This is a genomic window from Streptomyces sp. NPDC060049, assembly GCF_042736715.1.
Lineage (GTDB): Bacteria > Actinomycetota > Actinomycetes > Streptomycetales > Streptomycetaceae > Streptomyces.
Map to the genome: position 1 here is coordinate 111,724 of NZ_JBHWVV010000006.1, position 114,016 is coordinate 225,739.

The 114,016-nt window shown below is 71.6% G+C and carries 99 protein-coding genes and 2 riboswitches (2 of these 101 running past the window's edge); of the genes, 57 read left to right on the top strand and 42 right to left on the bottom strand.

What is annotated here, in order from left to right; all coding sequences use genetic code 11:
* Positions 1-63, bottom strand: the start of a protein-coding gene (locus tag ACFWBY_RS13065) for an AIM24 family protein (protein ID WP_385332571.1). The gene continues 576 nt to the left of window position 1, outside the view; the window shows 63 of its 639 coding nt (coding positions 1-63); it begins with the start codon at positions 61-63; its stop codon lies beyond the left edge, outside the window.
* A gap of 150 nt (positions 64-213) precedes the next feature.
* Between ACFWBY_RS13065 and ACFWBY_RS13070 the strand changes: the two genes are divergently transcribed.
* Entirely contained in the window at positions 214-558 is a 345-nt protein-coding gene (locus tag ACFWBY_RS13070) for a DUF3817 domain-containing protein (RefSeq protein WP_385332569.1), read from the top strand.
* The gene (locus ACFWBY_RS13075) at positions 555-851 is read left to right on the top strand and encodes an MTH1187 family thiamine-binding protein (RefSeq protein WP_385332566.1); all 297 of its coding nucleotides are present in this window, start codon (positions 555-557) and stop codon (positions 849-851) included. Before ACFWBY_RS13070 ends, ACFWBY_RS13075 begins: the two co-directional genes overlap by 4 nt.
* A gap of 8 nt (positions 852-859) precedes the next feature.
* Here the strand turns inward: ACFWBY_RS13075 and ACFWBY_RS13080 are convergent, their stop codons facing one another.
* Together ACFWBY_RS13080 and ACFWBY_RS13085 are read right to left on the bottom strand one after the other, a co-directional pair.
* A complete protein-coding gene (locus tag ACFWBY_RS13080; protein ID WP_385332563.1) occupies positions 860-1,882 on the bottom strand; it encodes a glycoside hydrolase family 6 protein in 1,023 nt (340 codons plus the stop codon).
* Positions 1,883-1,989: 107 nt separating this feature from the next.
* On the bottom strand, positions 1,990-2,988 hold the full coding sequence (locus tag ACFWBY_RS13085; RefSeq protein ID WP_385332561.1) for a DUF5937 family protein: 999 nt from the start codon (positions 2,986-2,988) through the stop codon (positions 1,990-1,992).
* A 137-nt stretch (positions 2,989-3,125) separates the two neighbouring features.
* Here ACFWBY_RS13085 and ACFWBY_RS13090 point away from each other — a divergent pair, with 137 nt between their 5' ends.
* The 5 genes from ACFWBY_RS13090 to ACFWBY_RS13110 all read left to right on the top strand — a co-directional run bounded on the left by ACFWBY_RS13090 (position 3,126) and on the right by ACFWBY_RS13110 (position 7,687).
* Positions 3,126-4,397, top strand: coding sequence for an MFS transporter (locus ACFWBY_RS13090; protein WP_385332558.1), 1,272 nt, complete (start codon positions 3,126-3,128; stop codon positions 4,395-4,397).
* Positions 4,398-4,418: 21 nt separating this feature from the next.
* Entirely contained in the window at positions 4,419-4,928 is a 510-nt protein-coding gene (locus ACFWBY_RS13095) for a MarR family winged helix-turn-helix transcriptional regulator (protein ID WP_385332556.1), read from the top strand.
* Positions 4,929-5,004: 76 nt separating this feature from the next.
* Positions 5,005-5,334: a DUF3817 domain-containing protein gene (locus ACFWBY_RS13100; protein WP_385332553.1), complete on the top strand. Its 330-nt coding sequence runs from the start codon at positions 5,005-5,007 to the stop codon at positions 5,332-5,334.
* A gap of 84 nt (positions 5,335-5,418) precedes the next feature.
* Entirely contained in the window at positions 5,419-7,119 is a 1,701-nt protein-coding gene (locus ACFWBY_RS13105) for a methylmalonyl-CoA mutase (protein ID WP_385332550.1), read from the top strand.
* A 25-nt stretch (positions 7,120-7,144) separates the two neighbouring features.
* The gene (locus ACFWBY_RS13110) at positions 7,145-7,687 is read left to right on the top strand and encodes a hypothetical protein (protein ID WP_385332547.1); all 543 of its coding nucleotides are present in this window, start codon (positions 7,145-7,147) and stop codon (positions 7,685-7,687) included.
* Here the strand turns inward: ACFWBY_RS13110 and ACFWBY_RS13115 are convergent.
* Positions 7,632-8,291: a TetR/AcrR family transcriptional regulator gene (locus ACFWBY_RS13115; RefSeq protein ID WP_385332544.1), complete on the bottom strand. Its 660-nt coding sequence runs from the start codon at positions 8,289-8,291 to the stop codon at positions 7,632-7,634. The genes ACFWBY_RS13110 and ACFWBY_RS13115 overlap by 56 nt on opposite strands.
* A 372-nt stretch (positions 8,292-8,663) precedes the next feature.
* Here ACFWBY_RS13115 and ACFWBY_RS13120 point away from each other — a divergent pair, with 372 nt between their 5' ends.
* From ACFWBY_RS13120 to ACFWBY_RS13140, 5 genes are all read left to right on the top strand, one after another.
* On the top strand, positions 8,664-9,668 hold the full coding sequence (locus ACFWBY_RS13120) for a co-chaperone YbbN (RefSeq protein WP_385332541.1): 1,005 nt from the start codon (positions 8,664-8,666) through the stop codon (positions 9,666-9,668).
* 605 nt (positions 9,669-10,273) lie between these two features.
* Entirely contained in the window at positions 10,274-10,915 is a 642-nt protein-coding gene (locus ACFWBY_RS13125; protein ID WP_385332538.1) for a DUF6230 family protein, read from the top strand.
* A 114-nt stretch (positions 10,916-11,029) separates the two neighbouring features.
* Entirely contained in the window at positions 11,030-11,614 is a 585-nt protein-coding gene (locus ACFWBY_RS13130; protein WP_385332535.1) for a DUF6114 domain-containing protein, read from the top strand.
* The gene (locus ACFWBY_RS13135) at positions 11,604-12,905 is read left to right on the top strand and encodes a hypothetical protein (protein ID WP_385332532.1); all 1,302 of its coding nucleotides are present in this window, start codon (positions 11,604-11,606) and stop codon (positions 12,903-12,905) included. The genes ACFWBY_RS13130 and ACFWBY_RS13135 overlap by 11 nt, the downstream gene beginning before the upstream one ends.
* A 111-nt stretch (positions 12,906-13,016) precedes the next feature.
* A complete protein-coding gene (locus ACFWBY_RS13140; protein WP_385332530.1) occupies positions 13,017-13,673 on the top strand; it encodes a hypothetical protein in 657 nt (218 codons plus the stop codon).
* Between the two features lie 119 nt (positions 13,674-13,792).
* On the opposite strand, the gene pyk is transcribed toward ACFWBY_RS13140, so the two are convergent.
* From pyk to pta, 3 genes are all read right to left on the bottom strand, one after another.
* The gene (gene pyk, locus ACFWBY_RS13145; protein ID WP_385332528.1) at positions 13,793-15,223 is read right to left on the bottom strand and encodes a pyruvate kinase; all 1,431 of its coding nucleotides are present in this window, start codon (positions 15,221-15,223) and stop codon (positions 13,793-13,795) included.
* Between the two features lie 62 nt (positions 15,224-15,285).
* Positions 15,286-16,509 (bottom strand): acetate kinase, encoded by a 1,224-nt coding sequence (locus ACFWBY_RS13150; protein ID WP_385332526.1) that lies wholly within the window; start codon positions 16,507-16,509, stop codon positions 15,286-15,288.
* A 69-nt stretch (positions 16,510-16,578) separates the two neighbouring features.
* Complete coding sequence (pta, locus tag ACFWBY_RS13155) at positions 16,579-18,663, bottom strand: phosphate acetyltransferase (protein WP_385332523.1); 2,085 nt, start codon at positions 18,661-18,663, stop codon at positions 16,579-16,581.
* Between the two features lie 332 nt (positions 18,664-18,995).
* Here pta and ACFWBY_RS13160 point away from each other — a divergent pair, with 332 nt between their 5' ends.
* Positions 18,996-20,021 carry an ATP-dependent 6-phosphofructokinase gene (locus ACFWBY_RS13160; protein WP_385332520.1) on the top strand — a complete coding sequence of 342 codons (1,026 nt, stop codon included), beginning with the start codon at positions 18,996-18,998 and terminating at the stop codon, positions 20,019-20,021.
* A gap of 304 nt (positions 20,022-20,325) precedes the next feature.
* Entirely contained in the window at positions 20,326-22,350 is a 2,025-nt protein-coding gene (locus ACFWBY_RS13165; protein ID WP_385332518.1) for a hypothetical protein, read from the top strand.
* 124 nt (positions 22,351-22,474) lie between these two features.
* Here the strand turns inward: ACFWBY_RS13165 and ACFWBY_RS13170 are convergent, their stop codons facing one another.
* On the bottom strand, positions 22,475-23,167 hold the full coding sequence (locus ACFWBY_RS13170; RefSeq protein ID WP_385332515.1) for a helix-turn-helix domain-containing protein: 693 nt from the start codon (positions 23,165-23,167) through the stop codon (positions 22,475-22,477).
* A 352-nt stretch (positions 23,168-23,519) separates the two neighbouring features.
* On the opposite strand from ACFWBY_RS13170, the gene ACFWBY_RS13175 reads away from it, so the two are divergent.
* Both ACFWBY_RS13175 and ACFWBY_RS13180 read left to right on the top strand, forming a co-directional pair.
* Complete coding sequence (locus ACFWBY_RS13175; protein ID WP_385332512.1) at positions 23,520-23,897, top strand: MerR family transcriptional regulator; 378 nt, start codon at positions 23,520-23,522, stop codon at positions 23,895-23,897.
* Between the two features lie 22 nt (positions 23,898-23,919).
* A complete protein-coding gene (locus tag ACFWBY_RS13180) occupies positions 23,920-24,288 on the top strand; it encodes a thioredoxin family protein (protein ID WP_385332510.1) in 369 nt (122 codons plus the stop codon).
* On the opposite strand, the gene glgB is transcribed toward ACFWBY_RS13180, so the two are convergent.
* From glgB to ACFWBY_RS13200, 4 genes are all read right to left on the bottom strand, one after another.
* On the bottom strand, positions 24,272-26,629 hold the full coding sequence (gene glgB, locus ACFWBY_RS13185) for a 1,4-alpha-glucan branching enzyme (protein ID WP_385332795.1): 2,358 nt from the start codon (positions 26,627-26,629) through the stop codon (positions 24,272-24,274). The genes ACFWBY_RS13180 and glgB overlap by 17 nt on opposite strands.
* The gene (locus ACFWBY_RS13190; RefSeq protein WP_385332507.1) at positions 26,584-28,023 is read right to left on the bottom strand and encodes a maltokinase; all 1,440 of its coding nucleotides are present in this window, start codon (positions 28,021-28,023) and stop codon (positions 26,584-26,586) included. The genes glgB and ACFWBY_RS13190 overlap by 46 nt, the downstream gene beginning before the upstream one ends.
* A gap of 154 nt (positions 28,024-28,177) precedes the next feature.
* The gene (treS, locus tag ACFWBY_RS13195) at positions 28,178-29,872 is read right to left on the bottom strand and encodes a maltose alpha-D-glucosyltransferase (protein WP_385332504.1); all 1,695 of its coding nucleotides are present in this window, start codon (positions 29,870-29,872) and stop codon (positions 28,178-28,180) included.
* Complete coding sequence (locus ACFWBY_RS13200; protein WP_385332501.1) at positions 29,869-31,863, bottom strand: alpha-1,4-glucan--maltose-1-phosphate maltosyltransferase; 1,995 nt, start codon at positions 31,861-31,863, stop codon at positions 29,869-29,871. The genes treS and ACFWBY_RS13200 overlap by 4 nt, the downstream gene beginning before the upstream one ends.
* Positions 31,864-32,348: 485 nt before the next feature.
* On the opposite strand from ACFWBY_RS13200, the gene glgP reads away from it, so the two are divergent.
* Positions 32,349-34,985 carry an alpha-glucan family phosphorylase gene (gene glgP / locus ACFWBY_RS13205; protein ID WP_385332498.1) on the top strand — a complete coding sequence of 879 codons (2,637 nt, stop codon included), beginning with the start codon at positions 32,349-32,351 and terminating at the stop codon, positions 34,983-34,985.
* Positions 34,986-35,084: 99 nt separating this feature from the next.
* Here the strand turns inward: glgP and ACFWBY_RS13210 are convergent, their stop codons facing one another.
* Entirely contained in the window at positions 35,085-36,098 is a 1,014-nt protein-coding gene (locus tag ACFWBY_RS13210) for an Lrp/AsnC family transcriptional regulator (RefSeq protein ID WP_385332792.1), read from the bottom strand.
* A 129-nt stretch (positions 36,099-36,227) separates the two neighbouring features.
* Between ACFWBY_RS13210 and ACFWBY_RS13215 the strand changes: the two genes are divergently transcribed.
* Together ACFWBY_RS13215 and ACFWBY_RS13220 are read left to right on the top strand one after the other, a co-directional pair.
* A complete protein-coding gene (locus ACFWBY_RS13215; protein WP_385332495.1) occupies positions 36,228-37,835 on the top strand; it encodes an MFS transporter in 1,608 nt (535 codons plus the stop codon).
* Positions 37,836-38,083: 248 nt separating this feature from the next.
* The gene (locus tag ACFWBY_RS13220) at positions 38,084-38,617 is read left to right on the top strand and encodes a hypothetical protein (RefSeq protein ID WP_385332492.1); all 534 of its coding nucleotides are present in this window, start codon (positions 38,084-38,086) and stop codon (positions 38,615-38,617) included.
* A 209-nt stretch (positions 38,618-38,826) separates the two neighbouring features.
* On the opposite strand, the gene ACFWBY_RS13225 is transcribed toward ACFWBY_RS13220, so the two are convergent.
* Positions 38,827-41,097: a M4 family metallopeptidase gene (locus ACFWBY_RS13225; protein ID WP_385332489.1), complete on the bottom strand. Its 2,271-nt coding sequence runs from the start codon at positions 41,095-41,097 to the stop codon at positions 38,827-38,829.
* Between the two features lie 381 nt (positions 41,098-41,478).
* Here ACFWBY_RS13225 and ACFWBY_RS13230 point away from each other — a divergent pair, with 381 nt between their 5' ends.
* Positions 41,479-42,954 (top strand): sugar transferase, encoded by a 1,476-nt coding sequence (locus tag ACFWBY_RS13230; RefSeq protein ID WP_385332486.1) that lies wholly within the window; start codon positions 41,479-41,481, stop codon positions 42,952-42,954.
* Between the two features lie 13 nt (positions 42,955-42,967).
* Here the strand turns inward: ACFWBY_RS13230 and ACFWBY_RS13235 are convergent, their stop codons facing one another.
* Positions 42,968-43,921 (bottom strand): GDP-L-fucose synthase family protein, encoded by a 954-nt coding sequence (locus tag ACFWBY_RS13235; RefSeq protein ID WP_385332483.1) that lies wholly within the window; start codon positions 43,919-43,921, stop codon positions 42,968-42,970.
* A gap of 251 nt (positions 43,922-44,172) precedes the next feature.
* Between ACFWBY_RS13235 and gmd the strand changes: the two genes are divergently transcribed.
* The 4 genes from gmd to ACFWBY_RS13255 all read left to right on the top strand — a co-directional run bounded on the left by gmd (position 44,173) and on the right by ACFWBY_RS13255 (position 49,350).
* Positions 44,173-45,186 carry a GDP-mannose 4,6-dehydratase gene (gene gmd / locus ACFWBY_RS13240; protein ID WP_214955719.1) on the top strand — a complete coding sequence of 338 codons (1,014 nt, stop codon included), beginning with the start codon at positions 44,173-44,175 and terminating at the stop codon, positions 45,184-45,186.
* Positions 45,187-45,432: 246 nt separating this feature from the next.
* Positions 45,433-48,207, top strand: a complete 2,775-nt coding sequence (locus tag ACFWBY_RS13245; RefSeq protein ID WP_385332479.1) for a LamG-like jellyroll fold domain-containing protein — start codon at positions 45,433-45,435, stop codon at positions 48,205-48,207.
* A 79-nt stretch (positions 48,208-48,286) separates the two neighbouring features.
* Positions 48,287-48,961 (top strand): hypothetical protein, encoded by a 675-nt coding sequence (locus ACFWBY_RS13250; protein ID WP_385409659.1) that lies wholly within the window; start codon positions 48,287-48,289, stop codon positions 48,959-48,961.
* A gap of 176 nt (positions 48,962-49,137) precedes the next feature.
* A complete protein-coding gene (locus tag ACFWBY_RS13255; RefSeq protein ID WP_385329696.1) occupies positions 49,138-49,350 on the top strand; it encodes a hypothetical protein in 213 nt (70 codons plus the stop codon).
* A gap of 22 nt (positions 49,351-49,372) precedes the next feature.
* Here the strand turns inward: ACFWBY_RS13255 and ACFWBY_RS13260 are convergent, their stop codons facing one another.
* Positions 49,373-50,494, bottom strand: a complete 1,122-nt coding sequence (locus ACFWBY_RS13260; protein ID WP_385329693.1) for a glycosyltransferase — start codon at positions 50,492-50,494, stop codon at positions 49,373-49,375.
* On the bottom strand, positions 50,491-51,030 hold the full coding sequence (locus ACFWBY_RS13265; protein ID WP_385329691.1) for a WcaF family extracellular polysaccharide biosynthesis acetyltransferase: 540 nt from the start codon (positions 51,028-51,030) through the stop codon (positions 50,491-50,493). Before ACFWBY_RS13265 ends, ACFWBY_RS13260 begins: the two co-directional genes overlap by 4 nt.
* Before the next feature lie 143 nt (positions 51,031-51,173).
* On the opposite strand from ACFWBY_RS13265, the gene ACFWBY_RS13270 reads away from it, so the two are divergent.
* Positions 51,174-52,670: a hypothetical protein gene (locus ACFWBY_RS13270; RefSeq protein ID WP_385329735.1), complete on the top strand. Its 1,497-nt coding sequence runs from the start codon at positions 51,174-51,176 to the stop codon at positions 52,668-52,670.
* 3 nt (positions 52,671-52,673) lie between these two features.
* On the opposite strand, the gene ACFWBY_RS13275 is transcribed toward ACFWBY_RS13270, so the two are convergent.
* The 3 genes from ACFWBY_RS13275 to ACFWBY_RS13285 are packed head-to-tail and all read right to left on the bottom strand — an operon-like array spanning position 52,674 to position 56,883.
* Positions 52,674-53,927 (bottom strand): hypothetical protein, encoded by a 1,254-nt coding sequence (locus ACFWBY_RS13275; protein ID WP_385329688.1) that lies wholly within the window; start codon positions 53,925-53,927, stop codon positions 52,674-52,676.
* Positions 53,924-55,681: a lipopolysaccharide biosynthesis protein gene (locus ACFWBY_RS13280; protein ID WP_385329685.1), complete on the bottom strand. Its 1,758-nt coding sequence runs from the start codon at positions 55,679-55,681 to the stop codon at positions 53,924-53,926. The genes ACFWBY_RS13275 and ACFWBY_RS13280 overlap by 4 nt, the downstream gene beginning before the upstream one ends.
* The gene (locus ACFWBY_RS13285) at positions 55,678-56,883 is read right to left on the bottom strand and encodes a glycosyltransferase family 4 protein (protein ID WP_385329732.1); all 1,206 of its coding nucleotides are present in this window, start codon (positions 56,881-56,883) and stop codon (positions 55,678-55,680) included. The genes ACFWBY_RS13280 and ACFWBY_RS13285 overlap by 4 nt, the downstream gene beginning before the upstream one ends.
* Positions 56,884-57,056: 173 nt before the next feature.
* Here ACFWBY_RS13285 and ACFWBY_RS13290 point away from each other — a divergent pair, with 173 nt between their 5' ends.
* Positions 57,057-57,527: an adenylyltransferase/cytidyltransferase family protein gene (locus ACFWBY_RS13290; RefSeq protein WP_385329682.1), complete on the top strand. Its 471-nt coding sequence runs from the start codon at positions 57,057-57,059 to the stop codon at positions 57,525-57,527.
* A gap of 50 nt (positions 57,528-57,577) precedes the next feature.
* On the opposite strand, the gene ACFWBY_RS13295 is transcribed toward ACFWBY_RS13290, so the two are convergent.
* Both ACFWBY_RS13295 and glgX read right to left on the bottom strand, forming a co-directional pair.
* On the bottom strand, positions 57,578-58,300 hold the full coding sequence (locus ACFWBY_RS13295) for a CDP-alcohol phosphatidyltransferase family protein (protein ID WP_385329680.1): 723 nt from the start codon (positions 58,298-58,300) through the stop codon (positions 57,578-57,580).
* 111 nt (positions 58,301-58,411) lie between these two features.
* Positions 58,412-60,670 carry a glycogen debranching protein GlgX gene (gene glgX, locus ACFWBY_RS13300; RefSeq protein ID WP_385329677.1) on the bottom strand — a complete coding sequence of 753 codons (2,259 nt, stop codon included), beginning with the start codon at positions 60,668-60,670 and terminating at the stop codon, positions 58,412-58,414.
* A gap of 203 nt (positions 60,671-60,873) precedes the next feature.
* Here glgX and ACFWBY_RS13305 point away from each other — a divergent pair, with 203 nt between their 5' ends.
* The 6 genes from ACFWBY_RS13305 to ACFWBY_RS13330 all read left to right on the top strand — a co-directional run bounded on the left by ACFWBY_RS13305 (position 60,874) and on the right by ACFWBY_RS13330 (position 67,589).
* Positions 60,874-62,070, top strand: coding sequence for an Ig-like domain-containing protein (locus tag ACFWBY_RS13305; protein ID WP_385329675.1), 1,197 nt, complete (start codon positions 60,874-60,876; stop codon positions 62,068-62,070).
* Between the two features lie 229 nt (positions 62,071-62,299).
* Positions 62,300-63,541: an Ig-like domain-containing protein gene (locus ACFWBY_RS13310; protein WP_385329673.1), complete on the top strand. Its 1,242-nt coding sequence runs from the start codon at positions 62,300-62,302 to the stop codon at positions 63,539-63,541.
* A gap of 89 nt (positions 63,542-63,630) precedes the next feature.
* Complete coding sequence (locus tag ACFWBY_RS13315) at positions 63,631-64,398, top strand: enoyl-CoA hydratase/isomerase family protein (RefSeq protein ID WP_385329670.1); 768 nt, start codon at positions 63,631-63,633, stop codon at positions 64,396-64,398.
* A gap of 287 nt (positions 64,399-64,685) precedes the next feature.
* A complete protein-coding gene (locus ACFWBY_RS13320) occupies positions 64,686-65,189 on the top strand; it encodes an ATP-binding protein (RefSeq protein ID WP_385329667.1) in 504 nt (167 codons plus the stop codon).
* Positions 65,190-65,613: 424 nt separating this feature from the next.
* Positions 65,614-66,405 (top strand): polysaccharide deacetylase family protein, encoded by a 792-nt coding sequence (locus ACFWBY_RS13325; RefSeq protein ID WP_385329665.1) that lies wholly within the window; start codon positions 65,614-65,616, stop codon positions 66,403-66,405.
* Positions 66,402-67,589 (top strand): YncE family protein, encoded by a 1,188-nt coding sequence (locus ACFWBY_RS13330; RefSeq protein ID WP_385329662.1) that lies wholly within the window; start codon positions 66,402-66,404, stop codon positions 67,587-67,589. Before ACFWBY_RS13325 ends, ACFWBY_RS13330 begins: the two co-directional genes overlap by 4 nt.
* 170 nt (positions 67,590-67,759) lie before the next feature.
* On the opposite strand, the gene ACFWBY_RS13335 is transcribed toward ACFWBY_RS13330, so the two are convergent.
* On the bottom strand, positions 67,760-68,998 hold the full coding sequence (locus tag ACFWBY_RS13335; RefSeq protein ID WP_385329660.1) for a cytochrome P450: 1,239 nt from the start codon (positions 68,996-68,998) through the stop codon (positions 67,760-67,762).
* The gene (locus tag ACFWBY_RS13340) at positions 68,979-69,764 is read right to left on the bottom strand and encodes a tRNA-dependent cyclodipeptide synthase (protein WP_385329658.1); all 786 of its coding nucleotides are present in this window, start codon (positions 69,762-69,764) and stop codon (positions 68,979-68,981) included. The genes ACFWBY_RS13335 and ACFWBY_RS13340 overlap by 20 nt, the downstream gene beginning before the upstream one ends.
* A gap of 254 nt (positions 69,765-70,018) precedes the next feature.
* Between ACFWBY_RS13340 and ACFWBY_RS13345 the strand changes: the two genes are divergently transcribed.
* A complete protein-coding gene (locus tag ACFWBY_RS13345) occupies positions 70,019-70,231 on the top strand; it encodes an EF-hand domain-containing protein (protein WP_385329656.1) in 213 nt (70 codons plus the stop codon).
* Between the two features lie 42 nt (positions 70,232-70,273).
* Here ACFWBY_RS13345 and ACFWBY_RS13350 read toward each other — a convergent pair whose 3' ends face one another.
* From ACFWBY_RS13350 to ACFWBY_RS13370, 5 genes are read right to left on the bottom strand one after another with little or no spacing between them, the layout of a single operon-like run.
* Complete coding sequence (locus tag ACFWBY_RS13350) at positions 70,274-70,822, bottom strand: PadR family transcriptional regulator (protein WP_385329654.1); 549 nt, start codon at positions 70,820-70,822, stop codon at positions 70,274-70,276.
* A 29-nt stretch (positions 70,823-70,851) separates the two neighbouring features.
* On the bottom strand, positions 70,852-71,685 hold the full coding sequence (locus ACFWBY_RS13355) for an energy-coupling factor ABC transporter ATP-binding protein (protein WP_385329651.1): 834 nt from the start codon (positions 71,683-71,685) through the stop codon (positions 70,852-70,854).
* The gene (gene cbiQ, locus ACFWBY_RS13360) at positions 71,682-72,431 is read right to left on the bottom strand and encodes a cobalt ECF transporter T component CbiQ (RefSeq protein ID WP_385329650.1); all 750 of its coding nucleotides are present in this window, start codon (positions 72,429-72,431) and stop codon (positions 71,682-71,684) included. The genes ACFWBY_RS13355 and cbiQ overlap by 4 nt, the downstream gene beginning before the upstream one ends.
* Before the next feature lie 3 nt (positions 72,432-72,434).
* Positions 72,435-72,800, bottom strand: a complete 366-nt coding sequence (locus tag ACFWBY_RS13365) for an energy-coupling factor ABC transporter substrate-binding protein (RefSeq protein ID WP_385329729.1) — start codon at positions 72,798-72,800, stop codon at positions 72,435-72,437.
* 5 nt (positions 72,801-72,805) lie between these two features.
* Entirely contained in the window at positions 72,806-73,504 is a 699-nt protein-coding gene (locus tag ACFWBY_RS13370; RefSeq protein ID WP_385329648.1) for an energy-coupling factor ABC transporter permease, read from the bottom strand.
* A 28-nt stretch (positions 73,505-73,532) separates the two neighbouring features.
* Positions 73,533-73,730, bottom strand: a riboswitch (cobalamin riboswitch).
* A 297-nt stretch (positions 73,731-74,027) separates the two neighbouring features.
* Between ACFWBY_RS13370 and ACFWBY_RS13375 the strand changes: the two genes are divergently transcribed.
* Positions 74,028-74,759 carry a flavodoxin family protein gene (locus ACFWBY_RS13375; RefSeq protein WP_385329645.1) on the top strand — a complete coding sequence of 244 codons (732 nt, stop codon included), beginning with the start codon at positions 74,028-74,030 and terminating at the stop codon, positions 74,757-74,759.
* 48 nt (positions 74,760-74,807) lie between these two features.
* Here ACFWBY_RS13375 and ACFWBY_RS13380 read toward each other — a convergent pair whose 3' ends face one another.
* From ACFWBY_RS13380 to gcvT, 6 genes are all read right to left on the bottom strand, one after another.
* Complete coding sequence (locus tag ACFWBY_RS13380) at positions 74,808-75,314, bottom strand: hypothetical protein (RefSeq protein ID WP_385329642.1); 507 nt, start codon at positions 75,312-75,314, stop codon at positions 74,808-74,810.
* A gap of 80 nt (positions 75,315-75,394) precedes the next feature.
* Positions 75,395-75,802 (bottom strand): SsgA family sporulation/cell division regulator, encoded by a 408-nt coding sequence (locus tag ACFWBY_RS13385; RefSeq protein ID WP_385329640.1) that lies wholly within the window; start codon positions 75,800-75,802, stop codon positions 75,395-75,397.
* A gap of 223 nt (positions 75,803-76,025) precedes the next feature.
* Complete coding sequence (locus ACFWBY_RS13390; RefSeq protein WP_385329637.1) at positions 76,026-77,408, bottom strand: L-serine ammonia-lyase; 1,383 nt, start codon at positions 77,406-77,408, stop codon at positions 76,026-76,028.
* A gap of 563 nt (positions 77,409-77,971) precedes the next feature.
* Complete coding sequence (glyA, locus tag ACFWBY_RS13395) at positions 77,972-79,228, bottom strand: serine hydroxymethyltransferase (protein ID WP_385329634.1); 1,257 nt, start codon at positions 79,226-79,228, stop codon at positions 77,972-77,974.
* Positions 79,229-79,243: 15 nt separating this feature from the next.
* Complete coding sequence (gene gcvH / locus ACFWBY_RS13400) at positions 79,244-79,624, bottom strand: glycine cleavage system protein GcvH (RefSeq protein WP_214955772.1); 381 nt, start codon at positions 79,622-79,624, stop codon at positions 79,244-79,246.
* 133 nt (positions 79,625-79,757) lie between these two features.
* On the bottom strand, positions 79,758-80,873 hold the full coding sequence (gene gcvT / locus ACFWBY_RS13405) for a glycine cleavage system aminomethyltransferase GcvT (RefSeq protein ID WP_385329630.1): 1,116 nt from the start codon (positions 80,871-80,873) through the stop codon (positions 79,758-79,760).
* A gap of 184 nt (positions 80,874-81,057) precedes the next feature.
* Positions 81,058-81,161, bottom strand: a riboswitch (glycine riboswitch).
* Positions 81,162-81,405: 244 nt separating this feature from the next.
* On the opposite strand from gcvT, the gene ACFWBY_RS13410 reads away from it, so the two are divergent.
* The 11 genes from ACFWBY_RS13410 (at position 81,406) to ACFWBY_RS13460 (ending at position 93,566) form a co-directional block, all read left to right on the top strand.
* A complete protein-coding gene (locus tag ACFWBY_RS13410; protein ID WP_385329726.1) occupies positions 81,406-82,038 on the top strand; it encodes an AAA family ATPase in 633 nt (210 codons plus the stop codon).
* A gap of 141 nt (positions 82,039-82,179) precedes the next feature.
* Entirely contained in the window at positions 82,180-82,890 is a 711-nt protein-coding gene (locus ACFWBY_RS13415) for an enhanced serine sensitivity protein SseB (RefSeq protein WP_385329627.1), read from the top strand.
* Between the two features lie 67 nt (positions 82,891-82,957).
* Positions 82,958-83,698, top strand: coding sequence for an enhanced serine sensitivity protein SseB C-terminal domain-containing protein (locus ACFWBY_RS13420; RefSeq protein WP_385329624.1), 741 nt, complete (start codon positions 82,958-82,960; stop codon positions 83,696-83,698).
* A 550-nt stretch (positions 83,699-84,248) separates the two neighbouring features.
* On the top strand, positions 84,249-85,244 hold the full coding sequence (locus ACFWBY_RS13425) for an ABC transporter permease (protein WP_385329621.1): 996 nt from the start codon (positions 84,249-84,251) through the stop codon (positions 85,242-85,244).
* Between the two features lie 116 nt (positions 85,245-85,360).
* Positions 85,361-87,121, top strand: coding sequence for an ABC transporter substrate-binding protein (locus ACFWBY_RS13430; protein WP_385329618.1), 1,761 nt, complete (start codon positions 85,361-85,363; stop codon positions 87,119-87,121).
* A 125-nt stretch (positions 87,122-87,246) separates the two neighbouring features.
* The gene (locus tag ACFWBY_RS13435; protein ID WP_385329615.1) at positions 87,247-88,245 is read left to right on the top strand and encodes an ABC transporter permease; all 999 of its coding nucleotides are present in this window, start codon (positions 87,247-87,249) and stop codon (positions 88,243-88,245) included.
* Positions 88,242-89,363, top strand: coding sequence for an ABC transporter ATP-binding protein (locus ACFWBY_RS13440; RefSeq protein WP_385329612.1), 1,122 nt, complete (start codon positions 88,242-88,244; stop codon positions 89,361-89,363). The genes ACFWBY_RS13435 and ACFWBY_RS13440 overlap by 4 nt, the downstream gene beginning before the upstream one ends.
* A gap of 5 nt (positions 89,364-89,368) precedes the next feature.
* Positions 89,369-90,487, top strand: coding sequence for an ABC transporter ATP-binding protein (locus ACFWBY_RS13445; RefSeq protein ID WP_385329609.1), 1,119 nt, complete (start codon positions 89,369-89,371; stop codon positions 90,485-90,487).
* 166 nt (positions 90,488-90,653) lie between these two features.
* Positions 90,654-91,310 (top strand): trimeric intracellular cation channel family protein, encoded by a 657-nt coding sequence (locus ACFWBY_RS13450; RefSeq protein ID WP_385329606.1) that lies wholly within the window; start codon positions 90,654-90,656, stop codon positions 91,308-91,310.
* 81 nt (positions 91,311-91,391) lie between these two features.
* A complete protein-coding gene (locus ACFWBY_RS13455) occupies positions 91,392-92,252 on the top strand; it encodes a thioesterase family protein (RefSeq protein ID WP_385329603.1) in 861 nt (286 codons plus the stop codon).
* 150 nt (positions 92,253-92,402) lie between these two features.
* Positions 92,403-93,566, top strand: coding sequence for a cysteine desulfurase family protein (locus tag ACFWBY_RS13460; protein ID WP_385329600.1), 1,164 nt, complete (start codon positions 92,403-92,405; stop codon positions 93,564-93,566).
* Here ACFWBY_RS13460 and ACFWBY_RS13465 read toward each other — a convergent pair.
* Complete coding sequence (locus tag ACFWBY_RS13465; protein WP_385329599.1) at positions 93,559-94,302, bottom strand: N-acetylmuramoyl-L-alanine amidase; 744 nt, start codon at positions 94,300-94,302, stop codon at positions 93,559-93,561. The genes ACFWBY_RS13460 and ACFWBY_RS13465 overlap by 8 nt on opposite strands.
* Positions 94,303-94,372: 70 nt before the next feature.
* On the opposite strand from ACFWBY_RS13465, the gene mnmA reads away from it, so the two are divergent.
* Positions 94,373-95,509 carry a tRNA 2-thiouridine(34) synthase MnmA gene (gene mnmA / locus ACFWBY_RS13470; RefSeq protein ID WP_385329596.1) on the top strand — a complete coding sequence of 379 codons (1,137 nt, stop codon included), beginning with the start codon at positions 94,373-94,375 and terminating at the stop codon, positions 95,507-95,509.
* On the opposite strand, the gene ACFWBY_RS13475 is transcribed toward mnmA, so the two are convergent.
* Positions 95,506-96,432: an NADP-dependent oxidoreductase gene (locus ACFWBY_RS13475; protein WP_385329593.1), complete on the bottom strand. Its 927-nt coding sequence runs from the start codon at positions 96,430-96,432 to the stop codon at positions 95,506-95,508. The two genes, mnmA and ACFWBY_RS13475, sit on opposite strands and share 4 nt — an antisense overlap.
* Before the next feature lie 179 nt (positions 96,433-96,611).
* Between ACFWBY_RS13475 and ACFWBY_RS13480 the strand changes: the two genes are divergently transcribed.
* The 10 genes from ACFWBY_RS13480 (at position 96,612) to gatB (ending at position 108,609) form a co-directional block, all read left to right on the top strand.
* Complete coding sequence (locus ACFWBY_RS13480) at positions 96,612-97,607, top strand: GlxA family transcriptional regulator (RefSeq protein ID WP_385329590.1); 996 nt, start codon at positions 96,612-96,614, stop codon at positions 97,605-97,607.
* A gap of 156 nt (positions 97,608-97,763) precedes the next feature.
* A complete protein-coding gene (locus ACFWBY_RS13485) occupies positions 97,764-98,108 on the top strand; it encodes a DUF1330 domain-containing protein (RefSeq protein WP_385329588.1) in 345 nt (114 codons plus the stop codon).
* A gap of 72 nt (positions 98,109-98,180) precedes the next feature.
* Complete coding sequence (locus ACFWBY_RS13490) at positions 98,181-98,870, top strand: SDR family oxidoreductase (RefSeq protein WP_385329585.1); 690 nt, start codon at positions 98,181-98,183, stop codon at positions 98,868-98,870.
* Positions 98,867-99,856, top strand: a complete 990-nt coding sequence (locus ACFWBY_RS13495) for a methionine synthase (RefSeq protein WP_385329583.1) — start codon at positions 98,867-98,869, stop codon at positions 99,854-99,856. Before ACFWBY_RS13490 ends, ACFWBY_RS13495 begins: the two co-directional genes overlap by 4 nt.
* Before the next feature lie 31 nt (positions 99,857-99,887).
* Positions 99,888-102,098: an NAD-dependent DNA ligase LigA gene (ligA, locus tag ACFWBY_RS13500; protein ID WP_385329580.1), complete on the top strand. Its 2,211-nt coding sequence runs from the start codon at positions 99,888-99,890 to the stop codon at positions 102,096-102,098.
* Positions 102,099-102,546: 448 nt separating this feature from the next.
* A complete protein-coding gene (locus ACFWBY_RS13505; protein ID WP_385329577.1) occupies positions 102,547-104,739 on the top strand; it encodes a putative bifunctional diguanylate cyclase/phosphodiesterase in 2,193 nt (730 codons plus the stop codon).
* Positions 104,740-105,039: 300 nt separating this feature from the next.
* The gene (gene gatC, locus ACFWBY_RS13510; protein ID WP_007266718.1) at positions 105,040-105,336 is read left to right on the top strand and encodes an Asp-tRNA(Asn)/Glu-tRNA(Gln) amidotransferase subunit GatC; all 297 of its coding nucleotides are present in this window, start codon (positions 105,040-105,042) and stop codon (positions 105,334-105,336) included.
* Positions 105,337-105,340: 4 nt separating this feature from the next.
* Positions 105,341-106,843, top strand: coding sequence for an Asp-tRNA(Asn)/Glu-tRNA(Gln) amidotransferase subunit GatA (gene gatA / locus ACFWBY_RS13515; protein ID WP_385329575.1), 1,503 nt, complete (start codon positions 105,341-105,343; stop codon positions 106,841-106,843).
* On the top strand, positions 106,840-107,085 hold the full coding sequence (locus ACFWBY_RS13520; RefSeq protein ID WP_385329573.1) for a hypothetical protein: 246 nt from the start codon (positions 106,840-106,842) through the stop codon (positions 107,083-107,085). The genes gatA and ACFWBY_RS13520 overlap by 4 nt, the downstream gene beginning before the upstream one ends.
* A 15-nt stretch (positions 107,086-107,100) precedes the next feature.
* Positions 107,101-108,609, top strand: a complete 1,509-nt coding sequence (gene gatB, locus ACFWBY_RS13525) for an Asp-tRNA(Asn)/Glu-tRNA(Gln) amidotransferase subunit GatB (protein WP_385329570.1) — start codon at positions 107,101-107,103, stop codon at positions 108,607-108,609.
* Positions 108,610-108,675: 66 nt separating this feature from the next.
* Here gatB and ACFWBY_RS13530 read toward each other — a convergent pair whose 3' ends face one another.
* Genes ACFWBY_RS13530 through ACFWBY_RS13540 form a run of 3 tightly spaced genes read right to left on the bottom strand, consistent with a single transcriptional unit; the run spans position 108,676 to position 111,734 of the window.
* Complete coding sequence (locus ACFWBY_RS13530; RefSeq protein ID WP_385329568.1) at positions 108,676-110,616, bottom strand: protein kinase; 1,941 nt, start codon at positions 110,614-110,616, stop codon at positions 108,676-108,678.
* A gap of 60 nt (positions 110,617-110,676) precedes the next feature.
* A complete protein-coding gene (locus tag ACFWBY_RS13535; RefSeq protein ID WP_385329565.1) occupies positions 110,677-110,913 on the bottom strand; it encodes a DUF397 domain-containing protein in 237 nt (78 codons plus the stop codon).
* Positions 110,910-111,734 (bottom strand): helix-turn-helix transcriptional regulator, encoded by an 825-nt coding sequence (locus ACFWBY_RS13540; RefSeq protein WP_385329562.1) that lies wholly within the window; start codon positions 111,732-111,734, stop codon positions 110,910-110,912. Before ACFWBY_RS13540 ends, ACFWBY_RS13535 begins: the two co-directional genes overlap by 4 nt.
* Positions 111,735-111,882: 148 nt before the next feature.
* Here ACFWBY_RS13540 and ACFWBY_RS13545 point away from each other — a divergent pair, with 148 nt between their 5' ends.
* Positions 111,883-112,686 (top strand): alpha/beta fold hydrolase, encoded by an 804-nt coding sequence (locus ACFWBY_RS13545; protein WP_385329560.1) that lies wholly within the window; start codon positions 111,883-111,885, stop codon positions 112,684-112,686.
* Here the strand turns inward: ACFWBY_RS13545 and ACFWBY_RS13550 are convergent.
* Both ACFWBY_RS13550 and ACFWBY_RS13555 read right to left on the bottom strand, forming a co-directional pair.
* Positions 112,646-113,257, bottom strand: coding sequence for a GNAT family N-acetyltransferase (locus ACFWBY_RS13550; protein WP_385329557.1), 612 nt, complete (start codon positions 113,255-113,257; stop codon positions 112,646-112,648). The genes ACFWBY_RS13545 and ACFWBY_RS13550 overlap by 41 nt on opposite strands.
* On the bottom strand, positions 113,254-114,016 hold the end of the coding sequence (locus ACFWBY_RS13555) for a penicillin acylase family protein (RefSeq protein ID WP_385329555.1). The gene runs 1,376 nt beyond the window's last position; only the last 763 of its 2,139 coding nucleotides appear in the window; its start codon lies off the right edge, out of view; it ends in the stop codon at positions 113,254-113,256. Before ACFWBY_RS13555 ends, ACFWBY_RS13550 begins: the two co-directional genes overlap by 4 nt.

Sequence of the window (114,016 nt, forward strand, 5' to 3'; positions counted from 1 at the left end):
CACGGCATCCCCGGTCAGGTCGACGGCGAGCACCTTGCTGCCTTGAAGTCGGAACTGAGCCACGGGGAGACGTTATCCGCAGCGGGCGGGACCGAACAGGGGCCCGTTGGCCGATATGCGTCACCATCCGCCGTGAGCGGGCCCCGCGACAAGATCGACCGGGGCCCCTGAGACACTGGGACGGACCCCCGGCATCCACCCCGAAGGTTCCACGTGGACATCAAGACCGCCTCCGCCCTGCACCGGCTGCGCCTCATCTCCGTACCGGAGGCCCTGTCGTTCCCGGCCCTGCTGATCTTCGGTTCGGTGCTGAGCCGGATCTCGGACATCGACTACCTGATGATGCCGCTCGGCATCCTCCACGGGATCCTGTTCGTCATCTACGCGGTGTTCCTGCTGGATGTCTGGAACAAGGCGAAGTGGCCCCTGAAGAAGGTCGCGCTGTTCTTCCTGCTGGCCATGGTGCCCTTCGGCGGGCTCTACGGGGACCGGCTGCTCAAGCGCGACGAGACGGCGGGCGTGCTCGCGGCCCGTGCCCGCGAGGCGGCCCGCGCATGATGATCGCGTTCTCGGTCACCCCGCTGGGCGTCGGCGAGGAGGTCGGCGAATACGTCGCCGACGCGGTGCGCGTCGTACGGGAGTCGGGGCTGCCGAACCGCACGGACGCCATGTTCACCACCATCGAAGGTGAATGGGACGAGGTGATGGACGTCGTCAAGCGGGCGGTGCAGGCCGTCGAGGCGCGCGCCCCCCGGGTCTCCTTCGTCCTCAAGGCGGACATCCGGCCGGGTGTCACCGACGGCATGACCTCCAAGGTGGAGACGGTGGAACGCCACCTCGCCCGCGGCTGAATCCGCGGCTAGCCGGTGGAACGGCGGGCCAGGCCCAGGGCGTAGTCCGGCCACCACGTGCCGGCGGGCGGGCCGCCGCGGCAGGGGCCGTCGGACTCGCCGGGGCGCTTGATCCAGAGGTACGCGTCCACGAGCGGGTCGCCCGTCCTGTCGCTCGGCGGCGCGCCCAGGGCGCGTCCCGGCGGGTTGCACGAGGCCTGCTCCCCGGGTCCCCCGAGCGCGCCCGCGCCGCTGCGGCCCGTGTCGATGACGAAGTGTCTGCCCCGGGTGGCCTTGGAGATCGCGGCGCCGTACTCCCGGCCGGCCGCGCCGGGCCGCAACCCCGACACGTTGACGGAGAAGCCGTCGGCGCGGTCGAGGCCGGCCTCGCGCAGGGGGCCGGCCAGCTTCCCCGGGTCCGGGATCCGGTCCGGGCTGCCGGCGTCCAGGTAGACCTTGGTGTTCTTGTTGCGCTTGAGCCGGTCGACGGCCTCGGAGAGCAGCCGCAGGCGCTCGTCGCGGCGCCCGGCCCCGGTGCAGCCGTCGACGAGGTGCGCGATCGCGTCGGGCTCCAGGACGACGAGGGCCTTGTGGTCGGCGATGTTGTCGGCGACGGCGCCGATCCAGCCGCGGTAGGCGGCGGCGTCCCGGGCGCCGCCGGCGCGGCCGCAGTCGCGGTGGGGGATGTCGTACGCGGTGAGCACCAGGGTGCGGCCGGCCGCGCGGGCGCTCGCACGGGCCCTTCGGATCTCCGGGCCGGGATCGTCCCCGCGCAGCCACAGGGCCGTCGGCCGGTCCGAGATCCGGCGCAGCACCTGGGCGTCGCTGTTGCGGCCCCTCGCCTCCCAGGCGGCGACCTGCCGGGCGGCGTCGCTCCGCGGGTCCACCCAGAACGGGGACTCCTCGGTGGCGCCGGCGGGCGCCGAGGGGTGGGGAGGTCCGGGTTCCGGCCGCACGGCGGGGGTGTTCGTGCAGGCCGCCACCGCGGTGAGGGCCAGGGCGAGGGCGGCGGCGGTGGCGAGGGGGGCGCGGGCTCTGCGGGGGCCTGGCATCCGGTTTCCTCGGGACGAAGGGTCGGACAGCGGACCGGAACATCGTGACATGACGGACAGACGGGGCTGCCGCGACACCGCCGCGTGCGGCCGGGCCGGATGCGGCGTCAGGCGCCGGCGGCGCTGGAGTGACCCGCGGTCAGGGCGATCGCCAGGGGGGTGCGTTCGTAGAGGATGCGGTGGCCGTGGCGGGTGGAGACGAGCAGGCCCGCCGCGTGGAGGGCCTTCAGGTGGGCCGACACCGTGGAAGGGGCCAGGCGGAGGCGGTGGGCCAGGGCCGTGGTCGAGGCCGGGTCGGTCAGCGCGCAGAGGATGTCCGCGCGTGCAGGCCCCAGCAGCCGGGACAGCGGGCGCGGGGTCGGGCCCGCCGAGGCCGTCCACAGCCCGCCGATGCCCCGGGCCGGGTAGACCAGCGTCGGCTGCCACGGCGGGTCGTAGCCGCCGACCACCTCCGGCCAGACGAACGCGCTCGGCATGAGGAGGAGCCCCTGGCCGTCGAGCGAGCGGTCGTGGTGGTTGCGGCGGTCGATCGTCAGGGTGTCGCCGGACCACCGCAGGTCCGGGTGGAGGCCGTCGAACAGCTCCTCCAGCCCGCCCGCCGCGAGCCGCCGGGAATGGAAGAGGATGTCCGCCTCCAGCAGCGCGCGCAGCCTGGGCCAGTGGGGGGCGACCAGCGCCCGCCAGGCCCGTTCGTACAGGTCGGCCAGCTCTTGGACGGCTCGCGCCGGATCCGCCAGCATCCGCCGTCCTGTCCCGCTCTCCAGCGCGCCCGGGGTGCAGGCCAGGGAACGCCGCAGGTCCTCCCGCGCCGCCCCGGGATCGGCGGACCGGACCCGCGCGAGCTCCTCCTCGAAGGTGACCGACGGGCCCGTCGGCGGCGGGCTGAGAAAGTCCGGATTGTGCCCGGCTTCGGGCATCAGCAGCCACAGCGGCCGCAGGTCCAGCCCGTCCGCGGCCGCGCGGATCTGCCGGAGCCAGGGCAGGTGGTAGGCGTGGCGTCGTGGCTGGAGCAGGACCCGCACCGCCTCCTGGGTCTCCCAGCGCGGCGAGATCGAGAACCGGCAGCGCAGCAGGTCCGCCGGGCCGAAACGGAAGTGGAAGGTCACGGGCGGGGCTCCGCTGGAGTCGGATCGTTCGCACCCCCGTCCGCCTTCCCGCGTGCTCGTACCGCGCGCGGGCTCGAATGATTCGGATGAGGACGAATCTCTGTCCCCGCAGCGTACGGCCCGCCACGGTGGGCCGTATGTCAACCGCCAACACGACGGACGCGGCTGCCGGAGCCGACCCCGGAGCCCGCCCCGGAGCGACCGGCTACCGCTCCGTCTTCCGCGTCCGCGAGTTCCGGCCCGTCTTCGCCGCGCACCTGCTGTCCGTACTCGGCGTGGTCGTCGCCGAGATCTCGCTCACCGTCCTCGTCTACCGCGCCACCGGCTCGCCCCTGATGAGCGCGCTCACCTTCGCCCTCGGCTTCCTCCCCTACGCCCTCGGCGGCACCCTGCTCGCCCCGGTCGCCGACCGCCTCCCCGCCCGCCGCGTGCTCGTCGGCTGCGACCTGCTCTGCGCGGCCTGCGCGGCGGCCATGGCCGCGCCCGGCACCCCGGTCGCGCTGCTCCTCGTGCTGCGCTGCGCGATGGCCTTCGTCGCGCCGCTGTTCCAGGGGACCCGCAGCGCCTCGCTGGCCGACATCCTCGGTGACGGCGAAGCGTACGTACTGGGCCGCTCGCTGCTGCGCGTGGTGGCCCAGAGCGCCCAGCTCATCGGCTTCGGGCTCGGCGGTCTGCTGCTCACCGTCCTCGCCCCGCGCGGGGCGATCGTCCTGACGGCCGCCGGCTTCCTCGGCTCCGCCCTGCTGCTGCGCCTCGGCACCCGGGACCGGCCCGCCCGCGCCGCCGCGGGCCCGCGCACCTCGCCGCTCGCCGGACTGCGCTCCGTCCTCGGCGAGCCCCGGCTGCGGGCGCTGACCCTGCTGTGCTGGCTGCCGCCGCTCTTCGTCGTCGTCCCCGAGGCGCTGCTCACCCCGTACGCGGCCGGGGCCGGCGCCTCCACGGCCGTACTCGGGCTGCTGATGTGCGCGATGCCGGTCGGCGCGATCGCAGGGGAGCTGTGGGCGGGCTCCGCGCTCACCGCCCGAACGCGTTCGCGGATCACGGCCCCGCTCGCCGCCGCGGGACTGCTGCCGCTGCTCGTGTACGCCGTCCGGCCCGGCGCGGCGCTGCTGGCGGCCGCGCTGGCGCTCGCCGGGCTCTGCCACGCCTACACCCTCGGACTCGACCAGTGGTACGTCGACGCCGTACCGGCCGAGCTGCGCGGCCGGGCGATGACGTTGCTCAGTACCGGTCTGATGACCCTGCAGGGCGTCGGCATGGCGCTGGCCGGCGTCGCCGCCGAGTTCCTGCCCGTCCACGTGGTCGTCACGGGCGCCGCCGTCCTCGGTACGGGGGTCGTCCTGCTGCTCCTCGCACAGGTGCGCCGGACGCGAGGATCGAAGCGTGAGACGGGTCCCGCCGCCAAATGACCGCCGGGTAGGGTCTGGTGCGTGCCGAAACCGCTCAGCCTTCCCTTCGATCCGATCGCCCGCGCCGACGAACTGTGGCAGCGGCGCTGGGGTCCGGTGCCCTCGATGGCCGCGATCACCTCGATCATGCGGGCGCACCAGATCCTGCTCGGGGAGGTCGACGCGGTCGTCAAGCCGTACGGGCTGACCTTCGCGCGGTACGAGGCGCTGGTCCTGCTGACGTTCTCCAAGGCCGGGGAGCTGCCGATGTCGAAGATCGGCGAGCGGCTGATGGTCCACCCGACGTCGGTGACGAACACGGTGGACCGGCTGGTGCGGTCCGGTCTCGTCGCCAGGCGCCCGAACCCGAACGACGGCCGCGGCACGCTCGCGTCGATCACGGAGAAGGGCCGCGAGGTCGTCGAGGCGGCGACGAAGGCGCTGATGGAGATCGACTTCGGACTGGGCGCCTACGACGCCGAGGAGTGCGCGGAGATCTTCGCCCTCCTGCGTCCGCTGCGGGTGGCCGCGGCGGACTTCGAGGAGAGGTAGCGGCGTGGCGGGCGTCACCCCCGGCCGGGGCGGCCCGCTGCGAGACCGTGCAAAACGGACGGCTAGTCTCGACGGCATGAAACGAAGCGTGCTGACCCGCTACCGCGTCATGGCCTACGTGACCGCGGTCATGCTCCTGATCCTCTGCTCCTGCATGGTGGCGAAGTACGGCTTCGACACCGGCGCCGACCTGACCTTCGCGGTCTCGCAGGCGCACGGTGTGCTGTTCATGATCTACCTGGTGTTCGCCTTCGACCTGGGCTCCAAGGCCAAGTGGCCGTTCGGCAAGCTCCTGTGGGTACTGGTCTCGGGCACGATCCCGCTCGCCGCCTTCTTCGTCGAGCGCACGATCCGTGCCGAGGTCGAGCCCCTCGTCGAGGGCGCTCCGGCCGGCGCCCGCGCCTGATCCGACGCCCGACCGACCCCCGGGGAGGACTCTCCGGGGGTTTGCCATCGACATTTACTAGGACGTCCTAGTAAATTCATGGGTATGGACGCTGACGCCATCGAGGAGGGCCGCCGTCGCTGGCAGGCCCGTTATGACAAGGCCCGCAAGCGCGAGGCCGATTTCACCACGCTCTCCGGGGATGACGTCGATCCCGTCTACGGGCCGCGGCCCGGCGACACGTACGAGGGTTTCGAGCGCATCGGCTGGCCGGGCGAGTACCCGTACACCCGGGGACTGCACGCCACCGGGTACCGGGGGCGGACCTGGACCATCCGGCAGTTCGCCGGATTCGGGAACGCCGAGCAGACCAACGAGCGCTACAAGATGATCCTGGCCGCCGGCGGCGGCGGGCTCTCCGTCGCCTTCGACATGCCGACCCTCATGGGCCGGGACTCCGACGATCCGCGCGCGCTCGGCGAGGTCGGCCACTGCGGGGTCGCCATCGACTCCGCCGCCGACATGGAGGTCCTCTTCAAGGATATCCCGCTCGGCGACGTCACGACGTCGATGACCATCTCCGGGCCCGCCGTGCCCGCCTTCTGCATGTACCTCGTGGCCGCCGAGCGGCAGGGCGTCGACCCGGCCCTCCTCAACGGGACGCTCCAGACCGACATCTTCAAGGAGTACATCGCCCAGAAGGAGTGGCTCTTCGAACCCGAGCCGCACCTGCGCCTCATCGGCGACCTCATGGAGTACTGCGCGAACGGCATCCCCGCCTACAAGCCGCTCTCCGTCTCCGGCTACCACATCCGCGAGGCCGGGGCGACGGCCGCGCAGGAGCTCGCCTACACGCTCGCCGACGGCTTCGGGTACGTGGAGCTCGGCCTCTCGCGCGGGCTGGACGTGGACCACTTCGCGTCCGGGCTCTCCTTCTTCTTCGACGCGCACCTCGACTTCTTCGAGGAAATCGCCAAGTTCCGCGCCGCCCGCAGGATCTGGGCCCGCTGGATGAAGGAGGTGTACGGGGCGAAGTCGGAGAAGACGATGTGGCTGCGCTTCCACACCCAGACCGCCGGAGTCTCCCTCACCGCCCAGCAGCCCTACAACAACGTCGTCCGGACCGCCGTGGAGGCCCTCGCGGCCGTCCTCGGCGGCACCAACTCGCTGCACACCAACGCCCTCGACGAGACGCTCGCGCTGCCGAGCGAGCAGGCCGCCGAGATCGCCCTGCGCACCCAGCAGGTACTGATGGAGGAGACCGGCGTCGCCAACGTGGCGGACCCGCTGGGCGGTTCCTGGTACGTGGAGCAGCTCACCGACCGCATCGAGGCCGACGCCGAGAAGATCTTCGAGCAGATCAAGGAGCGCGGACTGCGCGCCCACCCGAACGGGCAGCACCCCATCGGCCCGATCACCTCCGGCATCCTGCGCGGCATCGAGGACGGCTGGTTCACCGGCGAGATCGCCGAGTCGGCCTTCCAGTACCAGCGTTCGCTGGAGAAGGGCGACAAGCGCGTCGTCGGCGTCAACGTCCACCACGGATCGGTCACCGGCGACCTGGAGATCCTCCGGGTCAGCCACGAGGTGGAGCGCGTACAGGTACGGGAGCTCGCGGAGCGCAAGGCCGGCCGGGACGACGCCAAGGTGAAGGCCGCCCTGGACGCCATGCTGGCCGCCGCCCGGGACGGGTCGAACATGATCCCGGCCATGCTGGACGCGGCGCGCGCCGAGGCCACGATGGGCGAGATCTGCAACCTGCTGCGGGACGAGTGGGGCACGTACACGGAGCCGCCCGGCTTCTGACGCGGCACGGCCTAAGGTGGCGGCCATGACCGGCCGCCACCTTCCCGCTCCCGTCTACGGGGTGAGCGCCCGCGTGGTCATGCAGACCGACTGCGGGCCGTACGCGTACATCGCCGCCGATTTCGAGCCGCCCGGCCCCGACGGGCTGACGGAGGTGCTCGACGCGCTGCCGGCCGGGCGGCTGCCCGAGGTCTACGTGCCCTGCGTGCGGGCCGGCATCGTGCGCGGACTGGAGGGGGTCGCGGCCTCGGTGCTGCTGACCGACGCCGGCTTCCACGACGGGGACTCCTCCGAGTACGGCTACCGGCTCGCCGGGCTGGACGCGGGCCGGGCGGCCCTGGTGGCCTGCGGGCTGCTGCCGCCCGAGGAGGCCGACAGCCTGCGGTGGGCCGAGTGGCCCGGTCGGCCGAGGCCCTGGCCGGGCCGCAATCCGCGCTCGGAGGCGCTGACCGCCTCGGCCCCGGCCTGGTCCCCGGACTTCCTGCCCCTGTCGGACGGCCGCCCCGCGGTGATCACGCCGTCGCGGGGCCGCCGGGGACGGCGGCGGAACCCAGGAGGCCGTGCATGAGCAGCGTGGTGAAGGTGGCCACCCACAGCTCGTCCACCGGTTCGGAGCTGACCAGCGCGCGGTGCACGACCGTGCCCGCGATCACGTCGAAGATGAGGTCCGTGGTGCGGGCGGCGAGGGACTCGTCCTCCTCGTAGGGGAGTTCGCCACGGGCCTGCGCGCGTTCGCGGCCCAGCACGACGAGACGTTTCTGCCGGTCCACGATCGCCGACCGGATCCGGTCCCTCAGCGCCTCGTCCCGGGTCGACTCGGCGACGACCGCCATCAGGGCCGTACGGGCCTCCGGGCGGCGCAGCAGTTCCGCGAAGCGCAGCACCACGTATTCGATGTCGGCCTCCAGCGAGCCCCGGTCGGGCAGCTCGAGGGAGTCGAAGAGCTCCGCGACCGCGTCCACGACCAGCTCGCTCTTGCCGGACCAGCGCCGGTAGAGGGTGGTCTTCGCGACCCCGGCCCGGGCGGAGACGTCCCCCATCGTCAGCTTGGACCAGCCCAGCTCCACCAGCGCGTCCCGTGTCGCGGCCAGGATCGCGGCGTCCGCCGCGGCGCTGCGCGGGCGGCCGGTGCGCCCGGGTGCGGAAGAGGTGCCTGAGCTGGGGTTGCGCATGGCCGAGACCATACCCGCCGGTAGCCGAACCGCCGGGGGCCCCGGCGGTGTGCTTCAGATCACGGGGCGCCGACGGCCGAAGGGAGTTACGCTACGGCTCGTAGCGTAAGAGCGACAACCACGCGAAGAGCTACCGGCGCCAGGTGGGGACCCGGCGCCACCGCACGAAGAGCACGAAGGGCGCGAAGGCGCAGAAGAGCACGACGCGCACGAAAGAGCACGACGCGCACGAAAGAGCACGACGCGCGCGAACGGCGCGCGAAGTGCACGTACGGCAGCAAGAGCACGGCGGTACCGCGCGACGGGTACCGCGATCGGTTCCTTTCGGCCGATCTTTTTCGTCGCCGCGCACGCACGGGGGAGGATGTACGCATGCAGCCCAGAAACATGTCCATGAGCGGCGTCGTCGACCTCGCCGCGGTGAAGGCGGCCGGCGAGGCCAAGGCGAAGGCCGAGCAGGCCCGGGCCGAGGCGGCCCGCAAAGCCGCTCAGGGCGGTGCGCCCGCGTCCGCCGGGGCCGTCCCGCCGTCCGCGCTCGTCTTCGACACCGACGAGACCCAGTTCGAGAGCCATGTCGTCCCGCTCTCGGGCGAGGTTCCGGTCATTCTCGACTTCCGCGCCGAGGGCTTCGACCAGGGCCGGGACCTGAGCCTGCTGCTGGAGCGGCTCACGGTCGAGGCGAACGGACGCCTGGCCTTGGCCGCCCTCGACGTCGCGGCCAGCCAGAACCTGATCCGCGAGTTCCGCATCCAGGCCCTGCCCGCCGTCTTCGCGCTCGTCGCGGGCCAGGCGATGCCGCTGTTCCAGGACTTCGCGCCCGAGGACGAGGTCCGCGCGGTCCTGGCCCAGCTGGTCCAGATCGCCGAGGAGCGCTTCGGGGTCCTCGGCGTCGCGGTGGACCCCGCCGCCGAGGGTGCCGCCCAAGGCGCACGGCCGGAAGCCGTCGAGGAGCCGGCCGGTCCGCACGACTCCCTGCTGGACGCGGCGGTCGCCGCGCTGGACGCCGACGACCTGGACGGAGCGGTGCGCGCCTACAAGGACGTACTGGCGGCCGACCCGGGCAACAGCGAGGCAAAGCTGGGTCTGGCGCAGGCCGAACTCTTCGTCCGGGTCAAGGGCATGGACCCGCAGGCGGTGCGCGCGGCGGCGGCCGAGAACCCGCGCGATCCGGCGGCGCAGATCGCCGCCGCCGACCTGGACCTGGTCGGCGGTCACGTGGCGGACGCCTTCGGGCGCCTGGTCGACACCGTGCGGGTGACGTCCGGTGAGGAGCGCAACGCCGTACGGGTGCGCCTGCTGGAGATGTTCGAGGCGGTCGGGCCGGAGAACCCGCTCGTCACCTCGGCGCGCACGGCGCTCGCGCGGGTGCTCTTCTAGCACCTGCCCGCGCTGGTCCCGCACCTGGCCGGGTGTCGGGGTCCGGTGTCGGTGATTTGTTGACACGCAGACAAACAGCGGCCGCACTTTGCCAAAACTTGGCAATTGCGGCCGCTGTTACTCGCAGTAAATCGAACCCCGTGAACTGTCCGGTGTGTTCACTCTTCCCCCGATGTGTCGTGGCCCTTGGTAACACCCTGTGTTGCTGCCCGACAGCGGCAGGTCTTCCTCAGGTTATCTGGCCGTTACCCGCCAGTAACGAACCCCCTTGTGCCCCGGCCCCGAATGGACCACGATCGGCGACGCTCGGTCCTTCCCGCAGAGCCGCTCATCCGGAGCCGCGGTGGAGGGTCCCCACCGGGCCGGCCGGTGGCAGTGGCACCGGCCGTGGGACAGGGGGGTCTTCGCCACACGGCGGAGCCTGTCCTCCAGGTTGCGCGAACGCGTGGCCAAGTGGTTGTCGCTCGGGGGTGAACGCCGGTGCACCGGACGCGGCTCTGCCGCGGCCCGGCCGCTTGCGCTCCTTCCCGAGGACGTAGCACTTCTCCCATCCCAGGACGGGTACGGCCCGGACCGGAGATGTACGTCCGAGAAGGAGGAACAAAATGAGTTCTCAGATTCGTGGCGGGACCAGATGGAAGCGCTTCGCGCTCGTCATGGTGCCGAGCATCGCGGCCACGGCCGTGGTCGGTGTGGGTCTGGCGCAGGGTGCCCTCGCGGCTTCCTTCGCCGTCTCGGGCCAGGACTTCAAGGTTTCGGCCGACAAGCTCGACGGCCGTGACCTGATCCAGTACGGCGGCGTTGCCGAGGGTCACGACCTTCAGGGCAAGGCGCAGCACCACCCGGTCACCATCTCCGGGTTCAGCCACGCCGAGATCACCAACATGTGCCAGTCGCTGGTCACCCCGACTCCGCTCGGCAACATCACGCTGAAGCTGAACACGGGTACCAAGCCGGGCAAGCCCGCCGTGGCCGACAACATCTACCTGGATGTTGCCGAGCTGGACACCGACGCCGAGTTCACCAACCTCGACATCGGTATCGCGGTCGGCGACCCGAGCCACAAGACCAAGCCGCAGGCCGGCACGGTCGCCAGCCCCTACGCGTTCTCGCAGCGCGCGGACCGCGCGGTGCTGTCGAACGTGCGCCAGAAGGCGTGGGCGACGACGGCGGGCACCTTCAAGCTGCCCGACCTCAAGCTGCGCCTCCTCGGTGGCGACCAGCCCTGCTACCAGGACGAGAAGTAGTCGCTCCCGGTGCGTAACCGGACGGGCGGGCGGTGCCGGCAGCTGTCGCCGTCGCCCGCCCGTCCGGGCTCCACATAGTTCTCAGTACCACCCGTTTCCAGGGAGCTGTTGTCCATGAACCCCCAGGCCCCGGTTTACGTGCGCGCCGAAGACGACGCCTGGCTCACGATGGTGTACTACCGCTTCCACGCGTGGAGCGGTCACCGCCCCTTCTGGGCCGGACTGGTCACGCTCATCGCCGGCTTCCCCATCGCGTACTTCCCGTACGCGGACGTCCGCCTCGGCAACGTCACCATCGCGATGGCGACGACGGCCGGTGCCGGTTCGCTGATCATCGGCGTCCTCCTGGTAACGCTGGGGCTGACGCTCTGGTTCCAGCAGGGCGTACGGATCTTCGCGGGCGTCGCCGCGATCCTGCTGGGGCTCGTGTCCCTGCCGGTGTCGAACCTCGGCGGCTTCGGCCTGGGCCTCATCCCCGCCATGATCGGCGGCGGCCTCGCCCTGGCCTGGGTGCCGGGCAAGCCGGCGGACGAGACGGACCCGGCCGACACCAGGCACCAGGCGCAGGCCGTGGACCTGGGCAAGGCCGAGGCGATGGCGGGCCCCCAGGGCTTCCCCGGACAGCGTGCGACGGAAACGACGGCATACGCGAGCGAGACGACTGCCCACGCCGATGGCGGGAGGAACAGTGCGGGGTGACGAGACGCAGCGGGGCGAGGCCCCGGATGCGGAGTCCCGTGAGAGGAAGGGCCCGCGCCACGCGGCGCCCAGGAAGTCGCTGCTGACCAAGCTCCAGATACCCGTCGGCAGGACGATGGCGCTGGCGGCCATGCCGACGGCGGTCTTCGTCGGCATGGGCATGGCGCCGAAGCTGGCCGTGGCCGACGACAAGGAGATCCCCTTCGCGCCCGGACCGTGTGTGACACGGTCCGACGAGCCCGCGGAGTCGGCATCCCCGTCGCCGTCGAAGACGCCCTCCAAGACCCCTACGAAGACCCCGCAGGCGAAGCCCTCACCGGCCAAGTCGCCCACCGCGGTGCCTTCCCCGAGTGCGAGCCCGTCGGCGTCGAAGCCGGTGCAGAAGCCCGCCGAGGCACCGGCCGTCAAGCCGGCCGCGGCCGCGGTGGCACCCGCCGCCGCACCCGCCAAGGCCACCAACCCGCTGGACCCGCTGGGTGTGGGCGACGCGATCAAGGGCTTCTTCGACGAGCTGGGCAAGCCGCTGGGCAACGACCCCGACGCGCCCGCTCCGACCACCCCGGCTCCGACCGCGCCCGCTCCGGCCGCGCCGAAGCCGGCGGACAAGCCGGCGCCCACCGCTCCCGCCCCGGACCCGGCGGCGGACGCGATCCGCGACGCCGCGAAGCGGGCCGGCACCGAGGTCACCGAGCTCTCCGACGAGGTCAAGGACACCGCGACCACCCCGAAGGACGAGACGGGCGCCAAGGCGGCCGAGACGAAGAAGAAGGCCGAGGAGACCGAGGACGCGGACGGGAAGAAACCCTTCCCCTGCCCGACCCACGACGCCAAGGCCCTGGCCGCGGCCGAACTGGAGCAGGGCATCCCGCTGCTCCCCGACGAGCCCTGGTACCTCGACAGCTCGCTGCTGACCCTCTACGGCCTGGACTACGAGGGCATCGTCGAGGTGAAGACGGCGGGCGGCAAGACCAAGACGGTCCTGAAGTTCACGGCGGACTCGCTGGACATCAAGGACCTGTACCAGACGGTCGGCAAGGGCGGGCAGGTCGCCCACCTGAAGTCCCGACCGGGCTCGACGTCGAAGATCCGCGGGGCCAAGGTGACGATGTACACCGAGAGCCTCAAGGGCAACCTCTTCGGCCTTATCCCGATCGAGTTCACCCCGGACACCCCGCCGCCCCTGAACGTCCCGTTCGCGTTCTTCACGAACGTCAAGGTCGTCCAGGCCGGCCAGTTCGGCGGCACGCTGACCGTTCCGGGCCTGAAGAACTACATCGGGCCGGCCGAGTAGGCGAAGCCCGGCAGCTGATCGAGCCGGTACCGAAATGACCCGCCCCGCCGAGCGAGGGGCGGGTCATTCTCCGTGTGGCCCCGCCTCGGCGGCGAAGTGGAGGACACGTCGGTGAAGCAGGTCCACCGCCGGCTCGGCTCGGACATCGGGCTCAGCGGCTTGATGAAGACGTTCCACTATCCCCGGACGAACAGGATGTCCATCGCCCTCGCCCACGTGGGGTGGTTCACAGAACGGGGGGAAGGGGCGTACGCCCATCAGCTGCTGGAAGACGCCAAGCGGCTGCTGGCTTCGCCCCTGTCGGGCCCGGAGCTGACCGCGCTGTGGCAGGCGGGAACCCGCCGGGACTTCGATTTGGAGGCCTGCGGGATCGAGGGGCGCCAGTGGCTCACCTGGATCGAGGAGATCGCCGAGTACCGCATCACCTTCAACGTCGGGGACGCGCCCGTCCCGCCGTATCCGCCGCTGGCTCTAGGGCTGAGGGAAGCGGTGCTGGGCGAGATTGCGCTGGTGGCCCAAAACCTGGAGTCGGCCACCGCCCGGCACTCCCACGTCGCAGTGCCGGGAGTAGTTTCGGCGCTGCGGCGGGTCACCGCCGAGGTCGATCCGGATCTAGGATTCCGGCTGCTGCTGCGGGTGCTCAAGTCCTACCTCGTGCCGGTCGGCCCCACGCGCGTCGCGGGTTACCACGCGCTCGCGCAGCCGCTGGGGCTGGAGAAAGAGCTCGTCGAGGACGGCAATTTCATCGTCTGGTCTGATCTCGGCTGAGGCGCCGGAAAAACCCGAGGGCGGCGCCCCGATCCTTCTCAGGATCCGGGCGCCGCCCTCGGTCTCTGTGCGGCAGAGTTCAAGCGGGTCCGGCGTCAGGTGCGACGCCGGGTGCGACGTCAGTTGCTGACGTCGCCGCCCAGGTGGTGGACGCGGACCATGTTGGTCGTGCCCGGGACGCCGGGGGGCGAGCCGGCCGTGATGATCATGGTGTCGCCCTTGTTGTAGCGCTTGAGCTTGAGCAGCTCCGCGTCCACGAGGTCGACCATCGCGTCGGTGTTGTCCACGTGCGGGACGACGTAGGAGTCGACGCCCCAGCTCAGGGTGAGCTGGTTGCGGGTGCCCTCGTCGGTGGTGAAGGCCAGGATCGGCTGGAGCGTGCGGTAGCGCGAGAGGCGGCGGGCGGTGTCACCGGACTGGGTGAAGGCGACGAGCGACTTGGCGTCGAGGAAGTCCGCGATCTCGCAGGCCGCGCGGGCGACGGAGCCGCCCTGGGTACGGGGCTTCTTGCCCGGGACCAGCGGCTGGAGGCCCTTGGACAGGAGCTCCTCCTCGGCCGCCTCGACGATCTTCGACATCGTCTTGACGGTCTCGATCGGGTAGGCGCCCACCGAGGACTCGGCGGACAGCATGACCGCGTCCGCTCCGTCGAGGATCGCGTTGGCGACGTCGGACGCCTCCGCGCGCGTCGGGCGCGAGTTGGTGATCATCGACTCCATCATCTGGGTCGCGACGATCACCGGCTTGGCGTTGCGGCGGCAGAGCTCCACGAGGCGCTTCTGCACCATCGGGACCTTTTCCAGCGGGTACTCCACGGCGAGGTCGCCGCGGGCCACCATGACCGCGTCGAAGGCGGCTACGACGCCCTCCATGTTGGCGACGGCCTGCGGCTTCTCGACCTTGGCGATGACGGGGACCCGGCGGCCCTCCTCGTCCATGACCTTGTGGACGTCCTTGACGTCGTCGGCGTCGCGGACGAAGGACAGGGCGACCATGTCGCAGCCCATCCGCAGGGCGAAGCGGAGGTCGTCGACGTCCTTCTCCGACAGGGCGGGGACGTTGACGGCGGCACCCGGCAGGTTGATGCCCTTGTGGTCCGAGATGACACCGCCCTCGATGACGATGGTCTTGACCCGGGGGCCCTCGACCTCGGTCACCCGGAGCTCGACGTTGCCGTCGTTGATGAGGATCTGGTCGCCCTTGGAGACGTCGCCCGGCAGACCCTTGTAGGTGGTGCCGCAGATGGACTTGTCGCCCGGGACGTCGTCGATGGTGATCGTGAACTCGTCCCCGCGGACGAGCTCGACGGGACCCTCGGCGAAGGTTTCCAGACGGATCTTCGGACCCTGGAGGTCGGCGAGGACGCCGACGGCACGCCCGGTGTCCTCGCAGACCTTCCGGACGCGGTCGTACCGCTCCTGGTGTTCTGCCTGGGATCCGTGGCTGAAGTTGAATCGGGCCACGTTCATACCGGCCTCGACGAGCGCTTTCAGCTGCTCATACGAGTCGACGGCGGGGCCCAGCGTGCAGACGATTTTGGAACGGCGCATGGAACGGATCCTATCGGTTTGTTTCGCAGCGGAATATTCCGTCTGGTGGAAAGTCCAAGTGACTACCCGGTAACCAGCGCGTACGTCTGGCTGGCGATCTCCAGTTCCTCGTCCGTCGGGACCACGGCCACGGCCACCCGCGCGTGCCGCGCGGAGACCAGCCGCGGCTCCGGGGACCGCGCCGCATTGGCGTCCGGGTCCAGCGTCAGGCCCAGCTCCTCCAGCCCGGCCACGGCCATCTCCCGGATCGCGGACGCGTTCTCCCCGACGCCCGCCGTGAAGACCACCGCGTCCACCCGTCCCAGGACGGCCGAGTAGGCGCCGATGTACTTCTTCAGGCGGTGGACGTACGAGGCCAGGGCCAGGCGCGCCGGGGCGTCGCCCTCCTGCGCCCGCCGGAGCACCTCGCGCATGTCGTTGTCGCCGCACAGACCCAGCAGACCGCTCTTCTTGTTCAGGAGCGAATCGATCTCGTCGACGGACATGCCGCCCACGCGCGCCAGGTGGAAGACGACCGCCGGGTCCAGGTCGCCCGAACGGGTCCCCATGACCAGCCCCTCCAGCGGGGTCAGGCCCATCGACGTCTCCACGCACACCCCTCCGCGGACGGCCGACGCCGAGGCGCCGTTGCCCAGGTGCAGCACGATCACGTTCACGTCCTCCTCCGGCTTGCCGAGCAGCCGGGCCGTGGCCCGGGCGACGTAGGCGTGGGAGGTGCCGTGGAACCCGTACCGCCGGATGGAGTACTTGTCGGCCGTCGCCGCGTCGATGGCGTACCGGGCCACGTGCTCCGGCATCGTCGCGTGGAAGGCCGTGTCGAAGACCGCCACCTGGGGCAGGTCCGCACGCAGCTCGCGCGCCACCTCGATGCCGGTCACGTTCGCCGGGTTGTGCAGCGGCGCGAGCGGGATCAGGCCGCGGATCTCGGCCAGCACCGCGTCGTCGATCAGCGTCGGGTGGGTGAACTTGGTCCCGCCGTGCACCACCCGGTGGCCCACCGCCGCCAACTCGGGCGAGTCCAGGCCCAACCCGTCGGCTGCGAGTTCCGCCGCCACGGCCTTGAGAGCGGCCTCGTGGTCCGCGATCGGGCCGACCCTCTCGCGCTTGCCGCCGGCCGCGCCCGGGACCGCCTTGTCGACCAGTCGCTCGTGCACGAGCCGGGAGGTCTCCTCGCCGATGCGCTCGACCAGGCCGGCCGCCAGGCGGGAGGAGTCCGCCATGTCGAGCAGCTGGTACTTCACCGACGAGGAGCCGGAGTTGAGGACGAGTACGCGCGATGCGGTCACGATGGGGGTCTTTCCTTCGGTCTGGGGGACGGCTCGGCGGGGGCCGGGGTGCGGGCGGTGGCGGCGGGGTCAGGCGGTGGGCGACGGCGCGCCCTGCGCCTGGATGGCCGTGATGGCCACGGTGGTGACGATGTCCTGGACCAGGGCGCCGCGGGAGAGGTCGTTGACGGGCTTGCGCAGGCCCTGCAGGACCGGGCCGACCGCCACGGCGCCCGCCGAGCGCTGCACGGCCTTGTACGTGTTGTTGCCGGTGTTGAGGTCCGGGAAGATCAGGACCGTCGCCCGGCCGGCCACCTCGGACTCGGGCAGCTTGGTGGCGGCGACCGAGGGCTCCACGGCGGCGTCGTACTGGATCGGGCCCTCGATCAGCAGGTCGGGGCGCCGCTCGCGGACGATCTCGGTGGCCTTGCGGACCTTGTCCACGTCCGCGCCCGAGCCGGAGGTGCCGGTCGAGTACGAGAGCATCGCGATCCGCGGCTCCAGCCCGAAGGCGGCGGCCGTGGTCGCCGACTGGACGGCGATGTCGGCGAGCTGCTCGGCGTTCGGGTCGGGGTTGACGGCGCAGTCGCCGTAGGCGAGGACCTTGTCGGCCAGGCACATGAAGAAGACCGAGGAGACGATGGACGCGTCGGGCTTGGTCTTGATGATCTCGAAGGCCGGGCGGATGGTGGCGGCGGTGGAGTGCACCGAGCCCGAGACCATGCCGTCGGCGAGGCCCTCCTGGACCATCAGGGTGCCGAAGTAGTTGACGTCGGTGACCACGTCGTGGGCCAGTTCGACCGTCATGCCCTTGTGGGCGCGGGCCGCGGCGTAGTACTCGGCGAATCGTTCCCGCAGCGGGGAGGCGGCCGGATCGATGAGCTGGGCGGCGGAGATGTCGACCCCCAGGTCGGCGGCCTTCTTCAGGATCACCGCCTCCTCGCCCAGCAGCGTCAGGTCGCAGACGCCGCGGCGCAGCACCACGTCCGCGGCGCGCAGCACGCGCTCCTCGGCGCCCTCCGGCAGCACCACGCGCCGGCGCTCGGAGCGGGCCTGCTCCAGCAGCTCGTGCTCGAACATCATCGGGGTGACGCGCTCGGAGCGGGCCACCGAGAGCACCTCGCGCAGCTCGGCGGTGTCCACGTGGCGCTCGAACAGGCCGAGCGCGGTCTCCAGCTTGCGCGGGGTCGCGGAGTTCAGCCGGCTCTGCAGCGAGAAGAGCTCGGCGGCCGTCGGGAAGCTGTTGCCGGCCACCGAGACGACCGGTGTGCCGGGCGCCAGCTTCGAGGCCAGCGTCAGGATGTCCTTGCCGGGACGCTCGTTCAGCGTCAGCAGCACACCGGCGATCGGCGGGGTGCCGGAGGTGTGCGCGGCGAGCGCGCCGATGACCAGGTCGGAGCGGTCGCCGGGGGTGACGACCAGACAGCCCGGGGTCAGGGCGTTCAGGAAGTTCGGCAGCATGGCTCCGCCGAAGACGAAGTCCAGGGCGTCGCGGGCGAGTCCGGCCTCGTCGCCGAGGAGCACCTCGGCGCCGAGCGCCTGCGTGATCTGGGCGACCGTCGGGGCGGACAGGTGCTTGTCGTCCGGGAGCACGTAGCAGGGCACGGGGAGCTGGGCGGCCAGTCGCTCGGCTATCGGCTCGCGGTCCTCGGGGGCCACCCGGTTGACGACCATCGCGCCGACGTGGCAGCCCAGGCTCTCGTACGCCCGGTAGGCGTTGCGGGTCTCGGCGCGCACGGCCTCGGCCGCGTGCTTGGTGGCGCCCACGACGGGGACGACCAGCGCGCCCAGCTCGTTGGCGAGGCGGGCGTTGAGTGCCAGCTCGTCGGGGAGGTTGGTGTCGGCGTAGTCGGTGCCGAGGACCAGCATGACCTCGTAGTCGCGGGCCACGTCGTGGTAGCGGCCGACCAGCCGGGACACCAGCTCGTCCGTGCCCTTCTCGGCCAGGATGGCGGAGGCCTCGTGGTACTCCATGCCGTAGGCCGTCGAGGCGTCCTGGTCGATCCGGTAGCGGCCCTTCAGGAGGTCGAAGAGCCGGTCGGGTGCGTCGTGCAGCAAGGGGCGGTATACACCCACCCGGCCCGTCTGGCGAGTCAGGAGCTCCATGATCCCCAGTTCGACGACCTGGCGGCCGTCCCCTCGCTCGATACCGGTCACGTACACGCTGCGCGTCACGCGTGCTCTCCGTCCCTCGTGTGAAATCTCGGGATCGCCCCGTCGGGATCATGGCCCCGGCGGGGCGGCCATTCGCGTCGGTTGTCCCAGTTGGTAGGGGTTGACCTCTTGACAATACCTCTGTGGATCGTTAAGACGCCCGCCAGGAAAAGGGCCCGTCCGAGGGGGTCGAAAGGCCTGTCGGGGACCGTGCGGGCGGTGTCGCACGGAGCGCGCGCCACCCCGGGCCCGTGGAACAATCGGACAGGCTTCATCAATACGCCCTTCATTTGTACGGTCGGCCGCCCGCACGCGGACCGCCGGGTACGACCAGGAGCAGGAGACACAGGACGATGCGCATCGGAGTTCTCACCGCAGGCGGCGACTGTCCGGGCCTGAACGCTGTCATCCGGTCGGTCGTACACCGCGCCCTGGTCGGACACGGGGACGAGGTCATCGGCTTCGAGGACGGCTTCAAGGGCCTCCTCGACGGCAATTACCGCCCCCTCGACATCAATGCCGTCAGCGGCATTCTCGCCCGGGGCGGCACGATTCTCGGTTCAGCCCGGATGGAGCGCGCGCGCCTGCACGAGGCCGCCGAGAACGCCGCGGAACTGGCGAAGCGCTACGGCATCGACGCGCTGATCCCGATCGGCGGCGAGGGCACCCTGACGGCGGCCCGGATGCTGTCGGACGCCGGCATGCCCGTCGTCGGCGTGCCGAAGACGATCGACAACGACATCTCCTGCACCGACCGCACCTTCGGCTTCGACACCGCCGTCATGGTCGCCACCGAGGCCATCGACCGCCTCAAGACCACCGCCGAGTCCCACCAGCGCGTCATGGTCGTCGAGGTCATGGGCCGGCACGCCGGCTGGATCGCCCTGGAGTCCGGCATGGCCGGAGGCGCCCACGGCATCTGCCTGCCGGAGCGCCCCTTCGAGGTGGACGCCCTCGTGAAGATGGTGGAGGAACGATTCGCCCGCGGTAAGAAGTTCGCCGTCATCTGCGTGGCCGAAGGCGCCCACCCGGGCGAGGGCTCCATGCCGTACGAGAAGGGCGCGATCGACCAGTACGGCCACGAGCGGTTCGCCGGCATCGGCAACCGCCTCGCCGTCGAGCTCGAACGGCGCCTCGGCAAGGAAGCCCGCCCCGTCATCCTCGGCCACGTCCAGCGCGGCGGCACCCCCACGGCCTACGACCGCGTCCTCGCGACCCGCTTCGGCTGGCACGCGGTCGAGGCCGTCCACCGCGGCGACTTCGGCAACATGACCGCCCTGCGCGGCACCGACATCGTCATGGCCCCGCTGGCAACGGCGGTCACGGAGCTGAAGACCGTGCCCGAGGAGCGCATGTACGAGGCCGAGTCGGTCTTCTGACCGTCCCGGCCGGGACCTCCGTCCCGAATTGCTCAGGCCGAACGGCCCGGCGCCACCGCCCCGCGGCGGCGCCGACGGGCCGTCCGGCCGCCTCCGGACCGGCCGCCGCCGTCCCCGCCGGCCGCCGCTGATCCACATCCTGCTCCCGCCGTGCCGGGAGCTATGATCCGAAGACTCCACCGTTGGGGGATTGAGTGGCCGGGCCGCGTACGGCCGGATCGGGCCGTGAAGTCCAGGCCCCCTGATCCGGTTCCGCGCGCTCGATGGAAGGTGCCCGTTTCCCGTGGCGACCCGCCCTGCCCTCTTGACCAGTAGGAACGCCGAACGCCCCGAGGCGCGGCAGACCGCCGGCCCGGCTCCGGCCAGGGGCGAACGGCGCTGGTCCGTCCTCGCCGCGGCCCTGGCCGCTTCGTGGGCGCTGCCGCTGCTCCTCGACGCCCTGAGCCTGGACGTGGTGCTGATCCCCGTCCTGGTCCTGGCGATCGCCTCCCTGATACGCGTCGGCGGCGGCCTGCTCGACCGCCTGGTCGTCGCGGCCTTCCTCCTCTGCGGCGCGGTCATGGCCTTCGGGCTGCTCTTCTCCGTCTGGCCGTGGGGGCTGGCCCCCGTCCCGGGAACCGGCTTCCTGCTGAGCGTCGTGTCGCTCTGCGGCTGGCTGTCCGGCCGGCGCCCCGCCATCCCCATGCGGCTGCGCGGCTCCGACGCCCTGGTGGTCGGCACGGCGGCGGTGGTCTGGCACTACATGCACAACCCGCTCGCCGGGAAGTCGATCACCGAGCGGCTGGCCTTCTTCGTCACGTCCGAGGACCGGATGGGGCACTTCTCGTACTTCGACGGCATCCACCACGTGGGCGGTTACGCGTTCCTCCACCAGGAGGCCGCCAAGACGTTCATGATGACCCCGTCCGAAGCCGTCTACCCGCAGGGCACGCACTTCCTGCTGGCATGGATCGACGTCCTCGTGAAGTCCTCCACCGACGGCGGCCCCGCCGCCGAGATGATGAACCGTTACCTCCTGTACGTCATCGGCGCCTACGCGCTGCTCTGCGCCGCGCTCGTCTGGGCCGCCCGCTGGGTCGGCGGCCCGCGCCTGCGCGGTTGGCGCGCGGCGGCGGTGTGCGCGAGCGTGATGGCGGTGATGCTGTCCGGTTCCATGGCGCAGCTGGTCGAGAAGGGCTTCGACTCCGAGACCGTCGGACTGCTGTTCCTCGCCGTGGGGCTGGCCCTGCTCGTGCGGCCCGCGATGGGCCGGGTCGAGTTCGCGCTCGTCGCGGTGGCCGCGCTGGTGACCGTGACCTTCGTCTACAACCTCTACGGCGCCCTCCTCGGCCTCGCCCTGGCCACGGTCCTCATCGTCCACCGGCGGCGCTTCGCCCACCGGCGGCGCCTGCTCCTCGGGGCGCTGGCGGGAGGCACGCTGATCGCGGGACTGCCCAGCGTCTTCTCCGTCCTGACCAAGCTGGACGTCACCAAGACCTCCAACCTGGCCGGCCCCATGGTCGTCCCGGACCGCCCCGTGTTCATCGGATGCGCCCTGCTGGCCCTGCTGGCGGCCTCCCTGCCGGCGAACCGCCGCACGGCCACCGGCCGGATGGTGCTGGCCCTCGTCCTGGGCGGGATCACGGTCATCGGCCTCTTCGGGGCCTGGCAGAAGCACACCATCGGCTACTACTCGTACTACTTCGAGAAGCTGGCCGCCGCCGGCCTGGTGATCACCCTGGTCTCCGTGGGCATGGTCGGACTGATGCTGCCGCCCGAGCGGCTGAGGGGCTCACCGCGCCGCCGCCGGGCGGAGCGGCTGGTGCACTCCGGCCTCGCGACGGCCGCCGCGCTCGCCCTGTTCGCCAACGTGCAGTTCGGGGTCCCCACCGGGTGGACCGACCCCGCGGCCAGGTTCAGTCCCCCCTCGGCCTGGTACGGCAGCTCGATGCTCAAGTGGGCCAGGGGCGAGAGCCGCAGTGACATGGGCCCGCCGGCCGCGGCGCTCACCCGGCGGGACCTCGCGGGGGTCTCGTCGCCGGTGATCGCCCTGTACTCCAACGACGCCTACCTGAACCTGAAGTCCACCTTCCTCGCCCAGCTCCTGACCCACCGCGCGGGCAACATGGTGGAGCTCTACGAGATCTTCTACGTCAAGATGGGCGGCCCTGCGACCGAGGACGTGGACAAGCAGTACGCGACCTCGCTGGTCCATTTGAAGAAGGCGATCGGGGAGCTGCCCTCGGCGCCGACCGTCCTGGTGGGCGACCGGGCGGTGGCCGACCGGCTGTCGAAGGACCTCGCGGGAGCGGGCGTCGAGGCGACCGTGGTCCACGCGCCGCTGAAGTAGCCGCCGAAGGGCCCCCGCGGCGGGACTTCCGCCCCGATCCGCCCGGGCCGAACGGCCCCGACCGCGTCCCGCCGTGGACGCGATCGGGGCCGTTGCCGTGGGGAGCCCTCCGGCGGGACGTGTCCTACGCCGCACCGCCCGCGAGGGACCAGAAGCGGTCCACGATGGCCGCGAGGTACTCGCGCCCCGAGTCGCCGCTGCCGGCCTCGCCCTGCGCGCCGCCCCAGCCGAGGGTCGCCACCATCCTCGACTGGTACTCCCCGTGCAGCTGCTCCAGCACCCGTTCCAGATGCGCCTTGGGCACCGGCAGCAGTTTGGCCAGCGGCTTCACGTACGCCTGCCAGCGCGTGGTCACCGCGCTGCGCAGCAGCTCGGCCAGCTCCTCGTGCTTGCCGGTCGCGGTCACGAACTGGGCCAGCGTCAGCCCCAGTGCCGTGGCCAGGGCGGCGGACTGCCGCTCGTTGCCCTTCCAGCGGCCGGTGTCCTCCATCTTCTGGTAGGAGCCCGCCTCCACACCGACCCGCCGGGCCAGCTCCTCGGCGGCCAGCCCCCTGGCGATCCGGTGCTCGCGCAAGGTGACCGGCTCGGCCAGGAGCTCGCCGGGGGAACACCAGAGCACGCCCGCGAGGGCCGTGAGTTCGACCGCGGTCGGCGATATCTCGCCACGCTCCCACGCCATCACGGTCTCGGGGGTGACGATCAGTCCGTACTGGGCGCGCAGGCCGTAGACGACATGACCGGGAGCCATGCCCAGGGCCGCGCGCAGACGACGCGCGGCGGGGGCATTGAAAGGTGGGCTGGAGTGCACAGGGCACACCGTAGGAGTGGCTGAGCCGCGGCGACTACAGACCAAACAAACAAGCCCATACCTCGTAGGAACATCCTATGAAGTAAAGGGCTTTGGTCCGTTTTCGTTGCGACTGTCCGGTAATCGAATCGAGCCGTGATCGACTTCCCAGCGTACGTTTCCGGCCGCCCCGGGCGATAGCCCCGCGCGTGAGCCGCCTCACAGGACGGCGACCGTCTCGAACCGGCCACCCCGCCCGCGCGTGCTCTTGGACGGAGGCCCTCGCATACGGGGGTGGCGAGGGCCTCCCCCCGCCCGCCTCCCGACGTCCTGACGCGCTTCTCCTTGCCTTGACGCCGACGTCAAGGATTACGGTCGGGACATGCGAATCGGCGAACTGGCCGAGCGGGCGGGCACCAGCACGCGGACGCTCCGGTACTACGAAGCGCGGGGCCTGCTGCCCGCCCGGCGCGACGGCAACGGACACCGCACCTACGACGAGGACGACCTGCGGATGCTCCGCCAGATCCGCACGCTCCAGGACTTCGGCTTCGACCTGGAGGAGACCCGCCCGTTCGTGGAGTGCCTGCGCGCCGGGCACCCGGCCGGCGACTCCTGCCCGGCCTCACTGGCCGTCTACCGGCGCAAGCTCGCCGAACTGGACGGCCTGATCGGCCGGCTCACGGACGTACGGGACCAGGTGGCGAGCCAGCTCGCCGATGCCGAAGCGGCACAGCCCAGATGCGAGATGACCGGCTGAGAGCCGGACGAGAGGGGAAGCAATGATCAAGGCACACGGCGTGGCCGAAGTGACCGACGCGGACTTCGAGGCGGAGGTGCTCGCCGAGCGCGGCAGGGCCGTCCTGGTGGAGTTCACCGCAGACTGGTGCGGCCCCTGCCGCCAGCTGGCCCCCGTCCTGTCCGCCGTCGCCGCCGAGGAGGCGGGCCGGCTCAAGGTCGTCCAGATCGACGCGGACAGCAACCCCGGCACGCTCGCGCGGTACGGGGTGCTGTCCATGCCGACCCTGCTCGTCTTCCGCGACGGCGAACCCGTGCGTCAGATGGTCGGGGCCCGCGCCAAGCGCAAGCTCCTGCAGGAGCTGGAGGACGTGATGGCGCCGGCCGGCACCCCTGCTACGGCACGGGCCTGAACCAGAGGGTCGCCAGCGGCGGGAGCGTGAGGCGCAGGCTCACCTCCCGCCCCTGCGAGGGCACCGGCTCGGGGCGCAGCGGCCGCGCGTGGTGGATGCCGCTGCCGCCGTAGAGCTCGTGGTCGGTGTTGAGCACCTCCCGCCACAGCGGCACCTCCTGCGGGACCCCGAGCCGGTACCCGTGCCGGACCACCGGCGAGAAGTTCGAGACGCACAGCAGCGGCGAGCCGTCCCGCGCGAAGCGCAGGAACGCGAAGACGTTGTCCTCCGCCGCGTTCCCGTCCACCCAGGCGAAGCCCTCCGGCACGCTGTCCCGCTCCCACAGGGCGGGCGCCTCCCGGTAGGTGCGGTTCAGGTCGCCCACGAGGCTGCGTACGCCCAGGTGGTCGCCGGCCGCCGCGTACGTGGAGTCCAGCACCCACCAGTCCGGCCCGTGCGCCTCGGACCACTCCGAGCCCTGGGCGAACTCCTGCCCCATGAAGAGCAGCTGCTTGCCCGGGTGGGCCCACATGAAGCCCAAGTACGCCCGGTGCGCGGCCCGCTGCTGCCACCAGTCCCCGGGCATCTTCGACACCAGTGCCTGCTTGCCGTGCACCACCTCGTCGTGCGAGATCGGCAGGACGTAGTTCTCGCTGAACGCGTAGACCATTCCGAAGGTCATGTCGTTGTGGTGGTACTTGCGGTGCACCGGATCCTTCGACACGTAGCGCAGGGTGTCGTGCATCCAGCCCATGTTCCACTTCAGGCCGAAGCCGAGACCGCCCATGTCGGTGGGCGTGGTGACGCCCGGCCACGCGGTGGACTCCTCGGCGATCGTCACCACGCCCGGACAGCGCCGGTAGACGGTGGCGTTCATCTCCTGGAGGAGCGCCACCGCGTCGAGGTTCTCCCGCCCGCCGTGCTCGTTCGGCGTCCACTCGCCTTCGTTGCGCGAGTAGTCGAGGTAGAGCATCGAGGCCACCGCGTCCACGCGCAGCCCGTCGATGTGGAACTCCTGGCACCAGTAGACCGCGTTGGCGACGAGGAAGTTCCTGACCTCCCGGCGGCCGAAGTCGAACTCCAGCGTGCCCCAGTCCGGGTGTGCGGCCCGCTGCGGGTCGTGGTGCTCGTACAGCGGACGCCCGTCGAACTCGGCCAGCGCCCAGTCGTCGCGCGGGAAGTGCGCCGGCACCCAGTCGACGATCACCCCGATCCCGGCCCGGTGGAGGGAGTCCACCAGGAAGCGGAAGTCGTCCGGGGAGCCCATCCGGGAGGTCGGCGCGTAAAAACCGGTGACCTGGTACCCCCACGAGCCGCCGAAGGGGTGCTCCGCGACCGGCATCAGCTCCACGTGCGTGAAGCCGAGCTCCTTCACGTACGCGGGGAGCTGCTCGGCCAGCCGGCGGTAGGAGAGCCCGGGCCGCCAGGACGCGAGGTGCACCTCGTACACCGAGAAGGGGGCCTCGTGCGCCGGGAGGTCCCCGCGCGCGGCCATCCACCCGGCGTCCTGCCAGACGTAGGCGGAGGCCGTCACCACCGAGGCGGTGGCCGGCGGGACCTCCGCGTGCCTGGCCATCGGGTCGGCGCGCAGGGTGTGCGAGCCGTCCGGGCGGGTGATGTCGTACTTGTACAGGGCGCCGTCGCCGACACCCGGCAGGAACAGCTCCCACACGCCGCTCGAACCGAGCGAGCGCATCGGATGGCCGGTCGGGTCCCAGTACGAGAAGTCGCCGCTCACGCGTACGCCCTGCGCGTTGGGGGCCCACACCGTGAACCGGGTGCCGGCGACGCCCTGGTGCTCCATGGGCTCCGAGCCGAGCGCCCTCCACAGCTCCTCGTGGCGGCCCTCGCCGATCAGGTGCAGGTCGAGCTCACCGAGCGAGGGCAGGAAGCGGTAGGGGTCGTGGACCTCCACCTCGCCGCCGTCGTACGTCACCAGCAGCCGGTAGTCCGGCACCCCGCTCAGCGGCAGCAGCCCGGAGAACAGCCCGTCGCCGTCGTCGAAGAGCTCGGCCCGCAGCCCCTTGGCGACGATGGTGACCGCCTTCGCGTACGGGCGCAGCATCCGGAAGCACACCCCGCCCCGCTGGGTGCGGGCGCCGAGCACCCCGTGCGGATCGTGGTGGCGGCCCTCCAGCAGCCGGGCCCGTTCCTCCGCGCCGAGCGCGGGCGCCGGCCGGACCCCGTGAGGCGGTGCGGCCCGGCGGGCCCGCGGGGCCCGGGCCTTCTTCGCCGGCGTCTCGTGGGAGGGGTCGGGAGCGGTGACGGCGGGCTTGGCTTCGTCGCGGACGGTCGGTGACGGCTGTCGTGCGGCGCTCACGCGAGCGGCCTCCTCGGGGGCTTCGGGCGGGGGACGGTGGATCCGGGGGCGGGTGGACGCGTGCGGTGGGCGGGCAGACCCTGGGGCTCGGACAGCCTCCGGATGGCCGCCATCGGCACGTGCAGCCAGTCGGGGCGGTGGCGGGACTCGTAGCGGGCCTCGTACACCGCCTTGTCGGTCTCGTAGGCGCGCAGCAGTACGGGGTCCTCGCGCGGGTCCCGTCCGGTCGTACGGGCGTAGCCCTCGCAGAAGGCGGCCCGGCAGGCGTCCGCCCAGGCGGGTGCGAACGGCCGGTGCGAGCGGGCGGCGTAGTCGAAGGAGCGCAGTATCCCGGCGATGTCCCGGACCGCGGGCTCGGGGCGGCGGCGGTCGGCCAGCGGCCGGGCGGGCTCGCCCTCGAAGTCGATCAGCGCCCAACTGCCGTCCGCGGTGCGCAGGGTCTGCCCCAGGTGCAGGTCCCCGTGGATCCGCTGGGCGGGCACCCCGGCTCCCCGGGAGGCGGCCAGCGCGTCGAAGGCGCCGCGCAGGCCCGCCTCGTAGGGCCGCAGCGCGGGGACCTCGCGGGCGGTGGCGGCGAGCCGCGCCGTCATCCCGGCGGCCAGCCGGGCCGTCTGCTCCCGGCCCAGCGCCAGGGTGGGCAGTGCCCCGGCCAGCGCGCTGTGCACCTCGGCGGTGGCCCGCCCCAGCGCGTGCGCCTCGGCGGTGAAGTCGGCCCCGGCGCGCAGCCGGTGCAGCGCGAGCTGCCAGCCGTCGTCGGAGCCGCGCAGGTAGGGCTGGAGCACGCCCAGGGTCAGCGGTTCGCAGCCGGGCAGCTCGGCCTCGTACCAGGCGACCGGGGCGGGCACGCGGGCGCAGCCGGCGGCGGCCAGGGCCCGGGGCAGCTCCAGGTCGGGATTGACCCCGGGGCCGACCCGTCTGAAGATCTTCAGGATGAACGAATCTCCGTAGATGAGCGAAGAGTTGGTCTGCTCGCCGGACAGCGGCCGGGGGACCTGCCCCTCGGGGATCACGGCGGCCGGATCCCGGTCGAAGCGGAGCGGGCCCAGGGTGCCCGGGGAGCGCAGCCGCTCCAGCAGCAGCGCGGCGAGCCGTGGATCGCCCAGGCCCTCGTAGACCGACTGGCCGGCGTACGGGCCCTGCTCGGCAAGGCCGATCAGGGCGGGCGCGAGCGCGGGCGGCAGCGGGCTCGGGCGCACCCCGAGCAGCAGTTGGTAGCAGTCCCCGTCCACGTCCAGCAGCAGGTGCAGGAGCCCGGGCGTGGAGCCGGGCGGCAGTAGTTCGGCCGCCGAGATCGTCCTCAGCCGTCCGATGGCGCGGCCCTTGCCCGCGAACCAGCGCTGCGCGGGCAGCCAGGCCCGCAGCATCGGTTCCAGCGGGCCGAGCCCGGCGACCCGGTCGGCGGTGAGCCGATCCCGGGCGGATGCAGCCTCCGACATGGCTTCGCGTCCTTTCCCCGGGCCGTCACAGAATGCGCAGAGTGTCCCGGATCGCTGTAGTTGCTTCTCCGGTGTGTGTGAGTGTCGGGTCAGGATGGTCCTTACAGGGGCGGGCGATTGACCCATTCGCCGCGCCCGCCCCCGGGCCGGGCTGTTATTCGGAGCGCAGGCGGAACCAGTAGAAGCCGTGGCCCGCCAGGGTCAGCAGGTACGGCCACTCGCCGATCGGCGGGAAGCGGACGTCACCCGTCAGTTCCACCGGGACCCGTCCGTTGAACGACTGCAGATCCAGCTCGGTGGGCTGCGCGAAGCGCGAGAAGTTGTGCACGCACAGCACCAGGTCGTCCCCGAACTCCCGGAGGAAGGCGAGCACCGCCGGGTTGGTCGAGGGCAGTTCGGTGTAGGAGCCGAGCCCGAAAGCGGGGTTCGCCTTGCGGACCTCGATCAGCCGGCGGGTCCAGTGCAGCAAGGAGGAGGGCGACGCCATGGCCGCCTCGACATTGGTGACCTGGTACCCGTGGACCGGGTCCATGATGACCGGCAGGTTCAGCCTGCCCGGATCGCACGAGGAGAAACCGGCGTTGCGGTCGGGGGTCCACTGCATCGGCGTGCGCACCCCGTCGCGGTCGCCGAGCCAGATGTTGTCGCCCATGCCGATCTCGTCGCCGTAGTACAGGACCGGCGACCCGGGGAGCGACAGCAGCAGGGCAGTGAACAGCTCCATCTGGTTGCGGTCGTTGTCCAGCAGCGGGGCGAGGCGGCGCCGGATGCCGATGTTGGCCCGCATGCGCGGGTCCTTGGCGTACTCGGCGTACATGTAGTCGCGCTCTTCGTCCGTGACCATTTCGAGGGTCAGCTCGTCGTGGTTGCGCAGGAAGATGCCCCACTGGCAGCGGTCCGGGATCGCGGGCGTCTTGGCCAGGATCTCGGAGACCGGGTAGCGGGACTCCCTCCGCACGGCCATGAAGATGCGCGGCATGACGGGGAAGTGGAAGGCCATGTGGCATTCGTCCCCGCCCTTTTGGAAGTCGCCGAAGTAGTCGACGACGTCCTCCGGCCACTGGTTGGCCTCCGCGAGCAGCACGGTGTCGGGGTAGTGCGCGTCGATCTCGGCGCGGACCCGCTTGAGGAGGGTGTGGGTGCGCGGCAGGTTCTCGCAGTTGGTGCCCTCCTCGGCGTACAGGTAGGGCACGGCGTCGAGGCGGAACCCGTCGATGCCGAGGTCGAGCCAGAAGCGCAGCGCGGAGACGATCTCCTCCACGACGGCCGGGTTCTCGTAGTTGAGGTCCGGCTGGTGGGAGAAGAACCGGTGCCAGTAGTACTGCTTGCGGACGGGGTCGTACGTCCAGTTCGAGGTCTCGGTGTCGACGAAGATGATGCGGGCGTCCTGGTACTGCTTGTCGTTGTCGGCCCACATGTAGTAGTCGCCGTAGGGCCCCTCGGGGTCCTTGCGGGACTGCTGGAACCACTCGTGCTGGTCGCTCGTGTGGTTCATGACGAAGTCGATGATCACCCGCATGCCGCGGGTGTGCGCCGCGTCCACGAACTCCACGAAGTCGGCGAGGTCGCCGAACTCCGGCAGCACGGAGGTGTAGTCGGAGACGTCGTAGCCCCCGTCGCGGAGCGGGGAGGCGAAGAAGGGCGGCAGCCAGAGGCAGTCGACGCCGAGCCACTGGAGGTAGTCCAGCTTGGCGGTGAGCCCCTTGAGGTCACCCACGCCGTCGCCGTTGCTGTCGTGGAAGGAGCGGACGAGGACCTCGTAGAAGACCGCCCGCTTGAACCAGTCGGGATCGCGGTCCTTGGCGGGGGTGTCCTCGAAGGTGTCGTGGACGGGATCGTTGATCATCATGTGGTGGGTGACCCTCCGGTGGGCGGGGACGGTCGCAGAGCGGCCAGTACGTGCGCGGGCGTTCGGCCCGGCTCTAGGCGCACGTAGTTCGCCCTGCCCCAGTGATAGGTCTCGCCGGTGAGCTCGTCGCGCACCGCGAGGGACCCGTGCCAGTCGAGGCCGAGTACCGGCATGTCCAACGAGACCGTCGCCTCCTGGGTGTGGTGCGGGTCGAGGTTGACGACCACCAGTACGGAATCGGACCCGGCGTGCTTCGAATAGGCGATCACCTGTTCGTTGTCGGTCGGGTGGAAGTGGATGTCCCGCAGCTGCTGGAGCGCGGGGTGGCGGCGGCGCATCCGGTTCAGGGCGGTGATCAGCGGGGCGATCGTGCGGCCCTCGCGGTCGGCGGCGGCCCAGTCGCGCGGGCGCAGCTCGTACTTCTCGGAGTCCAGGTACTCCTCGCCGCCCTCCTCCACCGCGGCGTTCTCGCAGAGCTCGTAGCCGGCGTAGACCCCCCAGGTGGGGGAGAGGGTGGCGGCGAGCACCGCACGCACCTCGAAAGCGGGACGGCCGCCGTGCTGGAGGTACGCGGGAAGGATGTCGGGGGTGTTGACGAAGAAGTTCGGCCGCATGACGGAGGCGGAGCGGGTGTCCGTGAGCTCGGTCAGGTACTCGGTGAGCTCGGCCTTGGTGTTGCGCCAGGTGAAGTACGTGTAGGACTGCTGGAAGCCGATGGCGGCGAGGGTCCGCATCATCGCGGGGCGGGTGAAGGCCTCCGCCAGGAAGATGACGTCGGGGTCGGACTTGTTGATGTCCGCGATCACCTTCTGCCAGAAGACGACCGGCTTGGTGTGCGGATTGTCGACCCGGAAGATGCGGACGCCGTGGTCCATCCAGTACCGCAGGATCCGGACCGTCTCCTCGACGATGCCGGCCATGTCGGCGTCGAAGTGGATCGGGAAGATGTCCTGGTACTTCTTCGGCGGGTTCTCCGCGTACGCGATCGTCCCGTCGGCACGGTGACGGAACCACTCCGGGTGCTTCTCCACCCACGGGTGGTCCGGCGAGCACTGCAGGGCGAAGTCCAGCGCCACCTCGATCCGCAGCTCGCGGGCCGCGCCGACGAAGGCGTCGAAGTCCTCGATGGTGCCGAGCTCCGGGTGGACGGCGTCGTGGCCGCCCTCGGTGGAACCGATGGCCCACGGCACGCCCGGATCCCAACTCCCCGCGGACAGGGTGTTGTTCGGGCCCTTGCGGTACGTGCTGCCGATGGGGTGGATGGGCGGCAGGTACACGACGTCGAAACCCATCGCGGCGATCGCCGGCAACCGCTCGGCGGCCGAGCGGAAGGTCCCGCTGACGGGCGCCTCACCGGGCTCCAGCACCGCCCCCTCCGACCGGGGGAACATCTCGTACCAGGAACCGAAGAGGGCCCGCTTGCGCTCGATCAGCAGCGGCAGCGGCTTGGAGGCGGTGACCAGCTCCCGGTACGGGCGCTTCGCGAGCGCCGCCGCCGCGGCCGGTGCCAGGGCGGCGGCGTACCGGACGGCGACCTCCCGGTCCTCGTCCCTCATGGCGGCGGCCGCGGCGAGCACGTGCTCGCGCCCGTCGCGCTTGGGGATCTTCGCGGCGGCCCGCTCGTAGAGGTCGGCGCCTTCGAGGAGCGTGAGCCCCGGGTCGATGCCGGCGGGAATCTTGATCGCCGCATGGGCCCGCCAGGTGGCCACCGGGTCACTCCACGCCTCGACGGTGTAAGTCCACCTCCCCTCGACCTCGGCGGACACCCGGGCCCCCCACCGGTCGGTGCCGGGAGCGAGCTCGGACAGGGGCACGGGGGGCCGCAGCCGCCCGCTCGGATCTCGGAGCACGACATGGGCGGCGACCGCGTCGTGCCCTTCGCGGAACACGGTGGCGGAGATCTCGAAGACCTCGTCCACGACCGCCTTTGCGGGTCTGGCGCCGCAGTCGACGGCGGGGCGGACGTCCAGCACGGGAATGCGACCGATCATGATGGGATCACCTGGGGGCAGTTCGCAGGGCTCGGTGACGACAGGCCAGCCGGCATGGCGGCTGGTAGTGCACGCTCTGTTCGCTCTGTTTCTAGCCGCTCGGAAGACGCCTTGGTTGCGGGCATGGCCGCTCCTGTCCGCGTTCACTCGGGTGGCGGGAGAGGTCGGGGGAGGCGGTGCGCCGTGCGCGTACCCGGGAGCCCTTCCCACTCCAGCCCGGCCCAATCCGCGTGCTCGGTTAACTACTCGTACGTAGCCGCACAGGCGTCCCGAAGTTCACTCGCAGAATTCACCTGTGCTCCGTCAACTCGAAGTGGACTTCCGGATGTCCACGGTGATCCATTGCCACGAGCGGGGTGGTCGAGGGGCGGTAGAGGCGCCATGGCCGCGCGGGAGACCCGCCGCTAGCCTTCCGAGGGTGATGCGGGCGCCGCACAGCGTGGTGCGGCCCCTCCGATCCGTCATCCCCTGCGAAGGTGGAACGCGTGAAGGCTATCCGTCGATTCACCGTGCGCCCCGTCCTCCCCGAGACCCTCTCGCCCCTCGCAGGCCTCGCGCGCAATCTGCGCTGGTCCTGGCACACCGAGACCCGCGAGCTCTTCCAATCCGTCGATCCCGAGGGCTGGCAGGCAGCCGGCGGGGATCCCGTCCGGCTGCTCGGCGCCGTGTCCGCCGCGCGCATCGCGGAGCTCGCCGCCGACCGGCGGTTCCTGCGGCGGCTCGCCGTCGCCGCCGCCGACCTCGATGACTACGTCCACGGCGGGAGGTGGTACCAGGGCCACGAGGCCGCCGCGGAGCTACCCGCCGGCATCGCCTACTTCTCGCCCGAGTTCGGGATCACCGCCGCCCTGCCCCAGTACTCCGGCGGGCTCGGGATCCTCGCCGGGGACCACCTCAAGGCCGCCAGCGATCTCGGCGTACCCCTCATCGGGGTCGGACTGCTCTACCGCCACGGGTACTTCCGCCAGTCCCTCTCCCGGGACGGCTGGCAACAGGAGCACTACCCGGTGCTCGACCCCAACGAACTGCCCGTCTCGCTCGTGCGCGAGGAGGACGGGACGCCGGCCCGGGTGTCGCTGAGCCTGCCCGGCGGCCGGGCCCTGCACGCCCACATCTGGCAGGCGCGCGTCGGCCGGGTACCGCTGCTGCTCCTCGACTCCGACGTCGAGGACAACGACGCCGTCGCCCGCGAGGTGACCGACCGCCTCTACGGCGGCGGGAGCGACCACCGGCTCCTCCAGGAAATGCTCCTGGGGATCGGCGGGGTGCGGGCCGTCAGGAGCTACTGCCGGATCACCGGGCATCCCGACCCCGAGGTGTTCCACACCAACGAGGGCCACGCCGGGTTCCTCGGACTCGAGCGCATAAGGGAACTGGAAGGACAGCGGGGACTCGGCTTCGACGCCGCCGTCGAAGCCGTGCGGGCGGGAACGGTCTTCACGACGCACACGCCCGTCCCCGCCGGCATCGACCGGTTCGACCGGGCGCTGGTCGCCCGCCACTTCGGCGAGGGCGGCGAGCTGGCCGGCGTACCCGTCGACCGGATCCTGGAACTCGGCGCGGAGACCTACCCCGGCGGCGACCCCGGTGTCTTCAACATGGCCGTGATGGGGCTGCGCCTCGCCCAGCGGGCCAACGGCGTCTCCACGCTGCACGGCGCGGTCAGCCGGGAGATGTTCGCCGGACTGTGGCCGGGATTCGACCCCGCCGACGTGCCCATCACCTCCGTGACGAACGGAGTGCACGCACCGACCTGGGTCGCGCCGGAAGTGGTGAAGCTCGGCGCCCGCCAGATCGGCGCCGGACGCACCGAGGACGCCCTGTCCGTCGGCGGCTCCCCGCGCTGGGACGCCGTCGCCGACATCCCGGACCAGGACGTCTGGGATCTGCGCCGGGTGCTCAGGGAGCAGCTGGTCCAAGAGGTACGGGACCGCCTGCGGGCCTCCTGGCGCCAGCGCGGGGCCGCCGACGCCGAACTGGGCTGGGTGGACTCCGTCCTCGACCCCGACGTCCTGACCATCGGCTTCGCCCGCCGCGTCCCGTCCTACAAGCGGCTCACGCTGATGCTGCGCGACCCCGACCGGCTGCGGCGCCTGCTGCTGGACCCGGACCGGCCGGTGCAGATCGTGGTCGCGGGCAAGGCGCACCCCGCCGACGACGGCGGCAAGCGGCTCGTCCAGGAGCTGGTGCGCTTCTCCGACGACCCGCGCGTGCGCCACCGGATCGTGTTCCTGCCCGACTACGGCATGGCCATGGCGCAGAAGCTCTACCCGGGCTGCGACGTCTGGCTCAACAACCCGCTGCGCCCGCTGGAGGCGTGCGGGACCAGCGGGATGAAGGCCGCGCTCAACGGCTGCCTCAACCTCTCCGTCCTGGACGGCTGGTGGGACGAGTGGTTCGAGCCGGACTTCGGCTGGGCCATCCCGACCGCCGACGGCCTCGGCACGGACGAGGACCGGCGCGACGACCTGGAGGCGAACGCCCTCTACGACCTGATCGAAGGACGGGTCGCGCCCCGGTTCTACGACCGGACCGGGCGGGGCGGACTGCCGGTCCGCTGGATCGAGATGGTCCGGCGCACCCTCGTCTCACTGGGACCCAAGGTGCTGGCCGGTCGGATGGTGCGGGAGTACGTGGAGCGGCTCTACGCTCCGGCCGCGCTCGCCCACCGCGCCCTGACGCCGGAAGCGGCACGGGACCTCGCCTGGTGGAAGGGCCGGGTACGCGCGGCCTGGCCGAAGCTCACCGTCGAGCACGTGGAGGCGCTGGCGGCGGGCCCGGTAGGCGGTACCGCCGAACTCGGGGCGACCCTCACCCTGCGCGTGCAGGTCTCCCTCGACGCGCTCGGGCCCGAGGACGTGGAAGTCCAGGCCGTCGCGGGCCGGGTCGACGCGCAGGACGTGATCCGGGACGGCCGGGCCTTCCCGCTCAAACCGGCCGGCGGCCCGGACCTGGAGGGGCGCAGGCTGTACGAGGGCCCGCTAGCCCTCGACCGCACGGGGCCCTTCGGCTACACCGTGCGGATCCTGCCGACGCATCCGCTGCTGGCGACCCCGGCCGAACTGGGCCTGGTCGCCGGACCGCAGGAAACGGACGCGGGAGGCGGCGTACTCCTGCGCTAGGGCGCGTCCGTCGAAGTGGCGCGGGCCAGGGGCCACTTCGAGGACAGGCTCAGGGCGCGGCGAGCCCGCCGGTCCGCGGACATCCGCGGGCCCGCGGGCTCAGGGGGCGGGCGGCGGATCGACCAGCCGCCCGCCCTCCACCAGCATCCCGGCCCGTTTGACGCTGAGCAGGGACGGGATCACCTCCACGTGGCCCACGCCCTCCACCGCGCCGATCCGCTCGGTCAGGTACGTGTAGAGCGCGTCGGTGTCACGGCACACCGCCACCGCCATCAAGGAGGCCGCCCCCGTCACCGCCGCCGCGAAAGCGATCTCGCGGTGGCCCGCCAGCGCCGCCCCCACCTGCGCCAGCCGGGCTGGCGGCACGGTCAGCACCAGCGTCGCCTCGGCCTCGTAACCGAAGAGCGCCGGGACGAACTCCACGTCGAAGAAGACCGCCCCCAGCGCGCGCAGCCGCTCCAGCCTGCGGCGAGCCGTCGACTCCGACAGCCCGGTGGCGCGCGCCAGTTCCGGGTATCCGGCGCGGCCGTCCCGGCCCAGCACCGCGAGCAGCGCGAGCTCCGCCGCGTCCAGGACGTACGGGGTGTCCGGCGCGGGCAGGACCGGCGGCCGCTCGAGCGCCGCGATCTGGTCGGGGCGCAGCGCGTCCGTACCCGCCCACGCGTCAGGCCCGCCGAAGAACTTCCGCAGGATCGTGTGGGCGCTGATACCGGTCACCCGCCGGGTGCGCGGCAGCTTGTCCAGGAGCAGCGCGTCCCGGTCCTGGCGGGTCCGGGCCCGGGTCATGCAGTGGACCTCCGTGCCGCCCGAGTTCAGCGTCACCCACGCGATGTCCGGACGGCGGGCGAGCGCCTCGGCGACCGGGAGCGCCGCGTCGGGGGCGCACTGCACGCGCAGCCAGGACTCGAACAGCCCGACGCGGCTGCCCAGGGGCAGCCCGACGACCCTGATGAGGCCGGTGCCCCGAAGGCGCCGGTAGCGGCGGACGACGGTCTGGTCGGAGACCTCCAGCACTTCGGCGAGCCGGCTGAAGGCGGCCCGGCCGTCGATCACGAGGGCCTGGACCAGGGACCGGTCGAGCGGGTCCATCTCCGTGTCGTTCACGGTTCCCATCATCCCAGGGCGTCCGATGGGGGAAATCCGGCGCGAGCGGGCCGCTGGGTGGGGGACGGGGCGGGGCGCGGGCACCTTGGGCAACCCGGGGATCCTGCCGAGCCCCCCGTGATCCGAGGAGAACTCCCCATGCGCAAATGGCTGCCGTTGACGGCGGTGTGTCTAGGGGCCTTCATGCTTCTGGTCGACGTCACGATCGTGACCGTCGCCCTGCCCGACATGGCCGACGACATGGACACCGGATTCTCCGGGCTCCAGTGGGTGATGGACATATACGCCCTCGCCCTGGCCGCCCTGCTGCTCGGCGCCGGTTCGCTCGCCGACCGGATCGGCCGGCGCCGCGTCTACCTCGGCGGGCTCGGCCTCTTCGCCGCCGCCTCCCTCGCCTGCGGTCTGGCCGGCGGGCCGGCCGCGCTGATCGCGTTCCGCGCCGTCCAGGGCGTCGGCGCCGCCGCGATGTTCGCCACCACCATGGCCCTGCTCAGCTCCGCCTACCAGGGCCGCGACCGGGGCGTCGCCTTCGGCGTCTGGGGCGCGGTCAACGGGGCCGCCGCCGCGGCCGGCCCCATCATCGGCGGCCTGCTCACCGAGCAGTTCGGCTGGCGCTGGATCTTCTTCATCAACCTCCCCGTGTGCGCCCTCGCCGTGTACGTCACCCTGAAGGCCGTCGGCGAGTCCCGCGACCCGCACGCCAAGGGCCTGGACCTGCCCGGCACGGCCGCCTTCACGACCGGCGCCGCCGCTCTCACCTACGCCCTGATCCGGGCCGGAGAGAACGGATGGACCTCCCTCACCACGCTGGGCCTGTTCGCCCTGGGCGCGGCCGCCTTCGCCGCCTTCGTCCTCGTCGAACTGCGCAGCTCCCGGCCGATGCTGGACCTCTCGCTCTTCCGCAGCCCGGCCTTCGTCGCGGTCATGGCCGCCTCGCTGCTGATGGCCGGAGCCGCCTTCGGCTACCTGATGTACGTCTCCCTGTGGCTGCAGACCGCCGAGGGCATGGGGCCGGTCGGCGCCGGCCTGGCGCTGGTTCCGCTCAGCCTGGCCGGCTTCTTCGTCGCCGCCGCGAGCGGCAAGCTGATGCACGGGGCCCCGCCCCGGATCACCATCGGCGGCGGGCTGTTCCTCATCGGCGCCGGCGCGCTGCTCCAGGGTTGGATGCTGGACACCGGCGACGGTTGGACGGCGCTGGTGCCCGGCATGGTCGTCGCCGGCGTCGGCGTGGGCATGAGCTCCCCGGCTCTGGCGGCCGCCGCGATGGGCGCCGTGCCCCCGGCCCGGGCGGGCATGGCGGGCGGCGCGCTGAACACCGCCCGGCAGCTGGGCATGGCGCTGGGCATCGCGGTGCTCGGGGCGGTCTTCCAGGCCGGGCTGTCGGACGGGCTCGAAGGCTCGGGCCGGCCGCACGGCACGGCCGAGGCGCTGGCCGGCGGCGGAGCGGGCAAGGTGCTCCAGGCGGCCCCGGAGGCCGCGCGGTGGGTGGAGGCGGCCTTCGTGAGCGGGCTGCGCGACACCTTGTGGGTCTCGGGGGCGCTGGGCCTGGCGGGCGCGCTGATCCTGGTGGCACTGGTCCGCCGGCCGGCCGCCGGGCGGACCCCGGAGGCAGCCGGTGCGACGGAGGCAGCGGGGACGACGGAGGCAGCGCGCGGCCCGGCGGGTCCCGGGGCTCCGGCGGGTCCCGGGGCTCCCGTGGCCGGAGGGGTTGCGGCGCCCGGGACGGGCGAACGCGCCGCCGTCTGAGCCGCCTCGGCGGGCGTGCGCACGGGCTCACGAAGCTCGCGCACGCCCGTGCGTACGCCCGCCCGAGTGGCCCCGGGACCCGTGCGGATTCCGGGGCGTTCGGGCGTTCGGCCCCCGAGGGGACCGTGAGGGTGAACCTTCGAACGCGCGGCGCAGTCGAACCGTTTCGGCGCTTCCGTTCCTCCTACGCTGCCTCGCGGATGTCTCCGGACCCGGCATCCCCGAAACCCCGAGAAATGGACTCCTTCATGCGTCTTCGCACCACCGCCGCGACGCTGCTCGCGGCCCTCGCACTTGTCCTGCCCACCGCGGGCCAGTCACTCGCCAACGACCACGACGACCACGACGGCCTCGGTGTGCTCAGCTACCGGTACAGCGACGACGGCGACACGCGTCACGGCCGGATCGAGCCCTCCGACAACGACACCTGCTACCAGCTGACCCACGCCTCGGGCAACCACCCGGCCTTCGAGGTGCGCAACGAGACGGAATCCCTGGCGGTGCTCTTCGAGGGCCGCCACTGCGGCGGCCAGGCCGTGGAGGCGCTGGAGCCGGGCGAGAGGGCGCGGGACCTGGAGGTCCGGTCGGTCCTCTTCAAGCCGTCCGACGACGAGAACCACCACGGACGCCACGACGGGCGCGACGACGGGCGCGACGACGACCGCGACGACCGCCGCGACGACTGGCGTGACGACGAGGACCGCACCGGCGCCCGCGTGGCCGGCGCGCCGGCCGAGGCGGCGCCGGGCTTCTTCGACTCGATGGTCCGCGCCATCAACTGACCCCGGCCGCAAGCGGCAGGAAGGGCCCGGCACCCCTCGGGGTGCCGGGCCCTTCCGGTGCGTGCGGTGTGCCCGCGTGCGGCGTGCATCGTTCCTCCGCCCGGCCCTGGCGGCCCGGCAAATGGGACAGGGCCGCCCGGGGAGGTCTGCTCCCGGGCGGCCCCGTGATCTGACGGTTCAGCTCCTGCTCACCGGATCCCTCGTGGGGATCAGAAGGTCAGCTTCCAGCTGTTGATGTAACCGGTGTCCAGGCTGGCCAGGTCGGCCACCCGGAGCTTCCAGGTGCCGGCCGCGACCTCGGAGGAGGCGTTCACGGTGAAGCTCTGGATGATGTTGTCCGCGCTGCCGCCGGTGCGGTTGCGCAGGTTGTAGACGGTGCCGTCGGGGGCGACCAGGTCGACCCGCAGGTCACCGACGTAGGTGTGGACGATGTTCACGTCCACCTTGAGGGTGCTCGGGGCGTTGCCCGTGCGGTTGACCGGGAGCGGGGACTCCACCGTGGCGTTGTCCGCGATCGTGTAGTCGGTCGTGTTCTCGAAGACGCTCTGCTGCGAGGTCCCGACGGTCCAGACGAAGGACGCCGTACCGGTCTGGTTCGCCGAGTCCTTCACCGTGACCGTCGTGTTGTACGTACCGGCGGTGGAGGCGGTCCCGGAGATCAGGCCGGTCGAGGAGTTGATCGACAGGCCGGTCGGCAGACCGGTCGCCGTGTAGGTCAGGGCGCCGGCGTTGGTGCTGCTGGCCTGGATCTGGAGGCTGACGGCGCTGCCCGTGACGGTGTTCTGGTTACCGGGGCTGGTGACCGAGACACCGGCGACGATGCGCGGGCCGACGTTGATGCCGGCCCAGGCGTTGGCCGTGTTGTTGTACGTGGCCGAGCCGGCCCCGTACAGGTCGGCGGCGGCCTGGAGGGTGGCGACGCGGGCGGCGGCGTAGTTGGTGTTCGACTTGAAGTAGCCGGCCGTCAGCGCGCGGAACCAGATCTTCGATGCGGCGTCGCGGCCGATCGCGGTGACCGGGAGGTTGTCCGAGGTCGGCGAGTTGTAGCTCACGCCGTTGATGACCTTGGCGCCCGAGCCCTCGGAGGCCAGGTAGTACCAGTGGTTGGCCGGACCGGAGGAGTAGTGGACGTCGATGGAGCCGATGCCCGAGTACCAGGCGTCCTTGGAGCCGCCGTCCTTGCTCGGCTTGTCCATGTAGCGCAGCGGGGTGCCGTCGCCGTTGATGTCGATCTTCTCGCCGACGAGGTAGTCACCGACGTCGTTGGTGTTGTTGGCGTTGAACTCGACGGCCGCCGCCATGATGTCGGAGGTCGCCTCGTTGAGGCCGCCGGGCTCACCCGAGTAGGTCATGTTGCCGGTGACCGAGGTGAGGCCGTGGGTCATCTCGTGCGCGGCCACGTCGATCGACGTCAGCGGGTGGGTGTTGCCCGTGCCGTCGCCGTACGTCATGCAGAAGCAGGAGTCGCTCCAGAACGCGTTGACGTACGCGTTGCCGTAGTGGACCCGGCTGTACGGGGCCACGCCGTCGTTGCGCAGGCCGTTGCGGCCGTGCACGTTCTTGTAGTAGTCCCACGTCAGCTGGGCGCCGTAGTGCGCGTCGGCACCAGCGGTCTCCCGGCTCGAGGCGGCACCGGTGCCCCAGGTGTCGTCCGGGCCGGTGAAGAGGGTGCCCGTGCCGCTGCCGGTGCCCCCGTTGAGGTCGTAGGTCTTGTGGGCGCCGCGGCCGGCGTCGTTCAGCGTGAAGTTGCTGCCCGACTGCGAGGTGCCCAGCGTGACCTGACCGCTGTACATCGTGTTGCCGACGCCGGTCTCGATCGCCTGCCACTCGGTGATCTTCGCGCCGGTCTTGGCGTTGGTGACCACGTGCAGTTCGCTCGGGGTGCCGTCGTGCTGGAGGCCGCCGACGACGGTCTCGAAGGCGAGGACCGGAGCGCCTTCCGCGGCCCAGATCACCTTGCGGGCGCCCTTGGTGGCCGTGGCGTCCTTGGCACCCGCCGCGTTGGCCGAGCTGAGCGCCGCGCCCTCGGCCGAGGCCGGGGTGACGGTGGCTGTGGTGTCCGCGACCTTGATGTCCGCGTTGGTGGCCTTGGTGACGCTCTTGGTGACGCCGCCCTTGGCGTGGACGGTCAGGTCACCGCCGAGCACCGGTATGCCGTCGTAGGTGCGCTCGTAGGTGGTGTGGGTGGTGCCGTCCGCGTCCTTGACCACGTCGCGGACGATGAGCTTCTCCGTGCCGGCGAGGCCGAGGGCCTTGGCCGCCTGCGCGGTGGTGGAGTTCGCCTCGGCGAGGAGCGTCGCACGCTCCGAAGCGCTGAGTGCGCGGTTGGCCGCGCCCGGGTTGGCCTGGGCGACCGTGCCGACCTGGGACGCGGTGGCGTCGGCGGTGGCGGTTCCGGTCTGGATGCCTACGGCGAGGAGAGCGGCCGCGGCAACAAGCGCGCCGGCCGTGGTGGCACGCCGCTGGGGGGTGGGACTCAACGCAGACTCCTTCTGCAAGGGGGGTTCCGGACGGCTGGGTGGGCCTCCGGGCAGATCGGGCTGGTGCGAAGAACGGTCGAAGAGTGCCATCTGCGCGCCGTGATGTCAGGGCCGCGTCAAAAGGTTGGCTGGAAACGGTTCGTTGTCCGAAGAGACGTATCCGGTATCCGGAACATTCACTTTGGTGTGGGAGAGAAGCGATCAATATCCGGAATGTGCAATGCCGACCTCTAACGCTTGGGCAACAAGACGCCCGGTTCCCGCAAACGGCATTTCCCGTACTGGCGTTTGTCGTACTGTTTCCCGGTGCGTCAGATGTCCACCGCTTGGGGAAGCCGGCGGACACGCGCCACCGTCAGAGACCACGTGCCAGGGGGGCCCATGAGGCATGTCCATATACCTGTGCAAAGAGTGGCCAGGAGGGCGCTCGCGTCGGCCGCGCCGATTCGAGGGCTCGGCGACAAGGCGCGCTGGTACCTGCCGGCCGCGGTCGCCGCGGACCTCATCGGCGCGGGGGTGCCCGTCGGCCTGGTCTTCGAGGCCGCGCAGCAGGCCCGGCCCGTCTACTGCGCCGCCGGCGCCGCCCTGGCATGGAGCGGCGTGCAGCTGCTCCGCCGGCGGTACGCGGCGCGGGTGCTGGGAGAGTCCCGGGGAGTTCTGCCCGTCGTACACGACTGGCTGATTCTGATCGGCGTTCTCGCCGTGGCCCGCGTCGTCACCGGTGAGGACACGCCCCGGCTGTCCGCGCTCGGCGCCCTGCTGCCCGCCCTGCTCGTCACCGTCGCCTGCCACAAACTGACCTACCGTCATCTCTCCGCCGCCCGGCGCGAGGCCCAGGCCGTGAGCCGGGTGCTGGTCGTCGGCGAGCCCGACTCCGCCGAATCCGTCATCGGCCACCTCGCCGCGCGCACCGACCACCCGTACGTCGTCGTGGGCGTCGTCCCGGTCGGCCCCGGCGGGCTCGACAGCGGGGTGCCGGTGGCCGCGCGCCTCGGCTCCGCGATGGCGCAGACCCCGACGGGGGACTCCGCCGCCGTGCTCGACGCCGTCGCCGCCCACCGCGCCGACCTGGTGCTCGTCGCTCCGGGGGCGCAGCTCGCGGGGGAGCGGCTGCGCCGGATCGCCTGGGCCCTGCACGACGCCGGGCTGGAACTGGCGGTCTTCCCCGGTCTGGTGGAGGTCTCCGTCAAGCGGCTGGAGACGCTGTCCGCGGGCGGCCTGGCCGTGCTGCGGGTGGCTCCGCCGGTGAGCCGGGGGATCCAGACCCTGCTGAAGTCGGTACTGGACCGGGCGGCCGCGGGGACCGGACTGGTGCTGCTGTCACCGGTGTTCCTGGCGGTGGTCCTGGCGATCCGCCTCGGTTCGAGCGGGCCGGCCTTCTACCGGCAGCGGCGCATCGGCCGGGACGGGGTCCCGTTCGTCATGTGGAAGTTCCGCACGATGGTCGTCGACGCGGACGCGCTGAAGGCGGAACTGTCCGGATCCAACGAGAACGACGGCCTGATGTTCAAGATGCGCCGCGATCCGCGCGTGACCAGAGTGGGCCGGCTGCTGCGGCGCACCTCCATGGACGAGCTGCCGCAGCTCATCAACGTGGTGGCCGGGGACATGTCCCTGGTGGGCCCGCGCCCGCCGCTGCCGGAGGAGGTGGCGAAGTACGACGAGGTCGAACTGCGCCGGCTCACGGTGCGGCCGGGGATGACCGGGCTGTGGCAGATCAGCGGCCGGTCCGACCTGTCTTGGGACGAAACGATCCAGCTCGATCTGCAGTACGTCGACAACTGGTCCTTCACCAGTGACGTCGACGTCATGGGCCGCACGCTCCGCGCCGTGGTCGACGGTCGCGGAGCGTACTGAGGCCGTTTTGGGATCAGCTCCGCTCGTCGCCCTGCTCGCGCCACCACGCGTACGTGGCGGCGATGCCGTCCCGCAGAGGGATCGCGGGCTTCCAGCCCAGCGCGCGCAGGCGGGTCACGTCCAGCAGCTTGCGGGGCGTCCCGTCCGGCTTCGAGGTGTCCCAGGCGAGCCTGCCGCGGAAGCCGGTCACCTCGGCGACCGTCTCGGCGAGGGCCTTGATGGTGAGGTCCTCGCCGCAGCCGATGTTGACCGGCTCGGCGCCGTCGTACTCGCGGAGCAGGACGGCGCAGGCGGCGGCCAGGTCGTCGACGTGCAGGAACTCCCGGCGGGGCGTGCCCGATCCCCACAGCGTGACCTCCTCGCGCCCCTCGGCCGCGGCTTCGTGGAAGCGGCGGACGAGGGCGGGCAGGACGTGGGACGTCTCCAGGTCGAAGTTGTCGCCGGGACCGTAGAGGTTCGTCGGCATCGCCGAGATGTACGAGGCCCCGTACTGCTTGCGGTACGACTGGACCTGGACGATGCCGGCGATCTTCGCCAGGGCGTACGCCTCGTTCGTGGGCTCCAGCGGGCCGGTCAGCAGGGAGTCCTCGCTGATGGGCTGCGGGGCGAGCTTGGGGTAGATGCAGGAGGAGCCGAGGAACAGCAGCCGGCCGACCCGCGCGGCGTGCGCGCCGGCGACGACGCTCAGCTGGATCTTGAGGTTGTCCTCCAGGAACTGCACCGGATAGGTGCTGTTGGCCATGATCCCGCCGACTTTGGCGGCGGCCAGGACGACGGCGTCCGGCCGGACGTCCCCCAGGTACGCCGCGGTCGCCGCGGCGTCGCGCAGGTCGAGGTCGGCGCGACCGCGGGTGAGCACCTCGTACCCGTCGGCGGTGAGCCGGCGGACGACCGCGGACCCCACGAGACCGCGGTGGCCGGCGACGAAGACGCGGGCGTTCGGAGGCAGGAACGGCGAACTTGTCATACCGCCGATGATGCCAGTCGGCCGTCCGCGCATTTACGGTGGAGCCGCCTCCGGCGTCGCGCCGGCGGGCCCCCGCGCAGGTGGCGCCGGGTGCCCCCGCCCCCGCGCGGATGCGGCGGTTTACCTTCCGGATGGGCCGTGTACGGTACCCATCCAGTCCTCTCGGGGCGGGGCCGCCCGCCGCGCCGGCCGCTCAGGGCCCGGCCGGGCCCCAGTACAACAAGACCGCAACGATCCCCAGGGGGGACCCAATGGGCAAGACCGCGCTGATCACCGGCGTCACCGGGCAGGACGGCTCGTACCTCGCCGAGCTGCTGCTTTCCAAGGGCTACACGGTGCACGGGCTCGTGCGGCGGTCCTCCAGCTTCAACACGGAGCGGATCGACCACATCTACCAGGACCCGCAGACGGCGAACCGGTCCTTCGTGCTGCACCACGCGGACCTCTCCGACGGCGTGTCCCTCGTGAACCTGCTCCGTGAGATACGCCCCGACGAGGTGTACAACCTCGGAGCCCAGTCGCACGTGCGCGTCTCCTTCGACGCCCCGCTCTACACCGGCGACGTCACCGGCCTCGGGGCGCTGCGGCTGCTGGAGGCGATCCGGGCCAGCGGCGTGGACACGCGCATCTACCAGGCCTCCTCCTCCGAGATGTTCGGGGCCACCCCGCCCCCGCAGAACGAGGGCACCCCGTTCCACCCGCGCAGCCCGTACGGCGCCGCGAAGGTGTTCGCCTACTGGACGACGGTGAACTACCGCGAGGCGTACGGCATGTTCGCCGTCAACGGGATCCTCTTCAACCACGAGTCCCCGCGCCGCGGCGAGACCTTCGTGACCCGCAAGATCACCCGCGCGGTCGCCCGCATCAAGGCGGGCCTGCAGGAGAAGCTCTACCTCGGCAACCTCGACGCGGTCCGCGACTGGGGCTACGCCCCGGAGTACGTGGACGCCATGTGGCGGATGCTCCAGCAGGACGAGCCCACCGACTACGTCGTGGCCACCGGCGTCGCCGCCACCGTCCGCGAGTTCGTCGAGGCCTCCTTCGCCCACGCCGGCCTCGACTGGAACGAGCACGTTCGCTACGACCCCAAGTACGAACGCCCCAGCGAGGTCGACGCCCTGATCGGTGACGCCTCCAAGGCCCATGCGCTCCTCGGCTGGAAGCCGACGGTCCTGGTAGCCGAATTGGCCAAGATCATGGTCGACTCCGACATTCGCCAGGTCGAGGACCAACTGGCCGGTGTGAGCGTTCGCATCGACCGCTAGGCCTTATATTTTCGCCTACGATTCGCCGTGTCCCGGTCATTCATGGAGCTTTCCGTGGGTCTGACCGGGGCAAACCTGCCGTATGTCCGTAGTGCGCCGTCCGTACTGAACTTCTTGATTCCAAGTTGGTATGCAATGGGTCAAGTGCGGTGACCAGGCCCTCGCGTGAGCCCTAGTCTGCGCCAGTACATATGGCTGTTCGGATAGTTCCAGCCATTCAAACCGGGCAATTGCCCTGGGGGGCTCATGCGTAGATCCAGAGGGCTGACTGCTGCCCTCGTCCTGTCACTGGCCGGCGCCGGCACCGGGATAGGCCTCGTGCTGATACCCGAGGCGTCGGCCATCACGCAGCCGGTGGCCTTCACCGCCGACAACCTGCCGACGTGGCAGCCCAACGGCATCGTCTGGGCCATGGACCAGGCCAACGGCACCGTCTTCGCCGGCGGCACCTTCTCGGCCGTCCGCCCGCCCGACGGCGCGGCCGGCGCGGAGCAGGAAGCAGTGAACTTCGTCGCGCTCGACGCGGCGACGGGCGCCCCGAGCTCCTGCAAGCTCTCCTTCACCGTCGGCGACGGCAGCGCGACCGTGCGCGCCCTCACCGTGTCGAAGGACAAGAAGACGCTCTACGCGGCCGGTTACTTCGGCGCCGTCAACGGCACCCCGGTCTCCAGCGTCGCCGCCGTCGACATCGAGACCTGCACCCCCAAGGCCTCGTTCCACCCGAACTTCCCGGCCACCGTGCGGGCGCTCGCCGTCACCGACGACACCCTGTACGCGGCCGGCGACTTCAGCACCGTCGAGGGCCAGACCCGCGAGCGGTTCGCCGCGGTCGACGCCTCCTCCGGTGCGCTGAAGCCCTTCGTCGCCAACGCCGACGAACCCGGCCGCGCCGTCAAGGTCAGCAACGACGGCAAGAACGTCCTGCTGGGCGGCGACTTCTTCACGGTCAACGGCTCCAACAGCCACGCGCTGGCCGTCGTCAACGCCACCACCGGCGCCGTGAACAAGACGTACGCCAACATCCCGGCGAACTCGGTCGTCAAGCACATCGCGGCCGACGCGACCGGCTACTACACCGGCAACGAGGGCTCCGGCGGCGGCGTCTTCGACGGACGCATCGCCCTCGCCCCCAACTTCACCGAGAAGTGGCGCGACCGCTGCCTCGGCGCGACCCAGTACGTCCTGCCGTACGACGGAGTCCTCTACAGCTCCTCGCACGGGCACGACTGCAGCACCGAGGGCCAGTTCCCCAACGGCAAGCGCCACTTCCTGCTCGCGCAGTTCACCGACCAGGAGGGCGCGGCCCCCGCGCCCGTGGACGGTTTCGTGCGCAGCCCCCGCAAGCTCGGCTGGCACCCCACCGCCAACGACGGCCTCGGCGAGGGCATCGGCCCGCGCGTGATGGCCATCGCGGAGAAGAGCAGCACCAAGTACATGTGGGTCGGCGGTGAGTTCACCCTCATCAACGGCAAGGCCCAGCAGGCCCTGACCCGCTTCGCCTCCACCGGCGACGTCGGCGCCCCGACCACTCCGGTCTCCAGCGTCTCCAGCGTCAAGCCCGGCGAGGTCCAGGTCCGCTGGCGCGCCAGCTACGACGCGGACGACAGCAAGCTGACCTACCGCGTCTACCGCAACGGTTCAGCGACCCCGGTCGCCACCGTCTCCGCGGACTCCCTGGAGTGGCTGCGCCCGCAGGCCTCCTGGACCGACACCACGGTCAAGGCCGGCCAGTCCTACAGCTACCGGGTGACCGCCACCGACGCGGCGGGCAACACCAGCGCCCTGTCGGCCAGCACCTCGGTGACGGTCCCGACCTCGGTGCTCGCGTACCCCCAGCAGGTCCGTGCGGACGGCGCCAACCTGTACTGGCGCTACGACGACACCGTCAGCCCGTACGTCGCCGACTCCTCGGACGGCGGCAACACCAGCGCCCTCCAGCTGAACGCCCCCGCACTGCGCCAGACCCCGGGCGCGGTCACCGGAGCGAGCACGGCCATGGGCTTCAACGGCACCAGCCAGCAGGTCTACGGCGACCGCCGGCAGACGGTCGGGAGCTCGTACACCATCGAGACGTGGTTCAAGACGAACACCACGCGCGGCGGCAAGCTGGTCGGGTTCGGCAACAACACCGACCGCAGCAGCAGCCTGTACGACAAGCAGGTCTACATGACCAACTCCGGCCGGATCTTCTTCGGCGTCAACTCGGGCTCGGTCAAGACGCTCTCCACGGGCCTGACCGAGACGTACAACGACAACAAGTGGCACCACGTCGTCGCCACGCAGGGCCCCGCCGGAATGGCCCTGTACGTCGACGGCCAGTCCAAGGGCACCTCCAACGTCACGGGCTCCCAGCAGTACGAGGGCTACTGGCACGTCGGCGGAGACAACCTCAGCGGCTACCCCTCCAGGCCGACCAGCAACTTCTTCGCCGGCCAGATCGACGAGACGGCCGTCTACCCGAAGGTGCTGACCCAGGCCCAGGCCAAGAACCACTTCGACCTGGCCAAGGCCGTCAGCGACACCGTCTCCCAGGTCGGCGCGACCGAGGACACCTACATCAACCAGGGCGCGCCCAGCACGGCCTACGGCACCGCGAGCTCGCTCGCCGTGCGCGGCACCTCGGCCTACGAGACGTACCTGCGCTTCGACATCCCGGCCGCCCCGGCCGGCCAGGTGCTGAAGTCGGCCTCGCTGCAGGTCAAGACCTCGACCGCGGCGGGCGCCGGTACCGTCGACACCGTCTCCGTCGTCCCGGTCACCGGGACCTGGAGCGGTGCGGGCACGACCTTCAAGACCAAGCCCACCCTCGGCACCACCCCGCTGGGCACCCTCGCGGGCGCCCCGGACGGCTCGGCCGTCCAGAGCGTGCAGCTGGACACGGCGGCGCTCTCCTCGGTCCTGGGCACCAGCTACAGCCTGGGCCTGACGAGCACGGGCACCGACCCGCTGTGGATCTGGTCCTCGGAGGCGACGGCCGCGGACGCCAAGCCGCAGCTCGTCCTCGTCTTCGGCGCGAAGTAGCCGCTTGACGGAGTGCGGGGCCCGGCCGCCTGTGCGGCCGGGCCCCGCACACCCATCTCATACGTACGGGAGCCACCTCATGTACCGACGCTCCGCAGCGGCTGCTGTCCTGCTGGCCGCCGCACTGACGCTGACCGCCTGCAGTTCGGGCGGGGACGGCAAGGCCGACGCCTCGGCCGCGAAGCCCAAGCCGCCGGCCGAGTCGCCGGTCGCCGACCCGGCGGACGACACCGCACCGCCCTCGACGGACGCGAAGCCGACGGGGCCCGTCCTGCCGGACGCGAAGCTGACCCCCAAGACGGGCAGCTTCACCGCGACGGAGAAGAAGTACCTGAGCGGCCGGGTCCCCGAGAAGATGGACCCGGCGGCCGTCCTGCAGGGCGGCCAGGAGTCCTGCCAGCGCGTGGAGCGCACCGCGAAGCGGGACAAGGACGCGGCGGTCGGCTCCATCGTGGCGGGGGAGATCCCCGGCGCGAAGGACGCGATCACCTTCCTGTGCCCGGAGCAGAAGCCGGTCCTCGCGGTGGCGGAGAAGGGCTTCCCGGACGGCACGAAGCAGTCCCCGGCCGCGGGCGGCTACCGCGCGCTGACCCAGAGCACGACGTGCACCTGGGAGGCCAAGGGCAAGGACGGCGCCCTCCTCGCCTCGGGTCCGGAGGCCCCGCCGAAGGCCGGTGACAAGATCACCGCCACGATCCCGGCGGGCACGGCGGAGTTCGTCTCCAACGGCTGCTACGCCTGGATACCGGCGTAGCACCGCCCGGCACACGACCGGCCCCGCCGCCCCGTCCGGGCGGCGGGGCCGACGCCTTTCCACGCCGCACGCCGGCGCCCGTCCGACCGTCAGGAGCCGTTTCGGTTCCCGGATCGGGGGCAGTCGCGTCACCAGACGGCGGGTTCCACCCGACCACGACTTCGGAGGCGAATTCCATGAGGGGCATAGGCGGTTGCATAGGCCTGATCGTCGTGGGGGCCATCCTCACTTTCGCGTCCGACTGGAAGATGCAGAGCGTGAACCTCGACGTGGTCGGGGTGATCATGATGGTGGCGGGCGCCATCGGCCTCGCGGTCTACGCGAGCGTCCTCAAGCGCCGCCGCGCCATGGCCCTCCCGGTGGTGGACGAGACCCGGCGCGGGCTCTGAGCCGGACGCCGGGCCCCGGACCTCAACGCCGGCGGAGGGCGCCCTCGTACACGGGCAGCAGGGTGTCCAGGACGGCGTCCATCGAGAAGGACTTCGCCGCGAGCTCGCGCGCCGCCAGCGAGGCGGAGGCGTTGGCCGCGGGATCCAGGAGGGCGAGGACCGCCGCCGCGACACCCGACGGACCCGGGTCGACCACCGCTCCCGCACCCGCGGAACCGATGGCGCGGGCCAGCCCGTTGGAGTGGGTCACCACCGAGGGGACGCCCACCGAGAGGGCCTCCAGGACCGACATCGGGAACGGCTCGTCCACGGACGGCAGTACGTAGACGTGGGCGCGGCGCAGTTCCGTCAGGACCTCCGCGCTCGACAGCGCGCCCGGGACCGTGAAGCGGTCGCCCAGGCCCAGGTCCGCCACGCGGGCGCGGACCGCGGCCAGTTCGCCCTCGTCGGGGCCGGCCACCACGAACCGGGCGTCCGGGTGCACCGCCAGGACCGCCGGGGCCGCGTCCACGAAGTCCACCGGGCGCTTGCGGGCCTGCAACCGGGCCGAGTACAGGATCCGGGGAGGACCGGCCGGGGCGGGGCGCTCCTCCTGGGCGGGGGTGCCGTTGACCAGGCGCACCGCCCGGGACAGGACGCCGCCGACGACGGCGTCGAGGCCTTCCCGCTCGTGCGGGGTCAGGTACAGCACCGCGTCGGCGCCGCGCAGCAGCCGGCGTACCGCCACCGCGTCCAGCACCTTGGCCAGGAGCCGCTCGCTCGGGTCGACCATCCCGTGCGTCTGCAGGACGAGAGGTGTGCGGGCGCGCAGCGCGGCCAGGGCGACCGGCAGGGTCACCAGGTCCCGCGCCAGGTGGACGTGGACCACGTCGGCGTCCCGGACGAGCCGGCCCGCCGAGGCCAGCAGCGCGGGCGAGGTCATCCCGCTGAAGCCGAGCGGGAGCAGGCGCCGGGCCGGGAAGAGCTTCGCGGGGACGCCTTCCACGGCGGTCGGCCAGGGGTCCGGGAAGCCCTCGCCCAGAGCCAGCAGTCCCGCCTCGTGGCCGCGGGAGCGCAATCCCGCGGCCAGGTTCAGCGCGACCCGGACCGGCCCGCCGAAGGCGTGCGTGGGCGAGTGCAGGGTGACGGCGTGCAGGACTCTCATCTGGGCTCCTCGACCGGGCGCCGGCGCCCGTCCTGGGTCTGCAGGGTCAGCGGGGGAAGGTCCTTGTGGACCACGGACCCCGCGCCCGCCACCGCGCACCGGCCGACGGTCACGCCCGCCAGCACGGTGGCCCGTACCGCCACCCACGCCCCGTCCTCGACGGTTATGGGCGCGTTGCGGTAACGGAAGTCGGCGGCCCGGTGGTCGTGCGAGCCGGTGCACAGCAGCGCCTCCTGCGAGACGCAGACGTGCGCGCCGATCGTGACCGGCTCCAGGTTCAGCAGCCAGGCGCCCTCGCCGATCCACGCGTGGTCGTTCACGGTCAGCTTCCAGGGCCACAGCACCCGCACCCGGTGCCGGATCAGCACTCCCTCGCCGATCCGGGCCCCGAAGGCGCGCAGCAGCGCGACCCGCAGGCGGGCCGGGCAGAACCAGCTCATGAACAGCGTGTTCATCACGGCGAACCAGAGCGCCTGGGTCAGCAGCCCGCGTCCCTTGTCGTACCCGGCCAGCGTGAAGGCAGGAAGATCACGCACAGCTACCCCTCATCATCCGGCCCGTCGCCCGGCCCGTGGTCCGGCCCGTCGTCCGGCTCCCGGGCGCCTCCCCGGGCGCCGAGGCCTCAGACTAGACTGCGCCCGGATCAGGCACAGGGGTGGGGGCAAGCGTGGCAACCGACATACGCGAGAGCGCCGTCAGGCCCGTCCCGCCGCACCCCGACGAGGAGAAGAGCTGGGGCAGGGTCACCACCCCGCGGACCCTGCTCTCCCGGGCGCTGTCCGTGCCGCTCGCCCTCGGATTCACCGTCTTCCTGCCCCTCTTCGTCGCCGTCCAGCCCGGCGACGGGCAGCATGACGCGGCTTTCTGGCTCCAGCTGGTGCTCACCATGTACGCGGGCGCCCGGCTGTCCGCGATGGTCCTGACCAACCGCCGCAAGCTGCTCCAGGGTTCCTTCTGGCTCTTCGTCTACATGGCGATGGGCGTGGCCCCGCTCGCCCAGGCGGTCCTGGGCCGGGTCCCCACCCCCGTCGTCGGCCCCCGCTCCGACCTCACCGCCGCCATCACCCTGGTGCTGCTCGGCTGCGCCGCCTTCGACGTGGGCGTCGTGCTCGCCCGGCACCGGCCGGTCGGCCGGGCCGGCGGTTCGCGCAAGGAGCAGCGGCCGGTCATGGCGCACCGGCGGCGCCTGCAACTGCTGACCGCCGTGTCGTTCCTCGGCAGCGCGGCCCTGATCATGAAGCTCGGCGGACCGGCGGTCTTCTTCTCCAGCCGGCAGGAGATCATCGCGGGCATCGAGGAAGCGGGCGTCTCCCAGGACGGCCAGGCCGGCCAGGCCCTGCTGCGCGGCTTCGGAACCGTTCCGGCGCTGCTCTCCCTGCTGCTGTACACGCGCTGGCTGATCACCTCGAAGTTCGCCCGCCGCAAGGTCTCGATCCTCGTCACCTGGTCGGCGCTCGCGGCCCTCAACCTGATCGTCAACAACCCGATCTCCAACCCGCGCTACTGGTTCCTCACCGTCATGTTCTCGCTGCTGTTCACCGTCTTCCCGGTGAGCGCGGCGATGTACCGGGTGGCGCTGTCCATGGCCGTGGTGATCGCGCTGCTCGTCTTCCCGTTCGCCGACCGCTTCCGCTACGACGAGAAGAACTACAAGCCGGTCGAGACGACCTCGTTCCTGGAGCCGATGGCACTCAAGGACTACGACCAGATCGGCATGTTCGCGAACACCATCACCTACTCGGAATCCGGCCCGGGCCATTCCTACGGGCGCCAGCTCGCGGGATCCGTCTTCTTCGCCGTGCCCCGCACGATGTGGGCGAGCAAGCCGCGCGACACCGGCGTGATGGTCGGCCAGTGGATGGGCACGGTCAACACCAACCTCTCCTCCCCGATCTGGGCGGAGCTGTGGATCGACTTCGGGCCGCTGGGCATGGGCGCGGGGCTCCTCGGCCTGGGGTACGCCTCCGCCCGCGTCGACCGCCGCTACGCGAAGCGCGCGAGACGCAGCTCACCGCCCGGCAGCCTGATCTCCACGGTGGTCCCGCTGGTCGCCGGGTACTCCTTCATCCTGCTGCGCGGCCCGCTGCTCCAGGCCTCGGGGCGCATCGCCATCGCCGGGGTGTGCCTCGCGCTCGTGGCCACGTACCGCCAGGACAAGGGCACGACCCTGCGCTGACGGTCAGGCCGCCCGGACCCGGTCCGTGGTGGCGGCCGGTTCCGCGGGCGCCGGCACCCGCAGCCGGCTCACCCTCAGCCAGCCCGCCGCCGCCTTCGTCGCGGAGCCCAGCGCCAGACCCCACGCGGCCCCGGCCACACCCCACGCGGCGTACCCGCCCAGCAGCAGGGCCACCGACAGCAGCGAGAAGACGACCTGGAGCGAGAGCGTGGCCTTCGGGTTCAGCACCCGCAGGGTCAGCAGCGCGCACGTCCCCAGACCCATGACCGCGTACTGGGCGCCCGTGGCGGGCAGCAGCGCGGCCGCCCCCGTCCAGGTGTCGCCGAGCAGTTGACGGCCCAGCCGGTCCGGCAGCGCGTACAGCACGGCCCCCCACGCGGCGCCGGTCAGCGCCAGCGCGCCGCCCATCAGGGCGGTCAGCCGTACCACGCCCCGCTTCCCGCGCGCCCGTCCGACGACCGGCGGACCGAAGGAGTTCGCGGAGTTCAGCAGTACGTTCAGCGGCCCGAAGAGGGTCGTGGCGCCCCGCAGCGCGCCCACGGCCAGCGGGGTCGCGAAGACGCCGAGTCCCAGGACGGCGAGCTGGCTGGAGCCGTTGCCCACGGCGAACTCGACGACGAACCGCTGCCCCAGGTGTCCGCGCCGCAGGTACGGCCGCACCTCCCGGACCAGTTCGGCGATCCGCACCCCGCCCACCCGCGGGCGCAGCAGCCACAGGCCCAGGGCGAGCGCGGGCAGCGCCGAGACGCCCCACACCAGTACGAGCCGGCCCGCCGAGGCCCCTTCGGGCTGCGTCAGCAGCGCCGGGACCACGCAGGCGAGGCGCAGCGCGTCGGCGGCCAGGGCCCTCCCGGGCGTACGCAGGGCGGAGAAGCAGTAGCGCAGCCCGTCCTGGAGGAGCACCAGGGGCAGGACGAGTCCGAGCGCGAGGAAGGCCCGGCCGGTGGCCCCGGACAGCAGCAGGCCCACGACGGCCAGGGCGGCGCCCACCGCCGCCGAGGCGGCGCCGGTGAAGGCGAGGCCCGAGCGGCAGGCCGGCGCGAGCCGCTCCTCGTCCTTCTCCAGCACCACGCTCTGGCCGACGTAGGCCATGTTGAGTCCGAGGAGCACGCTGAAGGTCACGTAGACCATCGAGAAGTCGGCGAAGCCGGCCGCCGAGGAGAGCCGGGCGGCCAGCACCAGCACCAGGATGTTCGTGGCGCTGGACGCGGCCTGGTCCAGAACCGAGGCGACCGCCGCGAGGCCGCGCCGGCTCACCGCCGGCCCGTGCGGACCGTACGCAGGGCGACCGTGTCGCTGCCGTCGCCCGGGATGTGGTGCGAGGCGTCGGCGGCCGCCACCTCGTAGGGGATCGGCTGGGGTTCACGCCGTCGGGGCGGCGCTGGAGCGGGCTCCGGGGCCTCGGCGGCGGGCGCGCCGCCCTTGCGGAAGCTGCCGCGGCCGCGCTTCTCGCCCGGCAGCGGCGCGTGCAGCACCGCGCCGAGCACCGTGCCGCCGGCGCCGCTGATCAGCTCGCGGATGCGGGTCAGGTCGGTGCGGTGCACCGCGCCCGGGTTGCAGACCACGAGGACCCCGTCGACGCGGTCCACGAGCGCGAGGGCGTCGGCGTAGGAGAGGACGGGCGGTGCGAGCACCACCACGGTGGAGTTGGGGGAGTCGGCCTCGGAGATCAGGCGGGTGGCGCGCGAAGAGGTCAGCGCGCGGGGCACGTTGCGCACCCGCTCGCCCGGGATCAGGTCGAAGGCGCCCGACTCCCCGGCGTCCACGACGAGCTGCCGTCCGTCGGGCCACTCGGTGTCCGCGTGGAGCGCGCCGCCGGCGCCCTGGTTCTGGCTCCAGCGCGGCCGGCCGGCCGCGTCGGTCGGCAGCTGGCTGGCCAGCACCGGGGTGCGCAGGTCGGCCTCGATGAGCAGGACGTCCTTGCCGGTCTCCGCGAAGGAGGCGGCGAGGTTCACCGCCACGGCGGCTGCGATCTCGCTGCTGCCGCGCGGGGCGACCACGAGCAGGCGGCGCCGGTCGGCGAAGCGGGAGTCGTAGGCGAGCCGGAAGGCCACCGAGCGGAACTCCTCGGCCAGCCGGGGGTCTTCCTCGCCGGCCGCGAGCAGCGGCCCGCCGTCGGCCTTGCCTCGGGGCAGGGAGCCCAGGACGGGCGCGCGCAGGGCCCGGGCGACGTCGCCCTCGGAGCGCGGCGCGGGGTCGAAGACGAGCCGCACCCAGGCGGCGAGCAGGCCGAGCGCGAGACCGACTGCCGCGCCGAGCGCGAGGGACATGGCGAGGCCAGGGCCGTCCGCGCCGTGCGGGGGGACGGCGGCGCTGGTGACCCGGCCCGGGGTCATGTCCAGGGCCTGGAGCTTGGCGATGTTGCTGTTGAGCGTGTTGACCTTGCTCTGCTGGTCGGTCTTGGAGGAGTACGCCGCGTCGCGCGCCGGACCGGCGGGCATGCCGTTGATCTGCTTGACGAGCTCGTCGAGCTGCTTGGCCACCGGATCGCGCTGGTCCTGGTAGCCCTTGACCATCTTGTCGCGGGTGACGTCGAGGGCTTCCTGCCGCTTGAGCAGGTAGGCCTCGGTCATCGCGTTGGCGCGCTTGGCCGCCATGGCGGGGGAGCCGGCGGTGTAGGTGAAGCGCAGCACCATCGACTGGGGCGGGTTGGTCACCTGCAGTCCGGCGCGCAGGGCGGAGAAGTCGGCGGCCGAGACGCCGAGCTTCTTCGCGGCCTCGTTGGCTATGGAGCTGGAGAGCGCGACCTGGCGCTCCGAGCCGATGTTGATCGCCTTGTCGGGCGCGAGGCTCGGGTTGAACGGGTCGTCGGTGGGCGCGCGCAGCACGATGTCGGCGGTGGCCACGTAGGTGTCCGCCGTGGAGACGCCCAGGTAGACCCCGCCGAGCAGGCCGACGCCCACGCCCGCGCCGATGAGCCGCCGGTAGCGCAAGAGCTGGCGGAACTGGTCGCGGAGCAGGTCCGGTTCGTCCTCGGCCGGAGCCGCCGCCGGTCGGTTGGTCTCGATCACGGCCGGGGACCCCCAAGTGCTTCGTCCATCAGTGCGTCGATGCGGGCCAGGCCCGCCTCACGGCTCAGGTGCGCCGCCACGTGGCGCGGTCCGGCCGCACCCAGAGCGTCCGCGCCCGCGGGGTCCTCGGCCAGTGCCCGTACGGCCTTCAGCAGGGCCTCCGGGTTCTCCGGCGGTACGAGCACTCCCGCGCCCGAGCGTTCCACCTCCTGGGCGGTTCCGCCCAGCGCCGCGACGGAGGCGACGACGGGACGGCCGGCCTGGAAGTACGAGGTCAGCTTGGACGGCACGCTCATGTCCATCACGGCGGCGTGCTGCGTGACCGCGAGCACGTCCGCCGCGGCGAGGATATCCGGGAACTCGCCGTCGGCGGCAGGGGGGATGATGTCGAGATTGGGGACGTCGGCCGCGAGGTCGGCGAGGGCGGAGCGCTGGCTGCCGTCGCCCATCAGGACGAAACGGACGCTCGGGTCGAGCCGGGCGGCGCCGACCAGGACCTCCAGCCCCTGCTTGAGCCCCATGTTCCCGGAGTGCAGCACGACGGTCTGGCCGGGCGCCCAGCCGAGGTGGCGGCGGGTACGGCCGCGCGGCCTGGTGGGCAGCGCCACATGGGACCAGTTGGGGACGAGCCTGATCCTTGCGGGGTCCACGCCCATGCCGACGACCCGGTCCACGAAGGTCTCGTGGATGACGCCGACGAGGGTGGCGCGCCGCAGCACGTAGGCCTCCGCCCGCCCGGCCAGTGCGGCCGCCTTGTCGCCGCCGCTGATGCCGCTCTGCGCCGCGGCGGCGCCCATCAGGTCCTGGACGACGGGGACGAAGGGGACCTTCCAGCGGGCCGCGAGACGGGAGGCCAGCAGTCCGCCGGCCAGGCTCGGCATCTGGGCGAGCACCCCGTCCGGCTTCCCCATCCGGGGCGGAGCCACGGCGCCATGCAGGAGAATCGATCCTTCAAAGAGGGCCCGCCGGACGGCGGTCTGACGAGGGGGCACGGTGTGTGCGCGCCGGTGCACAGTGACCCCCGCGCGCCGTTCCGTGCGCCGCAGCGCCCCCTTGTACTCCGGCTCGAGGGACCAGGAAGGGTAGTGGGGCATGCCGGCAAGGACGTGGGTCTCGTGGCCGAGATCCGCCCAGTGCTCGGCGATCTGGGTGGCGTACGGACCGATGCCCGTGTGCTCAGGGGCGTAATTCGTGGAAACCAGCAGTAGGCGTCGCTGACCGGTTTTCGACACTGAACGTCCCCTTCTTCCCCAGGATGATGCGCACGTCACCCTATTCGTTCATCAACGTCATGCGGAACGTGCACGCTATTGTCTGCTAATCCGCCACACCGGGGGGTGTGGCCTCAGGGGGATAACAGATGACGGAGCGGGACATGTCCGAACTTACTGCGCCCGCGCGCAGACCGTACAAAATCGGCTATGCGCCAGGAGCGTACGATCTGTTCCATATCGGACATCTCAATATCCTTCGGCACGCCCGGAGTCGGTGCGACTACCTGGTGGCCGGGGTCGTGTCCGATGAAATGGCCGAAGTGGCCAAGGGGCGACGCCCGGTGATACCCCTCGTCGAACGGCTCGAAATAGTGCGCAGCGTCCGCTACGTGGACGCGGCTTTCGTCGAGACCGTCCCGGACAAAGTGGAAACCTGGAGGCAGGTCCGCTTCGACGTGATCTTCAAGGGTGACGACTGGCGCGGCACGCCCAAGGGCGACCGGCTGGAGAAGGACTTCGCCGCCCACGGAGTCGACGTCGTCTACTTCCCGTACACGGTGCACACCTCCAGCACCCAGCTGCGCCGGGCCCTGGACGCCCTGGCCGAGCCGATGGCCGAACAGCGGGGCTGACCCCCTCGCGCCCGCCCGGCACGGCGCCGCCCGCCGCCGTGCGGCGCCGGTCACCTCGGTACGGCGTTCAGCTCCCGGAACCACTTCGTGAGGAACGCCAGCAGGAACAGCGCGGCGACGACGCCCATCGCCGCGTACGCCCAGCGGAACAGCTGTCCGCCGCCGAGCGCCAGGAACACCATGCAGAACACCCCGTAGTCCACGGGGAGCAGCGCCACCGCGCGCAGCGTCGAGGGGGCGGCGGCGGGGTTTCCCACTGCGGCCTTCGGCTTGAGCTTCTCGGTCAGCAGCCCCCCGAAGAAGGTGACGACCGAGGCCAGCTGGAAGGCCAGCGGCACCAGCAGCCAGCCCTCGCCCGCGGTTCCGTACGCGTCCGGGAAGCGGTAGAAGGCGATGAGCACGCAGCTGTGCAGCGAGGTGAGCTTCGCGCAGTCCACGACGTGGTCCAGCCATTCGCCCGCCGGGCTGCCGCCCCCGCGCAGCCGGGCCAGCTGCCCGTCGGCGGAGTCGAAGGCGAAGCCGACGGCGAGGACGGCCCACACCACCACCCCGAGCCCCCACGAGGGCGCCGCCAGCGCGACGACGGCCGCACCGGCGAAGCTCAGGGCGGCGCTGATCAGCGTCACCTGGTTCGGGGTGAGTCCGAGCGCGAAGGACACGGCGGCCAACAGCCGCCCCACGGGCCGGTTGACGAACCGCGAATAGAGCGACACGCCCTTCGCCGACTTCTGCGCCCCGCGCAGCTCCCGCAACGCGGTCCCTACACTCGCCATCGACACAACCCCTCGAACATCCTTCATGCGCATGTGCGTACGAAGGGCACATCATCGCAGGACGCGGGAAGGCTCCCGCCGGGGGCCGCCCCGGCCCCCGCGCGGCTCCGGCTAGCCCACGACCTTCAGCAGCATCACCGCGCGCGCCGGGACCGTCAGGACCTCGCCCCCGCGGTGGCGGGTGGCCGGGGCGTCCGCCTGGTCCTCCCGGGAGGTGTCCAGGACCAGCTCGTAGGCCGCCGCCCACGGCGCTCCGGGCAGCGACCACTCCACCGGGCGGTCCCCGGAGTGCAGCAGCGCCAGGAAGCTGTCGTCCGTCACCTGCCGGCCCCGCTCGTCGCGGCCCGGGATGTCGCGACCCGACAGGTACAGCCCCACCGCGGACGCGGGGGCGTACCAGTCCCGCTCGGTCATCTCCGCCCCCGCCGGGGTGAACCAGGCCAGGTCCCGCAGCCCGTCCGCGGCCTGCGAGCTCCCCGAGAAGAACGCCCGCCGCCGCAGCACCGGATGGTCGCGGCGCAGTGCCAGCAGCCGTCGGGCCAGCGCCAGCAGCCCCTGCCAGGAGGGGTCCTCCAACAGCGACCAGTCCACCCAGCTCGTCTCGTTGTCCTGGCAGTACGCGTTGTTGTTGCCGCCCTGGGTCCGGCCGAACTCGTCGCCCGCCACCAGCATCGGCACCCCGGTCGACAGCAGCAGCGTGGTCAGCAGGTTGCGCAGCTGCCGCCGGCGCAGCGCCCCGACGCGCGGGTCCGCGCCCTCGGGGGGCTCGCCCTCGGTCCCGCAGTTCCACGACCGGTTGTCATTGGTCCCGTCCCGGCCCTCCTCGCCGTTCTCCTCGTTGTGCTTGGACTCGTAGGACACCAGGTCGCGCAGGGTGAACCCGTCGTGCGCCGTGATGAAGTTGACCGAGGCGTACGGCCGCCGGCCGCCCCACGCGTACAGGTCGCTCGACCCCGACAGCCGGTACCCGAGGTCCCGCACGTCGGGCAGCGCGCCCCGCCAGAAGTCCCGCACGGCGTCCCGGTAGCGGTCGTTCCACTCCGTCCACAGCGGCGGGAAGGCCCCGACCTGGTACCCCCCCGAGCCCACGTCCCAGGGCTCGGCGATCAGTTTGACCCGCCGCAGCACCGGGTCCTGGGCGATGACCGCGAGGAACGGCGACAGCATGTCCACGTCGTGCATCGAGCGGGCCAGCGCCGCCGCCAGGTCGAAGCGGAAGCCGTCCACCCCCATCTCGGTCACCCAGTACCGCAGCGAGTCGGTGATCAGGCGCAGCACGTGGGGGCGCCCGGCGTGCAGGGTGTTCCCGCAGCCCGTGTAGTCCGCGTACCGGCGCTGGTCCGACTGGAGCCGATAGTAGGCGCGGTTGTCGATCCCGCGCAGCGACAGCGTCGGGCCCAGCTCGCCGGCCTCCGCCGTGTGGTTGTAGACCACGTCGAGGATGACCTCGATCCCGGCCGCGTGCAGTGCTTTGACCATCCGCTTGAACTCGCCGACCTGCTGCCCGGACGTACCGCTCGAGGAATATCCCGCGTGCGGGGCGAAGTAGCCGATCGAGTTGTAGCCCCAGTAGTTGCGCAGGCCCCGGCGCAGCAGGTGGTCCTCGTGGGCGAACTGATGGACCGGCAGCAGCTCGACCGCGGTCACCCCGAGCCCGGTCAGGTGCTCGATCGCCGCCGGGTGCGCGAGGCCCGCGTACGTCCCGCGCAGGTGCTCGGGAATGCCCGGATGGCGCATCGTGAAGCCGCGCACGTGCAGTTCGTAGATGACCGAGTCGGCCCACGGGGTCTTCGGCCGGACGTCGTCCGCCCAGTCGTCGTCATCATGGACCACGACGCCCTTGGGGACGTGCGGCGCCGAGTCGCGGTCGTCGCGCACGGTGTCCGCGATGTACTGCTGCGGCCAGTCGCGGACGTGCGCGTACACCTCCGGCGGCAGCGTGAACTCCCCGTCCACCGCACGCGCGTACGGGTCCAGGAGCAGCTTCGCCGGGTTGTAGCGGGCCCCCGTCCAGGGGTCCCAGCGGCCGTGCACCCGAAATCCGTACCGCTGGCCGGGGCGCACGTCCGGCAGGAACCCGTGCCAGATCTCGTGGGTCAGCTCCGTCAGCGCGCACCGGGTCTCGGTCCCGTCCGCGGTGAAGAGGCACACCTCCACCGCCTCCGCGCCCTGCGCCCACAGCGCGAAGTTGGTCCCGGCCCGGCCGTCCGGGCCCTGGTGGAACCGGGCCCCCAGGGGGTGCGAGGACCCGGGCCAGACCGGTGGGCCGGTACGGGTCCGCGCCCTGACCGGTTGGGGCGCGGCCATCCGGCCGTTGCGTACCTCACCCGCGACGGCTTCCACCGTCTCTTGTTCCGCTGCGCTCGACACTGCCCGCCTCCACGGCTCTCGGTACCGGCAGGGTGGGGAACGTGCGGCCCCGGCGTCCCGGCCCGGGCCCGCCCCCGTCTGGTCCTTCCCACTGTTCTGCCCGGACTGTTGGCCCTGGAACTCGAGCCGCGCCCACGTTTCCCTCGGAGGGGGCGCGTCGTTGGTGGGACGTGACTCTTCTGACGAGGCGAGCAGGGGCGGGCTTGGCCGCCGTGGCGGCATGGGCGGGCCTCCTCGGAGGCCTGTCCGGATGCACCGAAGACGGCGGTTCCCCGATCGAGATCCAGCTGCCCGGCAAACCCCGGTCGCCGGACGAGGCGATCCGGATCACCCCGGACGACAACGCCAAGGGCGTGCCGGCCGAGGGGCCGCTGACGGTCACCGTGCCCGAGGGCCGGCTGGAGCGGGTCGTGGTCACCAAGGTGGAGGACGCGCAGGAGGAGGAGGTTCCCGGCACCATCGCCGTCGACGGGCTCAGCTGGAGCCCCGACCCGGCCGCCGGACGGCTCGCGCTCGCGGCCAAGTACACCGTGGACGCCGTCGCGCTCGACGGGCACGACCGTCGCCAGGCCCGGCACACGACCTTCACCACCTATGTTCCCGAGGAGCGCTTCATCGGCTACTTCAAGCCCGAGAACCGTTCCACCGTCGGCACCGGGATGATCATCTCCTTCAACTTCAGCCGGTCGATCGAACGCCGCGCCGATGTGGAGCGGGCCATCAAGATCACCTCCGACCCGGCCGTGGAGGTGGCCGGCCACTGGTTCGGCGACGAGCGCCTCGACTTCCGGCCCAAGGAGTACTGGAAGCCCGGCACCGAGGTCACCGTCACGATGAGGCTGCGGGACGTCGAGGGCGCACCCGGCTCGTACGGCATCCAGGACAAGACCTTGCGCTTCACCGTCGGCCGCTCCCAGATCTCCACCGTCGACGCGGCCGCGCACACCATGGAGGTCCGGCGCGACGGCGAGCTGCTGTCCACCGTGCCGATCACCGCCGGGGCCCCGAAGAACACCACGTACAACGGCAAGATGGTGGTGATGGAGCTCTTCGACGTCACCCGGATGAACGGGCAGACCGTCGGCTTCGGCGGGGAGTACGACATCCCGGACGTCCCGCACGCCATGCGCCTGACCCGCTCCGGGACCTTCCTGCACGGCAACTACTGGGCCAGCCCCGACACCTTCGGCTCCACCAACGCCAGCCACGGCTGCATCGGACTGCGCGACGACAAGGGCGGCGGCTCCGACACCCCGGCCGGCTGGTTCTTCGACCGGAGCCTGGTCGGGGACGTGGTGGAGGTCGTGAACTCGCAGGACAAGACGGTCGCCGCCGACAACGGGCTGGGCGGCTGGAACATGTCGTGGCCGGCCTGGGTCGCCGGCTCCGCACTCGGCTGACGCCCCGCGGCCGGCCGCGTCACCCTCTTCGTCCCGGACGCGCAACCGCTCCGGACCCTGCTCACCGAGGGAGACGCGGTCTCCGTCCGGGGCGTCAAATCCGGTACGGAGGAACGATTTCCGGCGTGTCCCGACGCTTGGGACGGAACGGTGACACGGTCGTACCCTCTCGTGATCCCCCCGTGTGATTTCCTGGCAGGAAGCGCGCGACTGTCCGTGCGCGGGGGACATGGGGAGAACAAGAGTGAACCTGCAGCCGATACGCGGCCGCGTCCGCACCGGCCTGCCGGCCCTCCTGCTGGGCGCGGCCCTGCTGCTGACGAGCGCGTGTAGCAGCGGAGGCAACGGCGGTGGCGCCGGCGGGAGCGGCGGTAAGGACGGCGGCGCCGGCTCGACCGGTACCGAGGCGTCCAAGGCCGTCGTGAGCGTCAAGCCGGACGACGGGTCCAAGGAGGTCGCCACCAGCGGCGTCCTGAAGATATCGAGCACCGGCGGCAAGCTCAGCACGGTGACGGTCGCCGACACCAAGGGCAACGCGGTGGAGGGCAAGCTCGCCGACGACGGCGCGAGCTGGGAGCCCGCCCGCAACCTCGCCTCCGCCACCGAGTACAAGGTGCACGCGGTCGCCAAGGACGAGGCGGGCCGCGAGTCCGCCAAGGACACCACCTTCACCACTTTGACCCCGGTGAACACCTTCATCGGCCACTACACGCCCGAGGACGGCTCGACCGTCGGCGTGGGCATGCCGGTCTCGATCAACTTCACCCGCGGCATCACCAACCCCGAGGCCGTCGAGAAGGCCATCACGGTCACGGCCGAGCCGGCCGTTCCGGTCGAGGGCCACTGGTTCGGCAACGACCGCCTCGACTTCCGCCCCGAGAAGTACTGGGCCGCGGGTACCAAGGTCACCGTGAAGCTCGCGCTCGACGGGGTCGAAGGCCGGCCGGGGGTCTACGGCAAGCAGACCCGTACGGTCACCTTCACCGTCGGCCGCTCCCAGGTCACCACCGTCGACGCCGCCGAGCACGGCATGCAGGTCGTCCGTGACGGCCAGGTGCTCAAGAACATCCCGATCACCGCCGGAGCCCCCGCGAACACCACCTACAACGGGCAGATGGTCATCAGCGAGAAGTACAAGGTGACCCGGATGAACGGCGCCACCGTCGGCTTCGGCGGCGAGTACGACATCTCCGACGTCCCGCACGCGATGCGTCTGACACAGTCGGGCACCTTCGTCCACGGCAACTACTGGGCCTCGTCGGGCACTTTCGGCTCGGAGAACGTCAGCCACGGCTGCGTCGGCCTGCGCGACGTGCGCGGCGCGGGCGACGGCGCCCAGCCGGCCGCGTGGTTCTTCGACAACTCGCTGATCGGTGACGTGGTCATCGTGAAGAACTCCAAGGACAAGACCGTCGCCCCGGACAACGGCCTCAACGGCTGGAACATGGACTGGGCCGAGTGGATCAAGTAGTACGCCCTCCCTCGGAGTAGGGGTTGCGCCCGGTGCTGTGACCCACGGCACCGGGCGCTTCCGCGTTAACCGGCGCTAACCTTCCCCGTATGACCATCTCTCTCGAAGTCTCCGAAGGCGTCGGCGTCATCCGTCTGGACCGGCCGCCCATGAACGCCCTTGACATCGCCACCCAGGACCGGCTGCGCGAGCTCGCGGTGGAGGCGACGGACCGGGCGGACGTCCGCACGGTCGTCATCTACGGCGGTGAGAGGGTGTTCGCGGCGGGCGCGGACATCAAGGAGATGCAGACGATGGACCACGCGGCCATGGTCGCCCGGTCCCGCGGGCTGCAGGACGCCTTCACGGCGGTGGCGCGGATCCCCAAGCCCGTCGTCGCCGCCGTCACCGGCTACGCCCTGGGCGGCGGCTGCGAACTGGCGCTGTGCGCCGACTACCGCATCGCCGCCGACAACGCGAAGCTCGGCCAGCCCGAGATCCTGCTCGGCCTGATCCCGGGCGCGGGCGGCACCCAGCGGCTCTCCCGGCTGATCGGCCCCTCCAAGGCCAAGGACCTCATCTTCACCGGCCGCATGGTCAAGGCGGAGGAGGCGCTCACCCTCGGGCTCGTGGACCGGGTCGTTCCGGCCGCCGAGGTGTACGAGCAGGCGTACGCCTGGGCCGCCAAGCTCGCGCAGGGCCCGGCCCTCGCGCTGCGCGCCGCGAAGGAGTGCGTGGACGCGGGGCTGGAGGCCGACATCGACACCGGTCTGACCATCGAACGCAACTGGTTCGCGGGTCTGTTCGCCACCGAGGACCGCGACCGCGGGATGCGCAGCTTCGTCGAAGAGGGCCCGGGGAAGGCCAAGTTCCTCTAGCCGGTGCCGGTGCCGGTGCCGGTGCGCGACCCCGGCCCGAGGTCCTCGGTGCGGCCGGGTCCTCCCTGGGGGTGCATTAGCCAGGCCTTAAGGGAACCTTAAGGAGAAAAGGTGATCCACTCAGCGTGATCATCTCTTAGCGGTACGTCACCGCAGGTCAGGCGGATGCGACCGGCCTCCGCTTGCCGAACGCATATGCCGGAACGCCCCCTTGGAATCCATGATTCCGGGGGGCGTTTTCCTCTGGAACGGCCCGGACGGCCCCCCTGGCCGTCCATGATGGGTGCATGGCGGGCCTGGAGGGTGTGGAACAGCCGCGGCAGCGCAGCAGCGCTTCCGCCGTACGGCTCACGGCGGCCCTGGAGGACGAACAGGGCCTCAAGGCGCTGGAGTTGTACGGTAATCCGGTCGAGGCGGAAGTGACCCTGCCGTCCATGCCCGAGTCGGCGAGCACTGCCCGCCGGCTCACCCAGTGCGTGGTGGTGCGCCTGTGGGGCCTCTCCCCGCAGATCGCCGAGCACGCCGTGCTGCTGGTCTCGGAGCTCGTCGGCAACGCCGTCCGGCACACCGGGGCGCGGTCCTTCGGTTTACGGATGCTCAGGCGTCGGGGCTGGATCCGGGTCGAGGTGCGCGACCCCTCGCGCGGGCTGCCCTGCCTGATGCCGGTGCACGAAATGGACACCACCGGCCGGGGGCTGTTCCTCGTCGACAAGCTCTCGGACCGCTGGGGCGCGGACCTGCTGCCGCGCGGCAAGATCACCTGGTTCGAGATGCGCGTGGCCGACCGCTGAGGCGTCGACCGCTGAGGCGCCGGCCGGCGAGCACCGCAGCCCGCCCCGGAAAACGCAGAGACCCCCTGTCGCCTCTGGTGGGGCGCTGCGGGGGTCTCATGGGTGTGCCGAGGATCGAAGGGGGTGTGATCCTCGGCGGAGGGACTTCGCTCGGGTCAACGGGAAGCCGTGATTCCGACTATGGCAGACGAGGGACCAAACGCCAAAAGTCCCAACACGGACATAAGTGTGCATATCCTAAGAGTTTCTACCTAAATCTTAGGTGAGATGGACCACGGGCCTCGCATTCATTGAATAATTATCCAACGCTCTGCGTGAATCGTTGATCACGTAGCGGTCAGAGTGCCTGTGCGCCGGGGTCTGTCGAACGTCCCGAAATGGGTCAATCATTACCCAGGCGGGCATCCACCCCTTAAATGGGCAGGTGCTCTGCTACCCGGACCGCCGATCCGCTCTTCGTGCCGGCGCGGGGGTCGCCGCCGGCGCCCTCACCGCCGCCTGCGGCACGCACTCCCCTACCGCCACCGTGCCGTCCGCGCCCCCGGCGAAGGCCGCGCCGGACGGAGCGGCGGCCGCGGCCAAGGCGGCTCCCGCACCGCGCCGGTTCGCCGGACAACCCGTCGAGATCGGGCACGGTCCGCGCGGCCGCCCGGACGTCGCGCTCACCTTCCACGGCAACGGCGACCCCGCCGTCGCCAAGGCGGTGCTCGCGGAGGCGGAGTGGGCGGGCGCGCGGGTCACCGTACTGGCCATCGGAGCCTGGCTCGACGCCCACCCGGAGATGGCCCGCCGGATCCTGGACGGCGGCCACGAGCTCGGCAACCACACCCAGCGCCACCTCGCGATCAACACCATGCCCGAGGCCCAGGCGTACGCCGAGATCACCGGCTGCGCCGACCGGCTCAAGCGGCTGACCGGGTCCATCGGCACCTGGTTCCGGCCGTCCCAGACCCAGTACGCCACCCCGCTGGTGCGAAAACTGGCCCAGCGGGCCGGCTACCCGCACGTCCTGTCCTACGACGTGGACTCCCTCGACTTCACCTCGCCCGGTGCCGCGGCCGTCATCCGCACCGTCACCGGGACGATCCAAGGCGGATCGGTGGTGAGCCTGCACTTCGGCTACGCGGACACGGTCGACGCGATGCCACCCCTCCTCGAAGAACTCGCGCGCCGCGAACTGCGCGCCGTGACCACCACGGAGCTGCTGACCCCATGACGACCACCCGCCTTCCCCGGAAGGCCACCGTGCTGCTGGCCGGTCTGGTCCTCGCCGCCCTGACCGGCTGCGGCGAAGCCGACAAGGGACCCGCCGAGGCGCTCGGCTCCAAGGGGCCCGCCGTGCCCGCCAAGATGGCACCGGCCGTGCCGCCGGGCCTGGCCGGGATGCCGCCGCTCCTCGATCCGAACGACGTGTACGCGGCCGACCGGCCGAACAGACTCTCCCCGGTGGTCAAGGACTTCCCGTCCCGCGTCTACGTGCCGAACACCAGCTCCAACACGGTGTCCGTCATCGACCCGGCCACCTACAAGGTCATCGACACCATCCCGGTCGGCGTCCAGCCCCAGCACGTGGTCCCCTCCTGGGACCTGAAGACCCTCTGGGTCAACAACAACCGGGGCCACACGCTCACCCCGATCAATCCGGCCACCGGCGAGGCCGGCAAGCCCGTCGAGGTCCACGACCCGTACAACCTGTACTTCACGCCCAACGGGAAGTACGCGGTGGTCATGGCCTCGATGGACAAGGAACTGGTCTTCCGTGACCCGCACACGATGGACCGCGTCAAAACCGTCCCCGTGTCCTGTTTCGGCGTCAATCACGCGGACTTCTCGGCGGACGGCCGCTACTTCATCGTGAGCTGCGAGTTCTCCGGTGAACTGCTCAAGGTCGACACCGAGAAGATGGAGGTCATCGGCCAGCAGAAACTGCCGTTCGAGGGCGCGATGCCGCAGGACGTCAAGGTCTCGCCGGACGGAAAGACCTTCTACGTCGCGGACATGATGGCGGACGGCATGTGGGTGCTCGGCGGCGACAAGTTCGAGACCCCCAAGCTGCTGCCCACCGGAAAGGGCTGCCACGGCCTGTACGTCAGCCGCGACTCCAAGGAGATGTACGTCTCCAACCGGGGCGAAGGGTCCGTGTCCGTCTTCGACTTCACGCAGAACAAGCTGACGAAGAAGTGGGAGCTGCCCGACGGCGGCAGCCCGGACATGGGCGGCGTGTCCGCCGACGGCAAGGTGCTGTGGCTCTCGGGCCGCTACAACTCCGAGGTCTACGCCATCGACACCACCACCGGCAAGCAGCTCGCGAAGATCCCGGTGGGCGGCGGCCCGCACGGCCTCGCCGTGTACCCACAGCCCGGCCGCTACTCGCTCGGCCACACGGGCATCTTCCGGTAGCCGGCCCGGTACGCCGCCGCGGCTCCGCGGGTCCGGCTCCGCGGGTCCGGCTCCGCGGGTCCGGCTCCGCGGGTCCGGCTCCGCGGATCCGGGTAAGCCGACGCGGCCGGCGGGCGCGGAAATGCCCCGGGGGCTCGCACAGCTCCCGGGGCACGCTCACGCGCTCACCGTCACCAGGCGACGGGGAGCCGCTCCGGGAGCCGCTTGATGAAGCCGGTCCGCCACACCAGGTTCTCCGCCGGCACCGCCAGGCGCAGGCCGGGCAACCGCTCGACCAGCACCTCCAGAGCGATCTCGGCGTGGGCCCGGCCCAGGGCGGAGGCCGGGCAGAAGTGCCGGCCGGCGCCGAAGGCCAGGTGCGCGCGGGAGCCCTCGCGCTCCAGGTCCAGCTTGTCCGGGTTCTCGAAGGCCTCCGGGTCGAAGTTGGCGCCCTCCAGCAGGACCAGGACGAGCTCACCCTCCTTGACCAGCACGTCGCCGACCTGGACGTCCGCCATCGCGATGCGCGGCAGGCCGTCGCCGACGGACAGGTTCCAGCGCAGCAGCTCCTCGACGGCCCCGCCCATGCGCTCCGGGTGCTCGCGGAGGTAGCCGATGAGTTGCGGCCGCTGCAGGAGCGCCAGGACCGCGAGGGTCAGGAAGGCGGAGGTGGAGACCGCCCCGGCCCCGAAGAGGGAGACGGCGACCGTGGCGAACATGTCGTCGGTCAGGTGCGCCGACTCCGGATCGGCCTCCTTCAGCTCGGCGAACGTGCCGAGGAGCCCCGTACGCTCCTCGGAGGGCAGCGCGAGCTGGGCCTTGAGCTGGTCGACGAAGTAGCCGACGTCCTTGTACCAGTTGAGCGCCGAGTCGGCGAACGGCTCGCGCGCGGTCATGAACGCGACGTCCAGCCCCGACATCAGCCGCCGCCAGTCCCCGAACGGCACGCCCAGCACCTGGCAGTGCATGGCCGCCGAGAAGGGGTCGGCGAATCCCGCCCGCAGGTCCGCCGGTCCGCCCTCGGCCACGAGCTGATCGAGGAGATCGCCTGCCTTCTCCCGCAGTCGGTCCCGCAGGCCCTCCTGGCGCGGGTTGAGCGCCTTCATGACCGCGTTGCGCAGTCCGGCGCTGTTGATGTTGCCCATGTTGTTGACGACCTCGGGCGGGATCGTCAGGGCGTACTGGCGCGGGACCCCGGCGTTCGCCGTGTCCTTGAGGCTGAAGCGCTCGTCCTCCAGCACCTGCTTGGCCAGCGCGTAGCTGCTCACCAGCCAGGCCGGGTCCCCGGTGAGGGTACGGACCTTCGCGACCGGGGCCTTCTCGCGCAGCCGGGCGCACTCCTCGGGGAGCACGTCACCGCGCCGCGAGAGCGGGAAGTCGAGGAGGGCCCCACCGGTCCGCCCGGTGCCCTCAAGCTGCTCGACGCTCATCGGCGGTCCCTTCGGTCGGTGCGGTGTTCGCGTGCGCGTTGTCGTGCGGGTGCGGGTTGCTCCGCGTCGTTTCGGGCGCTTCGGGCCTTACGACGGCATAAGCCTGGTTCCTCGTCGCGCGCAGTCCCCCACCGCGCGCGAAGAGGACATCGGTCATCGGCATCTTGACGTGGTAGGCGGCCACCGAGGACGGGACGTCGAGAATGCTCGGGGTGTCCACGAAGAAGGGCAGCTCGGCCGCCATGTAATCGAAACACACCTGCAACTGCGCGTCGGTGATCGATTCACCTTCCGGCACCTTGGAGCCGACAAAGTGCAAGGCCATTTCCTCGCACCCCTTACGGAATTCGTCGTCGGTCTCCAGGAAATGGAGCACGCGCCTGTGCAGGAGTTGGTAGACGGGGTTCGTCTGGAATTCGGAAAGTGCCCTCACCCGGATCTCGGCATGGGAGGGGCCTGATTCCTCCACGCCCTTGAGGATTCTCCGCCGGACTGCCTTTATTTCCTTCGTCGCGCGCTTCTCCGCGTGTTCCCGGGTGTAGCCGAAGGCGGCGAACATCCGGTCGACATGGAGGTCTGCGTAGACGAAGTCGACCTGCGCGAAGCGGGTCGTGGCCCATCGGGCGAGGCTCGTGATGCGCTCGGAGCTGAAGTAGCTGTTTCCAGGACTCACTCCGATGAGCACATGGTCGCCGTCTTCCCAGATATGGCGGCAAGTGCGGGTGAAGGGCAGAACTTCGAATGATGCGTCAGCTGTGATCGTCACCTGTGTGATCGCCCTTGTTGCCGCTTGTCCCTGGGAGCCCTGCGCTCCCGGTGTGGCGGCAATGTCGGTACGTTATGCCGTGATCCCGGAGCGTGACAAGTGCAGGCCGGAATTGTTGGCTGGAATTATCGCTTCCGCGTTACGGAAGAGTAATCGGATATCTATCTGCCGCTCGAACGGGACCCGGGGCGTGAGGGGCTCCGGCATGCCGCTACCCTGAGCCGGTCAACAAGCACCAAGAAGGGGTGGACCCAGTGGCGGACATCGAGAGCGCACGGACGACGTTCGGCAAGTTCGACGTGAACGGTGACGGCTTCGTGACGGCCGACGAGTTCCGTTCGGCGATGGCGGAGATGGGCGACCCGTTCGTCACCGGCCCGGTCGCGGACGCCGTGATCGCCTCCAAGGACGCGAACTCCGACGGCCTGCTGAGCTTCGACGAGTTCTGGGCCTCCCTGAACAAGTAGTCCCCGCGCCGCCCCCTCGCCCCCGCCGGGCCGGGGGGCGCGTCAGGCCTGCGGGCCGGTCATGCCCTCCACCTCGATGAGGGCCTCCTCCAGCCAGCGCAGCCAGAAGGTCTCCAGCCCGATCCCCGCGTGCAGCACGAGCCGGCGCAGCCGGTCCTCGTCCGCGTCCCGGCCGGCCGGGAAGTCCTTCTCCTCGATGCCCTCGTACACGGCCAACTGCGCGCGGTGCAGTTCCAGATGGCGCCGCAGCTCCTCGTCGAGGCCCCGCGTCCCCACCACCGCCGCCGCCCGGATGCGCAGCAGCAGGGGATCGCGCACCGGCTTCGGGTCGTGGCTCTCCCCGACCCACCGGGCCAGCTCCCCGCTCCCGGCGGCCAGTACCTCGTACTCCTTCTTCTGCCCCCGCACGGGTACCTCGCTGGGCAGCGCCCGGATCAGCCCGGCCTCCTCCAGCCGGCCGAGCTCGCGGTAGATCTGCTGGTGCGTCGCGGACCAGAAGTACCCGATCGACTTGTCGAACCGCCGGGTCAGCTCCAGCCCCGAAGAGGGCTTTTCGAGCAGGGCGGTGAGGATGGCGTGCGGGAGCGACATGCGGTCATCCTAGGTATGCGGGACGGCCCTCAGCGCCAGGCGGCCAGCGCCTCGGGGTCGCGCGGGCCCGGGGCGTCCGCGGCCAGCAGGCCGTGCGCGCGCAGGAAGGCGGTCACCGCCGGGGACCAGGCCAGGCGCAGGCCCGCCGACGCGAGGAGGGCCGGGTCCGAGAGGACGGCCCCGGCCGGGCCGAAGCGGATGCCCGTCGGCGTCAGGACCGCCGCGTCGTCGGCCCAGCGGACCGCCAGGTCGACGTCGTGGGTGGCCATGACCACCGTCGTGCCGGAGGCCTGGAGGCCCGCGAGGACGGCCAGCAGCCGCTCCTGGCCGTCCGGGTCGAGGCCGGCCGTCGGCTCGTCGAGGATCAGCACGCGCGGAGCCATCGCCACCGCCCCCGCGATCGCCGCGCGCTTGCGCTGGCCGTAGGACAGCAGGTGGGTGGGGCGGTCCCGGAGCCGGGTGATGTCCAGCGCGTCGAGCGCCGAGTCCACCCGGGCGCGGACCTCCGGCGCGGACAGCCCCATGTTCATCGGCCCGAAGGACACGTCCTGTTCGACCGAAGCCGCGAACAGCTGGTCGTCCGGGTCCTGCACCACCAGCTGGACGGACGTGCGCAGCCGCGTCAGGCCCGCGCGGTCGTAGGCGACCGCCGTGCCGTCGAGCCGCAGCGCGCCCGTCGCGGGCCGCAGGCCCCCGCTCAGCAGCCGCATCAGCGTGGTCTTGCCGCTTCCGTTGCGCCCCAGCAGGGCCAGCGCCCGGCCCGGCGCGATGGCGAAGTCGACGCCGGTCAGCACCTCCGGGCCGTCCTCGTAGGCGTAGCCCGCGCCGGCCAGCTCTATCAGGGGGGTCGCCAACGGGTTCACGGATACAGCCCCTTCAGGGTCAGGGTTACGGTGATCAGGGCCGCCAGCAGGGCTCCCGACGCGGTCAGGAAGCGCCACGACAGCACCGCCTCCGGTACGAGGACCCGCAGCGTGCCGTCGTAGCCGCGCCCGGCCAGTCCCGCCTGGAGTCTGGCCGCGCGGTCGAAGGCCCGTACGAAGGAGGTCGCGGCGAGCCCGGCCAGGGAGCGCCACACCGCCGCCCGGCCGGTGTGCCCGAGGCGGGCGGCCTGCGCCCGGCGAACCCGGGCCGTGGAGTCGAGGAGCAGGAAGCCGATCCGGTACATGACCAGGGCCACGTCGACCACGGGGGGCGGGACCCCGGCCCGCACCAGCCGGGGGAGCACGTCGCTGACCGGGGTGGTGAAGGCGAACAGCAGCAGCCCGAGGGAGGCCGCCGAGGTGCGCAGGAGCAGCTCGGCGGCGTGCCGCGGGCCGTCGGGGGCCGGCGAGAGCAGCCCCGCCGGGCCGCCGACCGCGAACAGCAGCGGCAGCGCCCCGGTGAGGCAGAAGCCGAGCGGGAGCCGGAAGGCCCGCCACAGCTGCCGGCCGGCCACCCCCGCCGGGCCGAGCAGTACGGCGAGGGTGGCGCCGGCCACCAGGGGCGCGCCCGGCCAGGGCGGCAGGCACACGGCGGTGACCGTCAGCCCGATCCCGAGCAGGGCCTTCTCCAGCGGGTGCCGGCCGCGCCAGCGGCTGCCGTGCGCGGCGACGTCGATCGGCAGCACCGCCTACGACTCCTTCGGCGCGGCCCCGGCCCGGTCCGCCTCCGCGGCGGCGACCGCCGTCCGGGCGTTCGGGAGCTGGACCTGGCGCCGGCCCTTGCGCAGCCCGAAGTAGTACGCGAGCACGCCCGCGCCCAGCGCCGCCTGCAAGGCGAACAGCGCGGATTCGATCTCGGCGGACGGGGGTTCGTAGAGCGGGGAGAACCAGGGCTCGTAGTCCGGCTTCATCTCGGTGATGGCCGTCTCCGCCTGCGCGTCGGCGCCCGCGAAGGGCTCCTCCTTGCCCTCGCCGAGACCCAGCGCGAGGGGCAGTACGGCGAGCGCCGCCACCACGGCCAGCAGCAGCGTGTTGATCTTCGCGTTCTTCGACATGCCGCTCATCGGACCGCCGCCTTCTCCTCGGTGGTGGCGGGCTTGAGCTTCGCGACCCCGAGCCGGACCAGGTCCGACTTGCTCGCCTGCATCAGCAGCCGCATCACGAGGACGGTCAGCAGGCCCTCGCTCACGGCCAGCGGTACCTGCGTGACGGCGAAGATCCCTCCGAACTTCGCGAGCGCGCCGAGGAACCCGGTGCCCGGGTCCGGGAAGGCCAGCGCGAGCTGCACGCTGGTGACGCAGTAGGTGACCAGGTCCGCGAAGAAGGCGCCGAAGAAGACGGTGACCATCAGCGGAAGGCCCGCCCCCCGCAGCAGCCGGTAGACGGCGTAGCCCGCCCACGGGCCGGCGACGGCCATCGAGAAGACGTTGGCGCCGAGGGTGGTGAGCCCGCCGTGGGCCAGCAGCAGCGCCTGGAACAGCAGGGTGATGGTGCCGAGCACCGCCATGATCGGCGGCCGGAACAGGATCGCCCCGAGCCCGGTGCCGGTGGGGTGCGAGCAACTCCCCGTCACGGACGGGATCTTCAGGGCGGAAAGGACGAACGTGAAGGCTCCGGACGCCCCGAGCAGCAGTGTGCTCTCCGGGTTCGCCTTCACCTCGCGGGTGAGCGAGCGAACGCCGTGGACGACGAACGGAGCGGACGCGGCGCCCCAGGCGGCCGCGTGCAAAGGGGGTAGGAACCCCTCGGCTATATGCATGAGTGGGGAGACCTCTCCAGCACCTCGTGGATGGACAACGCGCCCCGGCCGGTCTCCTGGCTCACGGGTGCTGATGTCTCGACTCCGCCTTCCCGGGCCGGCGCGGAAACTCCCGCGCAGCCCAGTGGCTTTCCCGCAGGAGTGGAGCCGGACTTCCCGATCACAGTGGCGAGGGCCGCACCGGTTTCCCACCGGTTTCCCGAACACCAAGGCCCGCTGACCCTAGTCGGCCGCACGGACCGGTAACAACCCGCCCCAATCGAGCGGATCGGTCAGGCGCGTTCCGCTTGGCGGCCCCCCGCCGCTCCCACCCCCTTACGGCCCGGCCCAAGGGGACGGCCCGAGAGGGGAGTTCTCCACCCCGGGCAGCGCCGCGAACCGGTCGCCTGCTTCCGCCGCGCTGTTCCGCAAGCGCGATCCCGACGGGGACGGGACGCGACCGGCTGCCGCCGGGCCCGGCCGGCCCGCCACGGACGGGCGCGGCCCGGTGGCGGCCCCGGCCGGTCCCGGCGAGGCTTGGGGCGTGGCCGACGACACCGATACCGCGCACGCCTTCGACTACTCCGACCTGACCGCCGTCTACGTCAACTGCACGCTCAAGCGCTCGCCCGAGACCAGCAACACCGAGGGCCTGATCGACAAGAGCCGCGCCGTGATGGAGGCGGCCGGCGCCCGGACCTCCCTCATCCGTGCCGTCGACCACGACATCGCCACCGGCGTCTGGCCCGACATGACCGAGCACGGCTGGGAGAGCGACCAGTGGCCGGTCCTCTACAGCCATATCATGGACGCCGACATCCTCGTCCTGTGCGGCCCGATCTGGCTCGGGGACAACAGCTCGGTGATGAAGCAGGTCATCGAGCGGCTCTACGCCTGCTCCTCGCTCCTGAACGAGCGGGGCCAGTACGCCTACTACGGGCGCGTCGGCGGGGCCCTGATCACCGGCAACGAGGACGGCGTCAAGCACTGCGCGATGAACGTCCTCTACAGCCTCCAACACCTCGGCTACGCGATCCCGCCGCAGGCCGACGCCGGCTGGATCGGCGAGGCCGGGCCCGGGCCCTCGTACCTGGACCCCGGCTCCGGCGGTCCCGACAACGACTTCACCAACCGGAACACGGCCTTCATGAGCTGGAACCTGATGCACCTGGCCGCCCTGCTCAAGCGGTCCGGCGGGATGCCGGCGCACGGCAACCAGCGTTCCCTGTGGGACGCGGGCTGCCGCTTCGACTTCCCGAACCCCGAGCACCGCTGACCCGCGGCGCGCACGGCTCCGCGCCGGCGCCGGACCCCGCCGCCGTGCTCAGCACACGTTGCGGTGCGCGATGTCCAGCACGAACCGCTCGGGGCCGTGCAGCGTGAACGAGGTGAAGACGGGCTTGGTGTCGAAGGCGGCGCCGAGGGTGACGTACCCCTCGTAGTCGCCGGTCAGGGCGATGCCCTTCAGCTTGGGCAGGTAGACCTTGAGGACCTTGGGGCCGCGGTACAGGTTGCGCCCCGCGTCGTCGTGGCCGGCGGCGGGATGCAGGCGGATCTCCAGGAAGTACCTCCCCGCGAGCGGAACGGGCTTGCCGGACCCGTCGTGGACCAGCTTGGGGACGGGGGTGACGGTGACCGCGGGGACGTGTCCGCGCAGGTCGACGACCAAGCGGTCGTACGTGCAGTGCCCGCCCCAGCGGGCGTTGACGACGAGCGCGGTGGTGGGGGCGGAGGAGACGGAGGAGGAGGCCGGCGCGGCGAAGGCGAGGGTGGTGGCGAGCAATGCGCCCGTACCCAGTGCGGTGGCCTGCCGACGGCGTGGACGGTTCATGACGTCCCCCTGATTCTCGAGAGACGGGGACTGGTGTCACCAGGGAAGACGCCGCCCGCGCGAGCGCGGTTGCACCTGGCTCAGCCGGGCAGGAGCGCGCTCAGCTCGGCGTCGAGGTCGTAGTGCCGCTGCTCCTGGCCGCGCGGCACCAGGGCGGTCATGCGCCGGCACAGCTCCCGTACCTCCTTCGCGCGGGCGGACACCACGCACCCCTGCTCGCCGTTGCTGAAGGCGAGGAAGATCCGCGGCTCGGTGCCCTCCCAGCGCGGCCACACCTGTATGTCGCCCTCCCCGGTGGGACAGACCTGGCCGTCGAGCAGCAGTTCCCGGGAGAACACCCAGCGCGCGAGGTGGAGGCCGGCGCCCTCGAAGTCGACGGAGACCTCGTAGGGCCGGTCGGGCCGGTACATGAAGACGCCCCGGATCGGGATGGGGGCGGGCACGGCCTCCAACCGGAGCGGGAGGACGCGGTGTTCGATGCCGGTCATGCGGGCGGCCTCTCTCTCGGGATCGGGTTTTCACACCCCACTCGGCAAGCTAGCCCACCCCCGCGCCGCATCCGCACGTCCAAAGGTCCCGTCCGGCAGGGCCACTCGGCCCGTCTTCGCCCACCGGCCGAACGCACCGCGGGGTGCGGTCGGGGGCGGGGCAGGAAACGGGTCGGGCCCCGACGCGTCTGCGCCGGGGCCCGGGTCGATCAGCAGGAGACGGTCAGCACTCGATGACGTTGACCGCGAGGCCGCCGCGGGCGGTCTCCTTGTACTTGACCTTCATGTCGGCGCCGGTCTCCTTCATGGTCTTGATGACCTTGTCGAGGGACACCTTGTGGGAGCCGTCGCCGCGCATCGCCATCTTGGCCGCGGTGACGGCCTTGACCGCCGCCATGCCGTTGCGCTCGATGCAGGGGATCTGGACGAGGCCGCCGACCGGGTCACAGGTCAGGCCGAGGTTGTGCTCCATGCCGATCTCGGCCGCGTTCTCGACCTGCTCGGGGGTGCCGCCCAGGACCTCGGCGAGGGCGCCGGCCGCCATCGAGCAGGCCGAACCGACCTCGCCCTGGCATCCGACCTCGGCGCCGGAGATCGAGGCGTTCTCCTTGAAGAGCATGCCGATGGCGCCGGCCGCCAGCAGGAAGCGGACCACGCCGTCCTCGTCGGCGCCCGGCACGAAGTTCATGTAGTAGTGCAGGACGGCCGGCAGGACGCCCGCCGCGCCGTTCGTCGGTGCGGTGACGACCCGGCCGCCGGCCGCGTTCTCCTCGTTCACCGCCATGGCGTAGATCGTCGCCCACTCGCTGCGGTGCATCATCGGGTCGCCCTCGGTGCGCAGCTGGCGCGCCGTGGAGGCGGCCCGGCGCTTGACCCGCAGGCCGCCGGGGAGGATGCCCTCGCGGGACATGCCGCGCGAGACGCAGGCCTGCATGACGCGCCAGATCTCCAGCAGACCCTCGCGGATCTCCTCCTCCGTACGCCAGGCCTTCTCGTTCTCCAACATCATCGAGGAGATCGACAGGCCGGTCTCGTTCGCGAGGCGGAGCATCTCGTCGCCACTGCGGAAGGGGTACTTCAGCACCGTGTCGTCGAGCTTGATCCGGTCCTCGCCGACCGCGTCCTCGTCGACGACGAAGCCTCCGCCGACCGAGTAGTACGTCTTCTCCAGCAGCGGGGTGCCGGCCTCGTCGTAGGCGAAGAGGGTCATGCCGTTCGCGTGGTACGGGAGCGAGCGCCGGCGGTGCAGGATCAGCTGGTTCGGCTCGTCGAAGGGGATCTCGTGGCCATCGCCTATCTCGGTGCCCAGCAGGCGCAGGCGGCCCGAGGTGCGGATGCGCTCGACCTCGGCGTCGGCGGTCTCCACGTTCACCGTGCGGGGGGAGTGGCCCTCCAGGCCCAGCAGGACCGCCTTGGGGGTGCCGTGGCCGTGGCCGGTCGCGCCCAGCGAGCCGAAGAGCTCGGCCCGGACCGCGGCCGTCTGGGCGAGGACGCCGTCCTTCTTGAGCCGGGTCACGAACATGCGCGCGGCGCGCATCGGTCCGACGGTGTGGGAGGAAGAGGGACCGATGCCGATCGAGAAGAGATCGAAGACGGAGATGGCCACGGTTGCGGACTCCTATGTCTGCTCGTGGGTGGGAAGCGGGGCAGGAGGGGCGGATCTGCGGATTTTGTCCGGCAGACGAGCTTAACTCGGGGAGGTGAACGGCTCGGCTGCCGAACGGGTCGGGAAGGTGGTGGTCGAGCGTGGGTCAGGTCACGCTCCGGTGCGCCGGGCTCCGCGTTCGAGGAGGCCGGGACCGGGTCGGGCCCGGCGGGCCCTCTCAGTGGGCCCTGACCGGGGCCTTGACGGCCAGGAGTACGCCGCCAGGGCGTTTCTCCTTTGCGGGGCGGCTCCGCTGTCGCGATCGGGCGGCAGAGCGGTCAGGGCGGTGGCGGCGGCGGTGGGACGGCGGCGTTCGGCCCTTTCGACCGTACGGGGCGCGGGCGGCGAAGAAGGAGGCCGGCGGGCACATCGCGGAGGCGGGCGGCAGCCGGTGGGGCCGGGCGGGCCGGGCCCCGGTGACGCCGACGCGGCGATCGGCGGGCGGGGGCGGGGTGGAGCCGGTGATCATGAGAAGGGCCCGGCACCTGTGGAAAACAGGCGGGAACCGGGCCCTTCTCGTGACGTCAGAGCGTCGGGTACAGCGGGAACTTCCCGGCGAGCGCGGACACGCGCGCCTTCAGGTCGTCCGCGTCGTAGGCCGGCTTCAGCGCGGCCGCGATGATCTCCGCGACCTCGGTGAAGTCCGCGGCGCCGAAACCGCGCGTCGCCAGGGCCGGCGTGCCGATCCGCAGGCCCGAGGTGACCATCGGCGGCCGCGGGTCGTTCGGGATGGCGTTGCGGTTGACCGTGATGCCGATCTCGTGGAGCCGGTCCTCGGCCTGCTGGCCGTCCAGCTCGGAGTTGCGCAGGTCGACCAGGACCAGGTGGACGTCCGTACCGCCGGAGAGGACGGACACGCCGACCTCGGTGACGTCGGCCTGCACGAGGCGCTCGGCGATGATCTTCGCGCCCTCCAGGGTGCGCTCCTGGCGCTCCTTGAACTCGGGCGAGGCGGCGATCTTGAAGGAGACCGCCTTGGCCGCGATCACGTGCTCCAGCGGGCCGCCCTGCTGACCCGGGAAGACGGCGGAGTTGATCTTCTTGGCCAGCTCCTGCGTCGACAGGATGACACCGCCGCGCGGACCGCCGAGGGTCTTGTGCGTGGTGGTGGTGACGACGTGGGCGTGCGGCACCGGGTTCGGGTGCAGGCCCGCGGCGACCAGACCGGCGAAGTGCGCCATGTCGACCATCAGGTACGCGCCGACCTCGTCCGCGATGCGGCGGAAGGCGGCGAAGTCCAGCTGGCGCGGGTAGGCGGACCAGCCCGCGACGATCAGCTGCGGCTTGGACTCCTTGGCGAGGCGCTCGACCTCGGCCATGTCGACCTGGCCGGTCTCGTCGACGTGGTACGGGACCACGTTGTAGAGCTTGCCGGAGAAGTTGATCTTCATGCCGTGGGTCAGGTGACCGCCGTGGGCCAGGCTCAGGCCCATGATCGTGTCGCCCGGCTTCAGCAGCGCGAACATCGCGGCCGCGTTGGCCTGCGCGCCCGAGTGGGGCTGCACGTTCGCGGCCTCGGCGCCGAACAGCGCCTTGATGCGGTCGATCGCGATCTGCTCGACCACGTCGACGTGCTCGCAGCCGCCGTAGTAGCGGCGGCCGGGGTAGCCCTCGGCGTACTTGTTGGTCAGGACCGAGCCCTGGGCCTCCATGACGGCGACCGGAGCGAAGTTCTCCGACGCGATCATTTCCAGGGTCGACTGCTGGCGCACGAGTTCGGCGTCGACGGCGGCGGCGACGTCAGGGTCGAGCTCGTGCAGAGAGGTGTTCAGTACGGACATCTTCGGTCCCCTGGGTCAGTTGCCGGCGGTGAGCTTGGCGTACTCGTCGACGGAGAGCAGGTCGGCCGGCTCCTCCGTGACGCGCACCTTGAAGAGCCAGCCACCCGCGAACGGGGCGGAGTTCACCAGGGACGGGTCGTCGACGACGTCCTGGTTGGACTCGACGACCTCACCGGTGACGGGGGAGTACAGGTCGCTGACCGACTTGGTCGACTCCAGCTCGCCGCAGGTCTCGCCCGCGGTCACCGTGTCGCCTACCTCGGGGAGCTGGGCGTAGACGACGTCACCGAGCGCGTTGGCCGCGAACTCCGTGATGCCGACCGTCGAGACGCCGCCCTCGGCGTCCGACAGCCACTCGTGCTCCTTGCTGTAACGCAGCTGCTGGGGGTTGCTCATGACCTGATTCTCCTGGATGCGGGGGAGTGGATACGAACAGTGGTCTTGCATACCGAGACGGGGCGCGGGGGAGCGGCCGTACGGGAGATCCGTGCGGCCTGGGCCCTGGCGTTCGGGCGAACAGCGGAAAGGATTACTTCTGCCGCTTGTAGAACGGCAGAGCCACGACCTCGTACGCCTCATGCGTACCGCGAATGTCCACGCCGACGCCGGAGGTGCCGGGCGCGGCGTGCGCCGCGTCGACATAAGCCATCGCGATCGGCTTGCCCAGCGTCGGGGACGGCGCGCCCGAGGTGACCTCGCCGACGACCTGGCCGTCGAAGGTCACGGCGAATCCGGCGCGCGGGACGCGGCGGCCCTCGGCGATCAGGCCGACCAGCTTGCGCGGCGGGTTCGTGGCGGCGCGCTCGGCGGCGGCCTCCAGGGCGGCGCGGCCGACGAAGTCGCCTTCCTTCTCGAACTTCACGACCCGTCCCAGCCCCGCGTCGAACGGGGTGAGGGCGGTGGTCAGCTCGTGCCCGTACAGCGGCATGCCCGCCTCCAGGCGCAGCGTGTCGCGGCAGGAGAGACCGGCCGGGACCAGGCCGACGCCCTCGCCCGCCTTGGTCAGCGCCTGCCACAGCTCCACGGCGTGCTCGGGGGAGACGAACAGCTCGAAGCCGTCCTCGCCGGTGTACCCCGTACGCGCGATCAGCGCGGGCACCCCGGCGACCGTGCCGGGCAGGCCGGCGTAGTACTTCAGCCCGTCCAGGTCGGCGTCGGTGAGGGAGGCGAGGATGCCGGGGGACTCCGGACCCTGCACCGCGAGCAGCGCGTACGCGTCGCGGTCGTCGCGGACCTCGGCGTCGAAGCCGGCGGCGCGCTCGGTGATCGCGTCGAGGACGACCTGGGCGTTCGAGGCGTTCGCGACGACCATGTACTCGCTCTCGCCGAGGCGGTAGACGATCAGGTCGTCGATGATCCCGCCGTCTTCCCGGCAGATGTGCGTGTAGCGGGCACGGCCGACGCCGACGGTCGAGATGTTGCCGACCAGCGCGTAGTCCAGGACCTTGACGGCCTCGGGGCCGGTCAGGGTGATCTCGCCCATGTGGGAGAGGTCGAACAGGCCGGCCTTGGTGCGGACGGCGTTGTGCTCGTCGCGTTCGCTGCCGTACCGCAGGGGCATGTCCCAGCCCGCGAAGTCGGTCATGGTCGCACCGAGGGAACGGTGCAGCGCGTCGAGGGCGGTCAGGCGGGGGGCAGTACTCATGGGTGTGGCTCCCGGGTCCCAGGGCATGACATGACGAGGAGGAGTTCCTCCCCATCTGTCATCGGAACCTGAGAGGTTCGCCGAGAGTTCCCCGCTTCCGGGGGAAGGTCTTCGACTTGCACCTTGGGTGGAACCGACGCCGGTGCCCTCACGGGCGGTGGCGCGGCTCGCTTTTCAGATCTGCCTCATCCACGCGGTACGGGGCCTGAGAGATTCAAGGGAGGTACTTGCTCCTTCGGCGCCCGGGCACCGCCTTGCGGCGTGCCGGGACTCTCCCGCGCGGATTCAAGCGGCCGGTATGCAGTTGGTGTCCAGATGGCGCACATCATTGCACGCTGTGCGGCCGAATGGTGGAGGGGGTCCGGGAGCGGAGCGGAACCGGTGGTCCCGGATTGCCGTCTCTTTACACTCAGGGGGATGGGTCCCGGTGACCCGATGCGGGGAGGCGATCACTGTGCGGAGATTCGGAGTACTGGCGGCGACGAGTACGGCCGCGGGCGCGGCGACGGGGGCGGCCGCGGTGCCGGGGCCGGTGTCCGGGGTGCCGACGCAGCGCGCCGTCGTCCGGCCGCGGGCGGAGGCGGGGGCCGGGGCGCCCGTACGGGACCTGCGCGGGGGCGCGGACCCGGGGCGGCTCCACTTCGCGGAAGGGGACGTCGTGGTGGTGTCCGGACTGCCCGGCGGCGGCAAGAGCACCCTGATCAAGCGGGCCGCGGGGGGCCTCGGCATCGACTCCCAGGACGCGCGCGAGCGGTGGGAGCGCCGGATGCCGGCCGCCGTGCCGTACGCGGTGTACCGGCCGGCGGTCCGGATCGCGCACTACTGGGGGCTGTGGCGGCTGCTGCGCTCCGGCGCCTCCGCCGTCGTCCACGACTGCGGTACGCAGAGCTGGGTACGGGCCCTCCTCGCCGGGGTCGCCCGTCGGCGAGGCCGCGCGCTGCACCTGGTGCTGCTGGACACCACCCCCGAGGAGGCCCGGGCCGGGCAGGCGGCGCGGGGGCGGGGCGTGTCGGCCTACGCCTTCGCCCGGCACCGGGGCGCGGTGGCCCGGCTGCTGCGCGAGGCCGAGGCGGGCCGTCCGCCGGCCGGCTGCGCGTCGGTGACCCTGCTGGACCGCCCGGCGGCCTCGCAGCTGACGGCGATCGGCTTCCGGTCGCAGCACTAGTGGTGCGACCCGGTGGACCTTCCCGGTCGCGGTACCAGCCAGGGCTGCGACCCGCGCGGTCCGGCGGGTGGCCCGCGGCGGGCGGGCCCGGGCCGCCCGTTAACCTCGGGTGGAGACGAGGGCGAGCTAGCGGAGGCGTACATGTGGCCGGGTAACGAGCTGGAGCAGGTGCTCGGGGCGGCGCTCGGGCAGGCGGACGCCGGCGGGCGGATCCTGGAGGTGCTCGGGCGGAGCCCGCTCTGGATTCCGCTGCCCGGCGGAGTGAACAGCCTGAGCCTGCCCACCATGGAGATCAACGGCGCCGCCTACGTGCCCGTCTACAGCTCCGAGGAGCAGTTCCGCGCCTGCGCCGGCCCCGCCATGGACTTCGCCGTCGCGCCCGCCGTGGACTTCGCCCGGGGGCTGCCCCCGCAGCTCGGCATCGCGGTCAACCCGGAGGGGGCCGTCGGGGTCCCGCTGCCCCCGCCCGCCGTCGCCGAGCTCTGCCGGACCGGTCGCAGCCCGCTGGACGGACCCGCCACCGGGGGCCGGGTCCGGCTCTACGAGCCGGACTGGCAGGAGGATCCGGTCGACTTCCTGGCGGCCGCCGGGGAGGAGTTCCGCGCCACCGGGGTCGTCGCGGCCGCGTACCGCTGCCTGGCCAGCGTCGAGGGCGGTGCGCCGGAGCTGTATGTCGGCGTCCAGCTGCTGGGATGGGAGCCCGAGTCGCGAAACGCCCCGATGGACGCCCTGGGCCGCGCCCTGAACCGCGTAGTGCCGCCCTGGCCTGTGCAGTTGATCCTCCTGGACGCCGCCGAAGACCCGGTCGTCGACTTCATCGTTACGCGCGTACGCCCCTTCTACCTGCCGTAGGCACGCTTAAGCTGGTCGACGACACGCGTGGGCGACGGGCGGACGAAGAGACGAAGAGGGGTACCGGGTGAGTGCGTCAGGCACGGCCGCGGTCGGGCAGGTCGAGCACATGCTGCGCCAGGTGACTCCCGGGCGCTACGAGAGCTACGAGGCGCTCCTGCACGCCCTGGCCGAGGGGCGGCTGTGGATGCTGCTCTGGCAGGGGCGGCCCGGCTCCCCGGACGCCCAGTACGGCGGCATGGAGGTCGAGAGCCTCGGGTACGCGCCCTGCGTGACCTCCCCGCAGGAACTGGCCGCCAGCGGCTGGAACCGGGGGTACGAGGTGGTCACGGGCCGGGACATCGCCCGCGCCCTGTACCCCGACCGCTGGGGGCTGTGGCTCAATCCCCACGCCCAGGGCGGTGGCGTCGGCATTCCCTGGGCCGACCTGCGCCGGATCGCCACCGGCATGGACCGGATGCCGGCCGGGCCGCTGCGGCTGTCCGAGCCCGCCATCGAGCTCCCGCAGTTCTACGGACTGCTCACGCAGCACGCGCACCGCACGCCCGCCGTCCGCTCGCTGCGCCGCGCCTGGGTTCAGCCCGCGCTCGGGTCCCCGTACCTCGCCGTCGGGCTGGACCTGTACGACGCCTCCGCGCACGCGCTGGAGTCGGTGCGGGAGATGATGCGCCAGTCGGTCGGCGCGGTGCCCGAGGGGGTGCCGGTCTGCACGGTCGCGCTCGCCGACGAGCACGACCCGGTGGCGATGTGGCTCCGTGCCCAGACCCGCCCCTTCTATGACCGAGAGGGCCAGGCGCCCGCCTATTGAGACATCGGTATCAAGCCACCCGGGGCCGCACGGAACAGTCGTTCCGCGCGGCCTTTGCGTTGTCCTGATTTCGCCGCCGATGTGCGCCCAATAGGCATGCTACTCACCCGAGTTGGGTGCGATGTCCGATTCCGCACCGAACGGACGGTCTTGCTCCGCTGAGACGGCAGTGAAGTCCGGATAACGGGAACTCGACCCTCAGATCACGGTTGCGCATCCATTCACCTGCGGGTCTGGCGGCTGATCGACGGCCCGATGAAGACTCCCCACCCAAGAGCGGGTCAGTCCTCCAAGGGGCGGGTCCGCCAAGGGAAAACAGCTCGTCGCTTCGTACAGCACCACGTGCACCACCAGCACTGCCAGTTCAACCTGTACCGCACAGCACCACCCAGCACGGCACAGCACCTCGCACGCGCACCGAAGCGCGCTGCTGCTCTTCCGCACCGCCGCACTTCCGCACCTCGCACTCCGAGCGCCACTCCGCACCAACGCCGCCACAGCGGCGGGCATGGGCCGGCTCACCCGTCGGCCGAGAGGGGTCCCCACCACGATGACGGCACCACTGCATGACACGAGCGCGGAGACGCCCGCTCCCGTGTCCGTAGCCGACGTCCCAGCCAAGGCCATCGAAGGCCGCTCGCCCGGCCGCATCGCCTGGATGCGGCTCAAGCGCGACAAGGTCGCGCTGGCCGGCGGTTTCGTCGTGCTCCTGCTGATCCTCGTCGCACTCTTCGCGCCCCTGATCGTCAAGGCTCTCGGCCACCCTCCGGAGGAACTCCACGAGGACCTGCTGGACCCGCTGCTGGGCCTTCCGGCCGGTCCCAACGGCGGTATGAGCGGCGACTTCCTGCTGGGCATCGAGCCGGTCAACGGCCGCGACGTGTTCAGCCGCATCGTCTACGGTGCTCGCGTCTCGCTGCTGGTGGCCTTCCTGTCCGCCTTCGTGGCGGTCTCGTTCGGCACCTTCTTCGGCATCGTGGCCGGCTACTTCGGAGGCTGGGTCGACGCGGCCATCAGCCGGGTCATGGACCTGCTGCTCGCCTTCCCGCAGCTGCTCTTCATCATCGCCCTGATCTCGGTCGTCCCCGGCAAGCTCTGGGGCTTCGAGGGATCGGGCCTGCGGATCGGCGTGCTGGTCCTGGTCATCGGCTTCTTCGGGTGGCCCTACATCGGCCGCATCGTCCGGGGGCAGACCCTGTCGCTGCGGGAGCGGGAGTACGTCGAGGCCGCGCGCAGCCTGGGCGCCGGCCGGATGTACATCCTCTTCCGCGAGTTGCTCCCGAACCTGGTCGCGCCGATCACCGTCTACGCGACGCTGATGATCCCGACCAACGTGCTGACCGAGGCCGCGCTCAGCTTCCTGGGCGTCGGCGTCAAGCCGCCCACGCCGTCCTGGGGCGAGACCCTCTCGACGGCCGTGCGGACCTACGAGGACGATCCGCTCTTCATGATCTTCCCCGGCACGGCGATCTTCATCACCGTGCTGGCTTTCAACCTCTTCGGCGACGGCGTCCGCGACGCCCTCGACCCGAAGGGATCCCGATAGCCGACCCCGCAGGTCATCCCGCAGGGCACCCGCAGGTCAGAACCGCACGGCACACCGGAACCGGCTTCGAACCGGAATCACAACGGAGGGTTGCGAGCATCGTGACTACCCATCGCATGTCCAAGCGCAAGCTTGCCGCCGGCACGGCAGTCGTGCTCGCGACGATGCTGGCCGCGACCGCCTGTGGCGGCGGCGACGACAAGAAGAGCGACAAGCCCGCCTCGGCGGTCGGCTTCAACGCCGGCATAGGCAAGATCGCCAACGCTTCGACCAAGAAGGGCGGCGAGCTCAAGTTCGTCGGCACCCAGGAAGCCGACTCGTGGGACCCGCAGCGCGGTTACTACGGCTTCATGTGGGACTTCTCGCGCTACTACACCCGCCAGCTCGTCAGCTTCAAGGCGGAGCCGGGCTCCAAGAGCACCGAGCTCGTCCCCGACCTGGCCACCGGCAACGCGGAGATCAGCGACGGCGGCAAGACGTACAAGTACACCCTCAAGGACAACGTGACCTGGGAGGACGGCACCCCCGTCACCGCCCAGGACGTGAAGTACGGCATCGAGCGGACCTGGGCCCAGGACGTCATCTCCGGCGGCCCGGTGTACCTGATGCAGGTCCTCGACCCGAAGACCGAGTACTCGGGTCCGTACAAGGACACCAACCCGGACAAGCTCGGCCTCAAGGCGATCGAGACCCCGGACGCCAAGACGGTCATCTTCAAGCTGCCCGCGCCCAACGGTGACTTCGAGCAGATGCTGGCCATGCCGGCCGCCAGCCCGGTCAAGCAGGACAAGGACACCGCGGCCAAGTACGGCCTGAAGCCCTTCTCCAACGGTCCGTACAAGATCGACTCGTACGAGCCCAACAAGAGCATGAAGCTCTCGCGCAACACGAACTGGAAGCCCGAGTCGGACACGATCCGCAAGGCGCTCCCGGACTCCATCTCGGTCACGTTCATGGCGAACGCGGACGACATGGACAAGCGCCTGATGAACGGCGAGTTCGACCTCGACATCAACGCGACCGGCATCGGCCAGGCGGCCCGCGCCACCGCGCTGAAGGACCACAAGAACAACCTGGACAACGGCCAGACCGGCTTCATCCGGTACGCCGTCATGCCGCAGACCGTCGCGCCGTTCGACAACATCGAGTGCCGCAAGGCCGTCATCTACGCGGCCGACCACAAGTCCCTGCAGACCGCCCGCGGCGGCCCGCAGGCCGGTGGCGACATCGCCCCCAACATGCTGCCGCTCGGCATCAAGGGCGCCGACGGCGCGTACGACCCGTACGAGGTCCTGAAGAACGACGGCAAGCCGAACGTCGAGAAGGCCAAGGCCGCCCTGAAGGCCTGTGGCAAGGAGAGCGGCTTCAAGACCACCATCGCGGTCCGCAACAACAAGCCGGTCGAGGTCGCCACGGCCGTCTCCCTGCAGAACGCCCTGAAGCAGGTCGGCATCGAAGCCGACGTCGACCAGTTCGACGGCGCCCAGACCTCCGGCATCATCGGTTCGCCGAAGGTCGTCAAGGACAAGGGCTACGGCATCATCATCATGGGCTGGGGCGCCGACTTCCCGACCGGTCAGGGCTTCTCCCAGCCGCTGGTCGACGGCCGCTTCATCCTGCAGAGCGGCAACAACAACTTCTCCGAGCTGAACGACCCGGCGATCAACGCCCTGTTCGACCAGGCCATCGCGGAGACCAACCCCGACAAGGCCGGGGACATCTACAAGCAGATGAACCAGAAGGTCTCCGAGGCCGCGGTCTACCTGCCCTTCGTCTACGACAAGACGATCACGTGGCGCAGCAGCCGCCTCACCAACGTCTACACCTCCGACGCGTACAACGGCCGGTACGACTACGCCTCGCTCGGCGTCCAGTAAACAACCGTCCGATTCAGTTCCAGTGCCACACCCGCTAGGCACGAAGGGCAGGTGATGGCCGCGGTTGCGGCTCGGGGGCGCTCTCCAGAAGAGGGCGCCCCCGGGTGGCAGCCAGGCCGAGCGCAGTGCTTGCATATCTCATCCGGCGGATCTTCGCCGTCATCGTCATGCTGTTGGTCATCTGTTTGGTGACCTTCGGAATCTTCTTCCTCTTCCCGAAGCTGATCGGGGCGGACCCGGCCCTGTACTTCGTCGGGAAGCAGTCCGACCCCGCCGCCATCGAGGGCATCCGGCAGAAGATGGGTCTCGACGACCCGATCCTCGTCCAGTTCGGCAAGTTCGTCGTCGGGCTGGTGGCGGGTCGTACGTACGCCAACGGCTCCGACGTCACGCAATGCGCCGCGCCCTGCTTCGGCTACTCCTTCAAGACCGAGCAGGAGGTGTGGCCCCTGCTGACCGACTGGCTGCCCGTCACCCTCTCGCTCGCCGCCGGTGCCGTCGTGCTCTGGGTGATCGGCGGTGTCGCCGCCGGCGTCATCTCCGCCCTCAAGCGCGGCACGGTCCTGGACCGTTCGGCGATGGGCCTCGCCCTCGCCGGCGTCTCCCTCCCGATCTACTTCACCGGCATGCTCGCCATCGCCCTCTTCTCCGACCAGCTCGGCTGGTTCGGACGGCCGGAGGTGACCTTCGCCGAGGATCCGGGCAGATGGTTCAACGGCATGATCCTGCCGTGGATCTCGCTGGCCTTCCTCTACGCGGCGATGTACGCGCGACTCACCCGCGCGACCATGCTCGAAGTCCTCAACGAGGACTACATCCGCACCGCGCGCGCCAAGGGCCTGACGGAACCCGTCGTCATCGGCAAGCACGCGATGCGCTCGACCATGACGCCGATCCTGACCGTCCTCGGCCTCGACCTGGGCGCCCTGATGGGCGGCGCGGTGCTCACCGAGTACACCTTCTCGCTGCACGGCCTCGGCTACAGCGCCGTCCGCGCCATCAGCGAGCACGACCTGCCGGTCATTCTCGGCATCACCCTGGTCTCCGCCTTCTTCGTCGTCGCGGCCAACCTCGTCGTCGACCTCTTGTACGCGGTGATCGACCCCCGAGTGAGGCTGTCATGACCGATTCGACGACGCCCACCGTGATGGGCGCACTGAACGAGCCCGTCACCGCCGGCGCGCCCGGCTCCGCGTTCCTCGACGTACGCGACCTCAAGGTGCACTTCCCGACGGAGGACGGCCTGGTCAAATCCGTCGACGGACTCTCCTTCACGCTGGAGAAGGGCAAGACCCTCGGCATCGTCGGCGAGTCCGGCTCCGGCAAGTCGGTGACCTCGCTGGGCATCATGGGCCTGCACCGGGTCGGCCAGTACGGCCGCCAGCGCGCCCGCATCTCCGGCGAGATCTGGCTCGACGGCAAGGAACTGCTGTCCAGCCCCGAGGAGGAGGTGCGCAAGCTGCGCGGCAGGGAGATCGCGATGATCTTCCAGGACCCGCTGTCGGCGATGCACCCGTACTTCACCGTCGGCAAGCAGATCGCCGAGGCCTACCGCGTCCACAACAAGGTCGACAAGAAGGCCGCCCGCAAACGGGCCGTCGACCTCCTCGACCGGGTGGGCATCCCCGAGCCGCACAAGCGGGTCGACAGCTACCCGCACGAGTTCTCCGGCGGCATGCGTCAGCGCGCGATGATCGCGATGGCACTGGTCAACAACCCCGAGCTGCTGATCGCCGACGAGCCGACGACCGCCCTGGACGTCACCGTCCAGGCGCAGATCCTCGACCTGATCCGGGACCTGCAGCAGGAGTTCGGCTCCGCGGTCATCATGATCACGCACGACCTCGGAGTGGTCGCCGAGATGGCCGACGACCTCCTCGTGATGTACGGCGGGCGGTGCGTCGAACGGGGCAGCGCGGAGAAGGTGTTCTACGAGCCCCGGCATCCGTACACCTGGGGGCTGCTCGGTTCGATGCCGCGCATAGACCGGGAGCAGACCGAGCGCCTCATCCCGGTCAAGGGCTCGCCGCCCAGCCTCATCAACATCCCGAGCGGCTGCGCCTTCAACCCCCGGTGCCCGTACGCCGACCTTCCCAAGGACGACGTCACCCGTACCGTGCGGCCCGAGCTGGCCCTGGTCGGCGGATCCGCGGAGGGCGACGACCGGCACTGGGCCGCCTGTCACCTCTCCCCGGAGCAGCGGGACCGGATCTGGACCGAAGAGATTGCGCCGAAGCTGTGACCGATATGGCTGTGCCCGAGAACAACAAGACGGACGAGTCCGCCGAGGTCGTGGTCCCCGCCCAGGCGGTGGACTCTCCGGAGCCGCTGCTGAGGGTGACCGGCCTGGTCAAGCACTTCCCCATCTCCAAGGGGCTGCTGCGCCGCCAGGTGGGTGCCGTGAAGGCCGTCGACGGCATCGACTTCGACGTCCGGCGCGGTGAGACCCTCGGCATCGTCGGCGAGTCCGGCTGCGGCAAGTCGACCATGGGCCGGCTGATCACGCGGCTGCTCGAACCGACGGGCGGCAAGGTCGAGTTCGAGGGCAAGGACATCACGCACCTGAGCGTGAGCGGCATGCGTCCGCTGCGCCGCGACGTGCAGATGATCTTCCAGGACCCGTACGGATCGCTGAACCCGCGGCACACGGTGGGCACCATCGTCAGCGCGCCGTTCAAGCTCCAGGGCGTCGAGCCGGCGGGCGGCCTCAAGGCGGAGGTCCAGCGACTGCTGTCCCTCGTCGGCCTCAACCCGGAGCACTACAACCGCTACCCGCACGAGTTCTCCGGCGGTCAGCGCCAGCGCATCGGCATCGCACGGGCCCTCGCGCTCAAGCCGAAGCTGGTCGTCGCGGACGAGCCGGTCTCCGCGCTGGACGTGTCGATCCAGGCCCAGGTGGTCAACCTGCTGGACGACCTCCAGGAAGAGCTCGGCCTCACGTACGTGATCATCGCGCACGACCTGTCGGTCATCCGGCACGTCTCCGACCGCATCGCCGTGATGTACCTCGGCAAGATCGTCGAGCTGGCGGACAACAAGTCGCTGTACGGGGCGCCGATGCACCCGTACACCACGGCCCTGATGTCGGCGGTTCCGGTGCCGGACCCCCGCCGGCGCGGCGCGAAGAGCGGCCGCATCCTGCTCAAGGGCGACGTGCCGTCGCCGATCTCGCCGCCGAGCGGCTGCCGCTTCCACACGCGGTGCTGGAAGGCGACGCAGATCTGCACGACGCAGGAGCCGCCGCTGGTCGCGCTGAAGACCGGCCACCAGGTGGCCTGTCACCACCCGGAGAACGCCCCCGACCAGGCCCCGGGCGACCCGGCCCTGCCGGGCGCGGCGGAAGCGATCACACCGGTCACCGGCTGATCTCGTCCTACCCCGGCGCCGCCCGACGCAGCAGCGGGCGGCGCCGGGGCCTGCCGGCCGGGCGCCCGTCCGCGGGAGGTGCGGCCCGGCGGGTGGGGCGCCCCGGAGCCCCGATCACCCGGCCACCCGTTCGGAAACGCCGCCGGGCGACCGGCACAATGGGCCCGTGCTCCACGATCTCTTCCCGCCCGGTGTCCAGCACGCCCTGGACCTCGCGGGCATCTTCGTCTTCGCCACGGCCGGCGCGCTGCTCGCCGTGCGCAAGAACTTCGACGTCTTCGGCATCGCCGTCCTCGCGCTCGTCACGGCCCTCGGGGGCGGCCTGTTCCGCGACCTCGTCATCGGCGCCGTCCCCCCGTCGGCCTTCGGCGAGCTCAGCTTCTTCGTCACGCCGCTGATCGCCGCCGCGATCGTCTTCTTCCTGCACCCCGAGGTCCAGCGGATCAACCGCGCGATCAACGTCTTCGACGCGGCCGGCCTCGGGCTGTTCTGCGTGACGGGCACGACCAAGGCGTACGAGTTCGGCCTCGGCCTCACCGCGTCCGCCGCGCTGGGCCTGGCTACGGCCGTCGGCGGGGGCGTCCTGCGCGACGTACTCGTCAACGAGGTGCCGTCGCTGCTGCGCGACCGGGAGATGTACGCCGTGCCGGCCGTCATCGGCGCCTCGATGGTGGCGCTCTTCATCAGCTTCGACGCGCTGAACGCGATCACGACCGGCCTCGCGATCGTCACCACCTTCGTGCTGCGGCTCCTCGCGATCCGCTACCACTGGCGGGCCCCGCTCGCGTGGAACCGCCGCTCGGCGGTGGCGGAGGAGCCGTAAGCGGGCGGCGGCGGGACGGGTGCGCGCGCCCGGGAAAAGAGAAAGCTACCGCTTAGTAGCTTCCCGGTGTACTTTCGTTCCATGTCACACGCAGCTGCCAAAGCCTCCATCGGCGACAGCGAGTTCGACCGCGACACCGCCGTCACCGCCCGCGCGGGCGAGCCCGGGGTGTACGACGCGGAGCTCTCGGCCGGTTGGACGATCATCACCGCCGTCAACGGCGGCTACCTGCTGGCCCTCGTCGGCCGTGCCCTGTCCGCGGCCCTGCCGCACCCGGACCCCTTCACGGTCTCCGCGCACTACCTGACCTCGTCCGCACCCGGCCCGGCCGTGATCCGCACCCAGGTCGTACGCGTCGGCCGCACGCTCTCCACCGGCCAGGCCTCGCTCTTCCAGTACGACGAGAGCGGCGCCGAGATCGAGCGGATCCGCGTCCTGGCCTCCTACGGGGACCTCGCGACGCTCCCGGACGCCGTCCGCACCACGGCCCTCCCGCCCGTCATCCCCGCCTACGAGGACTGCCTCGGCCCCGAGGCCGGCCCCGCCCCGATCCCCGGCAGCTCCGCCATCGTGGACCGGCTCCGGCTGCGCCTGGACCCGGCGACCGCCGGCTGGGCGGTCGGACAGCCCTCGGGCAAGGGCGAGATGCGGTCCTGGTTCGAGCTGGCCGACGGGCGCGACGCGGACCCCTTCTCCCTGCTCCTCGCCGTGGACGCGCTCCCGCCGACCTCCTTCGACCTCGGCCTGCTCGGCTGGACCCCGACGGTGGAACTCACCACCCACGTCCGCCACCGCCCGGCCCCCGGACCGCTCCGCGTCGCCATCACCACCCGCAACCTCGCGGGCGGCTTCCTGGAGGAGGACGCGGAGGTCTGGGACTCGGCGGACCGCCTGGTGGCCCAGTCCCGCCAGCTGGCCAGGGCGCCGCGCGGCCTCTCCTGACGCACCCCCGCCCGGCCGGTGGGCGGGTGCGGGGCCGGCCCTGCGGGGCCTGCCCCTCCCCGCCCCGGGGGCGGGTGCCGCATGCTGTCCGGGCTTGGCGGACCCCGGCCGGGAACCGGTGGGGCGGGGGGCTCGTAGAATCGGGGGATCATGGCCTACCTCGACCACGCCGCCACCACTCCGATGCTTCCGGAGGCCGCTGCGGCGATGACCGCGCAGTTCGCCGTCACGGGCAACGCGTCCTCCCTGCATGCCGCCGGCCGCCGCGCCCGCCGCACCGTCGAGGAGGCCCGCGAGGCCCTCGCCGACGCACTCGGAGCCCGTCCGAGCGAGGTGGTCTTCACCGCCGGCGGCACGGAGGCCGACAACCTCGCCGTCAAGGGGCTCTACTGGGCCCGCCGCGACGCCGACCCCGCCCGGACACGCGTCCTCGCCAGCCCCGTCGAGCACCACGCCGTCCTCGACGCCGTGCACTGGCTCGCCGAGCACGAGGGCGCCCAGGTCGAGTACCTTCCCGTCGACCGTTACGGCCGCGTACACCCCCAGGCCCTGCGGGAGGCGGTCGAGCGGAATCCCGACGACGTCGCCCTCGCCACCGTCATGTGGGCCAACAACGAGATCGGCACCGTCATGCCGGTCGCCGAACTGGCCGCAGTGGCAGCCGAGTTCGGCATCCCCTTGCACTCCGACGCGGTCCAGGCCTTCGGTCAGCTCGACGTCCGCTTCGGCGACAGCCCCCTCGCAGCCATGACCGTCAGCGGCCACAAGGTCGGCGGGCCGTACGGGATCGGCGCGCTGCTGCTCGGCCGCGACCAGAGCCCCGTGCCCGTCCTGCACGGCGGCGGCCAGGAGCGGCACGTCCGCTCCGGGACCCTCGACGTCCCGGCCATCGCCGCCTTCGCGGTGGCGGCCGTGCTCGCCGCCGAGCGGCGCGAGCGCTTCGCCACCGAGATCGGCGCGCTGCGCGACCAACTCGTCGCCGCCGTGCTCCGCGAGGTCCCCGACGCGGTCCTGGGCGGCGACCCGGCCGACCGGCTCCCCGCCAACGCCCACTTCAGCTTCCCCGGCTGCGAGGGGGATTCCCTGCTGCTCCTGCTCGACGCCCAGGGCATCGAGTGCTCGACCGGCTCGGCCTGCACGGCGGGCGTGGCGCAGCCCAGCCACGTCCTGCTGGCCACCGGTACCGACCCGCGGCTGGCCCGCGGCACCCTGCGGTTCTCCCTCGGCCACACCTCCACCAAGGCCGACGTCGACGCCGTCGTCACCGCCATCGGCCCGGCCGTGGCCCGCGCCCGCACGGCGGGCCTCAGCTAGCGGCGCCGGCGCCCGCCTCGCCGACCATGCGGAGGTACCGGTCCCAGTCCCAGTGGCGGCCCGGGTCCGTGTGGTCGGCGCCCGGTACCTCGGAGTGCCCGACGATGTGCTTGCGGTCGGCGGGTATGCCGTACCGGCGGCAGACGTCGGCGGCGAGCCGCGCCGAAGCCGCGTACATCGCGTCGGTGAAGTCCTTCGGCCGGTCCACGAACCCGACGTGCTCGATGCCGACGCTGCGCTCGTTCATGGAGCGGTTGCCCGAGTGGAAGGCGACATCGAGCTCGCGCACCATCTGCTCTATGTGGCCGTCCTGGCCGACTATGTAGTGCGCCGACGCCCGGTGGAACGGATTCTTGAACGCGTCCACGGAGGACTCGAAACTGCCCTGTGTGACATGGACGACGATCCGGTCCACCCGGTAGTCGTCGGGCCGGTCGGCCATCCGCCAGTTCGCCGGCGAGGCGGCCGTCCACGTCGCAGCCGCGTGGTCCAGCGCGCCGTCCTCGCGCGGCTTGGACACCCCGGGCACCAGCCACCAGGCCCGTCCCAGCTCGTCCCGCCCGGCGACCGCCGCCACCGCCAGGACACCGAGGCCGCCGAACAGCACCGCCCTGCGGCTCCGCCCCGGCCGCTTGGTTCCGGCACCCGCCTCGGCCCCGCCCGTCCCGGTCCCTTTGGCCCCGGCACCCGCCTCGGCCCCCGTACGGCCCCGGCCCTTGTCGCCCTTGCTCCCCATGGTGATCCACCCCCTGCCCCCGACAACGCGCTGTGACCCCGCCCGGTTCCCCCGTACCCTGGACGGTGCTATGACTGAGAACCTGCCGAGCAGCCCCCGCCCCCTCCGCGTCCTGGCCGCCATGTCCGGCGGAGTGGATTCCGCCGTCGCCGCGGCCCGCGCCGTCGAAGCCGGGCACGACGTGACCGGTGTCCACCTCGCGCTCTCCGCGAACCCGCAGTCCTTCCGGACCGGCGCCCGCGGCTGCTGCACGATCGAGGACTCCCGCGACGCCCGCCGCGCGGCCGACGTCATCGGCATCCCCTTCTACGTCTGGGACCTCGCCGAGCGCTTCCGCGAGGACGTCGTCGAGGACTTCATCGCCGAGTACGAGGCGGGGCGCACCCCGAACCCGTGCCTGCGCTGCAACGAGAAGATCAAGTTCGCGGCGCTGCTCGACAAGGCCCTCGCCCTGGGCTTCGACGCCGTCTGCACCGGCCACTACGCCACCGTCGTCCTGAACGAGGACGGCACGCGCGAGCTGCACCGCGCCTCGGACATGGCCAAGGACCAGTCCTACGTCCTCGGCGTCCTCGACGAGAAGCAGCTCGCCCACGCGCTCTTCCCGCTCGGCGACACCCTCACCACCAAGGACGAGATCCGCGCCGAGGCCGAGGAGCGGGGCCTGGCCGTCGCGAAGAAGCCCGACAGCCACGACATCTGCTTCATCGCCGACGGCGACACCCAGGGCTTCCTCGCCGGCCGCCTCGGCAAGGCGGAGGGCGACATCGTCGACGAGGCCACCGGTGAGAAGGTCGGCACCCACGAGGGCGCCTTCGGCTTCACCATCGGCCAGCGCAAGGGCCTGCGGATCGGCCACCCGGCCCCCGACGGCAAGCCGCGCTACGTCCTCGACATCTCCCCGGTGAACAACACCGTCACCGTCGGCCCCGTCGAGGCCCTCGACGTCACCGCCCTCACCGCGATCCGCCCCCGCTGGTGCGGCGGAGCCCCCGCCGCGCCGGGCACGTACACGGCGCAGCTGCGCGCCCACGGCGGCGAGAGCGAGGTCTTCGCCGAGCTCGTGGACGGCGAGCTGCGCGTCTCCTTCAGCGAGCCGGTCCGCGGCGTGGCCCCCGGCCAGGCGATCGTGCTCTACGACGGCACCCGCGTGGTCGGCTCCGCCACGATCTCCGCGACCGCCCGGGCCACCACCGCGGCGGTTTAGGCCACCGTCAGCACGATCTTGCCGGTGGTGCGCCCGCGCTCGCCGATCTCGTGTGCCCGCGCGGCCTCGGCGAGCGGCAGCACCGTGTCGATCTCCGGTCGCAGCTTGCCCTGCGCCACCAGCGCGGCGACCGCCTTGAGGCCCGCGTAGTCCGGCTCCACCAGCGTCCACCCGGTGTTCACCCCGGGCGCCCGCGCCGGTACGTCGTCCGGGCTCGGCAGGGTCACCAGGTGCCCGCCGGGCTTCAGGACCGCCAGCGAGCGGCGCCCGTAGTCCCCGCCGACGGAGTCCAGCACGATGTCGACTTCCGCGCCGACGGCCTCGGCGAAGTCGGTGGAGCGGTAGTCGATCAGCTCGTCCGCGCCCAGCGAGCGCAGCAGCTCGTGCTTGCCGGCACTCGCGGTGCCGATCACGTACGCCCCGTACGCCTTGGCGATCTGCACGGCGAGGTGGCCCACGCCGCCCGCCGCCGCGTGGATCAGCACCCGCTGCCCGGCGGTGAGGCCCGCCGTGTCGACCAGTGCCTGGTAGGCGGTCAGGGCCGCCAGCGGCAGGGCGGCCGCGCCGATGTGGTCGATGTTCGCCGGCTTGCGCACGAAGTGCCGGGCCGGCGCCGTCACGTACTCGGCGTAGGCGCTCGCCTGGTGCGGGAAGCGCGGCATGCCGAAGACCTCGTCGCCCGGCTGGAACAGGGTCACCCCGGGGCCGACCTCCTCGACCGTGCCGGAGACGTCCCAGCCGACCACGGGGACCGCGCCCCAGGAGATCAGGCCGCCCGAGGCGCGGGTCTTCCAGTCGACCGGGTTCACACCGGCCGCGCGCACACGCACGAGGATCTCGGCGGCGCCCGGCTCCGGCCGCTCCAGCTCGGTCTCGGTGAGCACCTCGGGTCCGCCCCACTGGCTGACGACGACGGCACGCATGGATGTCTCCTCTGGTCGGTACTGCGGTCTCTTCTTCACTGCGGTCACTGCGGTCACTGCGGTCGCCGCGGTCACTGCGGTCACCGCGGACACTGGGTAGCGCCGCTGTGCCATCAGCCTGACCGCCCGCACGCTCCCATGGTGATGGCCGGACGGCCACCATGTGACAGAATCTGGCCATGGCCGCCCCCCACCCCCACCGCATCGCCGTACTCGCCCTCGAAGGGGTTCCCCCGTTCGAGCTCGGCATCCCCTCCCGGGTCTTCGGCAACGCCGTCGACGAGGCCGGGAAGCCGCTCTACGAGGTCACCGTCTGCACCGCCGACGGCGCGCCCGTGATGAGCGACGCCGGTTTCACCGTCGGGGTCTCCCACGGCCCGGAGGCGCTGGCCGCCGCCGACACGGTGGTCGTCCCGCCCACCCACGCCATGGACGAGCTGATGCGCGGCGCCCCGCTGCCGCCCGCGATCGCGGCCGCCCTGGCCGGGATCCGGCCCGGCACCCGGATCGTCTCCATCTGTACGGGCTCCACCGTGCTGGCCGCCGCCGGGCTGCTCGACGGCCGGGCCGCGACCACGCACTGGGTGCACGCGCCCGAATTCCATCGGGCCTTCCCGCAGGTCAACCTCGACGAGGAGGTGCTCTTCGTCGACGACGGGGACGTCCTCACCTCCGCGGGCGTCGCGTCCGGGGTCGACCTCTGCCTCTACCTGATCCGCGGGGACCACGGCACGGCCGTCGCCAACCGGGCCGCGCGGCTGTGCGTCGTACCGCCCTGGCGCGACGGCGGCCAGGCCCAGTACATCGACCGGCCCGTCCCGGAGCCCACGCTCGCCACCACCACCGCCACCCGCGCCTGGGCCCTGGAACGCCTCGCCGAGCCGATCGCGCTCGCCGAGCTGGCCGCCCACGCCCGCATGAGCCTGCGCACCTTCACCCGGCGGTTCCGTGACGAGGTCGGCATGACCCCGGTGCAGTGGCTCACCGGCCAACGCCTCGAAGTCGCCCGCCACTTGCTGGAGTCCAGCGACCTGTCCGTCGACCTGGTCGCCCACCGGTCCGGCTTCGGCTCGGGCAACTCCCTGCGCCAGCACATGCGGACGGCGCTGGGCGTCTCACCGATCGCCTACCGCCGCACCTTCCAGCCCAACTCCCCGGCTGTCGTCGGGCATTGACGCCGGCCAGGCGGGCGCGCGGGGACGGGAGCCGATCGGGCGGGCCCTCGCGGGCGTCCCCGCGGGAGCCGTTACCCCGGAGGTAATCGCCTTCGCAGTCACGGGCGGGCAGGATCGGATCAACACGCCGATCCCGCAAGGAAGACGAGGCTCGAGATGACCGCTTACGCCATCGCCCACATACGCCCGGAGACCATGAACGAGGACATCCTGCGCTACATCGAGGAGATCCAGGACACCATGGACCCCTTCGGCGGCCGCTTCCTCGTCCACGGCCGCGAGGTGGAGGTCGTGGAGGGCGCCTGGCCCGGCACGATCGTCATGATCGCCTTCCCGGACCTCGAAGGGGCCCGCGCCTGGTACGCCTCCGCCGCCTACCAGGCGCTGATCCCGCTGCGCGCCGACCACATCGCGGGGGACATCATCCTCGTCGACGGCGTCCCCGCCGACTACGACGCCTCCAAGACGGCCGCCGCCCTCCGCGAGGCCGCGGGCCTCTGACCTCGGCCGCCGCGGCTGCGCGCTCGGATCCGGCGGGCCGGCGGGGGCGGGGCACCTGCGAGCATGGGAGGCATGGCCACTCACCTGATCACCGGCGCCGGCTCCGGCATCGGCGCCGCCGTCGCCGACCGCCTGCACGCCCGCGGCGACGACCTCGTCCTGCTCGCACGCGACGCCGCCCGCGGCAAGCAGCTCACCGACCGCTACCCCGGTTCCCGCGCGCTCGTCGGGGACCTCGCCGACCCCGACCGGCTGTCGTGGGCCTTCTCCAAGCAGCCCGTCCCCGAGCGCATCGACTCGCTCCTGCACATCGCCGGCATCGTCGACCTCGGCCCCGTCGGCGAGCTGCGCCCCAAGACCTGGCACCAGCAGCTCAACGTCAACCTCATCGCCCCCGCCGAGGTGACCCGTCTGCTGCTCCCCACCCTGCGGGCCTCCCGAGCGACCATCGTCTTCGTGAACTCCGGCGCCGGCCTCGCCGCCCATGCCGACTGGAGCGCGTACGCCGCCTCCAAGCACGGCCTGAAGGCACTCGCCGACTCGCTGCGGGAGGAGGAGAAGGAGCACGGCATCCGCGTCACCTCCGTCTTCCCCGGCCGCACCGCCACCCCCATGCAGGCCAAGGTCCGCTCCCAGGAGGGCGAGTCCTACGACGCCGCCGACTGGATCGACCCGGAGTCCGTCGCGACGACCATCGTGATGGCCGTCGACCTGCCCCGCGACGCCGTGGTCAGCGACCTCTCCGTCAGGCCCGGCCGATGAGTGCCCCCGGCGGGGCCACCGGCGTCGGCTCGTTCCCCGGCGGTGACGCCCGCGAAGCCGCCAAGACCGTCACGGGGTCCTTCGAGGAGTTCCCGTACCTCGCCGAGCTGCCCGCGCGGGGCCCCGGCTCGGACATGATCGGCCGCTCCCTCGGCCTGCTCGTGGACATGTACGCGCACGTGGAGCCCAGCGGCTGGCGGATCAGCGACCGCCCCGGCCGCGACAGCAAGCGCGCACGCTCCTGGCTCGGCGAAGACCTCGACGCCCTGGAGGAGTTCACCCAGGGGTACCGGGGGAGGCTCAAGGTCCAGGCCGTCGGGCCCTGGACGCTGGCCGGCGCACTGGAGCTGCACGGCGGCGAGGCCATGCTCCAGGACCCCGGCGCCTGCCGGGACCTGGCCGGCTCGCTGGCCGAAGGGGTGCGCGAGCACCTGGCCGACGTGCGCAGGCGCATTCCCGGCGCCGAGATCGTGCTGCAGTACGACGAGCCCTCGCTCACCTCGGTCCTGCTCGGGCGGGTGCGCTCCGCCAGCGGCTACCGCACGTACCGCGCCGTCGACCGGCAGGTCGTCGAGGGGACGCTGCGCGAGCTGTTCGCCGTGCACGACGGGGAGGTCATCGTCCACTCCTGCGCGCCGGAGGTGCCCTTCGGTCTGCTGCGGCGAGCCGGTGCGTCAGGTGTGTCGTTCGATTTCTCCTTGCTCACCGAGCGCGAGGACGACGCCATCGGGGAAGCCGTCGAAGGCGGTACGAAACTCTTCGCCGGAGTGGTGCCCGGCACCGACGGCCCGTTGTCAGACCCGGGCGGTAGCGTCATGGGTGTCAGGAAGCTTTGGCGCAGGCTGGGGCTGACCCCGGGGACTCTGGCGGAGTCCGTAGTGGTCACCCCGTCGTGCGGTCTGGCGGGCGCCTCGCCCGCCTACGCGCGCGCCGTCCAGGCGCACTGCGTCAGGGCGGCGAGGTCGCTCGCCGACAACCCTGAGTGATGGATCAAGACGGGTCACGGGAGGACACGGCATGGCAGCCGAACAGAAGCAGGGCAGCGACACGGCCGTAGCGGCAGCGGTGCGCGAGCAGCACGCGCTCCTCGCCGAGCAGGTCGAGGAGCACCGCTTCCGGTACTACGTGAACGACCAGCCGGTCGTCAGCGACGCCGAGTTCGACCAGCTGCTGCGCTCCCTGGAGGCGCTGGAGGAGGAGTACCCGGAGCTGCGTACGCCCGATTCGCCCACCCAGAAGGTGGCCGGGGCGTACCAGACGGACTTCGCCTCCGTCGTGCACCGCGAGCGCATGCTCTCCCTCGACAACGCCTTCGACGACGAGGAACTGGCGGCCTGGGCCGAGCGCGTGGCCCGGGACGCCAACACCTCCGACTACCACTACCTCTGCGAGCTGAAGGTGGACGGCCTCGCCGTCAACCTCACCTACGAGAACGGCCGCCTGACCCGCGCCGCCACCCGCGGCGACGGCCGCACCGGCGAGGACATCACGCCCAACGTCCGTACCATCGCCGAGATCCCGGACCGCCTGAAGGGCGACCGGATCCCGGCCCTGGTCGAGATCCGCGGCGAGGTCTACTTCCCGATGGAGAAGTTCGAAGAGCTCAACGCCCGGCTCGTCGAGGCGCAGGGCAAGCCCTTCGCCAACCCGCGCAACGCCGCGGCCGGTTCCCTGCGCCAGAAGGACCCCAAGGTCACCGCGAGCCGGCCGCTGCACATGGTGGTGCACGGCGTCGGCGCCCGCGAGGGCTTCGAGATCGAGCGCCAGTCACAGGCCTACGAGCTGCTGCGCGAGTGGGGCCTGCCCACCGCGCGGCACAACAAGGTCGTCTCCTCGCTCGCCGAAGTCCGTTCGTTCATCGCGGACTTCGGCGAGAACCGGCACTCGGTGGAGCACGAGATCGACGGGGTGGTCGTCAAGCTCGACGAGATCGCGCTCCAGGGCCGGCTCGGCTCCACGGCGCGCGCCCCGCGCTGGGCGATCGCCTGGAAGTACGCCCCCGAAGAGGTCAACACCAAGCTGATCGACATCAAGGTCGGAGTCGGCCGCACCGGGCGCGTGACCCCGTTCGCGCAGGTGGAGCCGGTGACGGTGGCGGGCTCGGAGGTCGAGTTCGCGACCCTGCACAACCAGGAGGTCGTCAGGGCCAAGGGCGTGCTCATCGGGGACACCGTGGTCCTGCGCAAGGCGGGCGACGTCATCCCCGAGATCCTCGGCCCGGTGGTGGACCTGCGGGACGGCAGCGAGCGGGAGTTCGTGATGCCGGGCGAGTGCCCCGCGTGCGGGACGGCGCTGCGGCCGATGAAGGAGGGGGACATCGACGTCCGGTGTCCCAATGCCCAGACCTGCCCCGCCCAGTTGCGCGAGCGGCTCTTCTACCTGGGTGGCCGCCAGTCCCTGGACATCGAGAACTTCGGCATGGTGGCGGCGGCCGCGCTGACCGGTCCGCTGGAGCCGGCCCAGCCCCCCCTGCTGGACGAGGGTGACCTCTTCGACCTCACCATCGAGCAGCTCCTCCCCATCAAGGCGTACGTCCTGGACCCGGACAGCGGGCTGCCCAAGCGTGACCCGAAGACGGGCGAGGAGAAGATCGTCACGGTCTTCGCCAACCAGAAGGGCGAGCCGAAGAAGAACGCCCTGGCGATGCTGGAGAACATCGCGGCCGCCAAGGACCGCCCGCTCGCCCGCATCATCAACGGCCTGTCGATCCGGCACGTCGGACCGGTAGCGGCGGAGGCCCTCGCCCGCGAGTTCCGCTCGATCGAGCGCATCGAGCAGGCGAGCGAGGAGGAGCTGACCGCCACCGACGGGGTCGGCGCGATCATCGCGGCCTCCCTCAAGGAGTGGTTCGCCGTCGACTGGCACCAGGAGATCCTGCGCAAGTGGCGGGCCGCCGGTGTCCGGATGGAGGAGGAAGGTTCCGGCGAGGCGCAGGGGCCGCGCCCGCTGGAAGGGCTGACCGTCGTCGTCACCGGCACCTTGCAGAGTTACACGCGCGACGGGGCCAAGGAGGCCCTGCAGGGCCTCGGCGCCAAGGTCACCGGCTCGGTGTCGAAGAAGACCTCGTTCGTCGTGGTCGGCGACAACCCCGGATCCAAGTACGACAAGGCCGTGCAGCTGAAGCTCCACATCCTCGACGACGCGGGATTCACCGTCCTGTTGGAACAGGGCCCGGATGCGGCGCGCGAGGCCGCGCTCCCGGTGGACGGCGCCACCGTAGGGGAGTAGTACCTGGAGGAACCGTCTCCCCCCCGGAGCCGTCGCGGGGCAACGGCGAAGACGAACGGGTGAAGGTGAACGGATGCGTGGCGTGCGGCCGTACGAGCGGGCGCACGCCAGGCGCGGCGGGGGGTGGCATCCGGACCCGAACGGCCGGTACAGGGCCCAACGGAGGCCGGTACATGGCTGGTCGCGGGTCCTGGCCTGTCGGATCATCGGATGGATGACCTGGAAGGGCCTGGTCCAAACTCACCCGTTCGGCGGATACCGTACTGATGAGGATGGCTGGGTCGTATTCGGGCAACCGCCGCCGACCGCTGCCCCTGGGAGCCTCCCGCGTCCTACTGTTGAGGGGTGCGCCCGTCGTGCACGGCTGCTTGATGCGCTTCCAGTCGTGATGGCATGACACCGGGGCCATCGCGTGACATCGGCATCGCCGGCTGTGAGAGGGACGGGCATGAAACCCACCGAAAGCGCCGACCCGTCACCAGATTTCGGCGGGGAGTTCCCGTCCATGCGGACGGTCCGGCTCGGTGTCCTGGGAGCCAGGACACCGGAATCCCGGCTGCTCGACACCGGAGCGGACGGAGCGGAGCGGCGGCGCCCCGCGCTGCCCTTCGTCGTCATGGGTCTCGCCGCGGCGGTGCTCGCCGTGGGCATCGTCGCCGCGCTGACCAGTCGTCACGCCCTGTTCCCCGGCGGAACGGTCGGCTGGGCGCTCGCCCTGCTCACCGGCATCATCGTCGGCCACCTCGTCGCCCTCGGCCGCGACCGCTGGTGGGGCGGCACGGGATCCGGCGCGGCCTTGACCCTCGGCGTCCTCATCCTCTACGGATGGGTCTCGGCGGGCCTGGTCTCGCTCGCCGTCGTCACCCTCGTCGGCGCCGCCCGCCGGCACCGCTGGCGCCAGGGCCTGCTGCACGGATCCACCGACATCCTCGGCATCGGCGCGGGGGCGCTCGTGCTCGCCGCGTTCGGCGAGGCGCCGTCCGTGGAACACCCGTGGAAGCCCGCCGGCTGGGAAGCCGACGCCGTCCCCGAAGTCATCCTGGTCGCCGTCTCCTACCTGCTCGTCACCCGCATCCTGCTGTGGCTGGCGCTCGCCCCGCGCGGCGGGGGACTGCCCACCGTCGCCCGCACCGCGCTGGTGCGCCAAGCGCTGGTGGCCGTCGCCCTCCTCGGCATCGCCCCGCTGATTTGCGTGGTCGCCGAATCGCAGCCGGTGCTGCTGCCGCTGTTCGCCGTACCGCTGATCGCCCTCGACTCCACACTGTGGATCGCCCGCGCCCGCGCCGAGGAACAGCTGAAAGATCCACTGACCGGGCTGCCGAACCGGCAGTGGCTGCTGGAGCGGGCCTGGAGCGCGCTCGACCAGGCCGAACGCCTGGGTACCCGCTCGGCGCTGGTGCTGATCGACCTGGACCGCTTCCGCGCGGTCAACGACACCCTCGGCCACCTCGCCGGCGACCGGCTGCTCCTGCAGATCGCGGACCGGCTCCGCCAGGCCCTGCCCAAGGACGCCGAGGCGGCCCGGCTCGGCGGCGACGAGTTCGCCGTCCTGCTGCCCATCGCCGATTCCACCACCAGCGCCCAGCGGGTCGCCCGCAACCTGGTCGCCGAGCTCAGCTCGCCCCTCGACCTGGACGGCCTGACCCTGGTCCTGGAGGCCAGCGCCGGCCTCGCCGTCTTCCCCGACCACGCGCTGGACGCGGAGGGGTTGCTGCGCCGCGCCGACGTCGCCATGTACCAGGCGAAGCGGGACCGCACGGGCGTGGAGGTGTACGAGTCGAAGCGCGACAGCAACACGCCCGACCGGCTCGGCCTGCTGGGCGACCTGCGGCGGGCGCTCGACGCCGGCGAGGTGGAACTGCACTACCAGCCGAAGGTCCGCTTCGACGGCCAGGTGGCCGGCCTCGAAGCGCTCGTGCGGTGGGTGCACCCGGAGCGCGGGCGGGTCTCCCCGGACGAGTTCATCGCCATCGCGGAGACCTCGGGGCTGATGCCGCACCTGACGGAGTACGTACTGGAGACCGCGCTCGCGCAGGTCGCCCGGTGGCGGGCGCAGGGGCTCAAGGTCCCGGTCGCCGTCAACGTCTCGCCGCGCGACGTCCACACCCCGGGCTTCGCCGGCGCGGTGGCCGCCCGGCTGGCCCGGCACGGGGTCCCGGCGAGCGGGCTCCAGCTGGAGATAACGGAACACGTGCTGCTGGAGGACCCGCAGCGGGCCGCGGACACGATGGCCGGACTGACTGGTCACGGCGTGAAGATGTCCCTGGACGACTTCGGTACGGGCTACTCCTCCCTCGTGCACCTGCGGCGGCTGCCGGTGAGCGAGCTCAAGATCGACCGGTCGTTCGTGGCCCGCCTCGCGGTGGACGCCCAGGACGCTGAGATCGTCCGCTGCACGGTGGACCTCGCGCACTCCCTCGGCCTGCTCGTCGTCGCGGAGGGCGTGGAGGACGACGAGACGTGGGAGCGGCTGCGCGACCTCGGCTGCGACGCCGTCCAGGGCTGGCTCGTCGCCGCGGCGATGCCCCCGCAGGAGGCCACCGCCTGGCTGCTGGCCCGCGGCGAGCGCGGCTGGCGCCGCCCGGCGGACATCACGGCGGAGCTCGCGGCGGCCGCCGCCGCGGAGGCACAGGCGCAGTGACCTCCCCGGGGGTCCGCGCCCGGAATTCCGCCCCGGACCCCGCGCCTCGATCGCCGGCGGGGCCGGATTTTCCAGCCCGTCCGGCGTTCGAGGACCGGGTGCGGGCAGAGCTCGGGGAACGGGCGAAGGGCGGGTGGGGGACGGCCCCGCGCAGCGGCGGCCGCAGCCCCGCGCTGGGGGAATCGGGCCCGCGCGGGGCTCCGTACCGCCCCCGGTGGGAAACCGTTGCGCCGGGTAGGGGCTCGGCCCCATAGGATTGGGGCCGAAACCTACACACTCGAACCCCCAGAGGATCGCTGCATGCCTGGCATCACGCGCGAGGAGGTCGCCCACCTCGCTCGGCTGGCACGTCTGGAGCTGAAGAGCGAAGAGCTCGACCACTTCGCTGGACAGCTCGACGACATCATCGGCGCGGTCGCCCGCGTTTCCGAGGTCGCCGACCAAGACGTCCCGCCGACCTCCCACCCGCTGCCGCTGACGAACGTCATGCGCGCGGACGAGGTCCGTCCGTCGCTCACCCCCGAGCAGGCGCTTTCCGGCGCTCCCGCCCAGGAGCAGCAGCGTTTCAAGGTGCCGCAGATCCTGGGGGAGGACTAACAACATGACCGACACGCAGAGCATCATCAGGCTCACGGCCGCCGAGACCGCCGAGAAGATCGCCACCGGCGTCCTCACGGCCGTCGAGGTCACCGCGGCCCACCTGGCCCGCATCGAGGCGACCGACGAGAAGGTCCACGCCTTCCTGCACGTCGACCGCGAGGGCGCGCTGGCCCAGGCCCGTGCCGTCGACGCCAAGCGCGAGCGCGGCGAGAAGCTGGGCCCGCTGGCCGGTGTCCCGCTCGCACTCAAGGACATCTTCACCACCGTCGGGGTCCCGACCACCGTCGGTTCGAAGATCCTCGAAGGCTGGATCCCGCCCTACGACGCGACCCTGACGCGCAAGCTGAAGGAAGCCGACGTCGTCATCCTCGGCAAGACCAACATGGACGAGTTCGCCATGGGGTCCTCCACCGAGAACAGCGCCTACGGCCCCACCGGCAACCCCTGGGACCTCACCCGGATCCCCGGCGGCTCCGGCGGCGGCTCCGCCGCCGCGCTGGCGGCCTTCCAGGCACCGCTGGCCATCGGCACGGACACCGGCGGCTCCATCCGCCAGCCCGCCGCCGTCACCGGCACCGTCGGCGTGAAGCCGACCTACGGCGCGGTCTCCCGCTACGGCATGGTCGCCTTCTCCTCCTCCCTGGACCAGGGCGGCCCCTGTGCCCGTACGGTCCTGGACACGGCCCTGCTCCACGAGGTCATCGCCGGCCACGACCCGCTCGACTCCACCTCCATCGACGCCCCGGTCCCGCCGGTCGTCGAGGCGGCCCGCAACGGCTCCGTCGCCGGCATGCGCGTCGGCGTGGTCAAGCAGTTCGCCGGCGAGGGCTACCAGGCCGGCGTCGTCCAGCGCTTCAACGAGTCCGTCGCCCTCCTCGAGGAGCTCGGCGCCGAGATCGTGGAGCTGGACTGCCCGTCCTTCGACCTCGCGATGGCCGCGTACTACCTGATCGCGCCGTCCGAGTGCTCTTCCAACCTGGCCCGCTTCGACGCCATGCGCTACGGCCTGCGGGTCGGCGACGACGGCACCAAGTCCGCCGAGGACGTCACGGCCCTGACCCGCGAAGCCGGCTTCGGCGACGAGGTCAAGCGCCGCATCATCCTCGGTACGTACGCGCTCAGCTCCGGCTACTACGACGCGTACTACGGCTCCGCACAGAAGGTCCGTACGCTCATCACGCAGGACTTCGAGAAGGCCTTCGAGCAGGTCGACGTGATCGTCTCCCCGACCACGCCCACCACCGCCTTCCCGATCGGTGAGCGCACCGACGACCCGCTCGCCATGTACCTCGCGGACCTGTGCACCATCCCGACCAACCTGGCCGGCAACTCCGCCATGTCGCTGCCCTGCGGCCTGGCCCCGGAGGACGGTCTTCCGGTCGGGCTCCAGATCATCGCCCCGGCGATGAAGGACGACCGCCTGTACAAGGTGGGTGCCGCAGTCGAGGCCGCCTTCGTCGAGCGCTGGGGCCACCCGCTGCTTGAGGAGGCTCCGTCGCTGTGAGTTCGAGTGCGCTGTCCAAGGCCAAGGGCTTCAAGAAGTCCAAGTCCGGTACGTACCTGTCGATCGGCACCACCGCCTTCGGTGTCCTCAGCGTCTGGAAGCAGGCCAGGAAGGCCCGTACCGAGCACGACACGCTGAGGCTGATCGACGCCGCCGTGTCCGCCGCCGCCATCGTCACCGGCCTCGCGATCCTGTACCGCGAGCTGAAGCGTCTCGGCGACGACGACGTCCTGCTGGGCTGAGAGGGAATTTCCACTGTGACTGTCACCGAACTGCTGTCGTACGAGGACGCCCTCGCGTCGTACGACCCCGTCATGGGCCTCGAGGTCCACGTCGAGCTCGGCACGAAGACCAAGATGTTCTGCGGCTGCTCCACCGAGCTGGGCGCCGAGCCCAACTCGCAGACCTGCCCGGTCTGCCTCGGTCTGCCCGGCGCGCTGCCGGTCGTCAACGAGATCGGCATCGAGTCCGCCATCAAGATCGGTCTCGCGCTGAACTGCGAGATCGCCGAGTGGTGCCGCTTCGCCCGGAAGAACTACTTCTATCCGGACATGCCGAAGAACTTCCAGACCTCCCAGTACGACGAGCCCATCGCCTTCAACGGCTTCCTGGACGTCCAGTTGGAGGACGGCGAGATCTTCCGCGTGGAGATCGAGCGCGCCCACATGGAGGAGGACACCGGCAAGTCGCTGCACGTCGGCGGCGCCACCGGCCGTATCCACGGCGCGTCCCACTCCCTGCTGGACTACAACCGCGCCGGCATCCCCCTCATCGAGATCGTCACCAAGCCGATCGAGGGCGCCGGCGAGCGCGCCCCCGAGGTGGCCAAGGCGTACGTCGCCGAGCTGCGCGAGGTCATCAAGGCGCTCGGCGTCTCCGAGGCCCGCATGGACAAGGGCCAGATGCGCTGCGACGTCAACCTGTCGCTGCGCCCCACCCCCGAGTCCGAGTTCGGCACCCGCAGCGAGACGAAGAACGTCAACTCGCTGCGCTCCGTCGAGCGTGCCGCCCGCTTCGAGATCCAGCGCCACGCGGCGGTGCTCTCCTCCGGCGGCTCGATCGTGCAGGAGACCCGGCACTTCCACGAGGAGGACGGCTCCACCACGGCCGGCCGCATCAAGGACAACGCCGAGGACTACCGGTACTTCCCGGAGCCCGACCTGGTCCCGATCGCCCCGGCCCGCACCTGGGTCGAGGAGCTGCGTGCCGGTCTGCCGGAGATGCCGCGCGTGCGCCGCAACCGCCTCCTCCAGGAGTGGGGCGTCACCGAGCACGACATGCAGTCGATCCTCAACGCGGGCGCGGTGGACTCCATCGTCGCCACCATCGAGGCCGGCGCCGATTCGGCGGCCGCCCGCAAGTGGTGGATGGGCGAGCTCGCGCGCAACGCCAACGAGCAGGGCGTCGTCGTCGACGAGCTGCCCATCACCCCCGTCCAGGTCGCGCGCGTCGCGGCCCTGGTGGCGGCCGGTGAGCTCAACGACAAGCTCGCCCGGCAGGTCCTCGAAGGCGTGCTCGCCGGCGAGGGCACCCCGGACGAGGTCGTCGAGAAGCGCGGCCTGAAGGTCGTCTCGGACGAGGGCGCGCTCGGCGCGGCCGTGGACGAGGCCATCGCGGGCAACGCGGGCATCGCCGACAAGATCCGCGGCGGCAAGATCGCGGCGGTCGGCGCGCTGGTCGGAGCGGTCATGAAGACCACCCGCGGCCAGGCCGACGCGGCGCGCGTCAAGGAGCTCATCCTGGAGCGCCTGGGCGTTTCCGAGTAGTCGCCGAGCACCTACGGCGGCGGCCCCGCACCGGAATCCGGTGCGGGGCCGCCGTGCGTCCGGGGGTCAGCGCGACAGCTGCGGGGCGGCGATCACGACCGTGCCGTTGTCGCAGCCCTTGTCCACCTTGATGCGCAGCCGCAGGGCGCCGCTCACGTCGACCGAGTGGGTGATCGGCTTGCCCAGCTCCACGAGCTCGGAGAACGCGGCGGGCTGGCCGTCGAGCGAGATGCTGACGCGTCCCTTCTCGTTCGACGAGCCGTCGTCGATCCCCGCGGTGAAGTCCAGCTTCTTCCACTCGCGGTTGAGATCGAACTCCGTGTACGCGTCGAAGTTGCAGCTGCTTTCCTGGATGAACGCGGCTCCGTACTGCTTGGTGTTGATCTTGGCGGGGCCGACCTCGAATCCGCCCAGGTCCGAGACGGGGCTCATGACGGTCAGGTCGGCGGCCTTGATGCCCGGTGCGACCCCCGAGGGGGGCTGGGAACCCGTCGCGGTGGGCTGGGCCGTCGGGCCCGCGGTCGCGCCGTCGGTCGCGGAGGCCGACGGGGTGGGCGTCGGCCTCGGTGTCGGGCTCTGCGGGGCCGACGAGGACGCGGCGGCCTTGTCCCCGCCGCCCGCCGTATCCGAGCGGTCCGCGTCCTTCTTGTCGAGCAGGCGTACGCCGGCCAGCGCGGCGGCGGCCACCACCAGGACCGCGGCCACGGCCCCGAGCACCAGCCCGGTCCGCCGCTTCTTGCGCGGGGGAGGTTCGGGCGCCGGTTCCGTACGGGAGGCGGCCGCGGGCCCGTAGCCCTGCGGCACGCTCGCCTGAACCGGCGGGGTGTACGCGGGCTCCGCGGGTGGTGGGGTGTACACCGGCTGCGCCGGGGGAGGCGTGTACGCGGGCTCGGTGGGCGGCGGCGTGTACGCGGGCTCGGTGGGCGGAGGGGTGTACGGCGGCTGCGCCGGGACAGCCGGGGCCTCCGCCGGCGCGGACGGCGGGGCCGACGGCGGCGCCGCCGTCGGGGCGGACGAGGGAGGCGGTGGGGCCGCGGGCTTCGGCGGGACCTGGGCCGAGGCCTGGGCCGCGACCGGGAGCGCGTCCTGGACCACCCGCTGCGAGGTGGACGTGGTCGTGGACACCACCGCGCGGCGGATGTCCTTCATCCAGCCCGCCAGGTTCACCGGACGCTTCAGCGGGTCGGAGGCGTAGATGGAGGTGATCCGCGCCCGCTGCTCCGCGTCCAGGACGGCGAACTGCGGCAGCCCGGTGAGAGCGCGGGCCAGCAGGTCCGGGGTCGCGGGCGGCGATTCGCCGCTCAGCAGGAAGTAGGCGATGGCTCCGAAGGCGTACCGGTCCGCGCCCGGGGTCCGCTTGCCGTCGAAGACCTCGGGGGCCGCGTAGCCGGGGGTGAACCAGACCTCCGCGGTTTGGTGGTCGGCGGTCAGCTTGCTGAGGCCGAAGTCCACCAGGGTCGCCTGCCCGTGGGCGTCGACCATGACGTTGCCGGGGGACAGGTCACCGTGGATCACCTGGCGCCCGGACGGGGTGGCCTTCCCCGAGTGCAGCCAGTCCAGTACGTCGGCCAGCTGCTCCAGCGTGCGCATCACCTCGCGCCGCTCGGCGGCCGTGGCGAGGGTCCGCTCGGCCCGCCAGTCGCGCAGGTCGAGCCCGTCGACGTGGTTCATGACCAGGACGAGGGCCCGTCCCGTCAGCGTCCCGGACTCCCCGGGCCGGTGGATCGGCGGCCCCTCGAAGTGTTCCCGTACGCCCACGACACCCGGCCGGTGGACGAAGCGCAGCAGTTCCGCCTGCTCGTTCCACTTCTGGCTGATCCGGTCGAAGACCTCCGGGGTGATCGTGGTCTTGGAGTCGAGCACCTTCACGACCACGGGCTCGGATCCGCCGGCGAGCTCGATCTCCGCGAGATAGAGCACCGCCTCCCCGCCGCGCCCGATGGACCGGAGCAAACGGTAGCGGTCGGCCGCCGCGTCCGGTCCGATGTGCAGATTCTGGCTGGTCAATTTCCCCCCAGCGCCATTGATTTGAGTGGGAATCAGCTTCCCGGCGCGGGAGGGGGATGGTCAAGCTGCGGCGGTGACGAATGCGGCCCAGGCGCCCGGGGCCACGGTCAGGACGGGGCCCTCGGTGACCTTGGAGTCGCGGACGTGCACGGCGGCGGCGTGGGCGGAGACCTCGACGCAGTCGCCGCCCTCGTCGCTGCTGTAGCTGGACTTCCGCCAGTGGTAGGCGACTTCGAGGCAGTTGCCGCCCTCATCGCTGCTGTAGCTCGACTTGAACCAGGTCAGTGCGCGGGTCATGACTCTCCTAGCAGGTCGTCCAGCAGGCGCCTGCTGTCCTCCATGGACAGCGCCTGGTTCCGCAGGATCCCATATTTGAGACTCAGCGGATGGACCTCCTCGGGGTCGTCCAGCAGGAAGCTGACGCCCTGTCCTTCCAGGTAGGCGAGCTGGTCGTGGTCGCCGGTCTCCAGCAGCACCATGGGGCCGGCCAGGCCCGCATGGCTCTCGCGCGCGGTGGGCATGATCTGGAGCCCGAGGAAGGGTAGTTCGGCCAGTTCGCGCAGGTGGCGGAGCTGGGCCCGGAGGACTTCCCGCCCGCCGATGGGGCGTTCGAGGACCGACTGTTCCAGGATGTAGTGCATCATCGGCGGCCACGGCTTGCGCGCCAGCATGGTCTGCCGGGCCAACCGGGTGGCCGTCTGCACCTCGATCTCCTCCTGGGTGAGCGGCGGGTAGAGGCAGCCGAAGACCGCCGCCGCGTACTCCGGGGTCTGGAGCAGCCCCGGGATGACCGAGTTCTGGTACGAGAACAGGCTCTCCGCGTCCCGCTCGTGGGTGATGAAGTCGAGCGCGAAGGCGGGGTACCGCTCCCGCTTCGGGATCTTCGCCAGTGTCATGCTCAACAAGCCGCCGGTACCGAACAGATCGTCGAGGATCGCCGCCATGCGCGGCTGGAGGAGCCGACGGCCCTGCTCCATGGAGCCGATCGTCTCCGGGTCGGTGTGCAGGTACTCGGCCAGGCTCGCCTGGGTGTAGTTCGCCTGCCTGCGGAAATGCGCGGCCAGTGCGCCCAGGACCCGCCACGAGACGTTCCTCTGGGGCTTGTTGTCGTCTGCCATGCCTGCGACATCCCCGTGCGGGCGCGGGCTGACGCACCGTCGACCCGTACAGCGCCCGTACAAAAACCCCGGAGTTCTGTAGCGACCGCTCGTTAAATCGGGTACGGTTCTTTTTGTAGCGACCGTTACGGAAATCAGGGGATCCTTCGTGAGCACCGCACTGACCAGCACTTATGCCCGCACCGTCCGCAAGGGGAGCGGCGGGCCCGGACTGCTCCTCGCCCATGGCGCAGGGGGCTCGGTCGAGTCGAACTTCGGTCCGATCCTCGACACCCTGGCCGCCGGCCACACCCTCGTCGGCGTCGACTATCCGGGTACGGGGGCGACCCCGCGCGCCACGAGCCCGCTGGAACTGGACGAAATCGCCGACCAGCTGGTCGCCGCGGCCGACGCCGAGGGGCTGGAGCGGTTCGCCGTCCTCGGCTACTCCCTCGGCGGGAACGTCGCCGTGCGCGTCGCCGCCCGCTACCCCGAACGTGTCACCGCGCTCGTGCTCACCGCCACCTTCGCCCGGGCCGGGCAGTGGCTCGGGCTCATCGCCGACCTGTGGTCGGAGCTGGCCCGGCGCGAGGAGAACGAGCTGCTCGCGCGGCTCCTTCTGCCGCTCACCCTCGGCCCGCAGGCGCTGGAGGGCCTGACGGACGAGCAGGTGGAGGCGGCCGTACGCGCCACCGCCGCGTCCCTCCCGCCCGGCGGCGGGGACCACGCCGCCCTGGTGAAGGGCGCCGACCTGCGCGCCGACCTCGCGCGGATCGACGTACCCGCGCTCGTCGTCGCGACCACCGCCGACCGCCTCGTACCGCTGGAGCTCCAGCGGGAGGTGGCCGACGCGCTGCCCGGCGCCCGGTGGGCGGAACTGCCCACCGGACACCTGCCGTTCGCCGAGCGCCCGCAGGAGTGGGCGGCTCTGGTCACCGAATTTCTGGCAGGGCTCCCGACAGGTCGAGGATGAGCAGGCGCGCCTGCTTGGCCGGGAGGTAGACCTCGGGAAGGTCGATCTCCGGGAGCTCCACCTCCGGGCCGAGCGCGAAACCGGTGCGCCGCAGGCGGGCTATGGCCTTGTCGTTGCGGGCGTCCGGCTCGGCGATGACACGGCGGATCGTGCCGTCGGCGATCACGAACGCCATGAACGCGGTCAGCAGGGCTGCCGTGAAACCCTGTTCGGCTGTGCCCGCGTCGGGGCCGATCAGGAGGTGCACGCCGATGTCGCCGGGCTGGACCTCGTAGCACTCGCCGACCCGGTCCTCCGCGCAGTCGTACGTCTGGAACAGCGCGACCGGCGTCCCCTCGCGCCGCGCGAGGTACGCGTGGTGGGTGGTGCGGCGGTCCACGTCCTCGTAGATCTCGCGCACGAGCTCGCGGCTGGCCCCGCCCATGCCCCAGAACGCGGCACGCTCCTCGCTGACCCAGGAGTGGATCAGCACGGAGTCGGCGGCGGGGTCGACGGACGTCAGGGTGACGGTGCCGAAGCCCTCGACGTGGTGCGTGTGGACGGGCTGCCGGGCGGCGGGCCAGGTGGTCATACGGATTCCTTGGTGAGGCGGGCCCAGTCGGTGACGACGGGGACGAGTTCGCAGCGGGCCCACAGCGGGAGCTGGTCGAGGTGGTGCGGGCTGTCGGCGACGCCGTCCGCGCCGAGCGGCACGGCCCAGAGGCTGTCCTCGCGGCGGGCCAGGTCCCAGACGTAGCGGGCCGCCGAGGCGCGGGCGGCGAGGTCGGTGAAACCGGGCACGGTGGAGGTGGCGTTGACGCAGTCGTGGTCCCCGCCGAGGCCCGGCCACTCGGTGTCCGGGTCCGGCAGCGCGGACCAGGGGGCCAGCCGGTGGACCTGCGACCAGGGGACGTCGGGGGCCCCGGCGGCGGCCGTCTCCTCCAGGGCGGCGCGGACGTGCCCGGCACGGTCCAGATCGGGTAGCAGGGGGGTGGTGAGCAGGCCCTCCAGGGCGTAGCCGACCCGGGGGAGCAGGTACAGCCAGGGGTGGAACACCTCAGGGCCGGTCGGGGCGTCCGCGAGGCCGGCGAAGACCGGGTCGGCGGCGAAGCGGCGTACGGTCGCCGCCCGGAAGGCCGAGAAGACGGTGGCGTCGGTGCTGTCCGCGTCCATGTGCCGGTCCCAGCCGAGCAGTCGGGTGCGCAGCGCGGCGGCGGCGGGGGAGAGGCCGCCGAGCGCGGGCAGCAGGGCGAGCAGCGGCGCGGCGGAGGCGAGGTGCGTGTCCGCGTGCACGCCGGCCATGGCCTTCGGGGACCAGTCCGCCGATCCGGAGAGCAGTTCGCGGATGCGG

Excerpts from the sequence above, each read along its gene's own strand:
- ACFWBY_RS13075 (WP_385332566.1), top strand. The coding sequence starts at position 555 with ATGATGATCGCGTTCTCGGTCACCCCGCTGGGCGTCGGCGAGGAGGTC.
- ACFWBY_RS13080 (WP_385332563.1), bottom strand. The coding sequence starts at position 1,882 with ATGCCAGGCCCCCGCAGAGCCCGCGCCCCCCTCGCCACCGCCGCCGCC.
- ACFWBY_RS13090 (WP_385332558.1), top strand. The coding sequence starts at position 3,126 with ATGTCAACCGCCAACACGACGGACGCGGCTGCCGGAGCCGACCCCGGA.
- ACFWBY_RS13100 (WP_385332553.1), top strand. The coding sequence starts at position 5,005 with ATGAAACGAAGCGTGCTGACCCGCTACCGCGTCATGGCCTACGTGACC.
- ACFWBY_RS13105 (WP_385332550.1), top strand. The coding sequence starts at position 5,419 with ATGGACGCTGACGCCATCGAGGAGGGCCGCCGTCGCTGGCAGGCCCGT.
- ACFWBY_RS13110 (WP_385332547.1), top strand. The coding sequence starts at position 7,145 with ATGACCGGCCGCCACCTTCCCGCTCCCGTCTACGGGGTGAGCGCCCGC.
- ACFWBY_RS13115 (WP_385332544.1), bottom strand. The coding sequence starts at position 8,291 with ATGCGCAACCCCAGCTCAGGCACCTCTTCCGCACCCGGGCGCACCGGC.
- ACFWBY_RS13120 (WP_385332541.1), top strand. The coding sequence starts at position 8,664 with ATGCAGCCCAGAAACATGTCCATGAGCGGCGTCGTCGACCTCGCCGCG.
- ACFWBY_RS13125 (WP_385332538.1), top strand. The coding sequence starts at position 10,274 with ATGAGTTCTCAGATTCGTGGCGGGACCAGATGGAAGCGCTTCGCGCTC.
- ACFWBY_RS13130 (WP_385332535.1), top strand. The coding sequence starts at position 11,030 with ATGAACCCCCAGGCCCCGGTTTACGTGCGCGCCGAAGACGACGCCTGG.
- pyk (WP_385332528.1), bottom strand. The coding sequence starts at position 15,223 with ATGCGCCGTTCCAAAATCGTCTGCACGCTGGGCCCCGCCGTCGACTCG.
- ACFWBY_RS13160 (WP_385332520.1), top strand. The coding sequence starts at position 18,996 with ATGCGCATCGGAGTTCTCACCGCAGGCGGCGACTGTCCGGGCCTGAAC.
- ACFWBY_RS13175 (WP_385332512.1), top strand. The coding sequence starts at position 23,520 with ATGCGAATCGGCGAACTGGCCGAGCGGGCGGGCACCAGCACGCGGACG.
- ACFWBY_RS13180 (WP_385332510.1), top strand. The coding sequence starts at position 23,920 with ATGATCAAGGCACACGGCGTGGCCGAAGTGACCGACGCGGACTTCGAG.
- ACFWBY_RS13190 (WP_385332507.1), bottom strand. The coding sequence starts at position 28,023 with ATGTCGGAGGCTGCATCCGCCCGGGATCGGCTCACCGCCGACCGGGTC.
- treS (WP_385332504.1), bottom strand. The coding sequence starts at position 29,872 with ATGATGATCAACGATCCCGTCCACGACACCTTCGAGGACACCCCCGCC.
- ACFWBY_RS13200 (WP_385332501.1), bottom strand. The coding sequence starts at position 31,863 with ATGATCGGTCGCATTCCCGTGCTGGACGTCCGCCCCGCCGTCGACTGC.
- ACFWBY_RS13210 (WP_385332792.1), bottom strand. The coding sequence starts at position 36,098 with ATGGGAACCGTGAACGACACGGAGATGGACCCGCTCGACCGGTCCCTG.
- ACFWBY_RS13215 (WP_385332495.1), top strand. The coding sequence starts at position 36,228 with ATGCGCAAATGGCTGCCGTTGACGGCGGTGTGTCTAGGGGCCTTCATG.
- ACFWBY_RS13220 (WP_385332492.1), top strand. The coding sequence starts at position 38,084 with ATGCGTCTTCGCACCACCGCCGCGACGCTGCTCGCGGCCCTCGCACTT.
- ACFWBY_RS13230 (WP_385332486.1), top strand. The coding sequence starts at position 41,479 with ATGAGGCATGTCCATATACCTGTGCAAAGAGTGGCCAGGAGGGCGCTC.
- ACFWBY_RS13235 (WP_385332483.1), bottom strand. The coding sequence starts at position 43,921 with ATGACAAGTTCGCCGTTCCTGCCTCCGAACGCCCGCGTCTTCGTCGCC.
- gmd (WP_214955719.1), top strand. The coding sequence starts at position 44,173 with ATGGGCAAGACCGCGCTGATCACCGGCGTCACCGGGCAGGACGGCTCG.
- ACFWBY_RS13245 (WP_385332479.1), top strand. The coding sequence starts at position 45,433 with ATGCGTAGATCCAGAGGGCTGACTGCTGCCCTCGTCCTGTCACTGGCC.
- ACFWBY_RS13250 (WP_385409659.1), top strand. The coding sequence starts at position 48,287 with ATGTACCGACGCTCCGCAGCGGCTGCTGTCCTGCTGGCCGCCGCACTG.
- ACFWBY_RS13255 (WP_385329696.1), top strand. The coding sequence starts at position 49,138 with ATGAGGGGCATAGGCGGTTGCATAGGCCTGATCGTCGTGGGGGCCATC.
- ACFWBY_RS13260 (WP_385329693.1), bottom strand. The coding sequence starts at position 50,494 with ATGAGAGTCCTGCACGCCGTCACCCTGCACTCGCCCACGCACGCCTTC.
- ACFWBY_RS13290 (WP_385329682.1), top strand. The coding sequence starts at position 57,057 with ATGTCCGAACTTACTGCGCCCGCGCGCAGACCGTACAAAATCGGCTAT.
- ACFWBY_RS13295 (WP_385329680.1), bottom strand. The coding sequence starts at position 58,300 with ATGGCGAGTGTAGGGACCGCGTTGCGGGAGCTGCGCGGGGCGCAGAAG.
- ACFWBY_RS13310 (WP_385329673.1), top strand. The coding sequence starts at position 62,300 with ATGGGGAGAACAAGAGTGAACCTGCAGCCGATACGCGGCCGCGTCCGC.
- ACFWBY_RS13315 (WP_385329670.1), top strand. The coding sequence starts at position 63,631 with ATGACCATCTCTCTCGAAGTCTCCGAAGGCGTCGGCGTCATCCGTCTG.
- ACFWBY_RS13320 (WP_385329667.1), top strand. The coding sequence starts at position 64,686 with ATGGCGGGCCTGGAGGGTGTGGAACAGCCGCGGCAGCGCAGCAGCGCT.
- ACFWBY_RS13330 (WP_385329662.1), top strand. The coding sequence starts at position 66,402 with ATGACGACCACCCGCCTTCCCCGGAAGGCCACCGTGCTGCTGGCCGGT.
- ACFWBY_RS13335 (WP_385329660.1), bottom strand. The coding sequence starts at position 68,998 with ATGAGCGTCGAGCAGCTTGAGGGCACCGGGCGGACCGGTGGGGCCCTC.
- ACFWBY_RS13350 (WP_385329654.1), bottom strand. The coding sequence starts at position 70,822 with ATGTCGCTCCCGCACGCCATCCTCACCGCCCTGCTCGAAAAGCCCTCT.
- ACFWBY_RS13365 (WP_385329729.1), bottom strand. The coding sequence starts at position 72,800 with ATGTCGAAGAACGCGAAGATCAACACGCTGCTGCTGGCCGTGGTGGCG.
- ACFWBY_RS13370 (WP_385329648.1), bottom strand. The coding sequence starts at position 73,504 with ATGCATATAGCCGAGGGGTTCCTACCCCCTTTGCACGCGGCCGCCTGG.
- ACFWBY_RS13380 (WP_385329642.1), bottom strand. The coding sequence starts at position 75,314 with ATGAACCGTCCACGCCGTCGGCAGGCCACCGCACTGGGTACGGGCGCA.
- ACFWBY_RS13385 (WP_385329640.1), bottom strand. The coding sequence starts at position 75,802 with ATGACCGGCATCGAACACCGCGTCCTCCCGCTCCGGTTGGAGGCCGTG.
- glyA (WP_385329634.1), bottom strand. The coding sequence starts at position 79,228 with ATGTCCGTACTGAACACCTCTCTGCACGAGCTCGACCCTGACGTCGCC.
- gcvH (WP_214955772.1), bottom strand. The coding sequence starts at position 79,624 with ATGAGCAACCCCCAGCAGCTGCGTTACAGCAAGGAGCACGAGTGGCTG.
- gcvT (WP_385329630.1), bottom strand. The coding sequence starts at position 80,873 with ATGAGTACTGCCCCCCGCCTGACCGCCCTCGACGCGCTGCACCGTTCC.
- ACFWBY_RS13415 (WP_385329627.1), top strand. The coding sequence starts at position 82,180 with ATGTGGCCGGGTAACGAGCTGGAGCAGGTGCTCGGGGCGGCGCTCGGG.
- ACFWBY_RS13425 (WP_385329621.1), top strand. The coding sequence starts at position 84,249 with ATGACGGCACCACTGCATGACACGAGCGCGGAGACGCCCGCTCCCGTG.
- ACFWBY_RS13430 (WP_385329618.1), top strand. The coding sequence starts at position 85,361 with ATGTCCAAGCGCAAGCTTGCCGCCGGCACGGCAGTCGTGCTCGCGACG.
- ACFWBY_RS13440 (WP_385329612.1), top strand. The coding sequence starts at position 88,242 with ATGACCGATTCGACGACGCCCACCGTGATGGGCGCACTGAACGAGCCC.
- ACFWBY_RS13445 (WP_385329609.1), top strand. The coding sequence starts at position 89,369 with ATGGCTGTGCCCGAGAACAACAAGACGGACGAGTCCGCCGAGGTCGTG.
- ACFWBY_RS13455 (WP_385329603.1), top strand. The coding sequence starts at position 91,392 with ATGTCACACGCAGCTGCCAAAGCCTCCATCGGCGACAGCGAGTTCGAC.
- ACFWBY_RS13460 (WP_385329600.1), top strand. The coding sequence starts at position 92,403 with ATGGCCTACCTCGACCACGCCGCCACCACTCCGATGCTTCCGGAGGCC.
- ACFWBY_RS13465 (WP_385329599.1), bottom strand. The coding sequence starts at position 94,302 with ATGGGGAGCAAGGGCGACAAGGGCCGGGGCCGTACGGGGGCCGAGGCG.
- mnmA (WP_385329596.1), top strand. The coding sequence starts at position 94,373 with ATGACTGAGAACCTGCCGAGCAGCCCCCGCCCCCTCCGCGTCCTGGCC.
- ACFWBY_RS13475 (WP_385329593.1), bottom strand. The coding sequence starts at position 96,432 with ATGCGTGCCGTCGTCGTCAGCCAGTGGGGCGGACCCGAGGTGCTCACC.
- ACFWBY_RS13480 (WP_385329590.1), top strand. The coding sequence starts at position 96,612 with ATGGCCGCCCCCCACCCCCACCGCATCGCCGTACTCGCCCTCGAAGGG.
- ACFWBY_RS13485 (WP_385329588.1), top strand. The coding sequence starts at position 97,764 with ATGACCGCTTACGCCATCGCCCACATACGCCCGGAGACCATGAACGAG.
- ACFWBY_RS13490 (WP_385329585.1), top strand. The coding sequence starts at position 98,181 with ATGGCCACTCACCTGATCACCGGCGCCGGCTCCGGCATCGGCGCCGCC.
- ACFWBY_RS13495 (WP_385329583.1), top strand. The coding sequence starts at position 98,867 with ATGAGTGCCCCCGGCGGGGCCACCGGCGTCGGCTCGTTCCCCGGCGGT.
- ligA (WP_385329580.1), top strand. The coding sequence starts at position 99,888 with ATGGCAGCCGAACAGAAGCAGGGCAGCGACACGGCCGTAGCGGCAGCG.
- ACFWBY_RS13505 (WP_385329577.1), top strand. The coding sequence starts at position 102,547 with ATGAAACCCACCGAAAGCGCCGACCCGTCACCAGATTTCGGCGGGGAG.
- gatC (WP_007266718.1), top strand. The coding sequence starts at position 105,040 with ATGCCTGGCATCACGCGCGAGGAGGTCGCCCACCTCGCTCGGCTGGCA.
- gatA (WP_385329575.1), top strand. The coding sequence starts at position 105,341 with ATGACCGACACGCAGAGCATCATCAGGCTCACGGCCGCCGAGACCGCC.
- ACFWBY_RS13535 (WP_385329565.1), bottom strand. The coding sequence starts at position 110,913 with ATGACCCGCGCACTGACCTGGTTCAAGTCGAGCTACAGCAGCGATGAG.
- ACFWBY_RS13540 (WP_385329562.1), bottom strand. The coding sequence starts at position 111,734 with ATGGCAGACGACAACAAGCCCCAGAGGAACGTCTCGTGGCGGGTCCTG.
- ACFWBY_RS13550 (WP_385329557.1), bottom strand. The coding sequence starts at position 113,257 with ATGACCACCTGGCCCGCCGCCCGGCAGCCCGTCCACACGCACCACGTC.